Source organism: Streptosporangium sp. NPDC020145, assembly GCF_040631275.1.
Taxonomy (GTDB): Bacteria; Actinomycetota; Actinomycetes; order Streptosporangiales; family Streptosporangiaceae; genus Streptosporangium.
Window position 1 is genome coordinate 54,879 of the sequence record NZ_JBEXZT010000005.1, and the last position, 115,343, is coordinate 170,221.

The 115,343-nt window shown below is 70.3% G+C and carries 100 protein-coding genes and 1 riboswitch (2 of these 101 cut by a window edge); of the genes, 56 read left to right on the forward strand and 44 right to left on the reverse strand.

Annotated features, from left to right (window positions below; genetic code table 11):
- The 3 genes from sepH to ABZ463_RS11255 form a co-directional block, all read right to left on the reverse strand.
- On the reverse strand, positions 1-571 hold the beginning of the coding sequence (gene sepH / locus ABZ463_RS11245) for a septation protein SepH (protein ID WP_362775453.1). It extends 857 nt beyond the left edge of the window; the window shows 571 of its 1,428 coding nt (coding positions 1-571); it begins with the start codon at positions 569-571; its stop codon lies off the left edge, out of view.
- A 445-nt stretch (positions 572-1,016) separates the two neighbouring features.
- A complete protein-coding gene (locus tag ABZ463_RS11250; protein WP_362775455.1) occupies positions 1,017-2,342 on the reverse strand; it encodes a D-arabinono-1,4-lactone oxidase in 1,326 nt (441 codons plus the stop codon).
- An 87-nt stretch (positions 2,343-2,429) separates the two neighbouring features.
- Positions 2,430-3,587 carry an MFS transporter gene (locus ABZ463_RS11255; RefSeq protein ID WP_352016181.1) on the reverse strand — a complete coding sequence of 386 codons (1,158 nt, stop codon included), beginning with the start codon at positions 3,585-3,587 and terminating at the stop codon, positions 2,430-2,432.
- A gap of 181 nt (positions 3,588-3,768) precedes the next feature.
- Here ABZ463_RS11255 and ABZ463_RS11260 point away from each other — a divergent pair, with 181 nt between their 5' ends.
- Positions 3,769-4,980, forward strand: coding sequence for a lytic murein transglycosylase (locus ABZ463_RS11260; protein WP_352016180.1), 1,212 nt, complete (start codon positions 3,769-3,771; stop codon positions 4,978-4,980).
- Here the strand turns inward: ABZ463_RS11260 and ABZ463_RS11265 are convergent.
- Positions 4,971-5,933 (reverse strand): ferrochelatase, encoded by a 963-nt coding sequence (locus ABZ463_RS11265; protein WP_352016179.1) that lies wholly within the window; start codon positions 5,931-5,933, stop codon positions 4,971-4,973. The genes ABZ463_RS11260 and ABZ463_RS11265 overlap by 10 nt on opposite strands.
- 134 nt (positions 5,934-6,067) lie before the next feature.
- Here ABZ463_RS11265 and ABZ463_RS11270 point away from each other — a divergent pair, with 134 nt between their 5' ends.
- Entirely contained in the window at positions 6,068-8,053 is a 1,986-nt protein-coding gene (locus ABZ463_RS11270) for a prolyl oligopeptidase family serine peptidase (RefSeq protein WP_362775458.1), read from the forward strand.
- On the forward strand, positions 8,050-8,868 hold the full coding sequence (locus ABZ463_RS11275; RefSeq protein ID WP_362775460.1) for an inositol monophosphatase family protein: 819 nt from the start codon (positions 8,050-8,052) through the stop codon (positions 8,866-8,868). The genes ABZ463_RS11270 and ABZ463_RS11275 overlap by 4 nt, the downstream gene beginning before the upstream one ends.
- A 65-nt stretch (positions 8,869-8,933) precedes the next feature.
- On the opposite strand, the gene ABZ463_RS11280 is transcribed toward ABZ463_RS11275, so the two are convergent.
- On the reverse strand, positions 8,934-9,101 hold the full coding sequence (locus tag ABZ463_RS11280; RefSeq protein ID WP_184715807.1) for a hypothetical protein: 168 nt from the start codon (positions 9,099-9,101) through the stop codon (positions 8,934-8,936).
- Between the two features lie 219 nt (positions 9,102-9,320).
- Here ABZ463_RS11280 and ABZ463_RS11285 point away from each other — a divergent pair, with 219 nt between their 5' ends.
- From ABZ463_RS11285 to ABZ463_RS11305, 5 genes are all read left to right on the forward strand, one after another.
- Positions 9,321-9,974, forward strand: a complete 654-nt coding sequence (locus tag ABZ463_RS11285) for a response regulator transcription factor (RefSeq protein WP_184715809.1) — start codon at positions 9,321-9,323, stop codon at positions 9,972-9,974.
- A complete protein-coding gene (locus tag ABZ463_RS11290) occupies positions 9,971-11,353 on the forward strand; it encodes a HAMP domain-containing sensor histidine kinase (protein WP_362775463.1) in 1,383 nt (460 codons plus the stop codon). Before ABZ463_RS11285 ends, ABZ463_RS11290 begins: the two co-directional genes overlap by 4 nt.
- 293 nt (positions 11,354-11,646) lie before the next feature.
- Complete coding sequence (locus ABZ463_RS11295) at positions 11,647-11,946, forward strand: DUF4193 domain-containing protein (RefSeq protein ID WP_184715811.1); 300 nt, start codon at positions 11,647-11,649, stop codon at positions 11,944-11,946.
- A gap of 79 nt (positions 11,947-12,025) precedes the next feature.
- Positions 12,026-12,958: a hypothetical protein gene (locus ABZ463_RS11300; RefSeq protein WP_362775465.1), complete on the forward strand. Its 933-nt coding sequence runs from the start codon at positions 12,026-12,028 to the stop codon at positions 12,956-12,958.
- 53 nt (positions 12,959-13,011) lie between these two features.
- Positions 13,012-14,385: a trehalose-6-phosphate synthase gene (locus tag ABZ463_RS11305; protein WP_352016174.1), complete on the forward strand. Its 1,374-nt coding sequence runs from the start codon at positions 13,012-13,014 to the stop codon at positions 14,383-14,385.
- 63 nt (positions 14,386-14,448) lie between these two features.
- Here the strand turns inward: ABZ463_RS11305 and ABZ463_RS11310 are convergent, their stop codons facing one another.
- Positions 14,449-14,745: a DUF4235 domain-containing protein gene (locus ABZ463_RS11310; RefSeq protein ID WP_352016173.1), complete on the reverse strand. Its 297-nt coding sequence runs from the start codon at positions 14,743-14,745 to the stop codon at positions 14,449-14,451.
- A gap of 117 nt (positions 14,746-14,862) precedes the next feature.
- Here ABZ463_RS11310 and valS point away from each other — a divergent pair, with 117 nt between their 5' ends.
- From valS to ABZ463_RS11340, 6 genes are all read left to right on the forward strand, one after another.
- A complete protein-coding gene (gene valS / locus ABZ463_RS11315; RefSeq protein WP_352016172.1) occupies positions 14,863-17,364 on the forward strand; it encodes a valine--tRNA ligase in 2,502 nt (833 codons plus the stop codon).
- A 274-nt stretch (positions 17,365-17,638) separates the two neighbouring features.
- Positions 17,639-18,841 carry an AI-2E family transporter gene (locus ABZ463_RS11320; protein ID WP_362775468.1) on the forward strand — a complete coding sequence of 401 codons (1,203 nt, stop codon included), beginning with the start codon at positions 17,639-17,641 and terminating at the stop codon, positions 18,839-18,841.
- 277 nt (positions 18,842-19,118) lie between these two features.
- Entirely contained in the window at positions 19,119-19,562 is a 444-nt protein-coding gene (gene dut / locus ABZ463_RS11325) for a dUTP diphosphatase (protein WP_352016169.1), read from the forward strand.
- Positions 19,563-19,610: 48 nt separating this feature from the next.
- The gene (locus ABZ463_RS11330; RefSeq protein WP_362775470.1) at positions 19,611-20,312 is read left to right on the forward strand and encodes a DUF3710 domain-containing protein; all 702 of its coding nucleotides are present in this window, start codon (positions 19,611-19,613) and stop codon (positions 20,310-20,312) included.
- 48 nt (positions 20,313-20,360) lie between these two features.
- Complete coding sequence (locus tag ABZ463_RS11335) at positions 20,361-20,753, forward strand: OB-fold nucleic acid binding domain-containing protein (protein ID WP_352016167.1); 393 nt, start codon at positions 20,361-20,363, stop codon at positions 20,751-20,753.
- A 32-nt stretch (positions 20,754-20,785) separates the two neighbouring features.
- The gene (locus tag ABZ463_RS11340; protein ID WP_352016209.1) at positions 20,786-21,448 is read left to right on the forward strand and encodes a DUF3159 domain-containing protein; all 663 of its coding nucleotides are present in this window, start codon (positions 20,786-20,788) and stop codon (positions 21,446-21,448) included.
- Positions 21,449-21,514: 66 nt separating this feature from the next.
- Here the strand turns inward: ABZ463_RS11340 and ABZ463_RS11345 are convergent, their stop codons facing one another.
- Positions 21,515-22,183, reverse strand: coding sequence for a TrkA family potassium uptake protein (locus tag ABZ463_RS11345; protein ID WP_352016166.1), 669 nt, complete (start codon positions 22,181-22,183; stop codon positions 21,515-21,517).
- Entirely contained in the window at positions 22,183-22,848 is a 666-nt protein-coding gene (locus tag ABZ463_RS11350) for a TrkA family potassium uptake protein (RefSeq protein ID WP_352016165.1), read from the reverse strand. Before ABZ463_RS11350 ends, ABZ463_RS11345 begins: the two co-directional genes overlap by 1 nt.
- A gap of 115 nt (positions 22,849-22,963) precedes the next feature.
- Here ABZ463_RS11350 and ABZ463_RS11355 point away from each other — a divergent pair, with 115 nt between their 5' ends.
- The 3 genes from ABZ463_RS11355 to ABZ463_RS11365 all read left to right on the forward strand — a co-directional run bounded on the left by ABZ463_RS11355 (position 22,964) and on the right by ABZ463_RS11365 (position 26,846).
- Positions 22,964-25,006: an APC family permease gene (locus ABZ463_RS11355; protein WP_362775473.1), complete on the forward strand. Its 2,043-nt coding sequence runs from the start codon at positions 22,964-22,966 to the stop codon at positions 25,004-25,006.
- Positions 25,007-25,068: 62 nt separating this feature from the next.
- A complete protein-coding gene (locus ABZ463_RS11360; protein ID WP_362775475.1) occupies positions 25,069-26,316 on the forward strand; it encodes a class I SAM-dependent RNA methyltransferase in 1,248 nt (415 codons plus the stop codon).
- A gap of 257 nt (positions 26,317-26,573) precedes the next feature.
- The gene (locus ABZ463_RS11365) at positions 26,574-26,846 is read left to right on the forward strand and encodes a carbohydrate-binding protein (RefSeq protein WP_362775477.1); all 273 of its coding nucleotides are present in this window, start codon (positions 26,574-26,576) and stop codon (positions 26,844-26,846) included.
- Positions 26,847-27,026: 180 nt separating this feature from the next.
- Here ABZ463_RS11365 and ABZ463_RS11370 read toward each other — a convergent pair whose 3' ends face one another.
- The 3 genes from ABZ463_RS11370 to ABZ463_RS11380 form a co-directional block, all read right to left on the reverse strand.
- The gene (locus ABZ463_RS11370; RefSeq protein WP_362775479.1) at positions 27,027-29,156 is read right to left on the reverse strand and encodes a hypothetical protein; all 2,130 of its coding nucleotides are present in this window, start codon (positions 29,154-29,156) and stop codon (positions 27,027-27,029) included.
- A 64-nt stretch (positions 29,157-29,220) separates the two neighbouring features.
- On the reverse strand, positions 29,221-29,973 hold the full coding sequence (locus tag ABZ463_RS11375) for a Clp protease N-terminal domain-containing protein (protein WP_352016160.1): 753 nt from the start codon (positions 29,971-29,973) through the stop codon (positions 29,221-29,223).
- Positions 29,974-30,034: 61 nt separating this feature from the next.
- On the reverse strand, positions 30,035-31,144 hold the full coding sequence (locus ABZ463_RS11380; RefSeq protein WP_362775482.1) for a hypothetical protein: 1,110 nt from the start codon (positions 31,142-31,144) through the stop codon (positions 30,035-30,037).
- Between the two features lie 146 nt (positions 31,145-31,290).
- Between ABZ463_RS11380 and ABZ463_RS11385 the strand changes: the two genes are divergently transcribed.
- The 4 genes from ABZ463_RS11385 (at position 31,291) to mug (ending at position 35,693) form a co-directional block, all read left to right on the forward strand.
- Positions 31,291-32,217: an LLM class F420-dependent oxidoreductase gene (locus tag ABZ463_RS11385; RefSeq protein WP_362775484.1), complete on the forward strand. Its 927-nt coding sequence runs from the start codon at positions 31,291-31,293 to the stop codon at positions 32,215-32,217.
- Between the two features lie 136 nt (positions 32,218-32,353).
- Positions 32,354-33,526 carry a VLRF1 family aeRF1-type release factor gene (locus ABZ463_RS11390; RefSeq protein ID WP_352016157.1) on the forward strand — a complete coding sequence of 391 codons (1,173 nt, stop codon included), beginning with the start codon at positions 32,354-32,356 and terminating at the stop codon, positions 33,524-33,526.
- Positions 33,527-33,695: 169 nt separating this feature from the next.
- Positions 33,696-35,105 (forward strand): sugar porter family MFS transporter, encoded by a 1,410-nt coding sequence (locus ABZ463_RS11395; protein ID WP_352016156.1) that lies wholly within the window; start codon positions 33,696-33,698, stop codon positions 35,103-35,105.
- 9 nt (positions 35,106-35,114) lie between these two features.
- Positions 35,115-35,693 (forward strand): G/U mismatch-specific DNA glycosylase, encoded by a 579-nt coding sequence (mug, locus tag ABZ463_RS11400; protein ID WP_352016155.1) that lies wholly within the window; start codon positions 35,115-35,117, stop codon positions 35,691-35,693.
- 36 nt (positions 35,694-35,729) lie between these two features.
- Here mug and ABZ463_RS11405 read toward each other — a convergent pair whose 3' ends face one another.
- Together ABZ463_RS11405 and ABZ463_RS11410 are read right to left on the reverse strand one after the other, a co-directional pair.
- Positions 35,730-36,380 carry a DUF1707 domain-containing protein gene (locus tag ABZ463_RS11405; protein ID WP_362775487.1) on the reverse strand — a complete coding sequence of 217 codons (651 nt, stop codon included), beginning with the start codon at positions 36,378-36,380 and terminating at the stop codon, positions 35,730-35,732.
- A 7-nt stretch (positions 36,381-36,387) separates the two neighbouring features.
- Positions 36,388-37,185, reverse strand: coding sequence for a PadR family transcriptional regulator (locus ABZ463_RS11410; protein WP_352016153.1), 798 nt, complete (start codon positions 37,183-37,185; stop codon positions 36,388-36,390).
- A gap of 149 nt (positions 37,186-37,334) precedes the next feature.
- Here ABZ463_RS11410 and ABZ463_RS11415 point away from each other — a divergent pair, with 149 nt between their 5' ends.
- From ABZ463_RS11415 to ABZ463_RS11460, 10 genes are all read left to right on the forward strand, one after another.
- The gene (locus tag ABZ463_RS11415; RefSeq protein ID WP_362775489.1) at positions 37,335-38,597 is read left to right on the forward strand and encodes an MFS transporter; all 1,263 of its coding nucleotides are present in this window, start codon (positions 37,335-37,337) and stop codon (positions 38,595-38,597) included.
- Positions 38,598-38,868: 271 nt separating this feature from the next.
- A complete protein-coding gene (locus ABZ463_RS11420; protein ID WP_362775491.1) occupies positions 38,869-39,426 on the forward strand; it encodes a hypothetical protein in 558 nt (185 codons plus the stop codon).
- Positions 39,427-39,722: 296 nt separating this feature from the next.
- A complete protein-coding gene (locus ABZ463_RS11425) occupies positions 39,723-40,451 on the forward strand; it encodes a metal-dependent hydrolase (RefSeq protein WP_352016150.1) in 729 nt (242 codons plus the stop codon).
- Between the two features lie 196 nt (positions 40,452-40,647).
- Complete coding sequence (acnA, locus tag ABZ463_RS11430) at positions 40,648-43,416, forward strand: aconitate hydratase AcnA (RefSeq protein ID WP_362775494.1); 2,769 nt, start codon at positions 40,648-40,650, stop codon at positions 43,414-43,416.
- A 431-nt stretch (positions 43,417-43,847) separates the two neighbouring features.
- Positions 43,848-44,624: a M48 family metalloprotease gene (locus ABZ463_RS11435; protein WP_362775496.1), complete on the forward strand. Its 777-nt coding sequence runs from the start codon at positions 43,848-43,850 to the stop codon at positions 44,622-44,624.
- Between the two features lie 797 nt (positions 44,625-45,421).
- Entirely contained in the window at positions 45,422-52,327 is a 6,906-nt protein-coding gene (locus ABZ463_RS11440) for a LamG-like jellyroll fold domain-containing protein (protein ID WP_362775498.1), read from the forward strand.
- An 82-nt stretch (positions 52,328-52,409) separates the two neighbouring features.
- Entirely contained in the window at positions 52,410-52,802 is a 393-nt protein-coding gene (locus tag ABZ463_RS11445) for a hypothetical protein (RefSeq protein ID WP_362775500.1), read from the forward strand.
- A gap of 465 nt (positions 52,803-53,267) precedes the next feature.
- Positions 53,268-53,702 (forward strand): hypothetical protein, encoded by a 435-nt coding sequence (locus ABZ463_RS11450; protein ID WP_362775502.1) that lies wholly within the window; start codon positions 53,268-53,270, stop codon positions 53,700-53,702.
- Positions 53,703-54,162: 460 nt separating this feature from the next.
- Positions 54,163-54,582, forward strand: a complete 420-nt coding sequence (locus ABZ463_RS11455) for a hypothetical protein (protein ID WP_362775504.1) — start codon at positions 54,163-54,165, stop codon at positions 54,580-54,582.
- Positions 54,583-55,021: 439 nt separating this feature from the next.
- Positions 55,022-55,504, forward strand: coding sequence for a hypothetical protein (locus tag ABZ463_RS11460; RefSeq protein WP_362775506.1), 483 nt, complete (start codon positions 55,022-55,024; stop codon positions 55,502-55,504).
- A 6-nt stretch (positions 55,505-55,510) separates the two neighbouring features.
- Here ABZ463_RS11460 and ABZ463_RS11465 read toward each other — a convergent pair whose 3' ends face one another.
- Together ABZ463_RS11465 and ABZ463_RS11470 are read right to left on the reverse strand one after the other, a co-directional pair.
- Complete coding sequence (locus ABZ463_RS11465) at positions 55,511-56,281, reverse strand: neutral zinc metallopeptidase (RefSeq protein ID WP_362775508.1); 771 nt, start codon at positions 56,279-56,281, stop codon at positions 55,511-55,513.
- Positions 56,282-56,471: 190 nt separating this feature from the next.
- Positions 56,472-57,428: a neutral zinc metallopeptidase gene (locus ABZ463_RS11470; protein WP_352011293.1), complete on the reverse strand. Its 957-nt coding sequence runs from the start codon at positions 57,426-57,428 to the stop codon at positions 56,472-56,474.
- A gap of 119 nt (positions 57,429-57,547) precedes the next feature.
- Here ABZ463_RS11470 and dxs point away from each other — a divergent pair, with 119 nt between their 5' ends.
- Positions 57,548-59,482, forward strand: coding sequence for a 1-deoxy-D-xylulose-5-phosphate synthase (gene dxs, locus ABZ463_RS11475; protein ID WP_362775511.1), 1,935 nt, complete (start codon positions 57,548-57,550; stop codon positions 59,480-59,482).
- Here dxs and ABZ463_RS11480 read toward each other — a convergent pair.
- The gene (locus tag ABZ463_RS11480; protein ID WP_362775513.1) at positions 59,427-60,107 is read right to left on the reverse strand and encodes a DedA family protein; all 681 of its coding nucleotides are present in this window, start codon (positions 60,105-60,107) and stop codon (positions 59,427-59,429) included. The two genes, dxs and ABZ463_RS11480, sit on opposite strands and share 56 nt — an antisense overlap.
- A gap of 142 nt (positions 60,108-60,249) precedes the next feature.
- Here ABZ463_RS11480 and ABZ463_RS11485 point away from each other — a divergent pair, with 142 nt between their 5' ends.
- On the forward strand, positions 60,250-61,737 hold the full coding sequence (locus ABZ463_RS11485; RefSeq protein WP_352011296.1) for an amino acid permease: 1,488 nt from the start codon (positions 60,250-60,252) through the stop codon (positions 61,735-61,737).
- 4 nt (positions 61,738-61,741) lie between these two features.
- Here the strand turns inward: ABZ463_RS11485 and ABZ463_RS11490 are convergent, their stop codons facing one another.
- The 3 genes from ABZ463_RS11490 to ABZ463_RS11500 all read right to left on the reverse strand — a co-directional run bounded on the left by ABZ463_RS11490 (position 61,742) and on the right by ABZ463_RS11500 (position 65,520).
- A complete protein-coding gene (locus ABZ463_RS11490) occupies positions 61,742-62,131 on the reverse strand; it encodes an SSI family serine proteinase inhibitor (RefSeq protein ID WP_362775515.1) in 390 nt (129 codons plus the stop codon).
- 108 nt (positions 62,132-62,239) lie between these two features.
- Positions 62,240-64,324, reverse strand: a complete 2,085-nt coding sequence (locus ABZ463_RS11495; protein WP_362775517.1) for a 3-hydroxyacyl-CoA dehydrogenase NAD-binding domain-containing protein — start codon at positions 64,322-64,324, stop codon at positions 62,240-62,242.
- Positions 64,321-65,520, reverse strand: coding sequence for a thiolase family protein (locus ABZ463_RS11500; RefSeq protein ID WP_362775519.1), 1,200 nt, complete (start codon positions 65,518-65,520; stop codon positions 64,321-64,323). Before ABZ463_RS11500 ends, ABZ463_RS11495 begins: the two co-directional genes overlap by 4 nt.
- Before the next feature lie 413 nt (positions 65,521-65,933).
- Between ABZ463_RS11500 and ABZ463_RS11505 the strand changes: the two genes are divergently transcribed.
- Complete coding sequence (locus tag ABZ463_RS11505; RefSeq protein WP_362775521.1) at positions 65,934-66,566, forward strand: DUF1524 domain-containing protein; 633 nt, start codon at positions 65,934-65,936, stop codon at positions 66,564-66,566.
- 195 nt (positions 66,567-66,761) lie between these two features.
- The gene (locus ABZ463_RS11510) at positions 66,762-67,103 is read left to right on the forward strand and encodes a YciI family protein (protein WP_352011720.1); all 342 of its coding nucleotides are present in this window, start codon (positions 66,762-66,764) and stop codon (positions 67,101-67,103) included.
- Positions 67,104-67,175: 72 nt separating this feature from the next.
- On the opposite strand, the gene ABZ463_RS11515 is transcribed toward ABZ463_RS11510, so the two are convergent.
- Together ABZ463_RS11515 and ABZ463_RS11520 are read right to left on the reverse strand one after the other, a co-directional pair.
- Complete coding sequence (locus ABZ463_RS11515) at positions 67,176-68,402, reverse strand: ribonuclease D (RefSeq protein ID WP_352011301.1); 1,227 nt, start codon at positions 68,400-68,402, stop codon at positions 67,176-67,178.
- On the reverse strand, positions 68,399-68,995 hold the full coding sequence (locus ABZ463_RS11520; RefSeq protein ID WP_352011302.1) for a DUF3000 domain-containing protein: 597 nt from the start codon (positions 68,993-68,995) through the stop codon (positions 68,399-68,401). The genes ABZ463_RS11515 and ABZ463_RS11520 overlap by 4 nt, the downstream gene beginning before the upstream one ends.
- 626 nt (positions 68,996-69,621) lie before the next feature.
- On the opposite strand from ABZ463_RS11520, the gene hemE reads away from it, so the two are divergent.
- Positions 69,622-70,659, forward strand: a complete 1,038-nt coding sequence (gene hemE, locus ABZ463_RS11525) for a uroporphyrinogen decarboxylase (RefSeq protein ID WP_362775524.1) — start codon at positions 69,622-69,624, stop codon at positions 70,657-70,659.
- A 5-nt stretch (positions 70,660-70,664) separates the two neighbouring features.
- Here hemE and ABZ463_RS11530 read toward each other — a convergent pair whose 3' ends face one another.
- A complete protein-coding gene (locus ABZ463_RS11530) occupies positions 70,665-71,618 on the reverse strand; it encodes a DUF4349 domain-containing protein (protein WP_362775526.1) in 954 nt (317 codons plus the stop codon).
- Positions 71,619-71,750: 132 nt separating this feature from the next.
- Between ABZ463_RS11530 and hemG the strand changes: the two genes are divergently transcribed.
- From hemG to ABZ463_RS11545, 3 genes are all read left to right on the forward strand, one after another.
- On the forward strand, positions 71,751-73,190 hold the full coding sequence (gene hemG, locus ABZ463_RS11535) for a protoporphyrinogen oxidase (RefSeq protein WP_362775528.1): 1,440 nt from the start codon (positions 71,751-71,753) through the stop codon (positions 73,188-73,190).
- Positions 73,187-73,894 (forward strand): hydrogen peroxide-dependent heme synthase, encoded by a 708-nt coding sequence (hemQ, locus tag ABZ463_RS11540; RefSeq protein ID WP_352011306.1) that lies wholly within the window; start codon positions 73,187-73,189, stop codon positions 73,892-73,894. The genes hemG and hemQ overlap by 4 nt, the downstream gene beginning before the upstream one ends.
- A 63-nt stretch (positions 73,895-73,957) precedes the next feature.
- The gene (locus tag ABZ463_RS11545) at positions 73,958-74,581 is read left to right on the forward strand and encodes a hypothetical protein (RefSeq protein WP_352011307.1); all 624 of its coding nucleotides are present in this window, start codon (positions 73,958-73,960) and stop codon (positions 74,579-74,581) included.
- 227 nt (positions 74,582-74,808) lie between these two features.
- Here the strand turns inward: ABZ463_RS11545 and msrB are convergent, their stop codons facing one another.
- Positions 74,809-75,210: a peptide-methionine (R)-S-oxide reductase MsrB gene (gene msrB, locus ABZ463_RS11550; RefSeq protein ID WP_352011308.1), complete on the reverse strand. Its 402-nt coding sequence runs from the start codon at positions 75,208-75,210 to the stop codon at positions 74,809-74,811.
- Between the two features lie 370 nt (positions 75,211-75,580).
- Here msrB and ligD point away from each other — a divergent pair, with 370 nt between their 5' ends.
- On the forward strand, positions 75,581-76,576 hold the full coding sequence (ligD, locus tag ABZ463_RS11555) for a non-homologous end-joining DNA ligase (protein WP_352011309.1): 996 nt from the start codon (positions 75,581-75,583) through the stop codon (positions 76,574-76,576).
- Between the two features lie 12 nt (positions 76,577-76,588).
- Here the strand turns inward: ligD and ABZ463_RS11560 are convergent, their stop codons facing one another.
- Positions 76,589-77,626 carry an ATP-dependent DNA ligase gene (locus ABZ463_RS11560; protein ID WP_352011310.1) on the reverse strand — a complete coding sequence of 346 codons (1,038 nt, stop codon included), beginning with the start codon at positions 77,624-77,626 and terminating at the stop codon, positions 76,589-76,591.
- Positions 77,627-77,667: 41 nt separating this feature from the next.
- Complete coding sequence (locus ABZ463_RS11565; protein WP_352011311.1) at positions 77,668-78,390, reverse strand: dihydrofolate reductase family protein; 723 nt, start codon at positions 78,388-78,390, stop codon at positions 77,668-77,670.
- A 99-nt stretch (positions 78,391-78,489) separates the two neighbouring features.
- Here ABZ463_RS11565 and ABZ463_RS11570 point away from each other — a divergent pair, with 99 nt between their 5' ends.
- Complete coding sequence (locus ABZ463_RS11570; protein WP_362775532.1) at positions 78,490-78,906, forward strand: hypothetical protein; 417 nt, start codon at positions 78,490-78,492, stop codon at positions 78,904-78,906.
- Between the two features lie 10 nt (positions 78,907-78,916).
- On the opposite strand, the gene glgX is transcribed toward ABZ463_RS11570, so the two are convergent.
- Both glgX and ABZ463_RS11580 read right to left on the reverse strand, forming a co-directional pair.
- Entirely contained in the window at positions 78,917-81,034 is a 2,118-nt protein-coding gene (gene glgX / locus ABZ463_RS11575) for a glycogen debranching protein GlgX (protein WP_352011313.1), read from the reverse strand.
- 331 nt (positions 81,035-81,365) lie between these two features.
- Positions 81,366-81,794 (reverse strand): OsmC family protein, encoded by a 429-nt coding sequence (locus tag ABZ463_RS11580; protein WP_352011314.1) that lies wholly within the window; start codon positions 81,792-81,794, stop codon positions 81,366-81,368.
- 199 nt (positions 81,795-81,993) lie between these two features.
- Between ABZ463_RS11580 and ABZ463_RS11585 the strand changes: the two genes are divergently transcribed.
- Positions 81,994-82,524: a sigma-70 family RNA polymerase sigma factor gene (locus tag ABZ463_RS11585; RefSeq protein ID WP_362775535.1), complete on the forward strand. Its 531-nt coding sequence runs from the start codon at positions 81,994-81,996 to the stop codon at positions 82,522-82,524.
- Entirely contained in the window at positions 82,521-83,639 is a 1,119-nt protein-coding gene (locus tag ABZ463_RS11590) for a hypothetical protein (RefSeq protein WP_362775537.1), read from the forward strand. The genes ABZ463_RS11585 and ABZ463_RS11590 overlap by 4 nt, the downstream gene beginning before the upstream one ends.
- A 57-nt stretch (positions 83,640-83,696) precedes the next feature.
- Here ABZ463_RS11590 and ABZ463_RS11595 read toward each other — a convergent pair whose 3' ends face one another.
- Complete coding sequence (locus ABZ463_RS11595) at positions 83,697-84,248, reverse strand: hypothetical protein (RefSeq protein ID WP_362775539.1); 552 nt, start codon at positions 84,246-84,248, stop codon at positions 83,697-83,699.
- Positions 84,249-84,445: 197 nt separating this feature from the next.
- On the opposite strand from ABZ463_RS11595, the gene ABZ463_RS11600 reads away from it, so the two are divergent.
- A complete protein-coding gene (locus ABZ463_RS11600; RefSeq protein ID WP_352011318.1) occupies positions 84,446-85,045 on the forward strand; it encodes a hypothetical protein in 600 nt (199 codons plus the stop codon).
- On the opposite strand, the gene ABZ463_RS11605 is transcribed toward ABZ463_RS11600, so the two are convergent.
- Positions 85,038-86,666: an isovaleryl-CoA dehydrogenase gene (locus ABZ463_RS11605; protein WP_362775541.1), complete on the reverse strand. Its 1,629-nt coding sequence runs from the start codon at positions 86,664-86,666 to the stop codon at positions 85,038-85,040. The genes ABZ463_RS11600 and ABZ463_RS11605 overlap by 8 nt on opposite strands.
- A gap of 4 nt (positions 86,667-86,670) precedes the next feature.
- On the reverse strand, positions 86,671-88,119 hold the full coding sequence (locus ABZ463_RS11610) for an ankyrin repeat domain-containing protein (RefSeq protein ID WP_362775543.1): 1,449 nt from the start codon (positions 88,117-88,119) through the stop codon (positions 86,671-86,673).
- A 96-nt stretch (positions 88,120-88,215) separates the two neighbouring features.
- On the opposite strand from ABZ463_RS11610, the gene ABZ463_RS11615 reads away from it, so the two are divergent.
- The 3 genes from ABZ463_RS11615 to ABZ463_RS11625 all read left to right on the forward strand — a co-directional run bounded on the left by ABZ463_RS11615 (position 88,216) and on the right by ABZ463_RS11625 (position 90,358).
- Positions 88,216-88,932, forward strand: coding sequence for a DUF1707 domain-containing protein (locus ABZ463_RS11615; protein ID WP_352011321.1), 717 nt, complete (start codon positions 88,216-88,218; stop codon positions 88,930-88,932).
- A 92-nt stretch (positions 88,933-89,024) separates the two neighbouring features.
- Entirely contained in the window at positions 89,025-89,528 is a 504-nt protein-coding gene (locus ABZ463_RS11620) for a SigE family RNA polymerase sigma factor (protein ID WP_352011322.1), read from the forward strand.
- A complete protein-coding gene (locus ABZ463_RS11625; protein ID WP_362775546.1) occupies positions 89,525-90,358 on the forward strand; it encodes a hypothetical protein in 834 nt (277 codons plus the stop codon). Before ABZ463_RS11620 ends, ABZ463_RS11625 begins: the two co-directional genes overlap by 4 nt.
- Here ABZ463_RS11625 and ABZ463_RS11630 read toward each other — a convergent pair.
- From ABZ463_RS11630 to ABZ463_RS11650, 5 genes are all read right to left on the reverse strand, one after another.
- Positions 90,344-91,114 carry a sirohydrochlorin chelatase gene (locus tag ABZ463_RS11630; RefSeq protein ID WP_352011324.1) on the reverse strand — a complete coding sequence of 257 codons (771 nt, stop codon included), beginning with the start codon at positions 91,112-91,114 and terminating at the stop codon, positions 90,344-90,346. The genes ABZ463_RS11625 and ABZ463_RS11630 overlap by 15 nt on opposite strands.
- On the reverse strand, positions 91,111-91,839 hold the full coding sequence (locus ABZ463_RS11635; protein ID WP_352011325.1) for a phosphoadenylyl-sulfate reductase: 729 nt from the start codon (positions 91,837-91,839) through the stop codon (positions 91,111-91,113). The genes ABZ463_RS11630 and ABZ463_RS11635 overlap by 4 nt, the downstream gene beginning before the upstream one ends.
- Positions 91,836-91,979: an Insertion element protein gene (locus tag ABZ463_RS11640; protein WP_184616917.1), complete on the reverse strand. Its 144-nt coding sequence runs from the start codon at positions 91,977-91,979 to the stop codon at positions 91,836-91,838. The genes ABZ463_RS11635 and ABZ463_RS11640 overlap by 4 nt, the downstream gene beginning before the upstream one ends.
- A gap of 28 nt (positions 91,980-92,007) precedes the next feature.
- Entirely contained in the window at positions 92,008-93,690 is a 1,683-nt protein-coding gene (locus ABZ463_RS11645; protein WP_362775549.1) for a nitrite/sulfite reductase, read from the reverse strand.
- A gap of 363 nt (positions 93,691-94,053) precedes the next feature.
- Positions 94,054-94,200 (reverse strand): hypothetical protein, encoded by a 147-nt coding sequence (locus ABZ463_RS11650; RefSeq protein WP_352011327.1) that lies wholly within the window; start codon positions 94,198-94,200, stop codon positions 94,054-94,056.
- A gap of 129 nt (positions 94,201-94,329) precedes the next feature.
- Here ABZ463_RS11650 and ABZ463_RS11655 point away from each other — a divergent pair, with 129 nt between their 5' ends.
- From ABZ463_RS11655 to ABZ463_RS11680, 6 genes are all read left to right on the forward strand, one after another.
- Positions 94,330-94,728, forward strand: coding sequence for a YccF domain-containing protein (locus ABZ463_RS11655; protein ID WP_352011328.1), 399 nt, complete (start codon positions 94,330-94,332; stop codon positions 94,726-94,728).
- Positions 94,729-94,807: 79 nt separating this feature from the next.
- Positions 94,808-95,773: a YihY/virulence factor BrkB family protein gene (locus ABZ463_RS11660; RefSeq protein WP_352011329.1), complete on the forward strand. Its 966-nt coding sequence runs from the start codon at positions 94,808-94,810 to the stop codon at positions 95,771-95,773.
- An 18-nt stretch (positions 95,774-95,791) separates the two neighbouring features.
- Positions 95,792-95,872, forward strand: a riboswitch (ZMP/ZTP riboswitch).
- A gap of 33 nt (positions 95,873-95,905) precedes the next feature.
- Positions 95,906-97,162: a serine hydroxymethyltransferase gene (gene glyA / locus ABZ463_RS11665; RefSeq protein ID WP_352011330.1), complete on the forward strand. Its 1,257-nt coding sequence runs from the start codon at positions 95,906-95,908 to the stop codon at positions 97,160-97,162.
- Positions 97,163-97,462: 300 nt separating this feature from the next.
- The gene (gene rsgA / locus ABZ463_RS11670) at positions 97,463-98,581 is read left to right on the forward strand and encodes a ribosome small subunit-dependent GTPase A (protein WP_362775553.1); all 1,119 of its coding nucleotides are present in this window, start codon (positions 97,463-97,465) and stop codon (positions 98,579-98,581) included.
- A 178-nt stretch (positions 98,582-98,759) separates the two neighbouring features.
- Positions 98,760-99,128 carry a hypothetical protein gene (locus tag ABZ463_RS11675; protein ID WP_352011332.1) on the forward strand — a complete coding sequence of 123 codons (369 nt, stop codon included), beginning with the start codon at positions 98,760-98,762 and terminating at the stop codon, positions 99,126-99,128.
- A 51-nt stretch (positions 99,129-99,179) separates the two neighbouring features.
- Positions 99,180-99,425 (forward strand): hypothetical protein, encoded by a 246-nt coding sequence (locus tag ABZ463_RS11680; protein WP_352011333.1) that lies wholly within the window; start codon positions 99,180-99,182, stop codon positions 99,423-99,425.
- Between the two features lie 97 nt (positions 99,426-99,522).
- Here ABZ463_RS11680 and ABZ463_RS11685 read toward each other — a convergent pair whose 3' ends face one another.
- The 4 genes from ABZ463_RS11685 to ABZ463_RS11700 form a co-directional block, all read right to left on the reverse strand.
- Entirely contained in the window at positions 99,523-99,837 is a 315-nt protein-coding gene (locus ABZ463_RS11685; protein WP_012893126.1) for a WhiB family transcriptional regulator, read from the reverse strand.
- Positions 99,838-99,940: 103 nt separating this feature from the next.
- Positions 99,941-100,855 carry a sucrase ferredoxin gene (locus ABZ463_RS11690; RefSeq protein WP_362775555.1) on the reverse strand — a complete coding sequence of 305 codons (915 nt, stop codon included), beginning with the start codon at positions 100,853-100,855 and terminating at the stop codon, positions 99,941-99,943.
- A gap of 402 nt (positions 100,856-101,257) precedes the next feature.
- The gene (locus ABZ463_RS11695; RefSeq protein ID WP_362775557.1) at positions 101,258-102,751 is read right to left on the reverse strand and encodes a glycerol-3-phosphate dehydrogenase/oxidase; all 1,494 of its coding nucleotides are present in this window, start codon (positions 102,749-102,751) and stop codon (positions 101,258-101,260) included.
- Entirely contained in the window at positions 102,748-103,323 is a 576-nt protein-coding gene (locus tag ABZ463_RS11700; protein ID WP_362775559.1) for a TetR/AcrR family transcriptional regulator, read from the reverse strand. The genes ABZ463_RS11695 and ABZ463_RS11700 overlap by 4 nt, the downstream gene beginning before the upstream one ends.
- A gap of 46 nt (positions 103,324-103,369) precedes the next feature.
- Here ABZ463_RS11700 and ABZ463_RS11705 point away from each other — a divergent pair, with 46 nt between their 5' ends.
- From ABZ463_RS11705 to ABZ463_RS11715, 3 genes are all read left to right on the forward strand, one after another.
- Entirely contained in the window at positions 103,370-104,944 is a 1,575-nt protein-coding gene (locus ABZ463_RS11705; RefSeq protein WP_362775893.1) for an FAD-binding oxidoreductase, read from the forward strand.
- An 88-nt stretch (positions 104,945-105,032) separates the two neighbouring features.
- Positions 105,033-106,550, forward strand: a complete 1,518-nt coding sequence (locus ABZ463_RS11710; RefSeq protein WP_352011337.1) for a metallophosphoesterase — start codon at positions 105,033-105,035, stop codon at positions 106,548-106,550.
- Positions 106,551-106,599: 49 nt separating this feature from the next.
- A complete protein-coding gene (locus ABZ463_RS11715) occupies positions 106,600-108,207 on the forward strand; it encodes a bifunctional 3'-5' exonuclease/DNA polymerase (RefSeq protein ID WP_362775562.1) in 1,608 nt (535 codons plus the stop codon).
- On the opposite strand, the gene ABZ463_RS11720 is transcribed toward ABZ463_RS11715, so the two are convergent.
- From ABZ463_RS11720 to ABZ463_RS11740, 5 genes are all read right to left on the reverse strand, one after another.
- A complete protein-coding gene (locus ABZ463_RS11720; protein WP_362775564.1) occupies positions 108,189-109,427 on the reverse strand; it encodes an MFS transporter in 1,239 nt (412 codons plus the stop codon). The genes ABZ463_RS11715 and ABZ463_RS11720 overlap by 19 nt on opposite strands.
- 115 nt (positions 109,428-109,542) lie before the next feature.
- Positions 109,543-111,516, reverse strand: coding sequence for a protein kinase (locus ABZ463_RS11725; protein ID WP_362775566.1), 1,974 nt, complete (start codon positions 111,514-111,516; stop codon positions 109,543-109,545).
- 89 nt (positions 111,517-111,605) lie between these two features.
- A complete protein-coding gene (locus ABZ463_RS11730; RefSeq protein WP_362775568.1) occupies positions 111,606-113,072 on the reverse strand; it encodes a DUF1116 domain-containing protein in 1,467 nt (488 codons plus the stop codon).
- A 5-nt stretch (positions 113,073-113,077) separates the two neighbouring features.
- Positions 113,078-114,529 carry an FdrA family protein gene (locus tag ABZ463_RS11735; protein WP_362775570.1) on the reverse strand — a complete coding sequence of 484 codons (1,452 nt, stop codon included), beginning with the start codon at positions 114,527-114,529 and terminating at the stop codon, positions 113,078-113,080.
- Positions 114,526-115,343, reverse strand: the 3' portion of a protein-coding gene (locus tag ABZ463_RS11740; protein ID WP_352011342.1) for a DUF2877 domain-containing protein. Its footprint extends 85 nt past the window's final position; only the last 818 of its 903 coding nucleotides appear in the window; its start codon lies off the right edge, out of view — the gene reads right to left on this strand; it ends in the stop codon at positions 114,526-114,528. Before ABZ463_RS11740 ends, ABZ463_RS11735 begins: the two co-directional genes overlap by 4 nt.

The window sequence follows — 115,343 nt, forward strand, 5'->3', positions numbered from 1 at the left end:
CGCCCGACGACAGGCGCATGGCCTCGTCGTCGTGCGGGGTGATGTGACGCCGCCGCGGGTCGAAGATCCATTCCGCCCTGCGGCTGTGACCGTTCCACACGAAACCGAGCTTGATCCGCCACAGGTTGTCGTCCCGCTTCGCGGAGTCCCAGTCGATCTCGTCGGCGGGCACGCCGCGACGGGTCAGCCGTTCGGCGACCAGTTCACCGAGGGTGGGGCCGGGAGCGGAGTCCCCAGGAAGCCGTACGGCGCAGCGTTGCGCCTGCTGGGCCATGTACTCACGTTCCTGGAGCACGGGGCCCTCGAACCACCGCACGCGCTCGACCGGGATGCCCGCCGTGGCGGCGATCTCCTCGGCGGTCTCTCCTGCGCGTATCCGGGCCTGGATCTCCTTGGGGCGCAACGGACTCTCCACTTCGATCTCGTACTGGCCGAGACGGGAGAAGTTGCCGCGGACGGCAGCGCGGAGCCGGTCGTCGACGGGCAGCGTGAACCGGGTCCCCCGGCCGGCCGTGGCCAGCACAAGGTAGGTCCCGTCCTCACTCACCGCGACGAGACGGAGCTCCTGCATGCGAGTCCCTTCGTCGTCGTGCTCAATCTTCCCCCGGACCCTTGAGTCTCTCGCGTGTGCCGGTTGCCTGCCAGCACCGTACCCGGCATGTCCGAACATCGCCTTCCTGGATGGGGCTCGCAGCGATGTGACGCCGGTCACATTTGCTCCATTTACCTGCTTATCGGGCACCGTTGTGGAGCAGTACATTCGGAGTCCCCGACGGATTCTCCCCAATAACCCAGGGCGCCGTCGCGAACTTGGTGCAAGAGCCCCCGGTTCGGGGCGGCCGGCCCGGGTGACGGTCGTCTCCGGCGGACTCCCTCGGAGCCGGGCGACGTGGGCGTCTGCGAATCCGCTCCGGTATCCGCCGTCGAGGCGACAGGCCGCCGGCACGTAACCCTCCGGGGAGGTCGCACGCAGGGGGGCCTCCCCGGGGAGTTCCCTGGATCGCGGGACGCGCCGGTCAGCCCAGGACGGTGTCCAGATAGTCGTTGGAGAACACCCGTCCCGGATCGAGCAGGTCCCGCAGCCGCAGGAAGTCCGCGAAACGCGGATAGACCGTGGCCAGGTAGGCCGCGTCGCGGGTGTGGAGTTTGCCCCAGTGCGGCCGGCCGCCGAGCCGGACCATGATCTCCTCGACGCCCTCGAAGTAGTCCGGGTTCGGGGTCGGCCGGTAGACATGGCAGGCGACGTAGGCCGAGTCGCGGCCGTAGGCGGTGGACAGCCAGGCGTCGCTCGGCGGGGTGACCCGAACCTCGATCGGGAAGGTGATCCGCCAGCCCCGGCGATCGATCAGGTCACGGGTCTCCCTGAGGGCCTGGGCGAGGTGCTCGCGCGGGATGGCGTACTCCATCTCCAGGAAGCGCACCCGCCGTACGGTCGCGAAGACCTCGTAGGAGGTGTCCACGCGCTCGGAGGCCGACAGTGCCGAGGCCGACAGCGCGTTGATGCCGGGGATGGCGGCGGGCAGGCGCGCGCCGAGCCCGCACAGCGCGCCGAACACCGTGTTCTCCAGGAAGACGTCGTCCAGCCAGTGCCTCAGGGCGCTCTGCGGCCTGGCCGGGCCGGGGTGGCGGTTGTTGCGCTTGGTCAGGCAGGTGTCGGTGTGCGGCAGCCAGAAGAAGTCGAGGTGCTCGTTGTCCGCGGTGATCTTGTCGAGCGAGCCGAGGATCTCGCTCAGCCGCATCGGCTGCCTGACGCTGTGCAGCAGGAAAGAGGGCTCGACCGCGAAGGTCAGCGCGGTCACCACTCCGAGTGCGCCCAGGCCGACCCTGGCGGCGTCGAAGAGGTCCCGCTCGGTGACCCCGTCACGGATCTCGGCGGTGCCCTCGCGGGAGACGGTGACGCTCTCGCCGTCGGCGAGCACCAGGTCCAGTGCGATCACCTGGTCGGCCAGACCGGCGATCCTGCCGCCGGTGCCGTGGGTGCCGGTCTGTACGGCTCCGGCCAGGGTCTGGGCGGTGATGTCGCCCATGTTCGCCAGCGCCAGGCCCCTGCGGGCGAGTTCCTCGTTGAACACGCTGAGCGGGGTCCCCGCGGCCGCCCGCACCCAGCCCTCGCCGGTCTGCAGGACACCGGTCAGCCGTTCGGGCCGCAGGAGCAGGCCGTCGGTCAGCGCGACGCCGGTGAAGGAGTGCCCGGTGCCGACCATGCGCACCCGCCGCCCCGTCTCGGCCGCCCGCCGTACGGCCAGGGCGACCTCCTCGGCTGAGGAGGGCGCGTGGACCTCGGCGGGGACGGCGGACTGGTTGCCCGCCCAGTTGCGGAAGGCGGCGGGGGTCCGGCTCATGGTCGCTCCTCGGCCGGGGATGTCGCGTGGCGTGCCCGGCTCACGCCGCGGGCACGGCTCCGTCCCGCCAGGAGACATGAACCATACTCACGATTGCTCCTGGAGAACAGGGGGCCGCAGCCAGGCGAAGCCGCCCACGCCGACGGCCACGGCCAGCAGGGCGCAGCCGAGCGGGAAGACGTAGGCGCTGGAGGAGCCGTAGAGGTCGGTCAGCCGTCCGGCGGCCCACGAGCCGAGCGCCACGCCGAAGCCGACCGCGGTGGACAGCCACGCCATGCCCTCGGTGAGCAGGCGGGCCGGGACCAGCCGCTCGATCAGCGAGTATCCCGTGATGAGCGTCGGGGAGACGGCCAGCCCGGCGAGGAACATGAACGGCGCCATCACCCCGACGTGCTCGATCAGGGCGAAGGGGGAGACGCCCAGGGCGAAGATCCCGAGGGTGGTGACGAACCGGCTGCGCATCGAGGACTTCCAGCGCCGCGCGCCGTACCAGAGGCCGGACAGCAGGCTTCCCGTGGCGATGACCGACAGCAGCAGCCCGGCCGCGGCCTTGGCGCCGTGCTCCTCGGCGAAGGCCACGGTGATCAGGTCGACCGAGCCGAAGACCGAGCCGACCGCCAGGAAGACGCACGAGAGCAGCGCGACGCCGGGAATGGTGATCGGGCTCCTCGAACTCTCCCCCTTGGGGATGATCGGGGGTTCGGTGCCGCGCTGCATGGCGAAGGCGACGGTGCCGATCACCGTGGAGACCAGGGCGACGATCAGTCCGGCGTACGGGCTGACCGAGGTGGCCAGCGCGGTCACCAGCGCGGGACCGGCCACGAAGATGACCTCGTCCGCGATCGACTCGAAGGAGAAGGCCACGTGCAGCTCGTCCGAGCGGCCCAGCAGGTGGGACCAGCGGGCCCGTACCAGTGAGCCGAGGGACAGGGCGCTGGCGCCCGCCAGGGCGCCGGTGACGAACAGGGTCCACGCGGGCGCGCCCAGTCCGCCGCAGAGCATCAGGCCGCTCAGTGAGACGCCGTGGGTCAGTACCAGGGGGACGGCTATCCTCGCCTGGCCGTACCTGTCGACCAGGCGGCCCGACAGGGGGGCGGCGACGGCGAAGGTGACGCTGACGGTGGCCGCGACCGCTCCCGCCATGGCGTAGGAGTCGGTGAGGGCCTCGACGAGGAGCACGATGCCGATGCCCAGCATCGACATGGGCATCCGTCCGAAGAAGCCCGCGATGACGAACCCCTTCACGCCGGGCCTGTTGAACAATCTCCGGTACGGCCCGACCACGGACTGCCCCTTTCCCACATTTTCGTCGTCGATCGTATCGACCATTTCTAACCAAACCATCACACGGCAACTCATTTTTCGCGCAACAGAGCGAACCGGTGGTGCTTGGGCTAACGTGAGGGCAGTGTCACATCATCCCAGGTTGGGGGTATTGGTCGCGATACTCGCCGTGACCGCCCTCGCGGTCACCACAGGTGCGATCTTCCTCGTCCTGAGCCCGGCCGACTCCCCGGCGCAGGTCCGTACGGAGACCTCCGACCTCCGGCGGGACACGACCGTGCGGGACCTGGCCAGGCTCGCCCCGCAGGCCGACCTCACCCAGGCGAGCCCGCCCCCCGCCACCCCGGCCCCGGTGGTCGCGGCGACCGGCGGGCCGGGGATCACCCTCACCCCGCCCCGGCTGTTCGTGGTCTCCCAGTCGACGCTTCCCGAACGCACCAAACAGGACATCGCCCGGCTCGGGCACGTCCAGAAGGTCGACTCCTTCGACGGGGGAGCGGTACGGGTCTCCGGCGCCGCGCTCAACCTGCTCGCGGTCGAACCGGCCCGTTTCCGCGCCTGGGCGCCCAAGGCCGTGGCCGACCAGCCGAGGGTCTGGGAGGCGCTGAACAGAGGGGAGCTCATCGCCGACAGCGCCGCGGTCCGGCGGCTCGGGCTGGTCCTCGGCGCCAGGTACCAGGTGGACTCCGGACCGGCGCTGCGGGTCGCCGCCTCGGCGTCCTTCGGCCTGCCCGGGGTCGACGGCCTGGTCGGCGCCGAGACGGGACGGCGGCTCGGCCTGCTGCCCGGGGTGGCGCTGCTGGTCAACGGCCCGGAGAAGGCGGTCGCCGCGATGGACGCCGGGGTGCGCAAGCTCCTCGGCTCCGGCGCCCAGGTGGTCGTCGTCGGCGGGAGCCGTACGGCCAGGAAGACAGAGGTGAAGGCCGAGCAGGTGCGGGAACGGGCGCCTACCGGCAACAGGGCCACGGTCGGGCGGCCGGGCAGCTATCTGGAGCTGTACCGCAAGGCGGCCACCGTCTGCCCAGGTCTCTCGTGGACGGTGCTGGCGGCCATCGGCCAGGTGGAGAGCTCACACGGGCGTAACAACGGCCCCTCCTCGGCCGGAGCCCTCGGCCCGATGCAGTTCATGCCCGCCACCTGGAAGGCCTACGGCGTGGACGGGGACGGCGACGGCGTCGCCGACATCTGGAGTCCCTACGACGCCGTGCCCGGCGCGGCCAACTACCTGTGCGCGAACGGCGCAGGACAGGGCGGCAAGAAGCTGGCGAAGGCCGTGTGGTTCTACAACCACTCCACGGCCTACGTCAACAAGGTCCTGTCCGTGGCCCAGGCCTACGCCCGCGCCTACCCGTGACGGCGGGGCGGGGCCGGGCAGCAGGTGGCCGCGCACGGGACGGGCTCGGGCTCGGCGAGCAGTTCGCCGACCATCGCGACGAACCGGGGATGGGTGCCCGCGGTCGCCGCCCTGGCCAGCGGGAGACCGAGCCCGGCGGCCGTCTGGGCGGCCTCGACGTCGAGGTCGTAGACGACCTCCATGTGGTCGGAGACGAAACCGATCGGCACCAGGACGACCGCCGGGGCGTCGACCTTCTGCAGGTGGTCGCAGACGTCGGGCTCCAGCCACGGCACGTGCGCGGGGCCGCTGCGGCTCTGCCAGACCAGGTCCCACTCCCGCTCGCCGCCCAGCCCGGCGACGACCGCGGCGGCGGCCCGGCGTAGCTGTGCCTCGTACTGCCCGCCGCCGGGCCCGGCCGTCCTGGCCATCGAGACGGGGACGCTGTGCGCGGTGAAGACCAGGCGCGCGGCGTCCCGGTGCTCGGCGGGCAGCCGATCGAGGGCCTGGCGGGTGTGGTCGACCATCGCCGCGACGAACCCCGGGTGGTCGAAGTAGTGCCTGAGCTTGACGACCTCGGGGGCGCCCTCGACCGCCGCCCTGGCCAGGGCGATGTCGTCGAGGTACTGCCTGCACGCGGAGTAGGAGGCGTAGGCCGAGGTGACGAAGGCGGCGGCCCTGCGCACGCCGTCGGCGGCCATCCGCCGCAGCGTGTCCTCAAGGTAGGGATGCCAGTTGCGGTTGCCCCAGTAGACCGGCACGTCGACGGTCGGCTCGACGGCGGCGATCAGGTCGCGGCACTGCTGGTTGATCGGGCTGCGCCCCCCGAAGCGCTGGTAGTGCGCCTCGACCTCCAGCAGCCGCTCACGCGGGACTCCCCGGCCCCGCACCACGTTCTCCAGGAACGGCATGACGTCGCCGGGCTTCTCAGGCCCTCCGAACGAGACGACGAGCAGCGCGTCGTAAGTCCCCATGACTCTCATCAAACCGCATGGCGGGGAATCCTCCCGCATCGCCGCGCATCATCGCGCCGGGGGGAGCCGAGTGGTATGGAAAGTGGCCTCCCGGCGGGAGTGATCGAAGAAGAGGCGCAGGGTAGGTTCCAAGCGTGACCCCATTTAGCGACATCCGCGATTATGTCGGTGTACCCCGGGTGACTTCCCTGCGGCTTTCCCCCGACGGGACTCGCCTGGTGAGCGTGGTCCAGGCACTCAACCCCGACGGAAAGTCCTACGGCACGTCCCTGTGGGAGATCCCTCTCGACGGGCGTGAGCCGTACCGGTTGACCCGGTCGGTGAAAGGCGAGACAGGAGCGGAGTTCACGGCCGGCGGCGATCTGCTCTTCTGCTCCCGCCGCCCCGACCCGACGGTCAAGGAGACCGAGGAGGGGGTCCCCGCGCTCTGGCTGCTGCCGCGCGCGGGAGGAGAGGCGAGGCAGGTCGCCTCGCGGCCCGGCGGTGTGGCGGGGTTCGCCACCGCGGGCGGGAACGTGGTCTTCGGCTCCGACGTGCTGCCCGGAGACGAGGCGACCGAGGCGGAGCGGCGCAAGGCGCGCAAGGACAACGGGGTGAGCGCGATCCTGCACGAGGACCTGCTGGTGCGCCACTGGGACCACGACCTCGGGCCGGGTGAGGTCAGGCTGTTCGCCGGGGCGCTCGGGCAGGAGCGGCTGACCGGGACCATGGACCTCACCCCGCAGCCGGGCAAGAGCCTGGCCCTCGCCTCGTGGGACCTCACCCCGGACGGCGCGACCGTCGTGACGAGCTGGACGGTCCCCCTGCCCGGCGGGGAACTCGGCTCCCATCTGGTGGCGATCGACGTGGCGGACGGCACCCGCAGGGTCCTGGCCGAGCAGGACGGTCACGACCTCGGGGAACCCGTCGTCTCGCCGGACGGGCGCCTGGTCGCGTGCGTGCGCGAGGTACGGGGCTCGACGGACGTGCCCGCGGAGAGCGTCCTGTGGATCGTGGACATGGCCACCGGGGAGGGGCACGTCGCGGGCCGCTTCGAGAGCCACCTCCTGTGGCCGGTCGACTTCGTGTGGGCGCCCGACTCCCGGACGCTGTACCTGGCCGCCGACCATCAGGGGCGCCGCCCGATCTTCCGCGTCCCCGCCGACGGCTCCGAGGCGGTACGGCTCACCGCCGACGACGGCGCCTACCTGTCGCTCCAGGCCGCGCCCGACGGCTCGGTCTACGCGCTGCGCGGCGCCGTGGACAGCCCGGCCGTCCCGGTCCACGTCACCGTGGACGGCACGGTCGGGACGCTGCCCTCCCCGGCCCCCCGTCTCGAACTTCCCGGGACCCTGACCGAGGTCAGCGCGACCACCGACGACGGCGAGACCGTCAGGGCCTGGCTGGTGCTGCCCGAGGGCGCCTCGGCGCAGAGCCCGGCGCCCCTCCTGCTGTGGATACACGGCGGCCCGCTGTCGAGCTGGAACGACTGGTCGTGGCGGTGGAACCCGTGGATCATGGCGCAGAACGGCTACGCGGTGCTGCTGCCCGACCCGTGCCTGTCCACCGGTTACGGCCTTGAGGCGATCCGGCGGGGCTGGGCCGACTGGGGGCCGCGCACGTACGCCGACCTGATGGCGATCACCGACGCCGCGCTCGAACTGCCCGAACTCGACGCCTCGCGGACCGCCGCGATGGGCGGTTCGTTCGGCGGTTACATGGCCAACTGGATCGCCGGGCACACCGACCGGTTCAAGGCGATCGTCACCCACGCCTCGCTGTGGAACCTGGAGCAGTTCATCGGCACGACCGACGCCGCCGTCTACTTCCAGCGCGAGTTCGGGCCCCCGGGCGGGCAGCCGTACCGGGACCTGTCGCCGCACCTGTCGCTGGAGCGGATCTCCACGCCCATGCTGGTCGTCCACGGCGACAAGGACTACCGGGTGCCGATCGGTGAGGCCCTGCGCCTGTGGTGGGACCTGCGGCGCTCGGAGGTCGAGTCGAAGTTCCTGTACTTCCCCGACGAGAACCACTGGGTGCTCAAACCGGGCAACGCCGTGGTCTGGTACGAGACCGTGCTCGCCTTCCTCGCCCAGCACGTCCTCGGCAGGGAGTGGAAGCGACCGGAGTCGCTGTCGTGACGCGCGGCGGGCCGCCGGCCGGGGAGGACGCGCGGCTTCTCGCCCGGCTGGCCGAGGAGATCTCCAGGGAGGCGGGGGAGATGCTCCTGGCCAAGCGGCCCACCAGGCCCGAGGTCCTGGCGACCAAGTCCAGCCCGACGGACGTGGTGACCGCGCTCGACCAGGCCGCCGAGGAGTTGATCCGCGACCGGATCAGGCGGACCAGGCCGGGCGACGCGATCCTCGGTGAGGAGGGCGGCTCGACCGGCGACGGCCGGGTCCGCTGGATCGTCGACCCGATCGACGGAACCGTCAACTTCATGTACGGCCTGCCCGAGTGGGCGGTGAGCGTCGGCGTCGAGGTGGACGGTGAGGTCGTCGCCGGGGTGGTCAACGTCGTGCCCAGGGGCGAGGTGTTCACCGCGGTCAAAGGCGAGGGAGCCTGGCTGGCCGGGGAACGGCTGCGCTGCACCACGGGCGTGTCACTCGACCGGGCCCTGATCGCCACCGGGTTCGGCTACGGGGCCGGACGGCGCGCGGTCCAGGCGCGGGTGCTCGCCCACGTGCTGCCGCGGGTGCGCGACATCCGCAGGGGCGGCTCGGCCGCCTCGGACCTGTGCTCGGTCGCCGCCGGGCGGGTCGACGGCTACTACGAGCGCGGCCCGCAGTACTGGGACCACGCGGCGGGCGGCCTCATCGCCGCGGAGGCGGGGGCCAGGATCGGCGGTCTGGGGGGCAGACGGCCCAACCCGGACCTGACGATCTGCGCGGCGCCCGGTCTCTTCGAGGAACTGCACGATCTGCTGGCACCGCTGGACCCGGAACGCGACGATTGACGGGCCCGGGACCCGTCCGGAGCACGAACAGGCCCCCCGGGCAGGGCGTCGGGGGGCCTGTTCGCTCAGCGCTGGACGGGGACGACGCCGTTGTCCGTTGCCAGACGGCGGAGATCCTCGATCTCGGCGGTGAAGGTGTCGGCGAGGTAGTGGTCGCCCGCGGACCTGGCTTCCTGCAGGTTTTTGTAAGCCTGGTCGAGGCGGTGTTCGATCGTGGTGGTGAACTCGCCCATCTCACCTTCTTTCTCACGGGGGCTGAAGGATTGGGCTGGCGGGGGACTGGGTTTTGAGCTCTACCCACGCCGATGGGATGGCTAAACCTATATGTGTCTTACATCACGGATTGTTCGTATGGTGAGACCGGCCTTACCCCCGTCTTACGCGGGGTATGGCGACAATGAAAAGTCGCTGCCGCGGGTTTCGCGGATCTTTCACGGGAGGTAGCAGAGGTCGTGCGCGTGCTTGTGGTTGAGGACGAGCGGGTGCTCGCCGACGCGATCGCCACCGGGCTCCGGCGCGAGGCCATGGCCGTCGACGTCGCCTACGACGGCGCCGGCGCGCTCGAACGGACCGGCTACGTCGACTACGACGTGATCGTCCTGGACCGGGACCTGCCCAAGGTCCACGGCGACGAGGTCTGTCGCCGCCTGGTCGCCGACAGGACCGCGTCGCGGATCCTGATGCTCACCGCCTCAGGCGACGTCGACGACAGGGTGGAGGGGCTGGGGCTCGGCGCCGACGACTACCTCGCCAAGCCGTTCGCCTTCGTCGAACTCGTCGCGCGGGTGCGGGCGCTCGGCCGCCGCTCCGCCCCGGCGCTGCCCCCCGTTTTGGAGCGCTCCGGGGTCCGTCTCGACCCGGGCAAGCGGCTGGTCACCAGGGACGGCGAGGAGATCGCCCTCACCAAGAAGGAGTTCGCGGTCCTTGAGGAGCTGATGCGCGCCGAGGGCGCGGTCGTCAGCCAGGAGGACCTGCTCGACAAGGCGTGGGACGAGAACATCGACCCCTTCACCAACGTGGTGCGCGTCACGATGATGACCCTGAGGAAGAAACTGGGTGAGCCTCAGGTGATCGAGACGGTGCCCGGGGTGGGATACAAGCTGTGAGCGCGGGCGAGGGCGCGGGGAAGGGCCGCTTCGCGGACGGCCCCGCCGAGGAGGCGGGGCAGGGGGTGCCGACCCACCCCATGATCAGTCCGCACTCCGAGCGGAGCGCGAGGAACGGCGGGCGCCAGGCCACCGTGACGCCGGTCCGCGTCCAGGCGCCCCCGCCGACCGGGCCGCCCGCCTGGGACGGGCCGCCCCCGCCCGGTGACACCTCGCTCTCGCCGACCCCGCTGGAACGGCTGCACACGACGGTCAGCAGGATCAGCATCCGCTGGCGCCTGACCATCACCTACGGCGTGCTGTTCTTCATCGCCGGAGTTCTGCTGCTGTTCGTCATCTACATGATGGTCGGCTGGGCGATCGAGTCGGCGTGGCCGAGGGCGGTCACCGACGACATGCCCCAGGACCTCGCGGTCCAGGTCCAGCAGTGGTGGAACTCCAACCTGCACCTGGCGGTCACCGGGGCGCGCAAGGCCCTGCTGACCAGGTCGGTTCCCGCGCTGGCCGGGGTCGGCATCCTGGCGATCATCATCGGCTATCTCGTCGCCGACCGGGCGCTCAGGCCGATCCAGCAGATGACCACGACCGCGCGCAGGCTCTCCGACAGCACCCTCGCCCACGAGCGGATCGACCTCGAAGGCCCCGACGACGAGCTCAAGGAACTGGCCGACACCTTCGACGCGATGCTGACCAGGCTCAACGTGGCCTTCGACACCCAGCGGAGGTTCGTGGCCAACGCCTCGCACGAGCTGCGCACCCCCCTGACCATCAACCGGACCGTCCTGGAGATCGCGCTGGGCGACCCGCAGGCCTCGGAGGACCTCAAGGCGCTCGGCCGTACGCTGCTTGAGGTCAACGCGCGCAACGAGCGGCTCATCGAAGGGCTGCTGCTGCTGGCGCGCAGCGAGCGGGAGCTGAGCGTGCGCAAGCCGGTGGACGTGAAGGACGTCGCGGAGACCGCGGTCGAGCAGCTCGTCCCGCGCGCCAAGGAGGCCGGGGTCGTCGTGACCACCGAGCTGCTGAGCGCCGAGACGGTCGGCGATCCGGTGCTCCTGGAACGCTGCGTCTCCAACCTGGTCGAGAACGCCATCAAGCACAATCTCCCCGAAGAGGGACGCGTGTGGGTGCGCACGGGAATTGTTGAGGGGGCCCTCGTCGTTCAGGTGGCCAACACGGGACCGCACGTGCCCGCCTACGAGGTGAACAGCCTGTTCGAGCCGTTCCGGAGGCTCAACGCCGAACGGATCGACTCCTCAAAGGGGGCCGGGCTCGGGCTGTCCATCGTTCGCGCGGTCGTGCGTGCTCACGGGGGCAACGTGGCCGCCGTTCCCAGGGACGGAGGAGGCCTCGTGGTGACGGTGAGACTTCAGTCGCGCTGATCCGGCGGGGGGCGTCTCGTTCACGCCGTACATGTGGTTGGATGTGCCGTCGAACACGGTGGTGCATGCCGCCAATGTTGTGGTTTACGCCATATTTGGCTAACCACGCCCATTGGTGGGAGGTCCCTCACGTGTGGGGAGGTTCATCGGCCATTCCGACGGGGTACCGAAGCAGGAATCTATCTGGCGGATCGGGCACAAGTTGGGCCTCTCAAGCGTTACACACGCGCGAACGAGCGCAAACGGATCACAAGCGCGGACAGATAGATAGATGAGGGGGATGGAGCAGACCGATGGCTACCGACTACGACAGCCCACGCAAGACTGACGACGACCTCGGCGAGGACAGTCTTCAGGAACTGCAGGCCCGCCGTACCGACAAGTCCTCGGGCAGTATCGACATCGACGAGACGGACCTCGCCGAGTCGCTTGAACTGCCGGGCGCGGACTTGTCCAACGAGGAGCTCTCGCTCAGGGTGATTCCTCGTCAGGCCGACGAGTTCACCTGCGCGCGGTGCTTCCTCGTGCACCACCGCAGTCAGCTCGCCACCGAGAGGAACGGCCAGCAGATCTGCAAGGAGTGCGCGGCCTGACGATATTCCGACGGCCGTCCGAGGTCGTCCTCCCGACGACGGGAAGGACGCCGGGACAGCCCTGAGGAGGTTCCGCGACATGACGTCAGAGAACAAACAGACCGGTGCGAAGCCGGGCGACTCCATCGCCGGGGAGTCGGCCGGCGCACCCGCGAACGAGGACCGCGCGGCGAACGGGCGAACCGAGCCCGCGGGCACGCGGGAGCACCGGCCGGGCCCGGCCGAGGGCGCCGGGAGCGCCGGGAGCACGGTCGAGAGAACGGCCGACGGGGCGAACGACCAGGAGATGGCCGAGCTCGTCGGAAAACTCATCGAGCCGGAAGGGCTCGCGGGCACCGAGCGGCGACGGCTGCTCGGCCGCCTGACCACACTTCTGGCCAGAGGGTCGAGGAGGGCCAAGGCGACGGGGGTCGGCCGGGGCCGCTGGCTGGCCGAGGTGTTCACCGCCGTCGCCCCTCGCATTCCCATCCGAGATCTGGCCACCCTCTCCGAGCACCACCACGGCCTGACCTCCGAGGCCCTCGCCGACGATCTCGTGCGGACGGCCGCCAAGGCGACCATGACGGTCGGCGCCATCGGTGGCGCGCTGGCCGCGGCCGAGTTCGTCACCCCGCCCCTGCTGCTGTCCGCCCCCGCCCAGCTCGTCGCCGAGACCCTGGTGGTCGCCGCGATCGAGGTCAAGCTGCTCGCCGAGCTCCACGAGGTTTACGGGGTACGGGTGCCGGGAACAGGGGCCCAGCGTGCGATGGTCTTCGTGGCCGCCTGGTCCAGGCAGCGCGGCGTCGATCCGCTGTCGCCCGCCACGGTCGGCATCGCGCTCGGCGCGGCGGCCAAGACGGCGCTGCGCAACAGGCTGCTGCGCACCCTCGGCCGCCATCTGACCACCCTCGGCCCCTTCCTCACGGGCGCCGTCGCAGGTGGGGCCCTCAACCGCGCCGCCACAAGAAGGCTCGCGGAGGCGGTCAGGGGTGATCTAAGAATTAGTGGGGCGCTTCCACCCGGTAAGTCATAGAAACGCCTGAATTGGGTAGTTGTTAGGAGTAGTCCGACTACCTGGAGGATTTTGTGCAGGGCCGCAGCTCGTTTCTGATCGTCGCAAACCGCCTCCCCGTCGACCGTGTGGGTGACGACATGTGGCGGCGCAGCCCCGGCGGCCTGGTCACCGCGATCGCTCCCGTCCTTCAGCGACGTGAGGGCGCGTGGATCGGCTGGCACGGCGCCCCCGGTGAGTACCTCGACCCCTTCGAACACGACGGCATGCACCTCATCCCCGTGCCGCTGTCGGAGTCGGAGGTCGAGCTCTACTACGAGGGCTTCTCTAACACCACCCTGTGGCCCCTCTACCACGACGTGGTGGCACCCCCGGTCTACTCCCGCGTCATGTGGGAGGCCTACCGGACGGTCAACGAGCGTTTCGCCAGGGCCGCCGCGGAGGAGGCGGCCGAGAACGCGGTCGTGTGGATCCAGGACTACCAGCTGCAGCTGGTCCCGGCCCTGCTCCGCAGACTCCGTCCCGACCTGCGCATCGGGTTCTTCCTGCACATCCCGTTCCCACCGGTCGAGTTGTTCTCCCAGCTGCCCTGGCGAAGGGAGATCGTCGAGGGGCTCCTCGGCGCCGACATGGTCGGCTTCCAGCGCCCCGGCGGCGCGTCGAACTTCATCCGGCTGTGCCGCCGGCTGCTCGGCCTCCAGCACCACAAGAACGAGATCTACGTCGAGGACCGGGTGGTGCGGGCCGCGGCCTTCCCCATCTCGGTCGACTTCGGGGAGCTCGACTCGCTGGTGCGCGAACCGCACATCACCGAGCGGGCCAAGGAGATCCGCGCCGAGCTCGGCGACCCCGAGTGCCTGCTGCTCGGCGTCGACCGGCTCGACTACACCAAGGGCATCGGCCAGCGCCTGAAGGCCTTCGGCGAACTCCTGTCCGAGGGTTCGATCAAACCGGGGGAGGCGGCCTTCGTGCAGATCGCGACCCCCAGCCGGGAGCGGGTCGAGGAGTACATGCGCCTGCGCGACTCGATCGAGCTCCAGGTCGGCCGGATCAACGGAGAGCAGGGCGAACTCGGCCAGCAGCCGGTGCAGTACATGCACCAGTCCTACGGCCGGGAGGAACTGGCCGCGCTCTACCTGGCGGCCGACGTGATGGTGGTCACCCCGCTGCGCGACGGCATGAACCTCGTCGCCAAGGAGTACATCGCCTGCCGCAACGACCTGCGCGGGGCCCTGGTGCTCAGCGAGTTCGCCGGGGCGGCCGACGAACTGCGGCAGGCGTTCATGGTCAACCCCTACGACGTGGACGGCCTCAAACGGACGATGCTCGCCGCGATGCGGGCCACGCCGCACGACCTGTCACGCCGGATGCGCTCACTGCGCAGGAGGGTCGCGACCTACGACGTGGATCGCTGGGCCAAGGAGTTCCTCGCCTCGCTCGAATCCTGACCCGGAACGCACGGCGCCGCGCCCCGTCCCCGCCTGACCGGCGGGCGGCGGGGCACGGCCGGGTCAGAGCGAGATCTCCTTGGCCGCCCCCCGCAGGGACTTCCACGCGTCGTAGCGCTTCCTGGCGGTGCGGGCGACCACGATCTGCGCCACCTGCATGCCGACCCCCATCACCACGGCGTAACCGATCGCCTCGCCCATGCTGATGTCCAGCGACTCGTTGTCCGCGGGCGGCTTCTTGCCGGTCGTCTTCTCCCAGGCGAACCCGATGACCTTCCGCGCGGCCCAGGCGGTCGCCAGCCCCGCGAGGCCGCCGATGACCCGCCACGCCAGATCCTGCTTCTCGGACTTGTCGGCCATGTGGCCCCCTCCCCGCTGTTTTCGCTTCGCACGAGAACACTAGTCTCCTCCGTCACGAGGGCACACGACGCCATACCATAGGGAGGCATGACACCACAGCGACCGCGCCATGCGCCCATGCCCGAGAAGCCTTCTCTCGACGGGCTGGAAGCCGTATGGTCGGCCCGCTGGGAGGCCGAGGGCACCTATCGCTTCGACAGGACGCGCACCCGGCCGGAGATCTACTCCATCGACACCCCGCCGCCGACCGTCTCGGGGTCCCTGCACGTTGGACACGTCTTCTCCTACACCCACACCGACACGATCGCCCGCTTCCAGCGCATGCGCGGGCGGGAGGTCTTCTATCCCATGGGGTGGGACGACAACGGCCTGCCGACCGAGCGCAGGGTGCAGAACCACTTCGGTGTGCGCTGCGACCCGTCCGTCCCCTACGACCCCGCCTTCCAGCCCCCGGCCAAGCCGGACGCCAAACGCCAGATCCCCGTCTCCCGCGGCAACTTCATCGAGCTGTGCGAACGGCTCACCATCGAGGACGAGAAGGTCTTCGAGGAGCTCTGGCGCAGGCTCGGCCTCTCGGTCGACTGGTCGCTGACCTACGCGACCGTCGACGGCCTGGCGCGCGCCGCCTCCCAGCGCGCCTTCCTGCGCAACCTCGCCCGCGGCGAGGCCTACCTGTCCCAGGCCCCCACCCTGTGGGATGTGACCTTCCGTACGGCCGTCGCCCAGGCCGAGCTTGAGGACAGGCCGTGGCCCGGGGCCTTCCACCGTGTCGCCTTCACCCCGGCCGGAGGGGCGGGGGAGCGGGTCTGGGTCGAGACGACCCGGCCCGAGCTGCTGCCCGCCTGCGTCGCGCTGGTCGCCCACCCCGACGACGAGCGCTACCGTCCGCTGTTCGGCACCACGGTCACCACGCCGCTGTTCGGTGTCGAGGTGCCGGTGCTCGCCCACCGCCTTGCCGAACCGGACAAGGGCTCGGGTATCGCCATGATCTGCACCTTCGGCGACGTCACCGACGTCGTCTGGTGGCGCGAGCTGGACCTGCCGACCCGGGCCGTCGTCGGCAGGGACGGCAGGATGCTGCCCGAGGCACCTCCCGGCGTGCCCGCCGAGCCGTACGGCGAGCTGGCGGGCAGGACCGTGCACGGCGCCCGCGAGCGGATCGTCGAGCTGCTGCGCGCCCGGGGCGACATGGAGGGCGAGCCCAGGCCGGTCAACCGCCCGGTGAAGTTCTACGAGAAGGGTGACCGGCCGCTGGAGATCGTCACCACCCGGCAGTGGTACATCCGCAACGGCGGGCGGGACCAGACCCTCAGGAAGGCGCTGCTGGCCCGTGGCGAGGAGCTGTCCTGGCATCCGCCGCACATGAAGGTCCGCTACGACAACTGGGTCGAGGGCCTGTCCGGTGACTGGCTGATTTCCAGGCAGCGCTTCTTCGGCGTGCCGATCCCGCTGTGGTACCCGCTGGACGAGACGGGGGAGCCCGACCTCTCCTCGCCGATCGTGCCGCCGGAGTCGGCGCTGCCGATGGACCCCGCCTCCGACGCGCCGCCCGGATACACCGAGGAGCAGCGTGGCAGGCCGGGCGGCTTCGCCGGCGACCCGGACGTCATGGACACCTGGGCGACCTCCTCGCTCACCCCGCAGATCGCGGGCGGCTGGGAGCGCGACGAGGACCTGTTCGCGCGGGTCTTCCCGATGGACCTGCGCCCGCAGGCCCACGAGATCATCCGCACCTGGCTGTTCTCGACCGTGGTCAGGGCGCACCTGGAGGAGGGCACCCTGCCCTGGCGCGACATCGCGATCTCCGGATGGATCCTCGACCCCGACCGCAAGAAGATGTCCAAGTCGGCGGGAAACGTGATCACCCCGCTCGGGCTGCTCGAACAGCACGGCTCCGACGCGGTCCGCTACTGGGCGGCCTGCGGGCGGCCCGGTACGGACACCACCTTCGACACGGGCCAGATCAAGATCGGCCGCAGGCTGGCGATCAAGATCCTGAACGCCTCCAGGTTCGTGCTGGGGCTCGGGAAGGACGGCGGCGAGGTCACCGAGCCGATCGACCTGTCGATGCTGGCCAGGCTCGCCGAGGTGGTCGAGGAGACGACGAGGGCCTTCGAGGCCTACGACTACGCCCGCGCGCTCGAAAGGACCGAACGGTTCTTCTGGGAGTTCTGCGACGACTACCTGGAACTGGTCAAGCTCAGGGCCTACGGGGACGACCCGGCGGCCGGGTCGGCGCACGCCGCGCTGCGCCGGGCGCTGGACGTCATGCTCAGGCTGTTCGCCCCGTTCCTTCCCTTCGTCACCGAGGAGGTCTGGTCCTGGTGGCGTGAGGGCTCGGTGCACCGCGCCGCCTGGCCCCAGGCGCACGGCCTGGCCGAGAGAGAGGGGGACAGGGGGCTGCTCCCCGCGGTGGCCGGAGTCCTCCACCACGTCCGCAAGGCCAAGTCGGACGCCAAACTGTCGATGCGCGCCGAGGTCACCCGGCTGACCGTCACCGGAGGTCCCGCGGGCCTGGTGCGCCAGGCGCAGGACGACCTGTGCGGCGCGGGCGTCGTCGAGGAGTTCGTGCTCACCGAGGGCGACGGCGACCTGCTTGTCGAGGTCACCCTCGTCTGAGTCCCCGGCCGCACGCGAATCTTCCCTTGCCGTCCCGGGCTCCTGCCGTACGGTCGAGACACGAGCAGGTGAGGAGGAGGACATGATCCCGGGTTGCGGCAACTGTGACTGTTACCTCGACGACAGGGTGATCACCCGGCCGCCGGGAGAGCGTTGATCCACCCGCCGTGGGGCCCGCCGGGCCCCACGGCCTTCTTACGGTCCGGTGCCGCGGCTTTGCGTGTTGGGCCGATAACCATGCGCGTCACAGGCCGTGGCATGACAGTCTGGAAGGGTGATCTCCGATCGGGAACGCCTGACGAACCTCGTGCCGCGCACCTTGCTGCGAGTGGCGGTCTGGTGCCTCTGCCTGATCGTCATCGGCTGGGCGGTCTTCTACTTCGCGCAGTTCATCGCGACACTGCACATCGTGGTCCTGCCGGTGGCCATCGCGCTGCTGCTGACCGCGCTGCTGTTCCCGGTGACCCGCAGACTCAGGGCGGTCGGCGTCCGCCCCATATACGCCACCTGGATCACGATGCTGGTGGCCTTCGGGGTGCTGGGCGGCACGGGCTGGTTCATCGGCCTGCGGGCCAACGACGAGTTCCCCGGCCTGGTCGACCAGGTGCGCGCCACCTCGAAGACCGTCGAGCAGTGGCTCTACACCGGCCCCCTGCACCTGCAGCCCAACCAGCTGACCTCCTGGATCGACGAGATCACCACCCAGATCACCGCGCAACGCAACCAGATCACCCAGACCGTGCTCACCGGCGCGACGGTCGCCTTCGAGGTGCTCGCCTCCATCGTGCTGCTGATGTTCGTCACCTTCTTCCTGCTGAAGGACGGCGACCGCATCTGGAGCTGGTTCCTGAAGGGCTTCGGCTCGGCGGCACCCCGGGTGGACAAGGCGGGCCGTACGGCCTGGGTGACCCTGTCGCACTACGTGCAGGGCACCGTGGCGGTTGCCGCCGTGCACGGCGTGGTCATGGGCATCGTGCTCGCCGGGATGGGCGTGCCGCTCTGGGCTCCGCTCGCGGTGATGATCTTCCTGGCCAGCTTCATCCCGATCGTCGGCATCTTCTTCGCCGGAGGCGTCGCGACCCTGGTCACCCTGGGGGCGAAGGGCCCGATCTACGCTCTGATCTTCCTCGGCATCCTGATCGTCGAGCAGCAGCTGGAGAACCACGTCCTGCAGCCGCTGATCGTCGGCAGGGCGCTGAGCTTCCACCCGTTGGCGATCATCCTGGTGCTGGCCGTCGGCGGCATCCTGGCGGGCATCGCCGGGGCGGCGGTCGCGGTCCCGGTCGCCGCCGTCATCTACCGGGCGATCCCCGAACTCATGGCCGACCCGCCGATCGCCCTGCCCGCCGCGCCGGAGCACCCGCCACCGGCGGACGAGCCGGGGGAGGAGCGGGGAGACGAGCCGACGGGCGCCGAGACGGTGACTCCGGGGCCGGACTCCGCCATGAATGAGGAGTCCGCCCAGCACAACGGGTAACGTTCTCCTCCGTGACCCGTTCCACCTCGTGCTCCGCTTTCGCACACGGCGGCCCGTCGCCGTCCACGTGTGACAGGTGTGCCTCCGGCGCGGGCCGGAAGGCGTACCGTGAGGCTGAGGGACGTCGCGGCGGTCCGTACGGCCCGGCCGCCACACGCGTCGTCGCGTTCCGCATCGGCGAGCGCGCCGGCCGGAGCGCCGGCGTGGACGGGGAGCGCTCCGCCCGCGCCGACGGCCGGGCGGTCACCGACGAGCACCACGATGACGAGGGGAACCCGTGACCGGCAAAGTCGAGGTGTTGATCCACCGGCTCGACACCGACCTGCCCATGCCGTCGTACGCCCATCCCGGTGACGCGGGAGCCGATCTGCGCGCCGTCGAGGACGTCGAGCTGCTTCCGGGTGAGCGGGTCACGGTCGGCACCGGTGTGGCGATCGCCCTGCCCGACGGATACGCCGCGTTCGTCCATCCGCGTTCGGGCCTGGCCGCCCGGCACGGGGTGACACTCGTGAACGCGCCCGGCACCGTGGACGCGGGCTACCGAGGCGAGATCAGGGTGACGCTGATCAACACCGACACCAAGGAGGCCGTACGGCTGCGCAGGGGAGACCGCATCGCGCAGCTCGTCGTCCAGCGGGTGGAGAAGGCGGTGTTCTACGAGGTGGACCGGCTGCCCGGCTCGGCGCGGGGCGCCGGCGGGTTCGGGTCCACCGGACGCTGATGCGGGGCGGGGCCCGGGTGGCGAGCCTCCAGTGAACTCTCAAGGAGCGTGAGGAAAGTGTTCAAACGGCGCCGTCGCGAGGAGCCCCCGGCCACCGCGGAGAAGGCCGCGCAGAGCGAGAAGGTCGTCGAGGAGCCTCGCAGCCGCCCCTCGGGGCCGTGGGACTCGGGTGAGTCGTATCCGGAGCGGGAACGTGTCGATCTCGGCGGGCTGCGCCTGCCCATCGACTCCGGCTTCGAGGTGCAGCTGAACCTGTCCGGCGACCGCATCGTCGGCGCGGTCGTCATGGTCGAGGACAGCGCCCTGCAGGTGCACGCGTTCGCCGCGCCCAGGCGCAGCGGGATCTGGGACGAGGTCCGTACCGACCTCGCCGAGGGGGTGCGCGCCGCGGGCGGCACGGTCGAGGAGCGCGAGGGCCCGTTCGGGGTCGAACTGTTCGCGCGCATCCCCGCCGAGGGGGCGCAGGAGCCCCAGCCGGTGCGCTACATCGGCGTGGACGGTCCGCGCTGGTTCCTGCGCGCGGTGGTCAGTGGCCGCGCGGTCGTGGACGAGGAGGTCGCCGCGGTCCTGGAAGGGGTGGTCGGCGACATCGTCGTGGTCCGCGGCGACGAGCCGATGGCCCCGAAGGAGTCGATCGAGCTTCGGCTTCCTCCCGAGGCCAGGCAGGCCGCGGAACAACAGGCCGCCGAGCAGGAGGTGCCCGACCTCAACCCCTTCGAACGCGGTCCTGAGATCGCCGAGATCCGCTGACGTGAGGGATCGCGTACGCTGATTCAACACGTATGCGAAGGAGAGGTCGTGGGTTCTCAGGAACCGCATAAACAGGGCGGATTTCGAGGCTTCCTCCGTCGGCTGACGACGAGCCAGGCGGAACTGGAGGCCGACGAGCTCCAGCAGGACCTCGATCGTCACGGCGCGACGCCGATCGTCTCCTGTGGCGGGCGACGCAGGTTCTGCGTAACCGGTACGCTACGTACGGTCACGTTGCGCCCTCGTGGCGGCGCGCCCGCCCTTGAGGCGGAGCTCTACGACGGTTCCGACGTGATCGACCTGGTCTGGCTCGGACGTAGGAAGATCGCGGGGATCGAGCCGGGCAGGATGGTGCTCGCCGAGGGGCTGGTCAGCCTTCAGGACGGGCGCAAGGTGATGTTCAACCCCAAGTACGAGCTGCGCCCGGCGGGCGGTGCGTGAGTGAAGACGACCACGGAGCGGTGAGCGAGAAGATGAGCACCACCGAGGAGAACGCGGCGTACGTGACCGTCGAGGCGGCGATGCGCGGGCAGCTCGCCAAGGCCTTCGGCGGCGTACGGGGGACCATCGAGGCCGCCGTGCCCACGATCGTGTTCACGCTGATGTGGATCACCACATCCGACCTGAGGACGTCGTTGATCGTCAGCGTCTCCACCTCGGTCGTCCTGCTGCTGGCGCGCGTGCTGCAGCGCTCGACGCCGCAGTTCGTGCTCAACAGCCTGTTCGGCATCGCCATCGGCGCGTTCTTCGCCTCCCGGACGGGTGAGGCGAAGGACGTGTTCCTGCCCGGCATCCTCTACAACGCGGGCTACGCGGTGGCGATGCTGTTGTCGATCGTCGTCCGCTGGCCGGTGGTCGGCTTCCTGATCGGGTCGGTCACCGGCGATCCGACCGCCTGGCGCGCCGACCCGGCCGTGGTGCGCCTGTGCTCCAGGCTCACCTGGCTGCTGATGATCCCCTGCGTGGTGCGGGTGGCCGTGCAGTTGCCCGTCTACCTCATCGGCGGGAACGACGCGGTCGCCGAACTCGGCATCCTGAAGATCGTGATGGGCTGGCCGTTGCAGGTCGCGGCCCTGGGCGCGATGGTCTGGCTGCTGGCCAGGGGCAGGACCCCGGCCACGCCCGCCTCCCCGTGACGACCCTGTGACGAAGAACGGTCCCGTACGGCCAAGCCGTACGGGACCGTTTCGCGTGTGAGGGGGTCAGGCGGAGCGGTGCGGGGACAGCAACCTGCCCAGTTCCTCCTCGACCTCCTGGCTGGCCACGAACATCAGCTCGTCGCCCGCCTCAAGGGGGTCGTCGGCGCTGGGCACCAGCACCCGGCCCTCGCGCAGGATCGCCACCAGCGCGGTGTCTGCGGGCCAGGGCACCGAGCCCGCCCGGTGGCCGACGACCGGGGCGTCCTCGGGCAGGGTGAGCTCGACCAGGTTGGCCTGTCCCTGGCGGAAGGTCATCAGGCGGACCAGGTCGCCGACGCTCACCGCCTCCTCGACCAGCGCGCTCAGCAGCCTCGGGGTCGAGACGGCCACGTCGACGCCCCACGACTCGTTGAACAGCCATTCGTTCTTGGGGTGGTTGATCCTGGCCACCACGCGCGGCACGCCGTACTCGGTCTTGGCGAGAAGGGAGACGACGAGGTTGACCTTGTCGTCACCGCTGGCGGCCACGACCACGTGACAGTCGGCCAGGCCCGCCTCGTCCAGGGAGGAGATCTCGCAGGCGTCGGCGAGCAGCCACTCCGCCCTCGGCACGGTGTCGATCTTGATGGCCTTGGGGTCGATGTCGATGAGCAGGACCTCGTGGCCGTTCTCCAGGAGTTCGGCGGCGATGGACCGTCCGACGGCTCCGGCGCCCGCGATGGTGACGCGCATCAGTGGCTCCCCTCGGGAGGGCCGGAGAGCACCTTGTTGATGCGCTCCATGTCGTTCTCGGCCGCCATGACGTGCAGGATGTCGCCTTCCTGCACCACGGAGTCGTTCTTGGGCAGCAGGGTCTCGCCCATCCGGTTGATGAACGCGACACGGGTGCCCGCGGCCTCCTCCAGGTCCTTGCTCCTGGTGCCGATCCAGGCGGGGTGGTAGGCCACCTCGGCCAGCACGACGGAGCCGGTGGGGTCGCGCCAGAGGGGTTCGGTCCCCTCGGGCAGGACACGCCGCAGGATCTGGTCGGCGGTCCAGCGCACCGTGGCGACGGTGGGGATGCCGAGACGCTGGTAGACCTCGGCACGCCGGGGGTCGTAGATCCGGGCGACCACGTTGTCCACGCCGAAGGTCTCGCGGGCGACCCTGGCGGAGATGATGTTGGAGTTGTCGCCGCTGCTGACCGCGACGTAGGCGCTGGCGGTTCCGATGCCCGCCTCCTCCAGCACGTCCCGGTCGAAGCCGATGCCGGTCACCCGGCGTCCCCGGAAACCGGCTCGCAGCCTGCGGAAGGCCTGTGGGTCACGGTCGATGATCGCGACCGAGTGGCCGCTGTCCTCAAGGATGTGCGCCAGAGTCGATCCGACCCGGCCACATCCCATGATCACGATATGCATGCTCCCCCGCCGCTCACATTGAGGCGGATCTTGTTCGTATGTACCTAGTCAGTATGGCCCGCTTCGGGAGTGCCGCGTCAGCGGGGCGTATGGATGGGGACTAGCATCGGCAGACGTGTCAAAGGTGACGGACCTCGTCAAGCGCCTGTTCATCGGGCGCGCGCTGCGCAGCACGCAGTTACACGAGCAATTGCTCCCCAAGCGCATCGCGCTGCCGGTTTTCGCGAGTGACGCGCTCTCCTCGGTCGCCTACGCGCCGCAGGAGATTCTCGTAATCCTCTCCATCGCCGGGCTATCGTTCTATCACTTCGCTCCCTGGGTGGCCATCGCGGTCGTCCTGGTGATGCTCACGGTGGTGGCGTCCTACCGGCAGAACGTGCACGCCTACCCCAGCGGAGGCGGGGACTACGAGGTCGCCACGGTCAACCTGGGGCCCAACGCCGGTCTGACCGTCGCCAGCGCCCTCATGGTCGACTACGTGCTGACCGTCGCGGTCTCCGTGGCCAACGGGGTCGACTACGTCGGCGCGACGATCCCCTATGTCGCCGAGCACAAGCCGCTGGTCGCCATCACCATCGTCGTGCTGCTCACGCTGGTCAACCTGCGTGGCATCCGCGAGTCCGGTGTGGCGTTCGCGGTCCCCACCTACGCCTTCATGGTCTCGGTCATCGGCCTGGTCCTGTGGGGAGGGTTCCGGCTGCTGGTCATGGGCGAGGAACTGCGCGCGCCGACCGCCGGGTACCAGATCGTCGCCGAACAGACCGACCTGACCTCGCTGGCCGCGGCGTTCCTGATCCTGCGGGCTTTCTCCTCCGGCTGCGCGGCGCTGACCGGTGTCGAGGCGATCAGCAACGGCGTGCCCGCCTTCCGCAAGCCGAAGAGCAAGAACGCCGCGACGACCCTGCTGATGATGGGCCTGATCGCGGTCACGATGTTCGTCGGCATCATCGCGCTCGGCCTGGCCTCCGGCGTCAAGCTCGCCGACCCGGCCACCGCCGCCCGCGACGTGCTCATCAACGGCAAGCCCGCGGGCCCGGACTACTACCAGCAGCCGATCATCGCCCAGGTCGCGGACGCGGTCTTCGGCAACGGCTCGCTGTTCTTCATCGTGATCTCCGCGGTGACGGCCCTCATCCTGTTCCTGGCGGCCAACACGGCCTTCAACGGCTTCCCGGTGCTCGGCTCCATCCTGGCCCAGGACCGCTACCTGCCCCGTCAGCTGCACACCAGGGGCGACCGGCTGGCCTTCTCCAACGGCATCGTCATCCTGGCCGCGGGCGCCTGCCTGCTGCTGTGGGGGTTCCAGGCGGACGTCAGCCGCCTGCTCAACCTCTACATCGTCGGCGTCTTCGTCTCCTTCACGCTGAGCCAGATCGGCATGGTCAGGCACTGGACCAGGCACCTGAAGACCGAGACCGCGCCGAAGACCAGGGCGCAGATGAAGCGCTCGCGGGTCATCAACTTCTTCGGCGCCGTCATGACCGGCGTGGTGCTGGTGGTCGTGCTGCTGACCAAGTTCACCCACGGCGCCTGGATCGTCTGCGTCGCCATGCCGACGCTGTTCCTGATCATGAAGGGCATCCACCGCCACTACGAGAACGTGGCCGCCGAACTCGCGGTCGACGAGGATCTCCAGGTGGACGAGTCGATGCTGCCCGCCCGCAACCACGCCATCGTCCTGGTCTCCAAGATCCACAAGCCCACGTTGCGCGCACTCAGCTACGCCAGGGCGACCCGGCCCTCGACGCTTGAGGCCGTCACCGTCGGCGTCGAAGGCGAGGACGCGCGGGCGCTGCAGGAGGAGTGGGAGCGCAGGGGCATCCCGGTCCCGCTGAAGATGCTGGACTCGCCCTACCGGGAGATCACCCGGCCGATCCTGGAGTACGTCAAGTCGCTGCGGCGCCGTTCGCCTCGCGACGTGGTGACCGTGTACATCCCGGAGTACGTCGTGGGCCGCTGGTGGGAGCACCTGCTGCACAACCAGAGCGCGCTGCGGCTCAAGGGGCGCCTGCTCTTCCAGCCGGGCGTGATGGTCACCAGCGTCCCCTGGCAGCTGCACTCCTCCGACCGGCTCAAGGGCCGTCCCGAGCCCGCCGCCCCCGGCGCGGTGCGGCGCCCCCGGCACGAGATGGCTCGGGACCAGGGCGCGAAGGCATAACCTTTCGTATGCACTCGTGATCACGAGGAGGCCGGACCGACGAAAGACCTGGGGGCGTGACGATGGCGATCGAACTGACGGTGGGACCCGTCGCGCACGGTGGCTGGTGCGTCGCGCGCCATGACGGCAGGGTGGTCTTCGTACGGCACGCGCTCCCCGGTGAGCGCGTCCTGGCCGAGATCACCGAGGAGACCACCCGGTTCCTGCGGGCCGACGCGGTCGAGATCCTCGACCCCTCCCCGGACCGGGTGACCCCGCCGTGCCCGTTCGCGGGCCCCGGCCGTTGCGGGGGCTGCGACTGGCAGCACGCCTCCCTCGACGCCCAGCGCCTGCTGAAGACCGCCGTGGTCGCCGAACAGCTGGGCAGGCTCGCCGGGATCGAGTGGAAGGGCGTCGTCGAGGAGGTGCCCGGCGCCCCCGACGGGCTCGGCTGGCGCACCCGGGTTCAGTTCGCCGTCGACCGCGACGGCGTCCTCGGCCTGCGGCGCCACCGCTCCCACGACATCGAGCCGATCGACGCCTGCCTGATCGCCCACCCGGAGGTGGAGAACGTCGGGGCGGAGGTCATGAACTGGCGCAACGCCTCCTCGGTCGAGGTCATCGCCTCGAACACCGGCGACCAGGCCGTCGTGATCGCCCCCAGGCCGCGCCGTACGGTCGCGGTGCCCGACATCGACGCGAGCGTGGCCGTCTTCGTGGACGAGGGCGGGGGCAGAAGCCGTGTCGTCCACGGCCGCAACCATCTCGTCGAGCGGGTCGGCGAACGCGACTTCCAGGTCACGGGCAGCGGCTTCTGGCAGGTCCACCCCGGCGCCGCGGAGACCCTGCTCGGCGCGGTCATGGAGTTCGCCGCCCCACGTCCCGGGGAGTGGGCCCTCGACCTGTACTGCGGTGTCGGCCTGTTCGCCGCGGGCCTGGCCGAGGCGGTCGGCCCGGAGGGCGCGGTCTTCGGCGTCGAGTCGGAGTCGGTGGCCGTACGGGACGCCGAGCGCAACCTGCGCGACCTGCCCCAGGCCCGCTTCGCCAGGGGCCGGGTGGAGAACGCCCTCGACCGCTTCGGCATCGAGCGCGCCGACCTGGTCGTCGTGGACCCGCCCCGCGCCGGTCTCGGCCGCGAGGTCGTCGAGCAGCTCGCCGCCCTCGCGGCCACCAGGATCGTCTACGTCTCCTGCGACCCGGCGACGATGGCCCGTGACCTGGCCTGGTTCGGCGACCGTTCCTACCGCCTCGCCGACCTGCGAGCCTTCGACGCGTTCCCGATGACGCATCACGTGGAGTGTGTCGCCCTGCTGACCGGCGAGACGATCTAGCCTCCGGCGGGGAACCGCCCCCGCCTTCAGGGCGGGGGCGCCGTCATGTCCTTGAACCGGGAAGCGCCGCACGCGGGCGTGGCCGGCTCTCTCCCCGTGGAGGCCCTGCCGGCATTCCACGACGTGGACGCGCGGCTGTCCGGAAGGGCGTGGGCAGGGCGACTATTCGCCCGAAATATGGAGAAATGCGAGCTTCTCGCCCGGGGAGGCCGGTAGTCACATTGAGGTGTCCCGATGGATCTCACGAGGAGACCGTGGTGAACCTCCGAAGACCCCATGCCGTCGTGCTCGCGGCGGCACTGACCGCAGGCGTCCTGGCCGTCGTCCCGCCCGCCGCCGCCGACGTTCCCGGCCCACCCGCCCCCGGGTCCGGGGACGTCGCCTACTGCGCCACCTGGCAGATCGGTATGCGGTACAAGGTGGGTGAACTGGTCATCCATAACAACGCAACCTACCGCTGCCTGCAGGCGCACACCTCGCTGCCCGAATGGGAGCCGGACACGACGCCCCCTCTGTGGCAGCAGATGTAGAAACCGGTCGTGAGGAAGGCTCGGGGGCTGAGCGCCAGTAGGCCCATGGGGCCTACCTGGAATCGAACCAGGAAGAAGGAAGCCCTCGAATGGCCTCACGACCGGACCGCGAGGAGAGCGGGGAGACTACCGGGAAATGGTGAGAAGGAAGTCCCCTCATGGCCTCGCGGCCACACCGTATCAGGCGGGGATCACCTCGTGCAGCGTCGCCGGAGTGTGGACCCGGGCACCCGGCGGCGCCGCCGACGCCTCAAACCCGATGTAGGTGACGTGCCGCCCGGTGGAGGGCCCCTTCGCGCGCCACAGCTCGACCAGGTGACGCACCCGCAGGTAGTCGCGCTCCACGATCGAGCGCACCAGCAGTGAGGCGGTGAGCCGGTTGTCCTCGACCCGGTTGAACTGGGGATAGCCCCTCAGGTAGAGGTGCAGCCACTTCACCCGCCAGTGGCCGTCGTCGCCGCGCAGGAAGACGAGCGGCAGGGCGATCTGCCCCGACCCGCGCAGGTCCGACTTCATCCGCACGGTACGCGGCTCGAAGGGCATGCCCTCCTGCGCGGCGTCTCTCGTCATGTAGCCGAAGAACGCCTCGGCCGCCTCGTCGAACGACTCCCCGGAGAAGACGTTGACCTGGGGGATGACGATCGGACGGGTCGACTCGGCGAGCCGGATGTCGATGAACTCCGAGGCGCCGTGCGGCGCCGGAGCCTCGGTGAGGTCACCGGAGTACCGGGCGAAGCCGTTGGCGAGGTTCGTCCACGAGACGTGCTCAGGGGAGCCGTAGGAGGCGTCGAGCATGAGCGCCGACAGGTCGTAGTCGGTGCGCCGCCTGGCCTCGCGCCAGTGCACGAAGAACCTGAGCATCTCGCCGTCGACCGCCGAGAGCGAGCCGCGGGGCAGCATGCCGAGCCCGGGGGAGACAGCCTTGGCGGACAGCGGCAGGGCGACGTCCAGCGCGTCGGGATCGACGACCAGCTCACCGGGGTCCGGGAGCCGCCGGACGATCTCGGCGTCCAGTACGGCCAGCACCCGCGTCAGGACCTCCCCGGCGAGCGGCGGACGGAGGTCGGGGGCCGTCCACGCCCTGGCGTGCCGGTTGACGAAGACACGCCCGGCGGCGGGGACGAGCCGGTTCTGCATGTGCTCGCGCAGGGACAGCAGGACACGGCCGGAGGCGCCGGTGACCGCCCTCTCCACGGCCTCGAACACCGCACGCTCGTCGGACCCGGTCCGCAGCAGGTGGTCGAGGCGGCGCAACAGCGCCCCGGGCGCGTTCTCCAGCAGCTCGACGGCCTCGGCCGTACGGCCCGCGGCCAGGGCCGCCTCGACCCGGCTGCCGGTTCCCGCGACCCGCAGGTCGCCCCTGGCCACCTCGAAGACCCGGGCGGCGCGTGGGAAGCCGGGGTGCTCGTGGGGGTGCAGCCGTTCCCCGAGCCGCTTCCACCGCTCCCGGAGACGTGACACGTCGCCGAGCCCGGCCGGGGTGGCCACCGCGTCCAGGGCCCGCAGCAGGGCCCGGCGCTCGGCGCGGCGGAACGAACGGAACCTCGTGGGCACGGCCAGCGTGACGTCGCCTCCGGACAGGCCGCAGGCGAGTCTGAGCACGTCGGTCACCGTGTCGACGAGGAGGGGCAGGCCGGCGGCGAGCCGTACCTCGTTGAGGACCGCGCGGTTCTCCCGCACGGGAACACGCTCGGGGTGGCCGGTCCCGGAGGCGACGCAGAAGGCGGCCAGGGCGCGCAGCGCGGCCAGGTCCTCGACGGCAGGCGGCACCTCGGAACCCGCCAGCGAGAAGTACAGCTCCCGGGCCTCGTCCTGCAGGCTTCCGCCCAGGTCGAGCACGGTCACCCGGTCTCCGGCGAGCGGGACGAGCTCGGCGTGGGCGGCGAGCAGGTCCGCGTAGGTGTGCTGGTAACGGCCGTAGTCGGGCAGTTCGAGCAGGTTGAGCGCGGGGCCCCGGAGGCGGTCCGCGGCGACCGGGTCGAGCAGGGCCTCGTGGAGCATGCCGGCCCAGAACTCCAGGGTGTCCGGCACGTTCCTCGGGAAGTCGACGAAGTAGGCGTTGTGCTGGACGTGGTCGCCGACCAGGCCGCGGACGACGGACACGACCCGTGCGCCGAGGTCGATAACCTCCTCGCCGGGCAGGCTCGACAGGCGTTCGAGCAGCGCGGCCGAGCAGGTGAAGCCGACGCTCAGCAACGCGGCGTCGAGCTGGCGGGCGGCGACCTCCCCCCACCCTGGCGCGGCCTCGTGCGGGGTGTCGACGGGGACCCGAAGCCGTCTCGTGATGACGAGGCTTTCAAGATTGTCCACGGGCGAACCCTATAGCCGTTACATGTCCGGCTTCAGGGGATTTTTCGCGACAGTCTGGGTGCCCTCACCCTTCCGCGGGCCGGCCGAGCCGTTCCTCAAGCCGTTCCAGGCGCTGGACGATGGGCCGCAGCTCCCGGCGGACGGCCTCGGACAGGGATTCCGGCGAAGACCTCGGCGGCCGTTCGGCCGCGGCCTGGTCCTGCGCCCTGAGGTGGACGTAGCCCGCCAGCGCGGCGGTGACGGCGCGGCGGGTCAGCCTCGGTTCGGCGCCGAGCCTCCGCAGGACGCGTCCCGCCGTTCCCTCCGGCTCCGCGACCAGGCCGAGGAGCAGGTGCTCGCACCCGACGTAGTTGTGTCCCAGGGCGATGGCGTCGGAGACGGTCAGTTCGAGGGCCGCGGCCGCGGGCCCGCTGAATCGCGCCGGGGCGGCGGACACGGCGCCGTTCCCGCCGAGGGCGTCCAGCTCACGCCGTACCTGCCCGGGATCGACCTCCACGGCGCGCAGGACGTGCAGGGCCAGGTTGGTGCCCTCGGCGAGCAGGCCGCCCAGCAGGTGCTCGGTGCCGACCTCGGCGGCCCCGCCCGCGCGTGCCTCCTCAAGCGCGAGGCTCACCGCCGTACGGGCCCGAGGGGTGAAGCTCGCGAAGCGGGCGCCGGAGCCGTCGAGTCCCGGGGAGCCGAGCCCGGTCTCCCTGATGGCGGTGATACGCCGTACGGCCTGCTCCAGGGCACGCTGGCAGACGGCGGAGACCGGGACCCCCGCAGCCTTGACCGCCTCGGCCAGTTCGTCGGGCAGGTACACGTTGATCTTCGGCATGTCTCCCCTGTGGGTTCGACGAGGACTGCGGCGCATGTATAACCCCATGTGGGGTGTCTGTCTAGTGGGCCAGGCCCGCCAGCAGGCGGGACACGCGCCAGGAGGGGGCGGCTCCCCTGGTGGACAGCCAGGCCATCCCCTCGCGGGCGCTGAAGGCGACCAGTTTGCGGGCGTCGGCGGAGGTCAGGTCCTTCGCGCCGCTCAGGAACGGGGACAGGGCGATCCGGTGCCCCGTGCCCGTCCTGCCCAGGGACCTGACGACCTGGGGATGGGCCGCCCGTACGGTCTCGGCGATCGGCCGCAGCCGGGAGCGACGCCCGGGACCGCTCCGGATCGGGACCAGGAGGTTGACCGCGGAGATCTCGGCCCCGTGCTCCCGGGTGACCCTGAGCATCCGCTGGTCGGCGAGGCTGAGACCGTCGCCGTTCGCGGGCAGGGTGAAGCTCACCGTGAGGGTCCCGCCCGCCGCGGCGGCCTCACGCTGCAGGGACGCGATGGCCGCCGCGCGGCGCAGGACGGTCGCCTCGTTGTCGCCTCCGCCGAGTTCGAAGTCGACGTAGCCCGCGCCTGAGGCGTTCACCGCGCGCCGGTAGGCCTCGGTGAGGCGCCCGAGGTCGGTGCAGGTGGCGGCCAGTTCCCTGCCTCCGGGACCGCCGAAGACGAGTCCCGCCTCGCCGCCGGAGGCCCGCAGGCGCTCCAGGCGTCCGGCGGGTGACAGACCCGGGTCCCGCCCGTTCCACTCGGGGGTGCAGCCGTCCTCGCCCGCGGTGAGGTGTCCCAGGGTGAACCAGTGCACCCGGCCGGGCGCGGACGGCCCCGGGGGCGTGAACGGCGCCGTGAACGACGGGTTCCTGGCGGCGTCGACGAACGTCACGAACCCCGAGGGGCGTGCGACGGGACCGGGCCGCCCGGCGGGAGACGGGACGGGGGCCGAGGCGAGCGGGGTGGGGACCGGGACGGGCGGGGGAGCGGCCGGTCGCTGGGCCCGCGCGGGCCGTACGGCCCCGCCGGGCAGCACCCAGAGGGCGGCGCCCGTCCCCGCGGCGAGGGCCAGGGAGGCGAGCGCGACGAGGGAACGCGGCGGAGTGCCGGGTTCGCGGACGCGGCGGGTGGTGGCTCCGGGCTCAGGACCTGCCTCCGGCCCGGTCGCCGACTCTGTCGCCACCGGCATGGGATCTCCCTCCTCGACGGCACAGAACGGTTGCGATGGGTGCCTGTACGGTCACTTTGCGCACCGAAGAATGAACGGTAGCAAGTGTTCCGCCACGCCGTTGTGTTTCCATGGACGGCGTCCGTAGTGCCCGGATAATGATGTTCATGAAGTTGAGGATCTTCACCGAACCGCAGCAGGGCGCCACATACGACGAGCTCCTGACGGTCGCGCGGACCGCGGAGCGACTGGGCTTCGACGCCTTCTTCCGTTCCGACCACTACCAGCGGATCGGCCCCGGCGACCCCGGCCCCGGCTCGACCGACGCCTGGGTGACCCTCGCGGGCCTGGCCAGGGAGACCTCCACGATCAGGCTCGGCACCCTGGTCACCCCCGCCACCTTCAGGTATCCCGGCGCGCTGGCGATCAGCGTGGCCCAGGTGGACCGGATGAGCGGCGGCCGGGTCGAGCTGGGCCTGGGCACCGGCTGGTTCGACGCCGAGCACGTCGCGTACGGGATCCCCTTCCCGCCGCTCGGCGAGCGCTTCGCCCGTTTCGAGGAGCAGTTGGAGATCCTGACCGGGCTCTGGGGCACGCCGGTCGGGGAGACGTTCTCCTTCGAGGGGGCCCACTACCGGCTCGCGGACTCACCCGCGCTGCCCAAGCCCGAGCAGACCCCCAGGCCGCCGATCATCATCGGCGGGTTCGGCGCCAGGCGCACCCCGCTCCTGGCCGCGCGGTTCGCCGACGAGTACAACGTCCCCTTCCACACCCCGCAGGACAGCGCCGCCGCCTTCGGCCGGGTCAGGAGGGCCTGTGAGGAGGAGGGACGCGACCGGCCGATCGTCTTCTCCGTCGCGCAGACCGTGGCCGTCGGCACCGGCGAGGCCGAGATCGCGCGCCGCGCCCGGGCCGCGGGCCAGGAGCTGGACGCGCTGCGGGCCAGTGGCCTGGCGGGTACCCCGGCCGAGGTGGTCGCCAAGATCGGGGAGTTCGCCGAGCTGGGCGTCGAGCGGGTCTACCTGCAGGTCATGGACCTGTCGGACCTCGACCAGCTCGAACTGATCGCCGCCGAGGTCCTGCCCGGGGTGTAGACCGGACGCCGGACGCCGGGCGTCCGGCGCCCGGGTAAAGACACGCGCAGCGGAAGGGCATATTCCACGATGCGTCCCATATCCCTCCCGTATCTCTCCTTACTGTGGTGAGAACCCGACCATCAGGGGAGGCGCCGTGGAATTCGAGCGATTCGGCCGTGCAGCTCTGCGGGAGGTCGTCTCCATGCACGACGAGCTGGGGGTGCTGTCGTTCTACGTGACCGCCTCCCCGCAGGAGGAGGCGGCGGTCAAACCCGCCTGGCGGATCCGCTTCGGCAACGAGCTGTCGGAGCTGCGGGAGCAGATGACGGCCGTCAGGGACAGAGAACGGCGGACGGCCCTGCTGAACCGGCTCGACGAACTGGAGACGGACTTCGAGCAGCTGCTCGACCCGACGGAGTCAGGCCTGGGACGCGTCATGTTCGCACCGGTCGGCGACGGCCGGGCGCGGTCGTTCTCCTTCCAGGTGCCGGTCGCCGACCAGATCGTCATGGAGTCGACGGCGTACGTGCGCCCGCTGGTCAACGCGGTCGAGGCCGCGCCTCCCGCGGGTCTCGTCGTGCTCTCCAGGGACGGCCTGAAGATGATCGACTACCGGTACGGCCTGACCGAGGACCTGGGCGGTACCTCCTTCGAGATCCCCGTGGAGGAGTGGAAGCAGATGCGCGGCCCGGCCACCGCGGAACTCGCCAGGTCGGCCGCGACGCACCGCGACAAGTTCGAACGCCGCGTCGAGGAGAACCTCACCCGGCAGCTGCGCGCCGCGGCTCCGGGAGTGGCCGAGGAGGCCAGGCGGCGCGGCTGGCAGACGGTCGTTCTCCTCGGCGACGTCCAGCTGACCGAGATCGTCGCGCCCCTGGTCGGCGGGGACGTTCTCCAGGTCGACGCGGTCGTCGACTCGCTGCCCCCGGCCAAGCTCGCCGAGTACGTCGAGCCGCAGCTGAGGGCCGCCCGCACCCGGCACGGCGTCGAGCTGACCGAGCGGGCCAGGGACGCCGCCCTGTCCGGCGGTCCCGGCGCCCTGGGCCTTGAGGCGACGCTCGGCGCGCTGAACGACAGCCGGGTGGCACAGCTGCTGCTGAACGAGTCCGGCGAGTGGGACGGCGGCCGTACGGAGGACGGGCGGCTCTACGCCCGGGGAGACGTCCCGCGGGGCGAACCGGGGGAGGAGGTCGTGCCCGATCCCACGATGGGGGAACGCATGATCGAACGCGCCCTCGACATCGACGCCGAGGTGATCGTGCTGGACGGAGAGGCCGCACAGGACCTCGCCGAGTCCGGCGGGGTGGCCGCGATCCTGCGCTGGTGAGCCGTACGGGCGGGCCGTGAGGGGGCCGGGTGAGTCGCGCCGCCGACGTGCGAGGGCGGCGTGAGAGACTCAGAACAGGGATGTTTCCGCAGTTCAGGGCAGGTTCAGAAGGCGAGGGGGCATCGCGGGGCGGCCCGTTAGGCACATGGGTTTCGGGGAAAGGACTGTCATGGTCGGTACCACCCCTTCGGGCACCCCCAAAGAGAACCTCGGGCACGTCGTCTTCATCACCGCCGCGGCCGCCATCGGCGGGTTCCTCTTCGGCTACGACAGCGCGGTCATCAACGGCGCCGTGACCGGCATCCAGAAGCACTTCCAGGTCGGTCCCGTCCAGATCGGGTTCGTCGTCGCGATCGCGCTGCTCGGCTCGGCGCTGGGCGCGTGGATCGCCGGGCGCATCGCCGACCGCTGGGGACGCACCAGGACGATGCAGGTGGCCGCGCTGCTGTTCGCGGTCAGCTCCCTCGGCCAGGCGCTGCCGTTCGCGATCTGGGACCTGGCCCTGTGGCGGGTGCTCGCCGGCGTCGGCATCGGCATGGCCTCGGTGATCGGCCCCGCCTACATCGCCGAGGTCGCGCCGCCCGCCTACCGGGGGCGTCTGGGTTCCTTCCAGCAGCTCGCGATCGTGCTGGGCATCGCGGTCTCCCAGCTGGTCAACTTCGCGATCGCGCAACTCGCCGGGGGAGACGTCAACAACAGGCTGCTCGGCCTGCAGGCCTGGCAGTGGATGCTGGGCGCCTGCCTGGTGCCCGCCCTGCTCTATCTGCTCTTCTCGACGATCATCCCCGAGTCTCCGAGGTTCCTCGTCGCCATCGGCAGGACGGAGATGGCGCGCCGGGTGCTCAAGGAGGTCGAGGGGGAAAGGACCGACCTTGAGGAACGGCTCAAGGAGATCCAGGCCTCACTGCGCCTGGAGCACCGGCCCCGGCTCAGCGACCTGCGCGGCCCGGCGTTCGGCCTGCTGCCGATCGTCTGGATCGGCATCCTGCTCTCGGTGTTCCAGCAGTTCGTCGGAATCAACGTCATCTTCTACTACTCGGCGTCGTTGTGGCAGTCGGTCGGCATCAACCAGAGCGACTCGCTGCTGATCAGCTTCTCCACCTCGATCATCAACATCGTCGGCACGTTCATCGCCATCGCGCTGGTCGACCGGATCGGCCGCAGGCCGCTGCTGCTGATCGGCTCCGCGGGCATGGCGGTCGCCCTCGCCGTCGCCGCGTGGGCCTTCAGCGCGGGCGTCCACATCGGCGACACCGTACGGCTGCCGTCGGCGCAGGGGACCGTCGCCCTGGTCGCCGCGCACGTGTTCGTGCTGTTCTTCGCGCTGTCGTGGGGTGTCGTGGTCTGGGTGTTGCTGGGAGAGATGTTCCCCAACAGGATCAGGGCGGCCGCGCTGTCCGTGGCCGCCGCCGCCCAGTGGGTGGCCAACTGGCTGATCACCGTCTCGTTCCCGTCCCTGGCCGAGTGGAGTCTCGCGGGCGCCTACGTGGGATACGCCTTCTTCGCCGTGCTCTCCTTCTTCTTCGTGCTGTTCAAGGTGCGTGAGACCAAGGGCAGGAAACTGGAGGAGATGGGTTAGGTTCGTCCCGTGCCCCCGGTCCCGGAAACCCCGCCATCGGCGAAGCCGCCGAGGCCGACGAAGGCCGAGCTGGCCGCCGCGGCCGACCTGACCGTCGACGACGTGCTCGGCCCCTCGATCGAGGTGCTGTTCTGCGGCATCAACCCCGGTCTGTACTCCGCGGTGACCGGTCACCACTTCGCCAGGCCCGGCAACCGCTTCTGGCCGGCGCTGCACCTGTCGGGCTTCACCCCCAGGCTGCTGGCCCCCGCTCAGCAGTGGGAACTGCCCTCCTACGGCCTCGGGATCACCAACGTGGTCGCGCGGGCCACGGCCCAGGCGGCGGAGCTGTCCGCCGAGGAGTTCCGTGAGGGAGGGGTACGGCTGGCCGGGCTGGTCGCCGAGGTCAGGCCGAAGGTGCTGGCCGTCCTGGGCGTCACCGCCTACCGGACGGCCTTCGCCGAGCGCGGAGCGGTGATCGGGCCGCAGGACAGGCGGATCGGGGAGACGGCCGTGTGGGTGCTGCCCAACCCCAGCGGGCTGAACGCCCACTGGACGCTGGACCGGATAGCCGGAGAGCTGCGGTTGCTGAGGGAGTCTCTGGCCTGACCCCTCCCGTGGGCGGAAGGGGCCGGGCCAGGGGATTCACCTACGGCCGTGGCCCATCCGGTGGTGCCAGTGCTTGCGGTGCAACACGCCCGCCACGGCCATCACGATCCAGGCCAGGAACAGGATCTTGAAGACGCCGAACCCCATGATCGCCGTCAGGGCGACCACCCCGATCAGCACCGGCACGAACGCGCCCCCGCCCCGGTGGTGCCCCGGCCGGTGATGCCGGGCCGCGGCCCACCGCTGGGCGGTCAGCCGCTGCAGTGCCGCCTGGTTCCGCCACTGCTCGTTCCACTGCTGCTGCCACTGCCGCTGCCACTGGCCGGAGTGGGACCAGCCGTGATGGGCGTGCCGGTGGAGCCTGCGGGCCTCACGCCACTGATCGCGCCACTGCCTGCGCCACTCCCGCTGGTCCCATGAGTGATGGTCCCACCGCTCCCCGCCACCCTCCGCGACGGCGCCGTGGCCGCCGTTCTCGGTGGCGCCGAAGCCGTACATGCCGGGCAGGTCGGGCAGGTCGGCGCCCGCGCGGGCCAGATCACGACCTGTACGCGCCGTCATGATCACGTCGAGGCGTTCCTCGAACTCCTCGTGGTTCAGCCTGCCCTGCGCGTAGTGCTCACGCAGGGACTCCGTGGCGGCGTCGCGTTCGGCGTCTCCGATGCGGAGATCGTCGGGAAACGTCATCGTGGGATCACTCCTCGCCGGGTTCGCCGTCTGCCAGGATCTGGTAGAGCTTGCGGCGCGTGTCGATCATGATCTGCCGGGCCTGGCGGATCTGCGCCTCACTGCCATTCTGCAAGACCTGGAAGAGAGCGACGGCTGACTGGCGGGCCAGATCCATCAGTTCCCAGGAACTCTCCCCGAGATCGGGGGTCATCTCCTCCCACGGCGCGCGCAGCTCCTCCTGATGCTCGGCGACATAGGCCCTGCCCGCCTCGGTGAGCTGGAAGGACTTGCGCCCGTCGGTCTCCTCGGACAGGACGAGGCCCTCGTCGGTGAGCTGCTGGAGCGCCGGGTAGACCGCGCCGGGACTGGGCTTCCAGCCCCCCTGGCTGCGCTTGGCGATCTCCTGGATGATCTGGTAGCCGTTGCGCGGCTCCTCGGAGAGCAGCGCGAGGATCGCGGCGCGGACGTCGCCCCGCTTCGCCTTGCGCCCCCGCCCGAAGGGGCCGCCCCCGCCGAACGGGCCCCCTCGCCCGAACGGACCGCCCCTGCCGAAGTCCCAGGGGAAGGGGCCACCGGGGAACGGCCCGCCGCGGCGGCCACCGCGCTCCCTGTGCTCCCGGCGCTCTCCGTGCTCCCTGTGCTCCCTGTGGTGGTGCTCGTGCGGCCCGAAGGCGTGCGGGCCGTGCTCGCGCGGACCCGGGCCGTCGTGGTGCCAGGCGGTGGCCATGCCCCTGAAGACCTCCCTGGCGGCGCGCCTCATCTCGCGCCTGATCTCGTGCGGCACGGCCCCCGAGGCCCAGCCTCCCATCGCTTCCGCCGACATGTCGGTACCCCCTGTTCTCGGCGATCGTCCTCCGACCGCTCTTGATGTGTCAAAGATATATCGAGAGCGTTCTAAGAACAACCCCTGATTTCGCATCTCGGGCTTCAGGGCTACCCTGTAACCTTCTAAAGTGTTTTGGGGGTTAGCTGATGACGAATTACGCGGAACGGGCGCCGCGGCGCAACGAGACGGTGCTCATCGGTTTCACCGTCGCGACCAACCTCGCCGACGGGGTGGCCAAGATCGCGCTCCCTCTGCTCGCCGTCGAGCTGACCGACTCGCCCGGCCTGGTCGCCGGGGTCGGGCTGACCCTGACACTGCCGTGGCTGCTGGCCTCCCTCCACGTGGGCGTGCTCGTCGACCGGGGCGACCGCAGACGCCTGGCCGCCCTGGCCAACCTGGTCAGGCTCGCGGTCGCGCTCGTCCTGCTGGCCGCGGTCACGGCGGAGGCGTTGACCCTGCCACTGCTCTACCTGTCGGGAGTCCTGATCGGCCTGGCCGAAGTCGTCGCGAACTCCGCGGTCGGCGCCCTGGTCCCCGCCGCGGTGCCCAGGCAACGGCTCGGCCGGGCCAACGCCTGGATCGCGGGCGCGGAGACCGTGGCGAACGAGTTCGCCGGACCGGCCGTCGGCGGCCTGCTGACCGGTGTCGGCGCCGCCTTCGCACTCGGCTCCTCCGCCGGGGCCTTCGCGCTCGGAGCCGTACTGCTCGCCCTGCTCGCGGGCCGCTTCCGCGTCGCCCGCCCGGCCGGTACGGCCACGCGACCCAGCGGGGTGCGGGGGGAGATGGTCGAGGGGCTCGCCTTCCTGTGGCGGCACCGCCTGCTGCGCACGATGTCACTGACCATCGCGGTGCTCGTGGCCTGCTGGAGCGCCTGGCTGGCCCTGCTGCCCTCCTACGCCGTGCGGACCCTCGGCCTCGACCCCGCCGCGTACGGCCTGCTGCTCGGCTCGATCGGCGTCGGCGGCCTGGCCGGCGCGGTGCTCACCGGCCCGGTCAACCGCCTGCTCGGTGTGCGGTGGGCGCTGTTCCTCGACCTCGTCGGCACGATCCTGATGATGGTCGTCCCCGCGGCCCTTCCCCAGGCCTGGGCGGTGGGCGCGGCCGCGTTCCTGGGCGGCATGGGAGGCACGCTCTGGACGGTCAACAGCCGCACCCTGGCGCAGCTGATCGTCCCCGACCACCTGCTGGGACGCTACTCGGCCGCCTCACGCCTGCTGAGCTGGGGAACCCTGCCCGTCGGTGCCGGACTGGCCGGGCTGCTCGCCGAACTGGCGGGGGTGAGAGCCGCCTTCGCGGGCTTCGCCGTACTGGCCGTCGTGCCGGTCGTGCCCTTCCTGCGGACCGTCACGGAGGGCGAACTCTCGGCTGCGAGACGAGAAAGTGAGATAGATCACGTAATTCCCGGCTGAAATTGGAACAACTCCTGAGACCTGCACGTTACAAAGGACATAGACGGGATTCGTTCCGCGCCGGAAGGGCTGGGGGGTGCTTTCGGCACGGAACGGTCCCGTCTGTCGTTTGTGGAGAAACGGGCGGCCTGAGGGAGATCTTCCCCCGGGTCGCCCTTCTCATGCGTGGCCTCGCGCCCCTTCTCGCGTCCGTTAGCCGTTCCCGGCCCCCGGGTAGAACGTCTGTGGAGATCTGCCCCCTGAAGATCGGACGGACCAGGGGGAGAGACCAATGGACATGATGCGCGCCGGACTGCTGGCCGTACTCGTGGGGATCGCGGCCGTGGGAGCCACGCAGCAGCACTCGAAACCGGGGCACGACAGCTCCACCGGCTGGACGGTCGGACGGCAGGGGCCCCCGGCCGGTGAGCACGCCGGAAGGCGGGCCACCGGACGGACGAACCCGGGAGCCGGCCGACGCGGCTGGCGATGGGGACACGACCGGGGGAACAGGCGTTCCGCGGGCACCGAGTGGGCCGACGAGTGGCAGGCCGGATGGTCGAGGAAGCACCGGGCGGGGCGGAACACCCGGCGGGCCGGCGAACTCGACGGGACACACGCCAGGGGCAGGCCACACGGAGGAACGCGCTCCAGGAGATGGACGTTCGAGGGCTCCGGCGGCAGGACGGGCGCACGGCGCGGCGGCCGGGGTACCGGACGGTTCGCCGACCGTGGATACGACCGCTCCAGAGGCGGCGATCGGTCATGGAGCGGTGACCGGTCCGGCCGGAGAGGCCACGGCGGGTATGACAGGGCCGACGACCGGAACGGCGGGCGCCCTCTCGGCTGAGCTCCGGGCGACCACGGCGGGCGTCCTCTCGGGTAGGGGCGCCCCTTCGTGGGTCCGGGATCAGGGGCGGCGAGGAGGCCCCTGGAGGACCCGCCGGCGCGCGGGGCCGGTACGGCCCTCATGCGGACGGATCCGGGGAGTGGTTCGAAGCCGCTCCGCCCTGCTCCGGTCGCGCGTATGTTTCCCATCGAGCACTTACGGCCGACACGCCGACGATGAAGAATGACTTGATCCTCTGTTTGGGCGGGCTTTGCCGTACAGTCGATCAAAGTGATCTTGATGGGAGTGTTTGGCCGATGATGGGGCACACGCACGCGCTGACGGGGGCGGTGGCGTGGCTGGGAGTGGCGCCGACGCTGGCGGCCCTGCCGCTGCTCACCGAGTCCTCCAGGTTCATCGAGACCGGGGTCATGGTGCACGCGCTCACCCCGGCGGAGTTCATCGCCGGGACGCTGGTCTGCGCCGGGGCCGCGATGCTGCCGGACCTGGACCACCCGAGCGCGACGATCGCCCAGACCTTCGGCCCGGTCACCTGGGGGCTGAGCAAGGCCGTCTCGTGGCTGAGCGGGGGGCACCGGCACGCCACCCACTCGCTGCTGTTCGCGGTCGCCGTCGGGTTCGGGGCGCACTACCTGGCCAACACCTATCCGATCGGCAGGGACATCCTCGTCGTGCTGCTCATCGGCCTGGCGTTGCGGGCCATCGGCATCGGCGTCCCGGGCAAGAAGGTCGCCTCCGCGATGGTCAACATCGGCCTGACCTTCGGGCTGTTCGTGGTCTTCCGCAATGAGAACGTGGGGTACGCCTGGCTGGGGGTGGCGGTCGCGGTCGGCTGCCTGGTGCACGTCGTGGGAGACTGCTGCACGGAGAAGGGCTGCCCGGTGCTGTGGCCGTTGCGTCAGCGCTGGCTGCTGCCCTGGAAGATAGGCATCAAGACGGGCCGCGCCTTCGAGCAGAAGTTCCTCGCCCCGGTGCTCTCGGTGGTCGTCCTGGGCCTGCTCTACTTCCGTCTTGTCCAACCTTGACCATACCCGTGAGTAACTTGATATCGAGATACATGCCCATATATCTTGATATCGAGACAACCGCTGCAACCTGATGGACGTCCTGCTGGTTAGGCATACCTAACCGAATGAGGCGATCCGGCGGTGCGGCAGGATTCAGTTGCGCCCTTTTCGTGTGGGTGCTTCAGACAACACAGGGTGACAAGGGAGGCGAACCGTGTCCGCGAACAGCTTCGGCAGCCGTGACACGCTCCGCGTCGGAGACGCGGAATACGAGATCTACCGGCTGGACGCCGTCGAGGGGTCGGGGCGCCTCCCGTACAGCCTGAAGATCCTCTTGGAGAACCTGCTCCGCACCGAGGACGGCGCCAACATCACCGCCGACCACATCCAGGCCCTCGGCCAGTGGGACCCGTCCGCCGCGCCCAGCGTGGAGATCCAGTTCACCCCGGCCCGCGTGATCATGCAGGACTTCACCGGTGTGCCCTGCGTCGTGGACCTGGCCACCATGCGCGAGGCCGTGCGCGAGCTCGGCGGCGACGCCGCCAGGATCAACCCGCTGGCCCCCGCGGAGATGGTCATCGACCACTCCGTGATCGTCGACTTCTTCGGCGGCCCCGACTCCTTCCAGCGCAACGTGGACCGGGAGTACGAGCGCAACCGCGAGCGCTACCAGTTCCTGCGCTGGGGCCAGACCGCCTTCGACGAGTTCAAGGTCGTCCCGCCGGGCACCGGCATCGTGCACCAGGTGAACATCGAGCACCTCGCCCGCGTCGTGATGATCCGCGACGGCAAGGCCTACCCGGACACCTGCGTCGGCACCGACTCCCACACCACCATGGAGAACGGCATCGGCGTTCTCGGCTGGGGCGTCGGCGGCATCGAGGCCGAGGCCGCGATGCTCGGCCAGCCGATCTCCATGCTCATCCCGCGCGTGGTCGGCTTCAAGCTCACCGGCAAGCTCCCCGCGGGCGCCACCGCGACCGACCTGGTCCTCACGATCACCGAGATGCTGCGCAAGCACGGCGTCGTCGGCAAGTTCGTCGAGTTCTACGGCGAGGGCGTCTCCAGCGTGCCGCTGGCCAACCGCGCCACCATCGGCAACATGAGCCCCGAGTTCGGCTCGACCTGCGCCATCTTCCCGATCGACGGCGAGACGGTCAGCTACCTGCGGCTCACCGGCCGCTCCGAGGAGCAGGTCGCGCTGGTCGAGGCCTACGCCAAGGCCCAGGGCCTGTGGCTCGACCCGTCCGCCCCCGAGCCGGTCTTCTCCGAGTACATCGAGCTCGACCTGGCCACGGTCGTCCCGTCGATCGCCGGTCCCAAGCGCCCGCAGGACCGCATCGCGCTGTCCGACGCCAAGCGGGCCTGGCGGGCGGCCGTCAAGGACTACGCCCCCAGCATCCAGGGGCCGGTCGACGAGGCCTCCGCCGAGTCCTTCCCCGCCTCCGACTCCCCGGCGGTCGGCCACGACGGCAACGGCGACAAGCCGCACGCCGCCGGGCTCAACGGCGAGCGTCCGCACCGGCCCGTCGAGGTCACCCTGTCCGACGGCACGAGCTTCGAGATCGACCACGGCGTCGTCACGATCGCGGCCATCACCAGCTGCACCAACACCTCCAACCCGTACGTCATGATGGGCGCCGCCCTGCTGGCGAAGAACGCGGTGGACAAGGGCCTGACCCGCAAGCCGTGGGTGAAGACCTCCCTGGCCCCCGGCTCCCAGGTCGTGACCGGCTACTTCGAGCGCTCCGGGCTGCAGCCGTACCTCGACAAGATCGGGTTCAACCTGGTCGGCTACGGGTGCACCACCTGCATCGGCAACTCCGGCCCGCTGCAGGAGGAGATCTCCGCCGCCATCCAGGCCAACGACCTGGCGGTCACCGCGGTGCTGTCCGGCAACCGCAACTTCGAGGGTCGCATCAACCCCGACGTCAAGATGAACTACCTGGCCTCGCCGCCGCTGGTCGTCGCCTACGCCCTCGCGGGCACCATGGACATCGACCTGAACAACGAGCCGCTGGGCACCGGCGTGGACGGCGAGCCCGTCTTCCTCGCCGACATCTGGCCCTCGCCCGAGGACGTCTCCGCGGTCGTGGCCTCCTCCATCGACCAGGACATGTTCCTGCGTGACTACGCCGACGTGTTCAAGGGCGACGAGGCCTGGCAGTCACTGCCGATCCCGACCGGCGACACCTTCGAGTGGGACCCGGCCTCGACCTACGTCCGCAAGGCCCCCTACTTCGACGGCATGCCGCAGGAGCCGGACCCCGTCACCGACATCACGGGCGCCAAGGTCCTGGCCAAGCTGGGCGACTCGGTCACCACCGACCACATCTCCCCGGCGGGCTCCATCAAGGTCGGCACCCCGGCCGCCGACTACCTCAAGGCCAACGGCGTCGAGGTCAAGGACTTCAACTCCTACGGCTCCCGCCGCGGCAACCACGAGGTGATGATCCGCGGCACCTTCGCCAACATCCGGCTGAAGAACCTGCTGCTGAACGGCGTCGAGGGCGGCTACACCCGTGACTTCACCGTCGAGGGCGGCCCGCAGTCCTTCATCTACGACGCCTCGGTCAACTACCAGGCCGCCGGCGTCCCGCTCGTCGTCCTGGCGGGCAAGGAGTACGGCTCGGGCTCCTCGCGTGACTGGGCGGCCAAGGGCACCGCGCTGCTCGGCGTCCGCGCCGTCATCGCCGAGTCCTACGAGCGCATCCACCGCTCCAACCTCATCGGCATGGGTGTGCTTCCGCTGCAGTTCCCCGAGGGCGAGACGGTCGACTCGCTGGGCCTGACCGGTGAGGAGACCTTCGACATCGTCGGTGTCGAGGAGCTCAACGGCGGCGGAATCCCGCGGACCGTGACGGTCAGGGCGGACGGCAAGGAGTTCCAGGCGGTCGTGCGCATCGACACGCCCGGAGAGGCCGACTACTACCGCCACGGCGGCATCATGCAGTACGTCCTGCGCTCCCTGATCGCCAAGTAACACCTGCGGAAAGGGCGGGTGAGACCTTCACGGGTCTCACCCGCCCTTTCTTCGTTCTTCAGGACTGTTCCCGCCGGGCACGTTTCTCGCCAAGGGGAGACCGTTTCTGAGGGTGATGGGGTGCTCACTAAGGGCTCTGGCTGTTCCGGAAGCATTCGGCTGTTTCAAGAGGCGGTTCCGAAGGAATTTTCCCTGAGCGGTTCCCGTAGGGCTTTCCAGGGTTTCTCAAAGGGCAGGGCCTGCTCTCGAAAAGCGAGGTCGTTCACGGAAGGAGTTGTCTCGAAGGCGGATTGTCGGGACAATCTTCTGAACGGGGAAGGGGAGTACCCTCACGCTGCCTGGTCGTCAGTACGGCCAATGCCCGGTCAGGCAGGGTCCGCGCGGACCAGGGGAGACCTTCCGGCTACGTCGACGTGGCTGGAAGGAGAGGCATGCGCGGCCTGTACGTCCGGATGTTCGTCTCGCTGGCGTTGCTCGGTGCGCTCTACGCGATCCCGGTGGCCGTCGCCCTGCGGTGCGGGGTTCCCTCGCCCGTCGTCGCCGTACTGACCGCGCTGACCGTCGCGCTGCAGTGGTTCGGCACGGAGCGGCTCGCCCGGCGGGTCGCGGGGGCCAGGTTCGTCGACGCCGAGCGCGAGCCCGAACTGCACGCGGCGCTCGACCGCCTCTGCGCGCTCAGCGGACTGCCCAAACCCCGTGTCGCAATCAGCCTCGACCCCGTCCCCAACGCCTTCACCGTCGGCCGTTCCCGCAGGCACACCACCCTGATCGTCACCAGTGGGCTGCTGCGCGTCCTGGAACCCGACGAACTCGCCGCGGCGCTGGCCCACGAGATCGCGCACATCCGTCACCGTGACGTCGCGGTGACGACCCTGGCCGGCTCGTTCGCCATCGCACTGGCCTGGGCCGGCCGCGGCCTCGGCGAACTGTTCGAGACGGGGCTGCCCATCGCGGTGGCCGGTGTCCTCATCGCCCTGGCCCGGCTTCCGCTGCGACCGCTCAGCCGTTACCGGGAAATGGCGGCCGACCGGGGTGCCGCCGTACAACTGGGCCGCCCCGCCCTGCTCGCCTCCATGCTCGTGAAGGTCCACACGACCCCGAGGCCGCGGGCCCTCCGGCTCCCCGCCCTCGGCCTGGTGTCTTCCGGCCCGGCTCATTCCATGTTGATCCAGCGGGTGAACGGTCTGAGATCCCTGGCCCGTGAGTGACGGCCTGGGATTCGCGGTCGTGAAACACAGGATTCACCGGAATTCGGGTTTCGCTCTTCGTTTTAACGGGAATCGGCGCTGCTCTCCGTGCTCGGGGCCGACCGTTTCCATGGCTTCTTGCCAGAGGGTGAAATATTACTCTGGGTGATCATGTATGTGGAAATCTGATATTTCCTTATGTCGTGTAGGTGATCACCTTATTTCCTTTTTATGCGGATCTTGCGGGTTCTGTTGATGTATGTGTACCTTCTGATGGTCTAACGAGACGCATGCTCTGAACCGCCAACCTTGTCCCTTATGCGAGCTTGGGATCTGGTGGGGCGGGTTTTTGGGCTGCCTATTGATGGTCCGGAGGGTGACGGCGTATGCGCCGTACTTTGTCATGGCCGAATTCAGCTCGATTGATGCTCGGAGTGGGTTTCGCCCTTGTGGCGTTGCTCATACCGGATGTTCGAACCTTTCGTTATGATGCGGCCGCTGCCGACTCCTTCGAGGCGGGTTCCGCTCCTCCGGTGACACCGGTTCAGCTTTCGGGTACGGCGGCCGGTCTGCCGTCGCTGGTGGCGACGGCGGCCACGACCACCACCGCCAAACCGGGACCGGCCGCCAAGAACGCCGCCCCTCCCAGGAAAGCCCTGGACATGGATGTCAGGGGTTTCGAGAAGAGCGGCCGCGCCCCGCGTTTCCGGGTGCCTTCGAAGGCGGCCCAGCGCGCGAAGGAAACCAAAAGGCGAACAAACGACAACGCCAAGCTGATGGCGGCCGGCGGATGTAACGCCGAGCCATGCGTTCGAACCATGAACGTCTACCCGCAGGACGAATCCCTGGTGGAGACCCTCACTCCGCTCATGACCGCCAGCGCACGCATTTACGGCCCCTACAGCGGGGGAATCGCGGCGGACTACTCCTTTTCCGTTCACTGCGACATGGACAACTGGGAAAGTCTGTGCGCCGAGTCCGGGTGGATCGATGAGGGAAGCTGGCCGATGCCCTCGGGAGTCCTGCAGTGGGGCAAGCAGTACTGCGTGGAATTCGGCGCCCGTTACTACGACGGCATCGTGGACTGGGAGTCCAGCTGCTTCGTGACCGGGGTCCGCCAGCCCGTCGTGGCGTCGCTGCTGGGAACCTACGGAGCCAACGGCCAGGAGTTCCACCAGCTGCCGGGAAACCACACCACGACCGTCACCGACGCGCAGGTCTCCTCCGTAGGGGCCGAACTGACGGTGACGCGCTCCTACAACAGCCTCGACCCCCGCCCGAACGGAATCTTCGGTGCGGGCTGGAGCACCCGCTGGGACATGCGGATCCAGCCCGAGACAGGCAACGGCGCGCCGACCCTCCTGGTGACCTACCCGCAAGGACAGGTGCTGCGCTTCATCGCCAAGGGGGACGGCACCTTCCAGCCGCCTCCGGGGACGTACGCGACGCTCGCGGAGGTCACCGGCGGCGGCTGGCGACTGATGGACAAGTCGTCGACCGTCTACCTCTTCGACGCTCAGGGCCGCCTGCTGAAGGTCACCGACAGCCGGGGGCGTGACCAGAACCTGGTGTACGGAACCGACGGCAAACTGGCCGAGGTGACCGCCCCGGGCGGCCGATCACTGACCTTCACCTTCAGCGGCGCGCACGTCGCGTCCGTCTCCACGGACCCGGTGAACGGCGCCCCCCTCACCTGGACCTACACCTACAGCGGCGACAAACTCACCCAGGTGTGCTCCCCGCTCCAGGCGCCCAACTGCACGACCTACACCTACACCAGCGGCTCGCTGTACAAGGACCGGGTGCTGGACTCCGACCCGGTCGGATACTGGCGTCTGGGGGAAAGCGGCACCGGGTCAGGCTGGCAGCAGCCGCAATCATGTGTCTACGACCCCACGGCGGCCGTCTGCACGCCCCCGGCCACCGAGGCCGCGCGTGATCTCACCGGGATCTCCGGAACCGCGATCTACGACGGCGTGACGAAACGGAGCCGTTCCGGCCCGCTGGCGGGCACCACGGACACGGCCGTTCTGCTGGACGGGCCCTCCTGGGACGGCAGCACCTACATCCGGCTGCCCCGTAACGCCCTGGCCTCACGCCACGTCAGGATGTCCGCCGAAATGTGGTTCAAGACCACCGGCTCGGGTGTGCTGATGTCAGCTGCGGACACGCGCGGCCGTTCCGGCTACTCAGGAGGAAGCCCCGACGAGGAGCCGATTCCCGCTCTGCTGTACGTCGGCACGGACGGCAAACTGCGCGGCCAGCTGTATCGCGGGGCGACGGCCTCGAACGTCATGACCACCGGCACCGCCGTCAACAACGGACAGTGGCATCACGTGGTCATCACCGGCGACGGCCCCACCGAAACGCTCTACCTGGACGGCCAGCAGGTCGCGACGCGAACCGGATCGCAGCCCGACCCCAAGATGTGGCTGGAATACGCCCGGGTCGGCACCGGCCAGTTCCTCAGCGACTGGCCCGGCGCTCCGTCGCCCGGCTCATACGTCTACAGCACCTTCAACTTCGAAGGAGAGGTGGACGAGGTCGCGATCTACGACAAGGCGCTGAGCTCCGGCCAGATCACCGGCCACTACGCCGCCAGGGTCGCGGCCCCGCACCTTCTGGAGAAGATCACCCTTCCCTCGGGGAGGGTGTGGGCGCAAAACACCTACGACACCGCAACCGACCGGCTCAAGACCCACACCGACCAGCACGGCGGCAAGTGGACGCTCAGCGAGCCCGTCTACGACCAGGCGACAGGCCTTTCCACGGTCACGGTGACCGACCCGAAGAACCACACCCTGAAGTACGCCCACGACGCCTGGCGCGGCTACCGTCTGGCGTCACGGATCGATCAGCTGGGCAAGAAGACAGGCTACGACTACGACACCGGCGGCTTCCTGGCCAAGGTCACCGACCCCAACGGCAACACCGTCAAACAGGCCAACGACGCCCGGGGCAACGTCACCGCGGTCACGACCTGCCGGGCGGCGGGGAACTGCCAGACGGCCTACCGTTCCTACTACCGCAACACGAGTGACGAGTTCGACCCGCGCAACGATCGCGTGATCACCGCTCGGGACGCCCGCTCGACCGGCGCCACGGACAACACCTACGCCACCACCACCGAATACACCACCTACGGTGAACTGGCGAAGATGACCACCCCGGCGACGCCGGACTTCCCCGGCGGCCGGTCGGTGACCCATACCTACACCGACGGCACCGAGGCGGCAGTCGGCGGAGGTCTCACCCCGGCGGGGCTGCTGAAATCGAGCAAGGACGCCAGGAACAACGAGACGACCTACCGCTACACCGCGGCCGGGGACCTGGCCGAGCAGACCAGCCCGTCCGGCCTGGTCGTCGCGTTCACCTACGACGCGCTCGGCCGGGCGCTCACCCGTAAGGAGATCTCCACGGCCAACCCGGCGGGGGTGACCACGACGTTCACCTACGACGGGCTCGGCCGGGTGCTCACCCAGACCGGGGCCGGGGTGAAGAACGAGGTCACCGACGTCACCCACACCGCCAAGGTGACCTTCACCTACGACGCCGACGGCAACAAGCTCACCGAGACCCTGTCCGACCTGACCGGCGGGGATCCGGCACGTACCACCACCTACACCTACGACACGAACGGCCGTGCCGAGACACTTACCGACCCTGAGGGCGGTGTGTCCCGCTCGGCCTGGGACAACGTCGGCGCTCGGGTCTCGGCGACCGATCCGATGGGTACGGTGACCACGTTCGGCTACACCAACCGCGGTGAACTGGCCACGAAGACGCTGAAGGACTGGACCGGAAGCCCGGTCAGCCCGCAGGTCCCGCAGGACAAGGTGCTGGAGTCCTACACCTACGACCCGGCCGGGCGGCTGGGCGCCAAGGTCGACGCGATGGGCCGCAAGACCTCCTACACCTACTTCACCGACAACCGCCTGTCGCAGGTGATCGCCGACGACGTGCGGTTGAACGGCTCCACGACCCCCGTGGACGTGGTGCTGGAGGACAACACCTACGACGCTGCGGGAAACCTCACCAAGAAGATCACCGGAGGCGGCAAGACCACCGTCGAGACCGTCTACGACGCCGCGGGCCGTACGACCTCCACCACGCTTGACCCGGCCTCCCTCAAGCGCAAGACCGCCTTCACCTACGACGCGGCCGGCAACGTCACGAACGAGACCTTCACCGGCGCCGGGACCACCCGCACCGAGTCCACCGACTACGTCTACAACACCCTGAACCAGGTGACCCGGCAGACGGTGGAGAACGGCGCCGACGACCTGGTCACCACCAGCACCTACGACGACCGTGGCCTGCTGACGTCGCGGACCGATCCGCGGGGTAACGTCTCCGGGGCCACCGCGGCGGACTTCACCACCACGATGCGCTACGACATCGTCGGGCAACTGGTGGAGACCAAGGCGCCGCAGGTGGCGATCGAGAAGAACGGCGCGGCCGCCGTCAACGGCAGGCCGACGACCACGTCCGGCTACAACACCGCGGGCGAGGTCACCCACAGCGTGGACGCCGAGGGCCGTACCGTCACCTCGGCCTTCGACAAGGCGGGCCGCCTGACCTCGACGACCTCGCCGTCCTACACCCCGCCGGGCGGCAGCGCGGTCACCCCGACGGTGAGTTTCGTCTACGACGCGGCGGGCCGCCGTACCCAGGCGACCGATCCACGAGGGTATGTCACCAAGACCGACTATGACGCGCTGGGACGCCCGGTGCGCCAGACCGACCCGGGGCCGTCCGGGCCGGGCGGGGTGTGGGTGTCGGAGTTCGACCTGCTGGGCGAGCAACTCGCCACGGTGAGCCCGACCGGGGCGCGGGGAGAGGCCACCTACGACGACCTGGGGCGGAAGATCACCCAGACGCAGATCGAGCGTGTCCCGACCACCGCGTCCTACACCACCAAGCTGACCTACGACAACGCCGGTAACCTCACCAAGTCCGTGGCGCCGGGCAACAAGACCACCACCTTCACGGTCAACGCCGCCGGAGAGGTCACCGCGAGTTCCGACCCGTTGAGTCACTCCACGACGTTCGCCTACGACATCCAGGGCCGCCAGACCAAGGTCACCGACCCGCTGGGCAACGCCACCGAGGCCGTCTACGACCTGGCCGGCCGCAAGACCGACGTGAAGGACCTGGACGGCACCGGCGCCACGGTTCGCACCGTCAGCGCCGGTTACGACCCGGCCGGTAACGCGACCAGCACGACCTCCGGCGAGGGACATGTCACCACCCGCGCCTTCGACGCGGCAGGCAGGTTGACCTCGCTGGTCGAGCCGGTCTCCGCCACCAAGACGATCACCACCACGTTCGGCTACGACGCCGCGGGCGCCCGTACCCGCCTGACCGATGGGCGGGGCAACGCCACCTGGACCACCTACAACAGCCTGGGCCTGGCCGAGTCGGTGATCGAGCCGTCCACCACCGCCCACCCCAATGCCGCTGACCGCACCTGGACCACCGCCTACGACGCGAGCGGCAACGCGGTGTCAACCGTCCAGCCGGGCGGAGTGCGCATCGACCGCACCTTCGACCCGCTGAACCAGGTCACCAAGCAGGCCGGCACCGGCGCCTCGGTCACCACCCCCGACCGTGACGCCGTCTACGACCAGGCGGGCCGGCTGACCACGATCGGTGACTACACCCTGGAGTACAACGACCGCGGCCTGCTGACCAAGGTCTCCAAGGCGGGCACCCAGGTCGCCACCTACGCCTACGACAACCTGGGTAACCCCACCCAGCGGGTGGACCCGACCGGCACGGCGACCTTCACCTGGGACAACGCCAACCGGCTGGCCACCGCCTCCGACCCGGTGACGGGCCGGACCTGGACCTACGGCTACGACAACGCCGACCGGCTGACCAGCCAGACCTCCGCGGGGACGGTCAACAGCCAGGCCTACACCTACGACGCCGTCGACCGTGTCGCCACCCACACCTTGAAGAACAGCTCCGGCACCCAGCTGGCGAAGATCACCTACGGGTGGGACAAGGACGACAACCTCACCGGCAAGACCACCGTCGGCACCGCAGGGGCGGGCGCCAACACCTACGCCTACGACCGCTCCGGCCGCCTGACCTCCTGGACCGCCCCCGGCGGCGCCGTCACCGACTACGAGTGGGACGACGCGGGCAACCGCACCAAGGCCGGTACCACGACCTACACCTACGACGAACGCAACCGCCTCCTGTCCGGGGACGGCACCGACTACACCTACACCCCGCGCGGCACGACGGCGACCGAGACCAAGGCGGGTGCCACCCGCAACCTGGGCTTCGACGCCTTCGACCGGCTCATCTCCGACGGAGACGTCACCTACGGCTACGACGCCCTCGGCCGGGTCGTCTCCCGCAGCAAGGGCACCGACCAGCAGCGCTACGTCTACTCCGGCCTGACCAACGACATCGCCGCCGTCACCGACAGCGTCGGAGCCGTCCAGGCCAAGTACGGCCGCGACCCGTTCGGCGGACTGCTCGGCCTCCAGGAGGGCGGCACCACCGCCGTGGGCGCGATGACCGACCTGCACGGCGACCTGGTGGGGACCTTCTCCGGCACCGCACTGGCGGACTCGACGGCCTACGACCCGTTCGGGCAGGTCATCCAGCGCTCCGGAGCCACCCGTGGGCTGGGCTACCAGGGCGAGTACACCGACCCGGACACCGGCAAGGTCAACATGAACGCCCGCTGGTACCAGCCCGGCACCGGCGCCTTCACCTCCCGCGACACCGCCACCCTCAACCCGGACCCGTCTGTTCAGGCCAACCGCTACACCTACGGTAACGCCGCTCCCCTGAGCAACGTTGACCCCACCGGACACGTCTCGCGGGATACATCGTCTTCTTGGGGCATCTCCGGGATACCCGACCGTGTTGTTTACCCGGATGCTTACTCTCCGCAGTCTGGATCTATATCGATCATTCCCGGGTATGCTCCGGAACCCACCACTCCGGGCGGACGTGTCAATGTGGAGAACGATGGGCTGGGCTGGATACCGCCGCTCTTCTCGGCGGAAGAAGGGGAGAGGGCAGGCTTTACAGAGAACGGTAGGCCGGCGCCAGAACGCTTCTGGAATGCAACCGAGGAAGCGCGGAAAGCTTACATGCTCCTCTATGAGATAGCCGACTGGAACAAAACCGAACTTGAGCGGCTCTGGTCAGCATTGCTGAATCTTTATCCGGCAAAACAGCATGGGAAACTATCGATCAGTTCAATAGTTCTTGTTTCTTCCTCTTCTAAGCTGGATGACCCTTCAGGGGGGCAGAACGGACTTGATCCAACGCCAAAAGAAAAAGATTGGTGCTTTAAGAACTTCAACATATGCAAGGCTACCAAAGACATCACTCAGACAGTCTGGAACTATGTTCACAGCCGAATAAAAAAGGAGACTGGGGAGAGGAATGCGGTACGTCACTTCATATGGCAGGCGGTCCTGGCCATAGTAATCGGAGAGAAAAAGGCCGCAGAGTTCGGTCAAATCCACGAAGAGACTCACTGGCCTGCAGATGGTTGTGGAGGAAAAGGTAGGTATGGGCGCTGCGATTCAGTTAGGGATCCTCACAACAATGAGGTAGGGAGGAGGTATGGGAAGGCGCATAAAGATGAACTTGTAGCACGAGTTCAAACCCCAAGAGGGGTGAACTACTTCTTCGCTCAGTCGCTCTTCGATGTTGCCAGAAGCCTCTATAAGGATGGTACGCTCTGGTAATCGGAATCTGTAATCTCTTAGGATGGTGTAAGCCTTGCCATCGAGAATTATCTCTGTATCAATCTGTGTTGCTCTGGCATTCGTGCTAGCTGTCGGATGTGCTGATGATGGTCGCAATGTCATCGCTCGCGAGAAGAGGTGCGTTGCTCAGGCTGAGAAGGATGCCAATAGTCTGAAAGACGCAACTTTGGCGCTACTGGCGCCAGATATTGCAGAAACGATCTCAGAAAACAACAGCTGCGATTCGGGTGTCAGCGGGGTTTATCTGTCTTTCGAGGCTGACCGTTCAATGTCGGTAGGAGATATCCTTGGGAGGTTTAAGAAAGACGGGTGGGAGATGGACGAAAAGTCGGAAGGCGAGTGCTCGGCCTGTGTGGCACAAGCTGGCAAGGTCGTGGACGAAAGATATGTCCAGGTATCTCTTTTAGATAGGCCGAAGAGCCCCGTCCTTGAAATAGAGATCTCTTACCGGTAATCCGTGACTTCACGGTTGAGGTTGTTCCATGGGCTGGTGAGGCCGAAACTTCGGCCTCACCAGCCCATGGATTTAATGGAGAACGGGCTGTGCTTTGAATTTTTGCAAGGTTTGATTTGGTGTGCTACTTGTGCCGAATAATGAGCTTTTCATCCTGAACCCGCAGGCAAGCACTGAGTAGTTCGCAGGACGCTCCAGTTTGGCCGGGCAGCCCTGAGCCGACCGTTCTGAAGATGCCTGGTGAGGAGGATGGAAAGGCTCATCGGTTTCGAAAGGCTGATGAAGGGATGCAGCTCACCAGCGGGGATAACGAGACGGGGCGGAGACGGAGAGATACGTTTCCGGAAGGGCTACCCAAAGAGCCCTGGATCGCGCTCTGGGTCGTAGATGATATGAGGCGGTGTCTGCAAGGGAATGGTCTTGATCATAGGTGGGAGTGCGCGACGAACCGGTCGGCTCCTCGGCGTGGCTGTGGTTTTCCTTGGCGCATGCCTCCTTACGTCGGGGTGCGGGGTGTTCTCTGGGAAGACTCAAGTCGATCCGGCTGTTCTCGACGAGGTGCGTGGTATCGGCAAGGTGCTGGGAGAGGACACCGACGAAGGGGACTATGGAGCGGGAATCGAAGTCACGAATCTGCTCGTCATCGATGTCGGGGGCGTGAACGGCCCTGATGCGTCCCGCAAGGCCCGTGATCTCTTGAGTGACCGCAAATGGGTGGTTGTCAGGGAGGTGGCTCCCGAAGGGGTTGAGATGAGGTCGAACGCATGGAAAGGCGTATATCTGGATTTCCAGCCGCTCTACTCCGAGGAGCGTCGGACCTATCCAGATGGGATCAACAAAGCGATCAAGGCGTCGGCCAGGCCGGAGACGCTTCTGATCGTGAGCCTGGATCAGACCTGACGATAATTCAGTTTCCCGTTCACTGGGTTGCACTTAAACAAGAAGATGAAACGCGCTTCATGCCTTAGCTGGATTCTGATTGCTGTGGTCCATAGGTGCCTAAGGTGAGGTGAGCTCCGCCCGTCGGTTTCTTCGCGAAGAGGCCGACGGGCGGAGCTGTATTTGGGCTTGAGTGGATCATCCTTCTTGAGGATTGATGACGAGCCGTTGGTCATGGTTTCCGTTACGTGCAATTCGGCGACTGTGCGAGAAAATTCTTGATTGGCATGTGCCTGTCGTGCCCGCGTGATTCGCCGGTCGTTGTTGGATGATTCATTCTGTTAGGGCTTTGAAAAAGCCATAGGATGCGGGAAGATGAGGAGGAAGGGGGTACTCGTGGAAGGGCGGTGGGACGTTGGTTGCCTCTTCGGAAGGGAAACGAAGCGAGTCGGGTCCGTGGAAGCGATGGCCTCGTCGTGCAGTGTGGGTGCTCGCGCCGGTTCTGCTGCTTTACGTGGTCGTCATGACACCGGCGTGGATGCACGACCATCAGTTGGCCGGTCTGGTTGACCGGGCTCTGGGCTACCCCCTGCCGAAGGGGAGCGATCTCGGGGACTACGAGCCACAGAGCGAAGTGAGACCGGACGCCGATCTGTGCAACTATCACGTTCGTTTTGAGATCGAGACGGAAGCCTCGGCCGAAGAGGTGCTGACGTACTATCGGACCGCGAAAATCACCCCTGTCGGAGAGGGCGACTTGGCGGTCAACGTCTGGGAACCTTTCGGTCCCCCTGCTTCTCCTATGGACGATCCGAAGGAGAACGGCGGTCGTCGGCGGATCATCGTCGAACTTCAGGACAACCATCACGACGGCGGCTTCTGGGATCTCCGCTGTCTTTGAGGGTCATGGTCTCCGGTCCTGAAGGCCGGAGACGAATCAGCTGAAGGCCTGGTGCCCTCACGGGCTCGACATTGTGACCGCGGCGGACGTGATTTTTTCAGGTGATCCGGCTGGCCACTGAAAAGGTGCAATACAACGTGGGCCGACACATTGAATCGACTGTTTGCGGGTGGTCCGGTGGGTCGTCGCCAAATGAACCGCCTTCTCGGTGGCCGGGTCGTGTTCGTGAGCACGCCCTCCAACGGTCTTGAGAGTGAGAACCGAACCTTCGAGCTCTTGAAACCGCGGGGAAGAGGACGTTGTTCTCCTGCTCGGCATCGCGGCGATACTCATGGACGGAAACGATCAACCCTCCAGAGCGTGAGTGGAGGACGGAACGAGACTCTCGGCTTGAGAAAGCCGGTCTTGTCGTGCTGGGCGTACGGCGTCGGGAGGCCTGATGCGGCCGGAGGACGCGTGGAGGCTTGTGATTTCAACCGGGGTCGAGCCCCCTGCGACCGTGGACGAGGAAAGCGAGGATCACCTCGGGGAGGCCGACCGGCAGTGGGAGAACGTCGCGCGCCGGACCGGGGCGATCGACCGTGACGGGACCTTCCTGCCGTCTCCCTCCGGGGCAGGGCGTCTGGATCAGCCAGGTGACGTCCGGCTGGCCCAGGAGCTGGCGCTTGATCCCGGAGAGCCGAAGTTCGTCACGAGGTCGAACCCCGGAAACGCCGTCAGCGGTGTCACGGCCGAAGAGCACAGTACGTGGATAAGAGGCCTGGACCACCTGACGGACCAGAAGGACAAGTCTGACCGTTCTTCCGTCCTTCATGGCCGACCTGATCCGTGTGCCCAGGCCAAGAGGCAGGACTGCGCATGCCGATCGAACAGTCCCGTTCTGAGGGGCAGAACCGGGCTGGACGACGCCCCTCGAAGATGAACGGAGTCAGGCGACCTTGGCGGCCGGGGCGGTGAAGGTGTTGCAGGCGTCGGGGGAGTCGGCGGCGAAGCCTCGGCGGATCCAGTAGGCGATGTTGGCGTGTTTGCCGTGGGTGGCGTTGCCGATGGCGACCTTGATCATGTAGTTCAGGTCCCTCTTGCGGCGGCCGAGGGACATCCAGACGCTTCCGATGAAGGCGCCGCCGAAGCACTCGGCCTGGAGCTCCATTCTGCGGGTCGCGTCGAGTTCCGCCGCCTTGTTCCTGTACTTGCGGTTGAGATACGACGTCATGATCCCGGTGAGCTGCTGCACGTGGTGACCGTACTCGTGGGCGATCGTCGCGAACAGGAGCAGCTCTGTCTGCTTGGAGAGGATGTCACGGTCGAGCCGGAAGGTGATCCTCTGGTTGTTCGGGCAGTAGACGGCCTGGGCGGTCTTGGGGTATTTGCCGCAGCCGGTCTGCAGGTCCGTCCGGGTGGTCGTGACGAGCTTGGGCTTGGCGAAGGCGAAATTCGCCTCGGTCAGATGGTCTCCCCAGCCGGTGTTCAGGCAGTCGAGCAGGAACTCCAGGTCGACCCGGGCAGCGTCGAGGTCGTCGGGCTGGGTCGGCTGCTCGTCGCACGACTTGATCCTGAACCGCCCGCTGTCGTAGATCGGGTTGCTCTTCGTGGGGTCCTTGCCCGCGAACGCCTGCGCGAAGGGGGCCGCGCCGGCCGTACCGGCGAACAGCAGGCTCGCCAGCACACCGGAAACAAGGGAGATGGCGGGGATACGCATGATCCCGAACCTTAATGGAGGTAAAGAGGGGGGTAAAGCGAAATGCCCCTGGTGGGTATGGTCAACGAAACGGGGGATATCGGATGTTAAGCCTGATAGGCGGACCTAGGGCGGTTTAAAGACGACCGAAATCTGAGATAAGAGGCATCCGAAGAGATAATACGAAAAATCCGGAAAACGACGGAAGAGGTCAGGAGACCGTGCTCGCGGAGGCGGACCAGGTGTTGCACGCCGACGGGGAACCCACCTCGAAGCCGCGCTGCATCCAGTAGGCCTGGCTGCGGCCCTTCCCGTGGTCGTTCCTGATCCAGTTCTTGTGGCCGTTGGCCGTGACCCACTCGATGATCGAGTCCCAGTCGGCCTGCTCGACGGACAGGTCGGCGGAGACCTGGCGGAGGAAGGCCGAGCCCAGGCAGTCGGCCTGCAGTTCGAGGCGGCGGGAGAAGGCGAGCTTGGTCGAGAGCCTGGCGTTCCAGACGCTCCTGCCGTAGTAGTCCATGACGCCCATGAGCTTCTGCACGTGGTGGCCGTACTCGTGGGCCATGAACTGGGCGTGGTTGATCGGGTAGGGGTTGCTCAGCGCCTCGCGGAGCACACCGATGTAGATCGTGCGGTTGGTCGAGCAGTAGAACCCCGCGGCCTTGGCCGGCCACCGCCCGCACGGGCTGGTCACCTTGGTAGTGGTGGTGAAGCGCAGGGCCGGGCGGGAGAAGGGCAGGCCGGCGGCGGTGAGCCGCGCCCTCCACACCCGGTCGAGACAGCGGGTGATGCGGGTCATGAACGTCCGGTACGAGGAGGCGCTTCCCTCGCGGATTCCTCCCGCCAGGCACCGTGAGGACGAGGAGACGCCACGCACCCGGTAGAGGGGGCTGGTCGTTGCGGCGGCGCGTCCGGTGGGCGCCTCCCGCTGCGCGCCCCCGGAGAGCCGGGAGGGCTGGGGGGACGGCTTGGCCGCCGGTGAGTCGGCCGCGGGGGTGCTGAGGTTCGTGGTGGCCGAGGCGGCCGTGGCGGGCTTGGCGCCACCGAGGGGGCCGGTGAAGGGACCGATGGGAGCGCACGCACTCACGGCGCCGACGACCACGAGCAGGAGAGATGCCGTGATCGCGGTGGTGAGTGATGGTTGTTGCCCGGAGGGGGAAGTGCGCATGGTGAGGCAAAGGGTATTGCAAGTGTGGATAAAGTGTGCAGAATCGCCGTCCCCGGGGGAGGTGTCCGTCATGCGAACTAGACTCGGCTCTGACGCTGACCGACAGAGGGGATGATTCCGTGAGCGAGCGGACCGGACGGCCTGGCAGTCTGCTGGATTCGGTCAAGGGACCACGGGACCTGAAGGCGCTGGGGGCGGACGAGTTGCCCCGGCTCGCCGCGGAGATCCGGGATCTGCTGATCAGTTCGACGGCGCGTGGCGGCGGTCACCTGGGCCCCAACCTCGGTGTGGTCGAGCTGACGATCGCGCTGCACCGGGTCTTCGACTCCCCGCGCGACCGCATCCTGTGGGACACCGGCCACCAGGCCTACGTCCACAAGATGCTCACGGGCAGGGCGGCGGACTTCGACCGGCTCCGGCAGGAGGGCGGCCTGTCCGGCTACCCCAGCCAGGCCGAGTCCGAGCACGACGTCATCGAGAACTCGCACGCCTCGACCGCGCTGTCCTACGCCGACGGCCTGGCCAAGGCCCACCGGCTGCGCCGCGAGAACGACCGCACGGTCGTCGCGGTGATCGGCGATGGAGCGCTCACCGGCGGCATGGCCTGGGAGGCGCTCAACAACATCGCGGCCCACAAGGACCTGCCGCTGATCATCGTGGTCAACGACAACGGCCGCTCCTACTCGCCGACCATCGGCGGTCTCGCCTCGCACCTGGCCTCGCTGCGCGCCACCCAGCGCTACGAGGACATGCTGGAGTTCGTCAAGGACAACCTGGCGAAGGTTCCCGTGGTCGGCTCCCCGGTCTACGACGCGCTGCACGGCGTGAAGAAGGGCATCAAGGACGTCCTGGCCCCGCAGGTGATGTTCGAGGACCTCGGCCTGAAGTACATCGGCCTGGTCGACGGCCACGACGAGCAGGCCGTCGAGGCCGCGCTGCGCAAGGCACGCGACTTCCGCCGCCCGGTCATCGTGCACGTCCTGACCAAGAAGGGCTTCGGCTACTCCTTCGCGGAGAACCACGACGAGGACCGCTTCCACTCGCCCAGCGCCTTCGACCCGCTGACCGGCGAGGAGAAGCCCAAGCCGCACGGCTGGACCAACGTCTTCAGCGAGGAGATCGTACGGCTGGCCGCAGAACGCCAGGACATCGTGGCCATCACCGCCGCGATGCTCGGCCCGGTCGGCCTGATCCCGTTCTCCGAGGCCTACCCCGAGCGTCTCTACGACGTCGGCATCGCCGAGCAGCACGCGCTGACCAGCGCGGCGGGCCTGGCCCTCGGCGGGCTGCACCCGGTCGTCGCGCTCTACTCGACCTTCCTCAACCGGGCCTTCGACCAGCTGCTCATGGACGTCGCCCTGCACCGCCTGCCGGTCACCGTCGTGCTCGACAGGGCGGGTGTGACCGGTGACGACGGTGCCAGCCACAACGGCATGTGGGACCTGTCGATCCTGCAGGTCGTCCCCGGCCTGTCGATCGCCGTGCCGCGTGACGAGCCGCGCCTGCGCGAGCTGCTGGCCGAGGCGGTCGCGATCGAGGACGGCCCGAGCGTGGTCCGCTACCCCAAGGGGCCGGTGTCCACGGAGATCGAGGCGGTCGGACGGCTCGGCGAGATGGACGTGCTGCGCCAGGGGCGGCAGGGCGGCGACTCCGACGTGCTGCTGGTCTGCGTCGGCCCGATGGCCGAGCTGTGCGTCGAGGCGGCCGCGCTGCTCGACGCCCAGGGCATCTCGGCGACCGTGGTCGACCCGCGCTGGGTCAAGCCTCTCGACGAGGAGGCCCTGGTCAAGGCCGCCTGCGCGCACAAGCTGGTCGTGGTCGTCGAGGACAACGGCCGGGTCGGCGGCGTCGGCGACGCGGTGGCCAGGGTGCTGCGCGACGCCGACGTGGACGTCCCGGTCCGCACCCACGGCATCCCGCAGCGCTTCCTCGACCACGCGAAGCGGGCGAAGATCCTCGGCGACATCGGGCTGACCGCGCAGGACATCGCCCGCCAGATCACCGAGGCGGTCGCGCGGCGCTCTCCGGCTCTGGAGAACCAGCCGGCCCGCTGACCGCCGTCGCCTCGGCGGCCGGTGAGACGGCCGCCCTGGCGGCGCGGCTGCGCCGTACGATCACGAACAGGCCGACGGCCAGTACGGCGGCGCAGGCGGCGATCGGCACCAGCAGGTGCTGGTGCTCACGGGCGAAGGTGCCCGCCACGGAGCCGAGCGTCAGATAGGTCGTCACCCACAGGGCGCTGCCGGGAACCGCCCAGCGGATGAACCTCCTGTACGGCACGCCGAGGCTCCCCGCCAGGACCGGGGTCAGCCCGTTGACCAGCGGCAGGAAGTAGGAGGCGGCCAGGGCGGGGCCGCCTCCCTCACTCATGGCCACCCGCTCGGCCCTGTTCCAGCGGCGTTCGCCGATCCACCGGCCCGCCCTGCTGTGACGCACGCGCGAGCCGTACCGGCGGCCGATCAGCCAGCCGCCGGTCGAGCCGAGGAAACAGCCCACGACCCCGGCCAGCGCCGCGACCGCGATCTCGGCGGGGCCGGTCAGCGCGGTTCCCGCCACGACGATCGCGGCGTCCCCGGGGACCACGGTCCCGATCAGCAGGGAACCGTCCAGCGTGAGCAGCGCCAGCAGCACCGCGCCGACCAGGAATGGGTCCAGCTGGCCCAGCGTGTCCAAGAGCATGACCCCATGCTTCCTCTGGACGGGCAGGCGGACATCGGGATTTTCCCCTAAAGAACCCCGAGTATCACCGTTCAGCGACTGATCGGTTGGGCATGACTTGCTCCATAAAGGTGGGCGACTGTGGATGGTCAAGGAGGACCCCATGGGTGCGCAACGTGCCAGAGGAGTATTACGCGTAAAGTCGGTCGAGCAGTCGATCAGGGACACCGAGGCCCCCGAGCACCGGCTTCGCAAGGATCTCTCCGCGCTCGACCTGACGGTCTTCGGGATCGGCGTCATCGTCGGCACCGGAATCTTCGTGCTCACCGGGCGGGTCGCCAGAGACCTGGCGGGACCCGCGGTCGCGTTGTCGTTCGTGGTGGCCGGAGTCGTCTGCGCGCTGGCCGCGCTCTGCTACGCGGAGTTCGCCTCGACCGTGCCCGTCGCCGGTTCGGCCTACACCTTCTCCTTCGCCACACTCGGCGAGTTCCCCGCCTGGATCATCGGGTGGGACCTGACGCTGGAGATGGCCCTGGCGGCCGCGGTCGTCGCGGTCGGCTGGTCGGGCTACCTGACGTCGTTGCTGAGCTCCTACGGGATACATCTGCCCGATGCGATCGCGGGGGAGGGGGCGGCCTTCAACCTGCCGGCCGCGTTGATCGTGCTGATCCTCACCGCGGTCCTGGTGGCGGGGGTCAAGCTGTCGTCCCGGGTGAATCTGATCATCGTCGCGATCAAGGTCGCCGTGGTGCTGCTGGTCATCGTCGCGGGGCTGTTCTTCCTCAACGCGGAGAACTACACGCCGTTCGTCCCGCCGGCGCAGCAGACGCCCGCGGTCGAGGGCCTGGCCGCGCCGCTGATCCAGGTGTTGTTCGGGGTCACACCGGTCGCCTTCGGCGTCTTCGGCATCTTCGGCGCGGCGGCGATCGTGTTCTTCGCCTACATCGGCTTCGACATCGTCGCGACCGCCGCGGAGGAGACCCGCCGCCCGCAGCGCGACCTGCCGATCGGCATCATCGCCTCACTGGCCATCTGCACGGTCCTGTACGTCGCGGTCTCCCTGGTCGTCGTCGGCATGCAGCCGTACTCCAGACTCAGTGAGGCCGCGCCGCTCGCGGACGCCTTCAAGGCCGTCGGCCAGACCTGGGCGGCCACGCTCATCAGCGTCGGCGCGCTGGCCGGTCTCACCACCGTCGTGATGATCCTCATGCTCGGCCAGTCGCGGGTGCTGTTCGCGATGTCCCGCGACAACCTGCTGCCGCGGAGCCTGGCCAGGGTCCACCCCAGGTTCGGCACCCCGGCCAGGATCACGATCATCATGGGCGTCGTCGTGGCCGTGCTGGCGGGGCTGGTCCCGCTGTCCACGATCGCCGAGCTGGTCAACATCGGCACGCTCTTCGCGTTCGTGGTCGTCTCGATCGCGGTGGTCATCCTGCGCCGGACCCGTCCGGATCTGCCGCGTTCGTTCCGTACGCCGCTGGTGCCGTTGGTGCCGATCCTGTCGGTGCTGGCCTGCCTCTACCTGATGCTCAACCTGCCGGTGGAGACCTGGCTCAGGTTCGTGGTGTGGATGATCATCGGAGTCGTCATCTACGCCCTGTACGGCTACCGCCACAGCCGCGTCGCCCATTCGGCCGAGACCGGCTCGTAGCAGGTCAGAAGGAGAACACCGGGCCGGTGAGGGCCGTCATCTCACACCGGTTGTCATAGGTGTGCTCGAACCGCACCGGTCTGCCCTCCCATGTCCCCGAGGCGCTCACGGCGTGCGCCACGTGCTTCCGGCCGCAGATCCTGTCGACGTCGTAGGTCATCCTCGCCAGGTCACCCCCGAACCTCCCGAGCATGCCGCAGGCGGTGGTGAAGGAGGGGCGGGACTCGGCCCGGCCACAGCGCAGCAGGACGCTCCTGGCAGGACCGCCGCCGACCGACAGGCTCAGCACGACCGCCGAGGCGGGGAGCGCCCCGGAGACCGCGCCGGAGAGCGCGGACGGCGCGGCCGCGGCGGCGAACGTCAGGACGGCGGACACGATCTTGACGGTTCTCATGCCATCCGTTGTTCCCGGTCACTCCCGCCCCCGGGCAAAGATCGCGACCGGATCGTCCCAAGGATCACCCGGCGGTGGCCGCCCCGTGCGGGGCGGCCACCGTAGGCGTCACGCCGGGACGGAGGCGACGCCGGGAGGAAGGAAACGGGGCTCGGCGACGCCCGTACGGTCGAGATAAGGGGTGACGCCACCCAGGTGGAACGGCCAGCCCGCGCCGAGGATCATGCACAGGTCGATGTCCTGGGCCGCGGCGACCACGCCCTCGTCGAGCATGAGACGGATCTCCTCGGCCAGCGCGCGCAGGGCGCGAAGCCGTACCTCCTGCGCGGTCGAGGGGGAGGACCCGCCGGAGAAGAGGGCCGTGGCCTGCGGGTCCAGCGACAGGTCGGGGGCGTAGACCCCCGGCCTGCCCTCGGCCACCAGCCGGGCGAGGTTCTCCGAGACGCCGTAGCGGGACGGGAAGGCGGCGTGCAGGGTCTCGGCGACGTGCAGCGCGACGGCGGGACCGACGAGCTGGAGCAGCGTGAACGGGGTCATCGGCAGGCCGAGCCCGTCGAGCGCGTGGTCGGCGACCTCAAGCGGGGTGCCCTCGTCGACGGCGGCGATGACCTCGCCCATGAACCGGGTGAGCAGCCGGTTGACCACGAAGGCGGGCGCGTCCTTGACCAGCACCGACGACTTCTTCAGCGTCCTGCCGACGGTGAAGGCCGTGGCCAGGGTGGCGTCGTCGGTCTCCGCGGCCCGGACGATCTCCAGCAGCGGCATCATGGCGACCGGGTTGAAGAAGTGGAACCCGACGACCCGCTCCGGGTGCCGCAGGCCCGCGGCCATCTCGGTCACCGACAGGGAGGAGGTGTTGGTCGCCAGCACGCACTCGGCGGAGACGACCTCCTCGACCTCGGCGAACACCTTCCTCTTGACCCCGAGGTCCTCGAAGACCGCCTCGATCACGAAATCGGCGTCGGCGAAGGCGTCCTTGGTCAGCGAGCCGGTCACCAGGCCCTTGAGCCGGTTGGCCTGGTCGGCGGACAACCGGCCCTTGCCGAGCAGCTTGTCGATCTCGGCGTGCACGTGGCCGACGCCCCGCTCCAGCCTGTCCTGGTCCAGGTCGGTCAGCACGACCGGAACCTCAAGACGGCGGGCGAACAGCAGCGCCATCTGGGAGGCCATCAGGCCCGCGCCGACGACGCCGACCTTGGTGACCTTGCGGGCCAGCTCCCGGTCCGGGGCCCCGGCGGGCCGCTTGGCCCTGCGCTGCACCAGGTCGAAGGAGTACAGGCCCGCGCGCAGTTCGTCGCCCATGAGGAGGTCGGCCAGGGCCCGGTCCTCGGCGGCGAAACCCTCGTCGCGGGAGGCGGTACGGGCCAGTTCGATCAGGTCGAGGGCGCGGTAGGGGGCGGGGGAGGAGCCGCGCAGCTTCATGTCGACCAGGAAGCGGGCGTCGGCGAGGGTCTTGGACCAGTCGCCGGCGGTGTGGTCGGTCCGGGAGACGGTCACCTCGCCGCGCAGCACCCGGGCCGCCCAGCGCAGCGACTCCTCAAGGAAGTCGGCGGGCTCGAACATCGCGTCGGCGACGCCCGCCTCGAAGGCCTCCCGGCCCTTGATCATGCGGTTCTGGGAGAGCGGGTTCTCGATGATCAGCTTGATCGCGGCGGCCGGGCCGACGAGGCGGGCAAGCAGCTGGGTGCCGCCCCAGCCGGGCACCAGGCCGAGGAAGCACTCGGGCAGCGCGACGGCCGTCACGCCGGAGGAGATGGTCCGGTAGGTGCAGTGCAGGGCGATCTCCAGGCCGCCGCCCATGGCCGCGCCGTTGACGAACGCGAACGACGGCACGTCCAGCTCGCCGAGGCGGCGGAACACCCGGTGGCCGAGCTCGCCGATCCGCAGCGCCTGCTCCCGGCCGGTGATCACCGGGAGGCCCTTGAGGTCAGCGCCGACCGCGAAGATGAACGGCTTGCCGACGACGCCGACGGCCGCAAGGTCGTTCCTGGCCGCGACCGCGTCGAGCGCCTCGCCCAGCGACGCGAGCCCCGCCGGGCCGAAGGTGGACGGCTTGGTGTGGTCGAAGCCGTTGTCCAGGGTGATCAGCGCCATGAGGCCGGCGCCGTAGGGCAGCTCGACGTCGTGGACGATCGCCTTCGTGACGACCTCGTCGGGGAACAGTTCTTCGAGGTTGCTTCCGTTGTCGGTCACTTCGTGCCCTCCCAGGCGAGGTTCTCCCAGACGACCGTTCCGCCCATGCCCATGCCGACGCACATCGTGGTCACGCCGTACCGTACGGCGGGGCGCTCACCGAACTGACGGGCCAGCTGCGTCATCAGCCGCACCCCCGAGGAGGCCAGCGGGTGGCCGTAGGCGATGGCGCCGCCGTACGGGTTGACCCTGGGGTCGTCGTCGGCGATGCCGAAGTGTTCGAGGAAGGCCAGAACCTGCACGGCGAAGGCCTCGTTGATCTCGAACAGGCCGATGTCGGAGACCGAGAGCCCGGCCAGGCGCAGCGCGCGCTCTGTCGAGGGGATGGGGCCGATCCCCATGACCTCCGGATCGACACCGGCGAAGGCGTAGGAGACCAGGCGCATCCTGGCCGTCAGGCCCAGCTCCTCGGCGACGTCGGCGGCGGCCACGATGCAGCCGGTCGCTCCGTCGTTGACGCCGGAGGCGTTGCCCGCGGTGACCCGGCCGTGCGGGCGGAAGGGGGTCTTGAGCGGGGCCAGCCCGTCGAGGGTGGTACCGGGGCGGGGAGCCTCGTCGGCGGTGGCCAGCCCCCAGCCCCGTTCTGCCGAGCGGGTCGCCACGGGGACGAGGTCGGGCTGGATGCGGCCGTCGGCGTAGGCCTTGGCGGCCTTCTCCTGGGAGGCGACGGCGAAGGCGTCCGCGCGTTCCTTGGTGATCGACGGGTAACGGTCGTGCAGGTTCTCCGCGGTCATGCCCATGACCAGGGCCGAGCCGTCCACGAGCCGCTCGGCGAGGAAGCGGGGGTTGGGGTCGACGCCCTCGCCCATCGGGTGGCGGCCCATGTGCTCGACGCCCCCGGCGATGGCCACGTCGTAGGCGCCGAAGGCGATGCCCCCGGCGACCGAGGTCACCGCGGTCATGGCGCCCGCGCACATCCGGTCGATCGCGTAACCGGGCACCGTCTTGGGCAGCCCGGCCAGAACGGCGGCCGAACGACCGATGGTCAGGCCCTGGTCGCCGATCTGCGTGGTGGCCGCGATCGCCACCTCGTCGACGCGCTCGGGCGGCAGGTTCGGGTTGCGCCGCATCAGTTCGCGGATGACACGGATCACCAGGTCGTCTGCGCGTGTCTCGGCGTACAGACCCTTGGGGCCCGCCTTGCCGAAGGGCGTGCGCACACCGTCGACGAATACGACGTCACGAGACGAAGGCACGGGTTCGCTCCTCGTTGCTGGGTGGCTACCCGTCCATGCTACTCGTCGGTAACAACCCCTGGCACGACCGGGCGCGCCACGTCCCTGTCGCGGCGGACATCGAGCGGATGCTGATATATCGGGTTTCAAATTGAGATGACGATTGAGGGTATTTCTCGGAAATATCGATTAACCGGGAATTCGCTCCCTGTTTGGGGTGATAAAAGGCATCCGTCCGACGACCTTTTCGGGTGTCGCCGCAGGTAGAGGTTCCTTTTTGGATGGTTGGCGGCATTATCCGCCTAATCGATATCCATATCATCGTCAAACACTGATATTTGTGTGGTTATTCTCGCTTGAGAAGTTCCGTCTGTTCCCGCCTCGTGAAGCCCAGACCTCCCACTGGCCGGGGCGGGAGACAGAAGGGGCCACTCGTGAGACGAGTCGTCACCGCGGCTCTCGCCGCCCTCACCGCCGTTCTCCTCACCTCCACCCTCACCACCGGTACGGCATGGGCCGTCCCGCCCGGCATCCCCTCGCCGTCCACCGCCGCCGCCAGGCTCGACACGCTCACCGTGGAGAGCGAGTCGCACCAGGACACCTACAGCCGCACCCTCTTCCCGCACTGGATCACCATCAGCGGCACGTGCAACACCAGAGAGACCGTGCTCAAGCGGGACGGCTCCGGCGTGGTCGTCAACTCCAGCTGCGCGGCGGTCTCGGGAAGCTGGTACTCCCCCTACGACGGCGCCACCTGGACCGCCGCGAGTGACATCGACATCGACCACATGGTTCCGCTCGCCGAGGCGTGGCGGTCGGGGGCCTGGGCGTGGACCACCGCCCAGCGGCAGGCCTTCGCCAACGACCTGGACGGTCCCCAGCTGTGGGCGGTCACCGACAACGTCAACCAGCAGAAGAGCGACCAGGACCCCTCGACCTGGCAGCCCTCCCTGCCCGGCTTCCGCTGCACCTACGCCTCGGCCTGGATCCAGGTCAAGTGGGCCTACGACCTGACCCTGCAGAGCTCGGAGAAGGCCGCCCTGCAGGACATGCTCTCCTCCTGCTGACCCTCTCCGGGTACGGCCGCCGCCCCACGACGGGCGACGGCCGTACCGAGGGAGACGGTGAAATCGGGCGTTTCCGGAGTGCCGTTTCACTTTCGCCGGAAAAGCGGGCCTTGCTACCGTCCACCGCTTCGACAACCCTGTGAACAGATGCCCGTTCCAGGTGCCGTGACAGCGAGGAACGCACGCGTGAAGTACATGCTGATGATCTACAACAATCCCGAAACCTGGGAAGTCCTGTCGAACGCGGAACAGGACGGCCTGATGGACGAGGCCAGGAAACTGGCGGCGGAACTGACCGCCTCGGGGGAGTGGGCCGGCGGGGACGCCCTGGCCGACAGGTCACGGGGCAGGACCGTCCGGGTGCGGGACGGGGGCCCGATGATCACCGACGGGCCGTTCATCGAGGCGAAGGAACACCTGGCGGGTTACTGCGTGATCGACTGCGCCACCGAGGAACGCGCCCTGGAGATCGCCGCCCGCTGGCCCGACGCGAGGATCTGCGCGGTGGAGATCCGGCCGATCGAACCCCCGAAATGACGGCGCCCCTCGGGCCGTGACGGCCTCAGCCGAAAACGGCCCCGAGGGGCACAGCCGTGCGAACGGCCTGGATCAGGCCTCGCCCTTGGTCTCAAGGCGGAGCAGCGCCTTGGCCATCGGGTGGGCGGTCAGCCCGATCTGCCACTCCCGCGCGCCCAGCTCGCGCAGCCGGGCCGCGACGGTCTCGTCGTCGATGACGGCCGGTGGCTCCCAGGTCAGGCGGCGGACGGCGTCCGGCTGGACGAGGTTCTCCGTCGGCATGTGGTGCTCGTCGGCGAGTGCGGCCACCACGGTCCGCGCGGCGGCCAGGCGTCGCGCGGCGGCCGGGTCACGGTCCATCCACCGGTTGGCGGGCGGCGGTCCGTCACCCGGCGCGCTCGGCTGCGGGAGCTGAGCCTCGGGCAGCGCGCGCGCCCTGCCGATCGCGGCCAGCCAGTCACGCAGGTGCCTGCGGGCGCTACGGCCGGTGAACGGGGGGATCTCGGTGAGCGCCTTGGTGGTGCGGGGCTGTTCCAGGGCCGCGGTGACGATCGCCGCGTCGGGCAGGACCCGGCCGGGTGCGAGGTCGGAGTCCCTGGCCAGCCGGTCGCGGAGCGTCCACAGCTCCCTGACCACGGCGAGCCCGCGCAGCGAGCGGACCTTGTGGATGCCCGAGGTGCGCCGCCACGGGTCGGAGCGGGGCGCGGGGGACTTGTGCGCCAGCACCGCGGAGAACTCCTCCTGGGCCCAGGACAGCTTCCCGCTGGCGTCGAGTTCCTGGTAGAGGACGTCACGCAACTCGACCAGGACCTCGACGTCGAGCGCCGCGTAACGCAGCCAGTCCTCGGGCAGCGGCCGGGTCGACCAGTCGGCGGCCGAGTGACCCTTCTCCAGCCTCAGGCCGAGGACGTTCTCCACCATCATCCCCAGGCCGACCCGTTCGTAGCCGAGCAGCCGCCCGGCCAGCTCGGTGTCGAACAGCTCCCGGGGATGGAAGTTCAGCTCGGCCAGGCACGGCAGGTCCTGGGAGGCGGCGTGCAGCACGATCTCGGCGTCGGCGAGCGCCTCGTCGAGCCCGGACAGGTCGGGGCAGTGGGTCGGGTCGATCAGCGCGCTGCCCGCACCGGCGCGGCGCAGCTGTACCAGATACGCACGTCCGCTGTAGCGGTATCCCGAGGCGCGTTCGGCGTCGACGGCGACCGGCCCGGTGCCCTCGGCGAAGGCGCGCACGACACGTGCGAGGTCGGCTTCGTCCTCGATGACGGGTGGGATTCCCTCTCGCGGCTCCAGCAGCGGAACGATGGTTGTCTCGTCGGTCACGTTCGGAAGGACTCCGGATCTTCGCGACGGCGTGGCGGCAGGCTCGCCACGTCGGGTGGCAGGGGTGGTATACCGGCCGCCAGGCACATCAGATCGCACCAGGCGGCGACATGGCCGGAGAGGTCCTCCTCCAGCGGAGACCAGGAGGCGCGCAGCTCCAGTTCCGTGGTCACCGGATCTCCGTCCTTGTTGCCGAAGCCCTCGGAAACCGCCTTGGTGACGGTGCCTCCGGCGGCGGCGTAGGCGACGCCGTGCGCGTCGAGTGACTCGGTGAGCCAGCTCCACGCGACGGGACCGAGCAACGGATCCTCGGTGATCTCGGGCTCCATGTCGGCCCGGACGTAGGCGACCAGCCGGAACTGGCCGTCCCAGCCGCGCTGGCCGTCCGGGTCGAAGAGCATGATGAGACGGCCGACCGCGAGTTCGTCGTCGTCGCGGTAGACCGACGCGCCGATGGCGGCCGAGTAGGGGGCGAGGCGCTGTGGCGCCGGGATGTCCTCCAGCTCGATCTCCGGTCTGACCTCGGTGGGGCGCATGCTGGCTGCCGCGCGCGTGAAGGCGGCGGGAGCGGGCGGCGCGTCACCGGCGGTCATACCGGAAGCGTAGGTCGGAACTGAACGCATGGGGACCACTGGGGTGTGTGTAGGAGCCATCGGGACCGATCAAGCCACTGCCGCCGCCCGGTGGGGGGCGGGCACGTCCGCGTAGTGGGGGAAGGCATGGGGGGGCTGCCCGGACACCCGCTCGTCGGCACAGGAAGCGCAGTGCTCACCGCGGTGCTCAGGTGAACTCCACATCGTGGACATCGCACAGGCCTTTCGTCGGGTCGTGGTCCGACGTTGGCACGTCGCGCCGACATTTCCGCGCAACGTGCTCGGCGTGTCCCGAAAGTGGTGCCGGAATGATGCCGCGCGGTGACTTGGCGAACATTTGGCTCAGCCGAGGGCTGGGCCAGGTTCGTCAATGGGAGGAACTGTACCCGGAAACATGATCGCTTCGCGCGGCCCGGAGCCTTCCGGGGCGCTCCGCTCCAGGATTCCAGCCGGTGGGGCGGCGGACGAAGCGCTCGAAACGGGTAGAACCCTATCGTCATCATGACTTGAAGCTGTCTGGGTGTTGTTAGGTGTGATCTCATTTAATAACCGGTGATTTCATACCCAGAACGACGCTCAGCAGCCGTGAAGAACGGACCGCGTCACCGGCATGGCACCCTGGTGGGGTGACTCCCGAGCTCGCCGACTCTCCGTTCCTGCGCGCATGCCGCCGCCAGCCCGTCTCCCGCACTCCCGTGTGGTTCATGCGGCAGGCCGGTCGTTCGCTGCCCGAGTACCGGGCGGTGCGCGGTGAGGTGCCCATGCTCACCGCCTGCGCGACCCCGGATCTGATCGTGGAGATCACCATGCAACCCGTGCGCCGCTACGGCGTCGACGCGGCGATCTTCTTCAGTGACATCGTGGTGCCGCTCAGGGCGATCGGGATCGACCTCGACATCAAGCCCGGCATCGGCCCGGTCGTCGCGGAGCCGATCAGGGACGCCGCGGGGATCGGCAGGCTCCGCCCGCTCGAACCCGGAGACGTCTCCTACGTCACCGAGGCCGTCGGCGCCCTGACCGCCGAGCTGGGCTCGACCCCCCTCATCGGCTTCGCGGGCGCGCCGTTCACCCTGGCCTCGTACCTCATCGAGGGAGGCCCCTCCAAGAACCACGACCACACCAAGGCCATGATGTACGGCAGGCCCGACCTGTGGCACGCCCTGATGGAGCGGCTGACCGGCATCACCGTCGGCTTCCTGCGCGTCCAGGCGGACGCCGGGGCCTCGGCCGTACAGCTCTTCGACTCCTGGGTCGGCGCCGTGGCGCCCGACGACTACCGCGAGTTCGTCATGCCCTACACCACCCGGATCTTCGAGGAACTGGCCGACCTGGACATCCCGCGCATCCACTTCGGCGTCGGCACCGGCGAGCTGCTCGGGCTGCTCGGCGAGGCCGGGGCGGACGTGGTCGGCGTCGACTGGCGGGTCCCGCTCGACGAGGCCGCCAGGCGCGTCGGGCCGGGCAGGGCGCTGCAGGGCAACCTCGACCCGGCGATCCTGCTGGCCCCGTGGGAGGTCGTCGAACGCAGGGCCGCCGACATCCTGGCGCGCGGCGCCAAGGCCGAGGGGCACGTCTTCAACCTCGGCCACGGCGTGCTGCCCTCGACCGATCCCGACCAGCTCGCCCGCCTGACGGACTTCGTCCACGAGGCCTCGACCCGCTGAGGCCGTCAGGTCTCCTCGGTCTCAGCCGGCCCGGAGACCCCGGCGGTCTCGGCGGGCTCGACCGGCTCCCGATCCGGTGCGGCGGGCGCGGACCCGCCCCTGAACAGGCGCCGCAGGAGGACCACGGCCAGCCCGACCAGGCCCAGTACGGCCAGCCAGGGCAGCAGCGCGCCCAGCACGACGAGGCCGATCCCGACGGCCGAGACGAGGGACCGCCAGCCGGAGCGCAGACCGCCGAGGAAACCGGGGGACTCCTCCTCCGGTTCCTCGACGGTGACCTCAGGACCGATCAGGTTCAGCGTCAGCGTCGCCATGCTCGTCTGCGAGGCGAGCGTCTTCTGCCGGGCCTGGAGGGATTCGAGGTCGGCCTCGCGCGCCGAGACCTCCCGCTCGACGTCCAGCACCTCACCGATCGTCTTGGCCTTCTTCATGAGGGAGCGCAGCGAGTCGAGCGCGGCCTGCGACGACCGCAGCCGGCTCTCCACGTCGGCGACCTGCTCGGTGACGTCCTCGGTGTTCTGCTGCAGGGACTCCCGTCTGCCCAGCTCCCCGCCCAGGCGCTGCAGTACCCCCGGGTAGGCCGAGGGCGGGACCTTGAAGGTCAGGCTGGTCGAGGCGCGGTCACCGTAGCCGGTGTCCGACTTCTCCGTGGACAGGTAGCCGCCCGCCGTGGTGACGATCCGCCGCGCCGTGTCGGCCGCGGCGACGACGTCCTTGGCGCGGACGGTCAGCTCGGCCGTGTAGATGATCGCCCGATCCTGCGCGACCAGCTTCACCTGTTCGTCCCGCTTGGGTGCGGCCTCTTTCCTCGGCCGGGGGGACGACTCGGCCATCGCCGGTGCGGCCTGGTTCTCGGCGGAGCCACCCGAGTCCGGGATCGATCGCATGCTCTGTCCGGCGCAGGAGGACAGGGACAGCGCGATGGCCGTCACGCACACGCCGTACGCGAGTTTTCTCATGCCCCTGGAGACGGCCCCGGCGGCGGCGTGGTTTTGCCGGGGGGATCACGATGGCATCACGTTCCGGTACGGCCCGCCACGGGACGGGGGGAGACACGCGGGCGGCCATGGCGGGAGGTACGGTCAGGAGTCATGGAAGGCAACCGGTGCCATGTGGTGGTCGTCGGCGGGGGGATCGCGGGTCTGGCGGCCGCGTGGTACCTCAGGCAGGGCGGTGAGGGCGTCCGGGTGACCGTGCTCGACGGCGCCCGGCGGATCGGCGGCAAGCTGTTCGCCTCCGAGGTCGCGGGTGTCCAGGTGGACGCCGGGGCGGAGGCCATGCTCGCGCGGCGCCCCGAGGGCAGGGCACTGGCCGAGGACGTCGGCCTCGGCGGGGAGCTACGCGACCCCGCGACGACCCAGGCGGCCATCCTCAGCAGGGGCGCGCTGCGCGCCATGCCCGCGGGGCAGGTCATGGGCGTCCCCTCGGACCTGGCCGCGCTGGTCAGGTCGGGGGTGCTGAGCCCCGCCGGTCTCGCGCGTGTCCCACTGGATCGCGTCCTGCCCGCCACCCTCGTCACGACCGACGTCTCCGTCGCCTCCTACATCAGGGCCAGGATGGGCGAGGAGGTCGTCGAGCGGCTGGTCGAGCCGATGCTCGGCGGCGTCTACGCGGGCCGGGCCGAGCGCCTGTCGCTTGAGGCGACGATGCCCGGGATCGCCGCGGCGGCCAGGTCGGAGCGGTCACTGCTCACCGCCGCCCGCGAGATCGTCACCGGGGCGCGGAAGGAAGGGCCGGTCTTCACCACGCTGCACCGGGGCATGGGCTCCCTGCCCGCGGCCGTCGCCGAGGCCTCCGGCGCGGAGATCAGGACCGGTGTCACGGTCAGGGAGCTGCGCCGTACCGAGAGCGGCTGGCGTCTCGTCGCGGGGCCGGTGCCCGAGCCCGAGGTGATCGAGGCGGACGCCGTGGTCGTCGCGGTGCCCGCTCCGGCGGCCGGTCGCCTGCTCGCGGCCGAGGTGCCCGGGGCCGCGGCCGAGCTGGCCAGGATCGAGTACGCCAGCATGGCCGTCGTCACGCTCGCCTACCCCAGGGCGGCCTTCCCCGTACCGCCGACCGGCAGCGGTTACCTGGTCCCGCCCGTCGAGCGGCGCGCGGTCAAGGCCGCCACGTTCAGCTCGGTCAAGTGGCCGCACCTGGCCGAGGCAGACCCCGATCTGGTCATGCTGCGCTGCTCCGTCGGCCGCCTGGGCGAGGAGGCGCTGCTCCAGCGCGACGACGCCGACCTGGTCGCCCTGGCGGTGGAGGAGATGGCCGAGGTCGCCGGGGCGCGCGGGCTGCCCCGCGACTCCAGGGTGACCCGCTGGGGCGGCTCCCTGCCGCAGTACGACGTCGGCCACCTCGACCGGGTGGCCCGCATCCGCGCGGCCGTCGCCTCGCAGCCCGGCCTGGCCGTGTGCGGCGCCGCCTACGACGGCCTCGGCGTCCCCGCCTGCGTCGCGACCGCCCGTACCGCGGCGGCCCGGATTCTGGACCACCTGGATCCGGCGGGACAATGGCATGGGAAAGCTGATTCGCTGACGAAGGGGTGAGGACGACGGACGGGAACCCGCGGCCGAAGGCACGCGACCTGAACCAGGTGATCCGCTACACCATGTGGTCGGTCTTCCGGCTGCGCGAGCGCTGCCCGGCCAACCGCGAGGGCATGGCCGACGAGGTCGAGGACCTCCTGGCCCAGGTGGCGGAGAAGGACGTGGTCACCCGGGGTCTGTACGACGTCGCCGGGTTCCGCGCGGACGCCGACTTCATGTTCTGGTGGCACGCGCCGTCCGCCGACGACCTGCAGGAGACCTACTCCAGGTTCCGCCGCACCGAGCTGGGGCGGCTGGCCGAGCCCGTCTGGTCGGTCATGGCGCTGCACCGGCCCGCCGAGTTCAACAAGTCGCACATTCCGGCCTTCCTCGCCGAGGAGGAGCCACGCGGATACGTCTGCGTCTACCCGTTCGTCCGCTCCCTGGAGTGGTACCTCCTGGAGGACGCCGAGCGCCGTGCGATGCTGGCCGAGCACGGCAAGATGGCCCGGGAGTACCCCGACGTCAGGGCCAACACCGTCGCCTGTTTCGCGCTGAACGACTACGAGTGGATGCTCGCCTTCGAGGCCGACGAACTGCACCGCATCGTCGACCTCATGCGAACCCTGCGGGGCGCGCGGGCACGGCTGCACACCCGGGAGGAGATCCCCTTCTACACGGGCGTCCGCAAGCCGGCCGGAGAGCTGATCGCCGCGCTGCCGTAGCGGGGCCATGACACCGCCCCCGGGGGAGGCCCGGGGAGAACGACGCCGTCTGTGAGGCCGAGGATGGAAACGGGCGGGAACCGCCGCAGGAGGAGCCGGAGCCGGTCCCGTCTCCCGGGGACGCTCCGGGCGCTGGTCGGGGCGGCCGCGCTGGTCGCGGCGCTGCTGGTGCTCGGCGGCTCGCTGCTGCGGCCGGGCGCGCGCACGCAGGAGCAGGAGATGGGGCGGGCGCTGGTGACCGCCCCCGTGGCGGCGCCCGCCGAGACGGAGGATCCGGCGAAGGACCCTGGGAAGGCCACCGGGAAGGCCGCGGAGAAGGCCACGGCCGACAAGCCGCGTAAGGCGAAGAAGGGGCAGGAGGCCAAGGCCGGGGGGCTGTCCAAGCACACCGACAAGCAGGCGCTGGCCTACTTCGTCGAGCACAAGGCGACCAAGCGTCTGAAGGACATCCGGATCGTCGGCGGCTACCTGCGCATCTACACCGACCTTCCCGACTCCGCGAGCAACTCCAAGCAGGCCCTCAAGCTCTGCGAGACGGGTCGTGACTATCTCGTCGGGGAGGTCGGCGATCCGAACCCGGTGGTCTTCGTCCAGGCGAGGTTCGGCGAGAACGGCAACCCCGTCCTGGCGAACATCATCGGCTCCAAGGACCGTGACTGCCGCCTCACCTACCCCGAGCCGAAGTGACGACGGGTCATCTCACCCGGACCCTGGTCCTGCCGCAGATCCTGCAGCGCTGGGTGATCACCCGGCCAATGGTCTCGACGATCTCCCACCTGTGCCGGAGGTGCACGGTTGCTCCCTGAGCAAGAACACGTTGCGGAGGCGGTAGCGTACTTTGAGTTATGGCGCCGTGCCGTGCCGGGCTCCCGCGCTCCCCATGGGGGATCGCGTCGCGGGGCGCCGGGCGCCGGTTATTCGGCGGGTTCGAGCCGCAGGGACACGGAGTTGATGCAGTAACGGTCGTCGGTCGGGGTGCCGTAGCCCTCGCCGTGGAAGACGTGACCGAGGTGGGAGTCGCAGGTCGCGCACCGGACCTCGACCCGGACCATGCCCAGCGAGCGGTCCTCGATCAGGGTCACCGCCTCCGACTGCGACGGCTCGTAGAAGCTGGGCCAGCCGCAGTGGCTGTCGAACTTGGTGTCCGAGCGGAACAGCTCGGCCCCGCAGGCCCGGCAGCTGTAGACGCCCTCGGTCTTGGTGTCGACGTACTCACCGGTGAAGGGGCGCTCGGTGCCCGCCTGGCGGAGCACGTGGAACTCCTCGGGAGAGAGCTGGACGCGCCATTCGGCGTCGCTCTTGACCACCTTTTCCATCCCTCAAGCCTATGCGCTCCCGGCGGTGTCCCCGGGTGGTTCCCGCCGTACACCCGGGAGGAAAAAATCTTGGAGGCGAAGCATCCATTTATGCCCGTTTTGGCGTCTTTAGAGATGTGGGGGGTATTTCGCCTTCCTGCTGAAGGGTGAGATCGTCCGCCCGGTCGTCCGAGGATCAACAGGACGGCCGAAGAACGCCGCCGGCCGGGTGACGCGCCAGCGCTCGGACCGGAGAGCAGGCGGACGGTCACGTGGTCCGTCCCGTCGAGTACGCGGTCCCGCCGCCGCGGCGGCTCCGGGACGGACCCGCCCCACGGCCCGTCGTGTGGGAGCGGGCCCCTGAGGGCTCACAAGGGGTACGGTCGGACGTATGCCGTCGCCGTACATCGAACTCACTGTCGAAGACAGGGTGATCAAGGTCACCAATCCCGACAAGGTCTACTTCCCCGAGATCGGGGTGACCAAGCGGGAGCTCGTCGAGTACTACGTGAGCGTGGGCGAGGGGGCACTGCGCGCCCTTCGTGACCGTCCCACCCACCTCAGGCGCTACCCGGACGGGGTCGAGGGGGAGGAGATCTACCAGAAGCGGATGCCCGTCAAGCGGCCCGACTGGGTGCGCACGGCCACGGTCCGCTTCCCCAGCGGGCGCACCGCCGACGCGTTGTGCGTGACCGAGGTCGCCTCCCTGGCCTACTGCGCCAACCTGGGCACCATCGACTTCCACCCCTGGCAGGTGCGCTCCGGTGACACCGAGCACCCCGACGAACTGCGCGTCGACGTCGACCCGCAACCGGGAACGGGCTTCGCGCAGGCGCGGCAGGTGGCCTTCACGGTCCGCGACATCCTCCAGGAGCTCGGCGTGACCGGCTTCGCCAAGACCTCGGGCGGCCGGGGCGTCCACGTGGCCGTGCGCATCGAGCCGCGCTGGGACTTCGTCCAGGTGCGCCACGCCGGCATCGCCCTCGCCCGCGAGGTCGAGCGCCGGGTGCCCCACCTGGCCACCACCGCCTGGTGGAAGGAGGAGCGGGGCGAGCGGATCTTCATCGACTACAACCAGAACGCCCGCGACCGGACCCTGGCCGCCGCCTACTCGGTGCGGGCCAGGCCGAACGCCCCGGTCTCGGCCCCGCTCACCTGGGAGGAGCTGGCCGACGCAGACCCGCGCGACTTCGACATCCGCACGGTTCCGGCCCGCTTCGCCAAGCTGGGCGACGTGCACGCCGCGATCGACGACCAGGCCTTCTCGATCGAGCCACTGCTCGAATGGTACGAACGCGACGGCGCGCAGGACCTGCCCTATCCCCCCAACTACCCCAAGATGCCCGGCGAGCCGAAGCGGGTGCAGCCGAGCAAGGCGCGAGACTGATCCACCGGCCCCTCAGCGGGCCAGGATGTCGTCCAGGTCGTAGGAGACGGGCTGTTCGAGCTGCTCGAACGTGCACGACTCCGGGGTCCGGTCGGGGCGCCAGCGGCGGAAGTGGGCGGTGTGCCGGAAACGCGTGCCCTCCATGTGGTCGTAGGCGACCTCGATCACCAGCTCGGGCCGCAGCGGCACGAACGACAGGTCCTTGGTCGCGCTCCACTTGGAGATCGCCCCGGGCAGGGACTCGGCGCTCCACGGGTGACCGTCCTGGCTCACGTACGGCGCCAGCTCCTCGACCAGCTCCGCCCTGCGCTTCATCGGGAAGGAGGCCGCGACGCCGACGTGCCTCAGGGCGCCCTCGGCGTCGTAGAGGCCGAGCAGCAGGGAGCCGACCACCGGCCCCGACTTGTGCTCGCGGTAGCCCGCGACCACGGCGTCCGCCGTGCGCTCGTGCCTGACCTTGAACATCGCCCTCTTGTCCGGCTGGTACGGCAGGCCGCCGGGCTTGGCCACGATGCCGTCGAGCCCGGCGCCCTCGAACGTCTCGAACCACTCGGCCGCCCGCTCCTGCGAGGTGGTCACCGGTGTCAGCCGTATGCTCCGGCCCGCGCCGCCGAAGATCGACTCAAGGCGTGCCCTGCGCTCGGCGAAGGGGACCTCCATGAGGGACTCGTCGCCGAGGGCAAGCAGGTCGAAGGCGACGAACGAGGCGGGCGTCTGCTCGGCCAGTAGTCTCACCCGGGAGGCCGCGGGGTGGATGCGCTGCTGCAGGGCCTCGAAGTCGAGCGCCTGGCCGCCGCGGATGACGATCTCCCCGTCCACCACCACCCGCTCGGGCAGCTCCGCCCGCACCGCCTCCACCAGCTCGGGGAAGTAGCGCGTGAACGGCCGTTCGTTGCGGCTGCCGAGGTAGACCTCGTCGCCGTCGCGGAAGACGACGCACCGGTAGCCGTCCCACTTCGGCTCGTAGAGCATGGTGCCGTCCTGCGGCGGCAGGGACTTGACGGCCTTGGCCAGCATCGGTGCGACCGGGGGCCGCAGCGGCAGGTTCATGTCACTCCTCGTCGTCCGTTCGTCGGGCTAGCCTGACCTTTCTACCGGAGAGGACGGACATACCTGGTGAACAGGAAACCGTCCTCCTCCAGGACATGGGCCAGGTCCAGCCGGACCGACGCCGGAAGGCCGTTGAGGATGCGCGCCGCGGGGCCGCCGGTCAGCATCGGGCTCACCGTCAGGCACAGCTCGTCGACCAGGTCGGCCTCGGCGAGCTGGGCGTTGACCTTGGGGCCGCCCTCGCACAGCACCCGCCCCAGGCCGCGTGAGGCCAGCTCGGCCAGCGCCGCGGCCAGGTCGATCCGGTCGCCACCGGCCACGATCACCTCGGCCACCTCGGCCGTCTCCGCACGCCGCCGCGCGGGAGCCGCCTCACAGGTGACCACGATCGTCCTGGCGTACGGCTCGGCCTCGGTGAACAGCGGGCTTTCGAGGTCCAGGTCGAGCAGCCGGGTGAGCACGGCCACCGGCGGCGCCGCAGGACGCCCCGCACGCAGGTGACGCCACGACTCCCGGGGCCTGGCGGGGCCGTACCCCTCGGCCCTGACCGTCGTGGCGCCGGCCAGGACGACGTCGGCCTGCCCGCGCAGCACCCCGAAGATCCGCCGGTCGCCACGGCCCGACAATCCGCCGGACAGCCCGTCGAGCCAGGCGGCCCCGTCGGCGCTGGCCACCATGTTGAGCCGGACGCACCGTTCGCGGGGGTAGGCGTAGAGCCGGGCGAGATCGACCTCGTCGGAGGCGGCCGGGTGGATGAGACGCATCCTCCTACCTTGGCACAGGAGACCGTACGGCCCTCCCGTGAGAACGTTCGGTAACGGATTCGACACTTCCGGTGAAATCGGGGCGAGTGGCGTTACATGATGCGGCAAAAGAGACGGGGAGGCAGTGTGGGGCTGGCCGCGATCGTGACGTGGTTGATCACCGCGATGTTCGGCGTCCGCCTGTTGCGGCTGTGGCTGCTCCACGGCGGGCCACGCAGCCAGGCGGCGAAGGTCACCCGCTTCCCCGCCGCGCTGCTCTTCGCCCACCCGATGCTCGCCATGTCGGCCCTGAGCTGCTGGGGCGCCTACCTGGTCACCGACCGCCGGGCGCTGGCCTGGCTGGCGTTCGGGGCGCTCGCGCTGACGGCCCTGCTCGGCTTCACCATGTCCACCCGCTGGCTCGGCGGCGGCCGTCACGCGCGCGGCGCCGGCCAGCGCCCGCCGGTCCTCACGATCCTGCTGCACCTTCTCGCCGGGCTGACCACCTTCGTCCTCATCCTGCTGACCGGGCCCTAGCGAGGCGCCGTCAGGGGCGGCGGCAGCGCAGGATCCTGATCGAGCGGGAGGTCACCGGGACGTGGGCGTCGGCGGGCCAGGGCCCCTCGTGGGCGGCCTCGTCGCCGCCCTCCCGCGCGGTGTCCAGCACGGACAGCCAGCGCGCGCCGTACCTGGCGCCGGGGACGGTGAAGGTCAGGTCCTCGTGGTGGCCGTTGATCAGCAGCAGGAACGAGTCGTCCACGATCGGCTCGCCACGCGGGCCGGGTTCGGTGATGGCCGCGCCGTTCAGGAAGACCGCCAGCGACTTGGCGTAGCCGGTGTGCCAGTCGGCGGCCGACATCTCCTCGCCCGAGGGGGTCAGCCAGACGATGTCGCGGGTGCCGTCCTCGGCCTTGCGGCCGTGGAAGAACCGGCGCCGCCGGAAGACGGGGTGCTCGCGCCGCAGCTCGGACAGTCCCCTGACGAAGTCCAGCAGCTCCTTGTCGGTCCCGGCCGGGGACCAGTCGATCCAGGAGATCTCGTTGTCCTGGCAGTAGGCGTTGTTGTTGCCGCCCTGGCTCCTGCCGAACTCGTCGCCGGCCAGCAACATCGGCACGCCCTGCGAGACGAACAGGGTGGTCAGCAGGTTGCGGCGCTGACGGCGGCGCAGGGAGGTGATCTCCGGGTCGTCGACCGGACCCTCGGCGCCGCAGTTCCACGAGCGGTTGTCGTCGGTGCCGTCCCGGTTGTCCTCCCCGTTGGCCTCGTTGTGCTTGCGGTCGTAGGAGACCAGGTCGGTGAGGGGGAACCCGTCGTGGCAGGTGACGAAGTTGATGGAGGCGACGGGACGGCGCCCCGAGGTGGCGTACAGGTCGGCCGAACCGGTCAGCCGCGAGGCCAGCTCAGGCAGCGCCGAGCCGTTGCCGCGCCAGAAGTCGCGCACGCTGTCGCGGTACTTGCCGTTCCACTCGGTCCACAGCGGCGGGAAGTTGCCGACCTGGTAGCCGCCGGGCCCCACGTCCCACGGCTCGGCGATCAGCTTCGCCTGGGAGATGACCGGGTCCTGCTGGATCAGGTCGAAGAAGGCGCTCAGCCGGTCCACGTCGTGCAGCTCACGGGCCAGGGCGGAGGCCAGGTCGAACCGGAAGCCGTCCACGTGCATCTCCAGGACCCAGTAGCGCAGCGAGTCCATGATGAGCTGCAGGGCGTGCGGGGAGCGGACGTTGAGGGAGTTGCCGCAGCCGGTGTAGTCGAGGTAGTAGCGCCGGTCTCCGTCGTGCAGCCGGTAGTAGGCCGCGTTGTCGATGCCCCGAAAACCCAGCGTCGGCCCCATGTGGTCGCCCTCGGCCGTGTGGTTGTAGACCACGTCGAGGATGACCTCGATCCCGGCGTCGTGCAGCGCCCGCACCATCGCCTTGAACTCCAGCACCTGCTCGCCGCGCTGCCCCGAGCTCGAATAGGCGGCGTGCGGGGCCAGATAGGCGATCGTGTTGTAGCCCCAGTAGTTCGTCAGCCCGCGGGCGACCATCGCGTGCTCGGGCACGAACTGGTGCACCGGCATCAGCTCGACCGCGGTGACGCCCAGGGCCAGCAGGTGGTCGATGACCGCCGGGTGCGCCAGCCCCGCGTAGGTGCCGCGCTGCTCGGGCGGCACCGCGGGGTGGCGCATGGTGAGCCCCCGCACATGCGCCTCGTAGATCACGGTCTGGTGGTACGGCGTGCGCGGCGGCCGGTCGTTCCCCCAGTCGAAGAACGGGTTGACCACCACGTTCTTCGGCATGAAGGGGGCGCTGTCGTCGTCGTTCCTGCTGGCCGGGTCGGTGAAGGGGTAGGAGAACAGCGACTCGTTCCACCTCAGTTCGCCCTCGACCGCCTTGGCGTAGGGGTCAAGCAGCAGCTTGGCGGGGTTGCAGCGGTGGCCGCGCGAGGGGTCGTGGGGGCCGTGCACGCGGTAGCCGTACCGCTGGCCGGGGGCGACACCGGGGAAGTAACCGTGCCAGACGAAACCATCCACCTCGGGCAGGTCGACGCGCTCCTCACGGCCGTCGTCGTCGAACAGGCACAGCTCGACGCGTTCGGCGACCTCGGAGAACACCGAGAAGCCGGTGCCCGCGCCGTCCCACGTGCCGCCCAGGGGGTAAGGCTCTCCCGGCCAGATCTCGCGCATGCGGCCCTCAATCTCCCTCAGCTAGCCCTCGTGCGCACAGGTGCCGTCGCCCTCCTCACCCTTGTCCGGGGGACACGAAACGAGGGGGCGGGAGCTCACAAGGTGTGCGGACTTTCCTCTGACGGTCTCGGCGGTCTCGGCCGGACGATGGCCGTGAAAGAGGGACGGCCCGCCCGGCTGAATGGGGGTCGCCTGAGTGTACGCGCCCGGGGTCACCGGGTGGAACGCCTGGCCGCAAGGCTTTAACCTGCGCTTTTCCCGCCTCGCGGGGATGGGACGCAGGTCTCCCGGCCGCGCCGCTGAGGCGGGCACGGCCGGAAGACACGCTCGATCAGCCGACCAGTTCGGCGTTGAGGCTGATCGTGGTGCCGGAGAGGGCCTTGCTCACCGGGCAGTTGGCCTTGGCCGTCTCGGCGGCCTTCTGGAACTCCTCCGCCGACAGGCCCTCGACCTGGCCGCGGACGGAGATGACGATCCCCGTGATGCCCTCGCCCGGCTGGAAGGTCACCTCGGCCTTGGTCTCCAGGGACTGCGGCGGGGTGCCCGCCTGGGCCAGGCCGTGGGACAGGGCCATCGAGAAGCAGGAGGAGTGCGCCGCCGCGATGAGCTCCTCGGGCGAGGTCTTGCCGTTGGCCTGCTCGGCCCTGGAGGGCCAGGACACGTCGAAGGTGCCCACCTTGGACGAGTCCAGCGAGACGGTGCCCGATCCGTCGAGGAGCGAGCCCTTCCACTGGGTCGTCGCGGTACGTGTCGTCGCCATGGCGATGTCCTTTCGATCACGAAGCGTTAACCAGGAACGACCCTACTCGCCGAGATCACGAGGCTTGTCCCCGGAGCCGTCCGTCGCCCCCGTTCCCGAGGCGATTCGATTACCCGGCGTTACTTTACGGATGGAATCTGTAATCGATCCCTTGGTGGTGGACGTAAGAAACATGACGCCAGGTGGGGAAGGGGCGACCGTGCCGGAGGACGAGGAGAAGTGGTTCGAGGAGATGTTCCGCGCCTTCTACGAGCCCGTCTGGGCCTACGCGGCGCGCCGGGTCGGCTTCACCGGGGCCGACGACGTCGCCTCGTGCACCTTCCAGACGGCCTGGCGCAAGAGGAACAGGATTCCCAGGGACGACGACCGCGCCGTCGTCGCCTGGCTGTACCGCGTCGCCTGGGGGCACGTGCGCAACGCCACCCGCGGTGAGGGGCGCAGACAGCGCCTCATGGCGCTGCTGAGACAGCTGCCACCGGAGCTGTCCGGTGACGGGACACACGACGAGGAAGAGGTCAGGACCGCGATGGAGACGGCCATGGCGCGCCTGCGCCCCAAGGACGGAGAGGTCCTCCGCCTGCACTACTGGGAGGACCTCGCGATCGATGAGATCGGCGGGGTTCTCGGTCTGACGCCGAACGCGGTCAGGGTACGGCTGTGCCGGGCCCGCATGAGGCTGGCGGACCTGCTGCGGGGCATGTGCCTGTGGTGCGAGGAGGCGGGCCGGTGAGGGCGCGGGGACGAGACCGGTTCCGCGAGCTCATGGTCCGCTGCAACCCCGTGCCCCCGCACGAGGCGCGGCGGAGGATGGGCGACGGGCAGGAGGAGGTCCTACGGCGGATCATGAGCGAGAGCACCCCCCGGCGGGCGCGGGGCAGGGGGTCGGTCCTGGTGGTGGCCCTGCTGGCGACCGCCGTCGCGGTGGCGGTCCTGCCGAGGGTCGTGCAGCGGGGACAGCCGGGAGACCGGCAGGGGGCGGGGGAAGGCCCGCCGCCGGGCGCCGCCGCCTCGCGCACCGGCCCGCCCATCACCGCGGACCTGGCACGGATCGTCCACCTGTCGGCGGTCGAGCCGCTGCGCGGCCATCCGCTCCCGATGTCGTCCTTCCCCCGGGCCTCGGCAGGACTGCTCGGCCTGGCCCGGCTCGCCGGTTCCCGCCCGGGCAGGCAGGAGGGGCCGTGGAGCTATGTCGAGACCGAGGAGTGGCTGCTGGCCACCAGCGTCACCCGGGACGGCACGACCTCGCGGATGACACCGTGGGTCGTCAGTCGCTGGACGCCGCAGGACGATCAAGGCACCTACCACAGGACGCGCAGGCCAGGAAGGCCGTTCGGGAGCGGCGGCTGGGCCGGTATCACGCCAGGGGCCGACCAGGCGACGGCCACCGAGGGCGGTGATAACACTGAGACCGGCGCCGCGGCGGACCTCGGCCCCAGGGCGGCCGCTCTGTCGCGCTCCGAGGAGGAGCTGCGCGACCAGCTGCTCGACGGGGAGCCGCAGGCGGGCATGACGCGCACGCACCGCCTGGTCAGGGCCGTCGAGGACCTGCACTCCCACGACGTGGTCGAGCCCGACCTCCGCGCGGCTCTGTGGCGGACGCTCGCCGCCCAGGACGACCTGCGGGACATCGGGCAGGTCAGGGACCGCAACGGCAGGCCAGGGCGGGCCTTCGGGTTCGAGGACGGGCCGCTGCTCGGGGTGTTCGTCGTCAGCTCGGCGACCGGTGGGCTGCTGGCGACCGAGCTGATCAGGCTCACAGGCCCGGGGGAACCGCGCCCGGCCGTCGAGGAGTACCGGACCTACCTCACCGCCCGGTGGGTCGCCGGTCCCGGCCTGACCTCATGACCGGCGGCGGCGCCGTACGGTGCGATCCCGCCCAAACCGTACGGCGCCGTCGCCCTCTCATCGGCCGGGGCACTCACGCAGGCTGGGATGGGCGTTGACCCAGCGCCGGTCGGCGACACCCCGGAGATTGCCGTATCCCGACCCGCCGGGAAAACAGGCCCCCTCCTCGTCCCGGTTCCTCTTGACGAGGAAGACGAAGGGGCGGTCGTTCCTGAGGGACATGAAGAGGCCGATCCCGTCGATCCTCCTCGTGCCCGGCACCTTGATGGCCTGCCGCGATCCCTCGTAGGCCCTGCGGTCGTAGAGGCAGACCGCGTTGCCGGGAACGCCGTCCTCGTCGCAGTCGTGCTCGGCGCCACGCCTGGCCGGGCCGCACGACGGGGGCCGGAAGGTGATCACCTCGGCGCCGTCGTCGTAGGAGACCGTGTCCGGCGGGACGAAACGCCCGTCGGGTGCCTTCGCGAGCTGTTCGGCCACCGCCCGCGCGACATCGGCCTGACACGGGGAGGGACGTTCGACGGAGGGCGGCACCGGCGTGGCCGGCGGACCGGTGAGCAGGCAGGAAAGCGCGCCGCACACCGCTCCCAGGGCTTTCAGGCTGGTCGTCATGTTCGATCCTTTTGGTGGGGGTGAAACCGGCCGTCTTCCGAGGGCGGGGACGGGCCGGAAACGACGCGTCCGCCGGGGAGGGGCCGCTCTCGCGCCCTCGCGGATCAATGAATATCCGGCCGCCGCTCGTAATGAACTCCGCTGCGACGGACGTTTACCACCGGAGAGCAATTCTTTGTCAGGACGGAGCGCTTCGGATGAGGACCCCCGGACCGGCCCGCACGGGCCACCGCGATCCGCTGCCGAGGGACGGCAGCCGGGACTGCGGCGTGCTGGAACGGGTGATCCACCGGCGTTGGACGGGGACACCGCGCAGGGAGCTCGTCGCCGCGATCGACGAACTGGCGAGCTTGCCGGTCCACCTGGCGACCCGGCTGTCCGAGGACCTCGACGGGATCTGGCTCGGCGCCGACCTGCTGCCCGAGCCGCCGGAGCCGGACGACTCCTGCGACGCGCGGGTCGCCGCGGAGTCGGCGGGCATCCACATGGGGCGCACGATCGTCGTCACCGGAGGGGCGCACTCGTCGGGCTCGCTGGTCCACCACATGATCGGTCACGCCCTGTGCCAGATGGACGAGATGGACCAGACCCCTGAGTGGCGCCGGATCATGCGCTTCTGCCGCCCCCTGCTGGTTCTCGACCGCTACCGCGACTGCCCGGCCGAGTGGTGGGCGGAGAGCTACGCGCTGTGCGCCGCCAACCGGCTCGACCGGCTGACCAGGCTGCTCGCCGACGACGTCCAGAGCGCGGCGGCCGTCGCCGCCTACCACCAGAGACGCCAGGGATGGGTCAGATGACGGCCCGGCCGATCACGGCCTCCAGGTCGAGGCCGGGCGGCAGGGTGCCGAAGGCACGGCCCCCCTCACCGGCCAGCCGGGAGGCGCAGAAGGCGTCGGCGACGGCCGCGGGCGCCAGCCGTACGAGCAGGGAACCCTGCAGGACCAGGGCCATGTCCTCGGCGATCCGGCGGGCGTTCGCCTCGGCGGCGGAGAGATCGCCGAGCGCGCCCAGCAGGGCACGCAGCCGTACGACCGCCGCGTCGAGACGCCGGTCGGCCCCCCTGGCGAGCGCGACCTCCGCGAGGAACGCCTCGACGGCCTCCGGCTCACGCCCCAGAGCACGCAGCACGTCCAGCGCCGCGACGTTTCCCGAGCCCTCCCAGATGCCGTTGAGCGGTGACTCGCGCAGCAGCCTGGGCATCTGGGAGTCCTCGACGTAGCCGTTGCCGCCCAGGCACTCCATCGCCTCGGCCGCGTGGGCGGGGGCGCGCTTGCACACCCAGTACTTCGCGACCGCCAGCGCGGTACGGCGCAGCGCCGCCTCGGACCGGTCCCCGGCGACGGCCCGGTCGGTGGCCCCGGCGAGCCGGGTCATCAGCGTGGTCGCCGCCTCCGACTCCAGGACGAGATCGGCCAGGACGTTGCGCATCAGCGGCTGGTCGGCCAGCCTCCTGCCGAAGGCGGCACGGTGCGTGGCGTGGTGGACGGCCCTGACCGCGCCGTACCTCATCCCGGCGGCCGAGCCGATCACGCAGTCGAGCCGGGTCATGTTCACCATCTCCAGGATGGTCCGCACGCCCCGGCCCTCCTCACCGACCGGCCAGGCGAACGCCCCCTCGTACTCCACCTCGGCGCTGGCGTTCGACCGGTTGCCCAGCTTGTCCTTCAACCGCACCAGGCGCATGGCGTTGCGGGTGCCGTCCGGCAGGACGCGGGGCAGCAGGAAGCACGACAGGCCTCCCGGCGCCTGGGCGAGCACCAGGAACGCGTCGCACATCGGGGCGGAGTTGAACCACTTGTGGCCGGTCAGCGCGTAGCCGCCGCCGGCGAGGGGCTCGGCCCTCGTGGTGCCCGCACGAACGTCTGAGCCGCCCTGCTTCTCGGTCATCGCCATCCCGGCGAGCACCCCGCGCTTGCCCAGAGGCGGCCGGAGCCCGAAGTCGTAGCTCCTGGACGTCAGCAGCGGCTCCCATTCGGCGGCGAGGGCGGGGGCGTGACGCAGCGCGGCGACCGAGGCGTAGGTCATCGAGATCGGGCAGCCGTGCCCCGCCTCGACCTGGCTCCAGAGGTAGAACCCGGCCGCGCGGGCCACGTGCGCGCCGGGCCTGGCATCGGCCCAGGGCGCGGCGTGCAGCCCCTCGCCGACCGCGACGGCCATCAGCTCGTGCCAGGCGGGATGGAACTCGACCTCGTCGATCCGGTGGCCACGGGCGTCGTGGGTGCGCAGGACCGGCGGATGCTCGTTGGCCAGGCGCCCCCACTCGGCGGCCCGCGCTGAGCCCGCGAGCACGCCCAGCGCCCGCACCTCCCCCGTGGCCCAGCCCGCCCCCTCACGCTCGACGCCGGCCAGGAGGGCGGCGTCGTCGGACACGTCGTGCCCGACGAGCGGCGGAACCTGGTTGAAGACGTCGTGGGTCATCCAGTCAGGCCTCCTTGACCAGGTCGCGCAGGTAGTCGTCGTCCTCGTCGCTCTCGGCGAGGACCCGCTCGACCCCCTGCCTGGCCCGCGGGTCGCCGCGCACCAGCAGGCCGCGCGTCGCCTCGGCCACCGTGCCCAGCTCCTCGTCGCCGAGTCGCGCCGCCAGCGCGTCACGGATCGGCTCGCCGTCCTCGGACAGCCCGGCCAGGCCCATGGTCGCCCACTCGCGCACCTCCTCGTCGGGGTCCTCGCTCATCGAGATGAGCAGCGCGAGCCCCTCGGCGTGGCCGGGCGGCAGCACGGCGGCCAGCGCGGCCGGGTCGGCCTGGGTGCGGGTCCAGCCCGGGGCGGTGACGATCTCCAGCACCTCGGGCAGGGAGCGGGGGTCGGCGTGGTGGCCGAGCGCGCCGAGCACCGAGCGCAGCACCCGCTCGTCGCCCTCGGTGGCCGCCATCCGCCGCAGGATCGGCAGGGTCCGGTCGAGGAAGGGCCGCTCGTCGTCGGTGAAGCCGAACTCGGCGAGCACGTCGACGCCGAACTCCCGCCTGCGCGGGTCCTCACTGACGCACAACCGCGCCGCGGCCTCGAACGTCTCCTCGTCCGCGCGCTTGCTCAGCGCGCCCGCGATCGTCCACCAGGTCTCCGCCTCCTCGTCGACGTCCCGGTACGGCAGCGCCCGCTCGACCAGCGTCTCGACGCCGGGAAGCTGACCGGTCGCCTCCTCCAGGAGGGTCGCGACGGCCGCGTGGCCGCGCTGGCAGCGCAGCTCGGCCAGCCGTTCCCCGTCCTGGCTCACGGCGGCGACGGTCACCAGGTCGGTGCCGTCGGAGGCCCGGCTGCGGCCGACGACGAACTGGGAGTCCTCGGGGACCTGCTCGGTGAGCTGTTCGAGCAGCGCGCTCTCCAGCTGGGTGCCCAGCCAGTCGTAGGCGATGGCCAGCGGGGTGTCGCCCTCGCCGTCGGGCCTGTCGGCCTCGGCCCCGCGCTCCAGGAGCACCCGCGTCGCGCCGAGCGCCCCGCGCCTGGCGGCCAGGGTGAGCGCGGTCTCGCCGCTCTCGTTGGCCTCCTCCGGGTCGGCCCCGGCGTCCAGCAGCGCCGTGAGGGCCTCCTCCCGGCCGTTCGAGGCGGCCCAGAGCAGCGCGGTCCAGCCGTCCTCCTCCCTGGCCGAGGGGTCGGCCCCGGCGCGGAGCAGCGCCTCCACGGTCTCGACACGGCCCAGGGCGGCGGCCGCGCACAGGGGCAGGCCCTCCTCCTCGCCGCCGCTGATCCTGCCCGGGTCGGCCCCGTGCGCCAGCAACGCCTCGACGATCGCCGTCCTGCCGCCCGCGGCGGCGGCGTACAGCGCCGTGCTGTGCCCGGTCGCCTCGGGGTCGGCGCCGAGGCCGTCCCGGAGCAGGCGCTCGACGCGCTCGACGTCACCGCGGGCGACCGCCTCAAGAAGTTCTTGGTACATGAGGGGACCCTAACCTGTTCCCGCCCTCCTCAGGGGCGGTCATGTCCTCCTCAGGGAGGAGCCGTTGACCGGACAACTCGCGATATGTTGTGAGTTATGAGCGATCCCGGTGCGATGCGAATCTCGGACGCCGAGCGGGAGGCCACCGTCGAGTGGCTGCGTGTCGCCTCCGTCGAGGGGCGGCTGACGCTCGGGGAGCTGACCGAGCGCACCGAGGCGGCCTACACCGCCGTCACCCAGGCCGAGCTGGCCGTCATCACCTCGGACCTGCCCGGCACAGGACGCTCAGCCCCGGCTCCCGCCCCCGCCTACGAGCCGCAGGGGCGGCCCCCGGGAAGGGCGCGGAAGTGGTTCGTCGCGGTGATGAGCGAGTCGAAGCGCCGCGGCAAGTGGCGCATCGACCAGGGGCTCGGCGCGGTCGCCGTGATGGGCGGGGTCGTCCTCGACCTGCGCGAGGCCGAGGTCCGCACCGACGTGGTCGACATCGTCGTCACCGCGGTCATGGGCGAGGTGAAGATCATCGTGCCGGACGGCGTGGACGTCGAGCTGGACGGCATCGCGATCATGGGGGAGAAGAAGGTCAAGGTCAACGAGGCGCCGCCCGGCGTGAACGCGCCGCTGATCCGGGTCAAGGCCTACGTGCTCATGGGCGAACTCAAGGTGATCGGCGACTCCAGGACCAAGCCCCTGAAGAAGCAGTGGGCCGCCTGGCGGGAGCAGTGGCGGGAAATGCGCGGAGAGCTCACGGGGGAACAGCACGGTCCCGGCTCACACGGCTGGCACGGCTCCGACCGCCGCGACGACCGGCGCTAGCCTCCCCCCGCCGTTCCGTACGGCCGTGCAACGTTCCCGGGGGTCCGGACGGTAGTGATCGGTGAACATCACCGATCAGTGAGGACCATCGGATGCGAGACCGGGCCGACTTCGAAGGCTACGTCGCGCAACGCTCGGCCCGTCTGCTGCGCACCGCCTATCTGCTCTGCCGCGACTGGGGGCAGGCGGAGGACCTGACGCAGACGGCGCTGGCCAAGGCGTGGCTCGCCTGGCGCAGGGTGCGCGACGACCCCGACCCGTATGTGTACCGGATCCTGGCCAACACCCACGCGAGCTGGTGGCGCAGGAGATGGCGGTCGGAGATCCCGACAGGGAGCCTGCCGGAGAACGTCCTGGAGGACCCCTCGGACGGATTCGGCGTCCGCGAGGAACTCCGTACGGCACTGGCCGCCCTGCCCGCCAAGCAGCGGGCGGTGCTGGTGCTGCGTTACTACGCGGACCTGCCGGACGGGCAGATCGCCGAGATCCTCGGCTGCTCGGCGGTCACCGTACGCAGCCAGGCCGCCAGGGCGCTGGCCAAGCTGCGCGTCGATCCCGCGGCCAGGGCCGCGGCCACCCTCGGGGAGCTGACATGACGAACATCGAATCCGAGCTGCGCGACCTGCTGCGACAGGACGCCGAGCGGTGGGAGGGCGCCGGGGGCGGCGTCACCGTCGCCCGGGTCCACGAGCGCGTCCGCGGGATCAGACGGCGCAGGATCGGCCTGCTCGGCGGTGCCGCCGGGGTGGGGCTCGCCGTCGCCGCCACCCTGATCCTGCCGGTCACCGGGGTCCCGGAGAGCACGGACGACACCTGGAACGGCGTCATGTCCGCGGCCTCATCACCCGGCTACGGCGTCGCCTCCAGAAGCAAGGTCGTCCTCGACGAGCGGTTCACCAAGATGGGCGAGCGCGTCGCCTTCGACATCCCCAGAAAGACGGACCGGGGCAACGCGACGGCGATGATCTCCTGTCCGCGCGGGGCGGAACTGCTCTACTGGGAGGACGGCGTCTACCGCAACGCCCTGTCATGCGCCGAATGGCTGCCCGGCACCGACAAGAAGTTCAGAGGCGGCGTCAACCTGACCGTGCGACGGGGCTCGCGCTTCGAGGTCGCCGTGCTCCCGGCGGGTTCCGTCGCCCGGCTGGGCAGGACGCTCGTCACCGGTGAGGACGCGCGCCGGGTGCTCGACCTCGCGAACGGGGGGCGGGCCGACATGCGGTTCAGGGTCACCGACACGTGGATCGAACCCTGCGAGAACGGACCCGACTGCACCTTCGTGGACGGGAGCACCCCTGAGCCCACGGTGACCGTGACCGTCACTCCCAGCCCTCCCAAGCCTTCGCCTTCGCCCTCCGTCACCATCACGATCACCATCACCCCCGTCCATCCCACCACCGGTGGAACGGGGTCAGGCGGTGGCTGAGCGCTCCAGCCCGCCCAGGGCCTGCTCGTAACGTTCGATTAACACGGTGGCCAGCTCGGGGGCGGCGCCGAGGACGTCCGCGACGACCTCGGCGCCCACGGCCGTCGTGTCACGGCGGATCTTGTCGGCGAAGTGGCCGGGGGCCAGCAGGTAGGGGGCCACGACCACCCGAGGGGCCCCCGCGCGCAGCAGCCGTAGGACCTCCTCCTGCGGCGTCGGCTCCGCGGCCGTGGCGTAGGCGGCGGTCACCGACCACCAGCCCCGGCGCCGTCCCCACTGGGCGGCCACCCCGGCGACCGTCGCGTTGGCGCTGCGGCTGCTCGACCCGGCCGAGACCAGCACGACCGCGGTCGAGGGGTCCCCGGCCTCGACCCCCGCCTCGGCCAGACGCCGCTCAAGGGCGGTGACCAGCAGCGGGTGCGGGCCGAGCGTCGCGCCCCTGTGCACACGCAGCCTGGGGTTACGGGCCGTGGCCTCGGCCAGCGCGCCGGGGATGTCGACCCGGCTGTGGTAGGCCTCGGTGAGCAGCAGCGGCAGCACCGCCGCCTCGCCCAGCCCCGAGAGCGCCATGGCGAGCGTCGGCGGGGCGTGGTCGAGGTAGGCGGTGCGCACCGGGATCTCGGGACGGGCGCGCCGTACGAGGTCGAGAAGTTCCTCGACCGTCGCGGCGGCGCGCGGGTCGCGGGACCCGTGCGCCACCGCGATCAGGGGCGGTGCCGACGTCACGCCACGCGGGCGCCACGTCACGGACGTCATAGATGCAGCCCGCATTCCGTCTTGCCCATCCCCGCCCAGCGGCCGCTGCGCGGGTCCTCGCCGGGCGCCACCTGACGGGTGCAGGGCGCGCAGCCGATCGAGGGGTAGTTGTCGTAGTGCAGCGGGTTGATCAGCACGCCGTTGTCGGCCATGTAGTTGTCGACGTCCTCCTGCGTCCAGCGGGCGATCGGGTTGATCTTCACCATCTGGCGCTTGGCGTCCCACTCGACGACCTTGACCCCGGCGCGGGTGCTGGCCTCGTCACGGCGGATGCCGGAGATCCAGGCGAGGTACGGCTCAAGGGCGCGGTTGAGCGGCTCGACCTTGCGCAGGTAGCAGCACAGGTCGGGATTGCGCCCGAACAGGCGGGGACCGAGGTCGCGCTCCTGCTCGGCCACCGTCCTGGACGGCTTGACGTCGATCACGTTCACGTCGTAGACCTGCCGCACCGCGTCACGGGTGCCGATCGTCTCGGCGAAGTGGTAACCGGTGTCGATGAACAACACGTCGATCCCGGGCTTGACCCGGCTCACCAGGTCGATCAGCAGGGCGTCACTCATGGAGGAGGTGAGGCACAGCCGGTCGCCGAAGGTGGCCGCCGCCCAGCGGATGATCTCAAGCGCGGAGGCGTCCTCAAGGAAACGGGCCGCCGACTCGACGATGTCCTGCAGGTCCAGCGTGCCGCGCTGCTGCCGTAATCCGACTTCGATGTCCACCAGGCTCATGACCGCACTCCGATTCCGAGAAACTTCAGCTTGAAGGCGCGGGCGCACGAACGGCAGTACCAGCCGCCGTCGCCCTCGTAGGGTTCGAGGTCCTCTTCGCCGCAGTAGGGGCAGTGGAAGGGGACGGCCCGCTCGCTCATCTTTGGCCCTCCCCGTACGGCAGGCCGGTCACTTGAGGTCCGCCTCGTCGGCCCGCTGGACCCACTCGGAGAAGGTCTCGCCCTCGTTTCGCTGCTTGTCGAAGTTGCGCACCACGCGCTCGACGTAGTCGGGAAGCTCCGTGGCCGTCGTCTTCAGGCCGCGGACCTTGCGGCCGAAGCCCGAGCTGACGCCCAGCGAGCCGCCCAGGTGGATCTGGTAGCCCTCGACCTGCTCGCCCTCGTCGTTGACGATGAGCTGGCCCTTGAGGCCGATGTCGGCGACCTGGACGCGCGCGCAGGAGTTCGGGCAGCCGTTGAGGTTGATCGTCAGCGGCTGCTTGAAGTCGGGAAGGCGCCTTTCGAGCTCGTCGATCAGGTTGGCGCCCGCGCCCTTGGTCTCGACGATCGCCAGCTTGCAGAACTCGATGCCCGTGCACGCCATGGTCTGGCGGCGGAAGGTGGAGGGGTTGACCCGCAGGTCGTTCGCCTCCAGCTCGGCCACGACGCTGTCGACCTGGTCGGGGGCGACGTCGAGGATGACCATCTTCTGCTCGGCCGTGGTGTGCACCCGGCCCGAGCCGTGCCGCTCGGCGATGTCGGCGATCAGGTGCAGCGTGTCACCGCTGAGACGGCCGACCTTGGGGGCGAAGCCGACGTAGAAGTTGCCGTCCTTCTGCGGGAAGACGCCCACGTGGTCCCTGCGCCCGTTGCGGGGTGGCTTGGGCGCGGGGCCGTCGGGAAGCGCGTGGCCGAGGTACTCGGTCTCCAGGACCTGCCGGAACTTCTCCGTGCCCCAGTCGCTGACCAGGAACTTCAGCCGCGCCCTGTGCCGCAGGCGACGGTAGCCGTAGTCACGGAAGATGCCGATCACGCCGGCCCAGACCGCGCTGGCCTGCTCGGGGGTGACGAAGACGCCCAGGCGCTTGGCCAGCATCGGGTTGGTCGACAGGCCGCCGCCGACCCACAGGTCGTAGCCCGCCTCACCCTTGTCGTTGACCACGCCGACGAAGGCCACGTCGTTGATCTCGTGCACCGTGCAGTGCGCCGGGCAGCCGCTCACCGCGGTCTTGAACTTGCGGGGCAGGTTGGAGTAGGCGGGGTCGCCGATGTACTTGTCGCGGATCTCCAGGACCGTCGGGGTGCCGTCCAGGACCTCCTCGGTGTCGATCCCGGCCAGCGGGCAGCCCAGGAAGGCGCGCGGGGTGTCGCCACAGGCCTCGGTCGTGGACAGGCCGACGGCTTCCAGGCGCTCCCAGATGTCGGGGACGGACTCGATCTCGATCCAGTGGAGCTGGATGTTCTGCCGGTCGGTGACGTCCGCGGTGCCCCGGCCGTAGAGGTTGGCGATGTCGGCGATGGTGCGCAACTGCGCCAGGCTGAGCCTGCCGCCGTCGATCCGGACCCGCATCATGAAGTAGCGGTCGTCGAGCTCCTCCGGCTCCAGGATCGCGGTCTTGCCGCCGTCGATCCCGGGCCTGCGCTGGGTGTAGATCCCGTACCAGCGCATCCGGCCCCGCAGGTCTGCCGGGTCGATGGAGTCGAAGCCCTGCTTGGAGTAGATGTCGATGATGCGCTGGCGGACGTTGAGCCCGTCGTCGTTCTTCTTGAGCTCTTCGTTCTTGTTGAGCGGTTCGCGGTAACCGAGAGCCCACTGACCTTCGCCTCGCGGGCGCTTGTGGTGGCGGTTAGCCGGCCTGGCCGGGGTCGTCATGTGCGCGTCCTTTGTAAATCGGTGGAGTGATTTCCGGACACGCGCAGACGTTGCCGCCGCCTCTTCGTTGAGTGCGGGGGAGTGGCGCTCACAGAGCGATGACGTCTGTCACGCGCCCGAGCTGGATGAAATCAGCGGAGGGCGACGGTCAACGGACGTCACGACAGATGGCGCTGCGGACACGAAGCAGGTCGACGTGGCGTCGCACGACGAGCAATGGGTCCGCTGGCATGTCCATGACGATACCTTGGCGGCCCGAGATGTCCAATGCGGGGTCCGGAATCTGGACTTTCCGCATCCTTCCCTGGCGCCGTCCGCCCAGCCCTGGCGCGGCCGGGTCCACCGGGCGGGAACGGCCGGAGATCACCCCTGTCTCAGCCAGTTCGTCGCGGGCTCCGCGGGAGGTTCCTCCTCCCGGTCCCGGCGGGTCTCCGGCTGGTGCTGGCAGTCGCACCACGAGCCACCCCTGCACTCGCCGTGCCTGCGTTCCTTGCAGCTCGCGCAGATCACCCCTCCATTGTGCGGCGGCGTGGGGCGTACCCCGTGGAGCGGCACTCCGTCCGGATCAGGGGCTTTCCAGGGTTTCGCCAGGGCTGTGCCCGATGGAGTTGTCTGTCCGCTCATTGAGATGATCGGAACATGCGCACGTTGTTGAACGTCATCTGGCTGGTGTTCGCGGGGATCTGGCTGGCCCTCGGTTATGTCGTCGCGGGCGTCATCTGCTGTGTCCTGATCATCACGATCCCGTTCGGCATCGCCTCCTTCAGGATCGCCGCCTACGCGTTGTGGCCCTTCGGGCGGACCGTGGTGCGCGACCCCGAGGCGGGTTGCCTGTCGACCGTCGGGAACGTCATCTGGTGCGTCGTCGCCGGGATCTGGCTGGCCATCGGCCATGTGCTCACCTCGATCCCGCTGTTCCTGTCGATCGTCGGCATTCCGCTGGCCGTCGCGAACATCAAGCTGATCCCCGTCTCCCTGCTGCCGCTGGGCGCCCGGATCGTCGACGTGGACGACGCGGAGGCGTTTTACCGCAGGTGACGACGCGACCGACCCGAGACTCGATCGTTTGCCGCGTGAGCTCGTGATCACAGGGGCGCTGCGCATACCGTGGTGTGCCATGACCTCCACCGACGCGCCGGCGCGCAGGCGAGGGCCACGCAGGCGCGAGCCGGGCGCGGCCAGGGCACGGCTGCGCGCGGGCCTGTCCTGGGTGCGGGGAACGGACGCCTGGGCCCTGGCGCGGGCGACCACCGGCGCGGGCGTCGCCTACCGTGTCACCGGGCTGGCGGGGGAGGCCGCCTTCTTCGCCCTGCTGTCGCTGCCGCCGTTCATGCTCGGCCTGATCGGCGTGCTCGGCCGGTTCACCCGTGTCTTCGGCCCCGAGACGGTCAAGGACGTCAGCGACTGGATCGAGACGCAGGCGCATCTGCTGTTCACCGACAACGCCGTCGACAAGGTCGTCTCCCCGCTCATCGACGACGTGCTGAAACCGGAGAACCAGGTCTCCCTCATCTCCCTGGGTTTCCTGCTGGCCCTGTGGTCGGGCTCCCGGGCGCTGTTCGTCTACGTGGACCTGATCTCCCTGGCGTACGGCCTCGGGGAGGAACGCGGCATCATCCGCACCCGCCTGATGTCCTTCGGGCTCTACCTGGCGGGCCTGCTGATCGGGCTGCTGGTCATGCCGGTCCTCGTCCTCGGCCCGGTCGCGCTGCGCAGCGCGCTGCCCCCCGACTACGCGGGCCTGGTCACCGGTCTGTACTGGCCGGTCGTCGTCGCGGGCTCGGTGTTCTTCCTCACCCTCCTGTACCACGTGAGCGTCCCGGTGCGCACCCGCTGGTGGCGGGAGACACCGGGGGCCGTGCTCGCGCTGATCATCTGGATCGCCTGCGCCGCCGTGCTGCGCGCGGTGCTGGCCGCCTGGTTCTCGCCCGTCTCCATCTACGGCTCCCTCGCCGCCCCCATCGCGGTCCTGCTGTGGCTGTACATCACCGCCCTGGCCGTGCTCATCGGCGCGACGCTCAACGCGGAGGTCGACAGGCTCTGGCCGGTCGACGGCGCGGGCCGCGCAGCGCGTGCGGGGTGAGCACGAAGGGTCCGCTATCGTCTAAAGCGCGACTGGCGCATTGGGTGGGAGCGACCACCGGGGAGCGAAAAGCGGAGGCCGTACGCCTGGGTCTTCGCAGGTTGTCAACGATGACAGGGGAGTGAAGGCGCCATGGGTTCTCTATCCGACGTCGATCCGCAGATCGCCGAGCTCATCAAGGCCGAGGAGCGCCGCCAGGCCGACACGGTGAAGCTGATCGCCTCGGAGAACTACGTCTCCAAGGCGGTCCTCGAGGCCACCGGCACCGTCCTCACCAACAAGTACTCCGAGGGGTACGCGGGCAAGCGCTACTACGAGGGCCAGCAGGTCATCGACCAGATCGAGACCCTCGCCGTCGACCGCGCCAAGTCCCTGTTCGGTGTGGAGCACGCCAACGTCCAGCCCTACTCGGGCTCGCCCGCCAACCTCGCCATCTACCTGGCCTTCCTGCAGCCCGGCGACACCGTCATGGGCATGGGCCTGCCGTTCGGCGGCCATCTGACTCACGGCTGGTCGGTTTCGGCGACCGGCAAGTGGTTCAACCCGGTCCGCTACGGCGTCCGCAAGGACACCGGCCGCGTGGACATGGACGAGGTCCGTGAGATCGCCCTTCGCGAGCGCCCCAAGCTGATCTTCTGCGGCGGCACCGCCATCCCGCGCACCATCGACTTCCCCGCCTTCGCGGAGATCGCCCGTGAGGTCGGCGCCGTGCTGGCCGCCGACATCGCCCACATCGCGGGCCTGGTCGCCGGTGGCGCCCACCCGTCGCCGGTCGGCCACGCCGACGTCATCTCGACCACGACCCACAAGACCCTGCGCGGTCCCCGTGGCGCGATGCTCATGGCAAGCTCCGACGAGCACGCCACCGCGCTCAACAAGGCCGTCTTCCCCGGCCTGCAGGGCGGTCCGCACAACCACACCACCGCGGCCATCGCGGTCGCGCTGAAGGAGGCGGCGACCGACGACTTCAAGGACTACGCGCGTCAGGTCGTCCTGAACGCCCAAGCGCTGGCCGAGGAGCTCAAGAGCCGCGGCTTCGACCTGGTGTCCGGTGGCACGGACAACCACCTCATCCTGTTCGACCTGACCCCCAAGGGCATCGGTGGCAAGCCCGCCGCGCAGGCCCTGGACAAGGCCGGGCTTGAGACCAACTACAACACCGTGCCCTTCGACACGCGCAAGCCCTTCGACCCGTCCGGCATCCGCATCGGCACCGCGGGCGTGACCAGCCGCGGCATGGGCGTCACCGAGATGCGGCAGATCGGCGCCTGGATCGACCAGGTGGTCAGCGCCCTGGCCAAGGACGAGGACGAGGCAAAGCACGTCATCACCCGGGTGCACGGCGAGGTCCGTGAGCTGACGAGCCACTTCCCGGCTCCCGGCCTGTAACCCGCACGAGAGAAAGCCCCGGAGCCCGTGGTTCCGGGGCTTTCTCACGCCGTACGGCCCTGCTTCCCCGGCTCGCCGGAAAAAGGTTTGCGCGTGATGGGGGAGTTCGCGCTAATGTTCTGCGGGTGGGCGTTGTCGCGCCCGTGGGCGACGCCACCGCCGCGAGCGGTGGCCGAGAGATGAGGAGGTGAGGACATGCGGGTCTTCTTCCTTGGCATGCCTTCAGCCGTCCTCCGGGTGCCCGTCTAGCCGACTTCCTTCACCGGGCACCCGACCTTCCTCGAAAAGGGTGTACCCACGTTGTCAGCTTCACGTTTTCCCGTCTCCTCCGACCTGTCCTCGCTCGGCTGGGACGACTCCCACGCCGCCTCGCTGCCCGACGGGCTGATCCCCGCCAGGGTCGCGCGCGTCGACCGGGGGGCCGCCGAGATCCTGTGCGCCGAAGGGCACTTCCAGGCTCACTACGGCGCCGCCGTACGGCGGGCCGCCGCGGCCGACCCCGTCGCCCTGCCCTGTGTCGGGGACTGGGCCGGGCTCAGGAAACTCGCCGAGGGCCGTTACGAGCTTGAGGCACTGCTGCCCCGCCGTACGGCGTTCGTGCGTGGCGGTGTCGCCAGGCTCTCGCGCGGCGGCCTGTCGGGCGACTCCAGGGGGCAGGTGCTCGCGGCCAACGTCGACGTCGTCTTCGTCGCCGAACCCGCCCTGCACGCCACGGACACCGCCGACCTCGGCCGGATCGAGCGGCTGCTCGCCCTGGCCTGGGAGAGCGGCGCCCAGCCCGTCGTGCTCGTCACCAAGTCCGACCTCGCGGGGGCGAGCCTGGCCTTCCTGATGGAGGAGGTCGCCGCGGCGGCGCCCGGCGTCGAGGCGCACGCGATCTCCTCCCTCACCGGAGAAGGGGTGGACATCGTGCGCGGGCACCTGGGCGGGACGCGCACCGCCGTCGTGCTCGGTGCCTCGGGCGCGGGCAAGTCCACCCTGGTCAACGCGCTGGCCGGGGCGGAGGTCATGGAGACCCAGCAGGTCAGGGCCGCCGACGGCAGGGGCCGTCACACCACGGTCCACCGCGAGCTCATCCCGTTGCGCGACGGCGGGCTCATCATCGACACCCCCGGTATCCGCCGTATAGGCCTGTACGACATGGGGGAGGGCGTCGACATGGTCTTCTCCGACATCGAGGAACTGGCCGAGCGGTGCCGCTTCGCCGACTGCGGGCACGACAGCGAGCCGGGCTGCGCGGTGATCGCCGCCATCGAGGACGGCACGCTTCCCGAGCGGCGGCTGGAGAGCTGGAACAAGCTCCAGCGCGAGGCCCTGTGGATGGCGTCGCGGACCGACGCGCGCCTTCGCAAGGAGATGCAGAACCGGTGGAAGACCATCCACAAGGAGATGCGTAAGCCGGGGCGCAGCCGTCCCTGATGCCCCGGGCCGCGCAGGCCGTGGAGAACGGGAAAGACCCGGGGTGGGAGACTCCGCCCCGGGTCCGGCACGGCGCCGTGTGTTTCAGCGGACCGGGGGAGGGTCGCGTTCCTCCGGGCGCCATGCCGGTCACCGTGGGTCGTGTTTCGTTGACCCAGAGTAGGCAAACCTTGTAGGTGTGATCGCCGGTTCGTGTTCGGGAGCGCCCTCGCGGCGCCGCTGGACGGTGCCGTGGGTCCTGCTCGCCGTCTGCCTCGGGCTCTGTCTCGGCTGGCAGCCGGGTGGACTGGTGGGCCTGGTGGCCGAACGCCAGTGCGTCGAACGGGTGGAGGAGGCCCCGCACCCGGTCGACGAGACGCCCGTCTCACCCCTGGCGCACGACGCCGGGCGGGGACGTGAATCGCACCTGCCCGCACCGCGCCCCGCCGGGGACGCGCGGGCGCCGCAGGGGCGGGGGCCGGAGCGGAGCGGAAACAGGGAGGACCTTCCCGCCGCCCTGCCCACCGGAGCCGGCAGGCTGATCATGATCGGTGTGTCTCGCATATAGGCCGACGTCCTGCCCACAGGCCGGTACGGAATCCATGCGAGAAGAGAGCACATGCGAGAGATCGACACTGTCGCCGAGGCCTGGGACTTCCAGTGCCTGCGCTGCCAGCACGTCTGGGGAGACCTCTACGAGACCTGCCACGCCGACGACGGGCGTCCGGTGGTGTGGCGCAGGAGGGGGATCGTCACCACTCCGCCGTGGGTCGACCAGAGTTGCCCCGAATGCTCGGCGTCCCACGTCAAACCGCTGCCCTCGCGCGGGCACCGGGACACACCGAAGATTCCACCGCGGAACTGACCGCCCGCACGTATCCATCCCTTACACGACAACGTGTGATCTCGCAGGGGAATCAGCGAGATCACACGTCAGGGGGAAGCCGGGTGGAGGTACTTGCTCAGGCGACGGCGCTGATGCCGGCGCTGGCGGCGCGGCGCATGCGACGGCGACGCTCGGAGGCGCGCTCGTCCTCGTTCAGACCGCCCCAGGTGCCGTACTTCTCCGGACGGGACAGCGCGTAGTCCAGGCACTCCGCGCGGACCGGGCACTGGGCGCAGATCGCCTTGGCCTTCCGCTCGCGGATGTCACGCTCAGGCTGACGCTCCCCGTCAGGACCGAAGAAGAGCACGAGGTCCTCACCCCGGCACGCGGCGTCATCCTGCCAGCCCCAGCTGGGCCGGGGCCGGGCGGTCTGCCGACGTACCTGAGACATGAGAAAACCACCTTTTAGTGAGAGGTATTTCGGGTTGATGCCGCATTGGACGTTTCCGGCGTCCTTGGGTCCAACGCCTGGATAGGCCGTGATGTTCCCCAGGTCAGGTCAGGGCGGGCGTGGCGTACCGCACAGGGGTGAGCCTGTCCAGCGCGACCAGCCGATAGGTAGTGATCTCCTCGGCGCAAGCCGTACCACATGGCGTCGTCAACGTCATGGGTTCAACCACTACCCGAAAACGAACGCCACTACCGCGCACAAATGCCTCGGTGGTGGCGCCGTCCGACCTGGAGGACTCCACGGCCACTCCGCCAACCGAGAGCTCGCCCGTGTGGGCGCGGACGAAATGCTCGGCGGCCTGCAGTGGCTCAGGGATGCCTGAACGTCCCCGGAAACGGTCGAGAGTGATCTCGCCGGACCGGTACGCATCGGCTGCCGCGATCGCAGCAGCCTGAGACATGCTGCCGTAGTAGAGGCCGTGTGGCAAGCACACAAGGTTGGCGGCGTAGCGATCGCCGCCAACATGTGATGTTTCCCATACTCTGTCCGGCAAAACCTTCGCCAGGGAACGAGCTAGGGGAAGTCCAATGCGGGCGCAGCACGCGTTGCGTTTGGCATGCGTGCAGACCAGAAAAACCGGCTCACTCACAAGTATGCAGGACTCCGGGACCACTCCGGCCATCAAGGCGTCCATGTCAAGATCGTCTGGACCTGCGACGACGCCCTCGGCGAGCCAGGGCTCGGCGGCGGTCGAGTCGGCGACCATGACGTGGATGCCGCCTGTCACGGGTCTGCGGCGTCCGGGACGGCGGATGAGCTGGGGCCGGACACCGGCGGCGACGGCCCTGTCGACGAGGGCGCGCACTCCGGAGGGCAGGCGGCATTCCTCCAGGTGGGAGGCCCAGGGGCCGGGGTGCTCGACCAGCAGCCAGAAGCGGGCCCCGACGGTGGCGCTCGCCAGAACGGGCAGGTCGCCGGTATGGCAGCCCTCGGGATGCGCGCAACCCCTGAGTGTCATATCCGGAACGCTCCCCCCGGTGACGTCTTCCCAATGCTTACTTAGGTAAGACTAACCTAAGAGTGTTGCGAGCGTGACGGAGGAGGAGCGGGGCGATCCCTGGGTGAATCGGACGTTCACTAAATCCTGCGGTGTCCCGCTGTCAATGGAACCGCCGAATAAAGCCGTTCCCCCGTGCGGGCACCCACACCCCTGCTTCAATGGGCGCTGTCAACGGGCTCACACCGGCGGGCGGTCGTCCGCCGTCCCGAGCCGGCGGTCATGGGGTGGTGGTGGGCCACCGCTCCAGGTCCGCCGGGAGGGGCCCGGTGCCCTGAACCTCCCCCAGCCTCTTCTCTGTTCTTCCGTGATCCCAGGTGACCCCCGCATGGGCGCACGGAAGTCGTCATACGGCGCCGCCGTTCAGCGGTCGAGCGCCGCCCGCGCCGCGGGCAGGGCCACGGCCCTGTCCTCGGCGACCAGCCCGATACGGGTGCGGCGGTCGAGCAGGTCGTCGACGTCGAGGGCGCCTTCGTGCCTGACGGCCCAGACCAGCTCGGCCCGGGTCACCCCGGTCGGCAGCGGTTCGGCCAGTGCCGGGTCCTCCCGTGTCAGTGCCTGGACCGCCGCCGCCTCACTCCCGTAACGCTCGGCCAGTCGTCCGGGTGTCCCGCTTCCCCCGGTCGCGCCGACCAGGGGCAGGCGGGCCGTACGGCTACCGCCCGCCGGCAGGTCGCGCAGCCGTACCGCCAGGTCGACCGCGTCCTGCGCCATCCGCCGGTAGGTGGTCAGCTTGCCCCCGGCGACCGTCACGACCCCGTCGCGGGAGACCGAGAGCGCGTGCCTCCTCGACAGGTCCGCGGTGCGTCCCTCGGCGTCGAGCAGCGGGCGCAGCCCGGCGTAGGCCCCGGCCACCTCCCACCTGCCGACCGCCGTTCCGAGCACCGAGTTGAGCACGCCGAGCAGGAACGTCACGTCCTCCTCCGGGACCGAGGGCACGTCCGGCACCGGGCCTTCGACCGGCTCGTCGGTGAGCCCCACGTGAACCCTGCCGTCGGCCTGGGGGAGCACCAGGACGAACCGGTTGGCCTCGCCCGGGATCGGCACGTGCAGCCCGGCGGACAGGCCCGGCAGGGTCTCGGGGCGCAGCACCAGATGGCTGCCGCGTGAGGGCCGCATCCGGACCTCGGGGACCAGCGTGCCCGCCCAGACGCCGGTCGCGTTGACGACCGCCCTGGCCCGGACCGTCAGGACCTGCCCGGTCAGCTCGTCGCGGACCAGCGCCCCGTCCCCCGTCAGTTCGAGCGCCCGGCACCGGGTCAGGATCCTGGCGCCGTGCGCGGCGGCCGTCCTGGCCAGCGCGACGACGAGTCTGGCGTCGTCGGTCAGCCGCCCGTCCCAGGACAGCAGCGCGCCGCGCAGGCCCCGGGACTCCAGGCCGGGCACCAGGCGCAGCGCCGTCCCCGCGGAAACCCTTGAGGGGCCGGGCAGTAGGCGCCTGGGCGTGCGCGCGGCGATCCGCAGCCCGTCTCCGAGCCGGTAGCCGGTCATCACCGTCGCCGCCCGGCCCCGGGAGACGGACGGGGTGAGCGGCAGCAGGTACGGCTGGGCCCGTACCAGATGGGGGGCGGTGCGGGTGAGCAGGACGCCGCGTTCGACGGCGCTCTCCCGCGCCACCCCGACCTGTCCTCTGGCCAGGTAGCGCAGGCCGCCGTGGACCATCTTCGAACTCCACCGTGAGGTGCCGGAGGCCAGGTCGCCCGCGTCGATCGCCGCGACGGACAGACCCCGCGAGGCCGCGTCGAGCGCGGCGCCCGTCCCGGTGACGCCGAGCCCGACGACCAGTACGTCGACCACGAAGCCGGGGAGTCCGGCCAGCTCGCGGGCCCGCCGCGCCGCGTTGAGGGAGGAGTTCACGGCCGCAGGTACCTCTCCAGGAGTTCGGTCAGCTCGGCGTCGAGGGCGTCCCCGGTGAGCGGGGCCAGCAGTACGGGGCCGGACAGCAGGAACGACTGGGCGGTGAGCACGACCGTCCCGGCCAGCCGCGCCGGGTCGCCGGGCCGTACGGTGCCCCGCTCCTGGCCCCTGGCGACGGCCGAGCCGACCAGCGAGAGCATCACCTCGTGGCTGGCGCCCCTGCGCCACAGCAGGTACGGCAGGAGCAGTTCGGGGTCCACCTCGACGATCTTGCGCCAGAGCGGGTGGCCGCGCAGCGCGCCGACGGTCGCGACCGCGGCGGTCACCGGGTCCTCGGTGGCGAAGCGGCCCGCGACGCGCAGCCACTCGCGGGTCATCAGGTCGGCGACCAGGGCGTGCACGTCGGGCCAGCGCCGGTAGATCGTCATGCGGGACAGCCCGGCCCTGCGGGCCACGTCGGTGAGCGTGGTCCGCCTGACACCGACCGCGAGCACCACCTCCCTGGCCGCGTCGAGCACCGGGTCGGCGGATGTTCCGCCCTCTACGGGGTCATTGTGACGAATGGACGCCATATGTCACAGTGTAGAGGTGGACACTCCCAAGAAAACAGCCGAGCCCATGCTCTGGTCCGGATGGGGCGACCCCGCCGGGGCCGTCGAGCTGCCCGAGGCCGTACGGTCGCTGCTGCGCGACCTGCTGGGGGTGCGCGCGCCGAGTACCCCCGCCGTCGGGCTCGAAGAGGTGAGGCCGGCCGAGGTCGTGCTCGCGCCGTCCGTCCTCGACGAGCTGCGCGCGGTCGTCGGCGCCGAGCACGTCCGCTCCGACGACGAGAGCCGGATCCGGCACACCCGGGGCAAGTCGACCCCCGACCTGATCCGCTTGCGGGCCGGGGACGCCTCGCGGGCACCGGACGCCGTGGTGCTGCCCGGCTCCCACGACGAGGTGCTCCGGGTGCTGCGGGTGTGCTCCGGCCACCGGGTCGCGGTCGTCCCGTTCGGCGGGGGCACCTCGGTCGTCGGCGGTCTGAGCGCCGACGGGCACGGCTTCGCCGGGGTCGTCGCGCTGGACGTGGGCAGGCTCGACCGGCTCGTCTCCCTCGACACCGAGTCGATGGTCGCCGAGCTGGGGCCGGGGCTGCGGGGGGCCGAGGCCGAACGGCTCCTGGGCGAGCACGGGCTCACCCTCGGGCACTTCCCCCAGTCGTTCGAGTACGCCACACTCGGCGGCTTCGCCGCGGCGAGGTCGAGCGGTCAGGCCTCGGCGGGCTACGGCGGGTTCGGCGACATGGTGGTCGGCATGACGGTCGCGACCCCGCGCGGCACCCTCGACCTCGGCCGCGCGCCCAGGTCGGCGGCGGGTCCCGACCTGCGCCAGGTGATCCTCGGCTCGGAGGGCGCCTTCGGCGTGATCACCTCGCTCCGGCTCCGGGTACGGCGCTCGCCCGCGGAGCGCCACTACGAGGGATGGCGCTTCGCCTCCTTCTCCGAGGGCGCCGCGGCGCTGCGGCGGCTGGCCCAGGACGGGCCGCTGCCGACCGTGCTCAGGCTCTCCGACGAGACCGAGACGATGATCGGGCTGGCCGGGCCGGAGGAGATCGGCGAACCGGTGGCCGGGGCGGGCTGCCTGGTCGTCGCGGGTTATGAGGGCGGTCCCCTGGAGGTCGCCGAGACGCGGGAGCGGGCCGCCGCGGTGCTGTCCGAACTCGGCGGAACCTGTCTGGGAACCGAGCCGGGACAGGCGTGGGCGCGCGGCCGCTACGCGGCGCCGTACCTGCGGGACGCGTTGCTGGCGGAGGGGGCGACCGTGGAGACGCTGGAGACGGCGGGCTTCTGGGCCGTTCTGCCCCGGCTCTACGAGGCGGTGCGCGCGGCGCTGACCGCCTCACTCGGCGCGCCGCTGGTGATGTGCCACATCTCCCACGTGTACGCCACCGGGGCCTCGCTCTACTTCACGGTCGTCACGGCGCAGGAGGAGGACCCGGTGGCGCAGTGGGAACGGGCCAAACGCGTGGTGAGCGAGGTGATCGTGGCGGAGGGCGGCACGATCTCGCACCACCACGGGGTGGGACGCGACCATCGGGAGGCCTACGCGGTGGAGATCGGCGAGCTGGGCGGGGAGATCCTGCGCGGGATCAAGGAACGGCTCGACCCGGAGGGGGTTCTCAACCCCGGGGCGCTGATCCCCAGTTCTTGATCTACAACGTAAAGGGCTGGGCCGTCGCGGTGGGCGGTTTCACCACGAAACGGATGCGTCTCCGTAAGATCAACGCCAAGATATGACCATGGTCGATGTCGGGCGGGCCGCCAGGCGCGGGCGTGAGGTCTCCTCGCGGGTCTCAGAGGAGGGCGCGGGCTGGTCCTGCGCCCAGATGGGCACCTTCAGGGCCCTGGTGCCCGACAGGAAGACCTTCAGCTGGCTCAGCCCGCGCGTGCTGTGGAAGTCGAGGAACCAGGTGCTCGCGGGCCTGTTCGGCGACCCCTCGGGACAGGCCAGGGCGCGCTGGGTCGCCGCGCAGCTCGAACGGGGGGTCGACCCCTCCCTCCGCGTCCCGATGGACGTCGGGCCCGAGTTCTCCTTCCTCCTCCTCGGGGACACCGGGGAGGGCGACCTGTCGCAGTACGCCGTCGTCCCCGGCATGCTCAAGATCGGGGCGGACACGGCCTTCGCGGTCATCGCCAGCGACGTGATCTATCCGGCGGGCGCGGGCGACGAGTACGAGGACAAGTTCTTCCGCCCCTACCAGGACTATCGGGCGCCGATCTACGCGGTCCCCGGCAACCACGACTGGTACGACGGGCTCGGCGGCTTCATGCGGGTCTTCTGCGACGCGCCCGCGCTCGAACAGGAGCGGCGCGGGTTCAGGATGTCGCGCTCGGGGCTGCGCGGCACGCTGTGGCGTGAGCCGGAGGCGATCGACGAGGTCCGCCTGACCGGCGCGCGCAAACTCAGGGCCCGCCCCGAGCAGGGTACGGCCCAGCCCGCGCAGCCGGGGCCGTACTGGGCGATGGAGACGCCGAGCCTGCTGATCGTCGGCGTCGACACCGGCATCCACGGCGGCCTGGACCGGGAGCAGGGACGCTGGCTGCGCGAGGTCTCCCGGGACCCACGGCCCAAGATCCTGATCACCGGCAAGCCGATCTACGTCCGCAACGACTACAAGCCGTCCGGGATCGAGGGCGGCGGGACGATCGACGACGTCGTCACCGACCCGGCCAACAACTACGTCGCGGCCATCGGCGGTGACGTGCACAACTACCAGCGCTTCCCGGTCAGGGTCGGCGACCGGACGATCCAGTACATCGTGGCGGGCGGTTCCGGGGCCTTCATGCACGCCACCCACACCACCCCCAGGATCACCGTCGGCGGGGTGAACGAGGACGACTACCGGTGCTACCCGCTGCGCGGCGACTCGCTGTCGTTCTACAGCAAGCTCTACAGCGAACGGCTGCGCATGCGCTGGCTCTACCTCACCCCGGAGGAGGGGGTGGCGCTGATGTCGCGGCAGATCGGCAACACCCCGCCGAGGGACATCGGGCCGGTCCCCATCACGCGCAGGATGCGCTGGGCGGCGCGGATCCTGGGCGGCTGGCCCATGCCGTTGCGGCTGCCCGTCGGCAAGACCTTCCACCGCTACCTGTCGGAGTTGTCCGACTGGGACACTCCGCCGTTCTTCAAAAGCTTCCTGCACGTGTCGGTGACCCCGGCCAGTCTGCGGATCCGCTGCTTCGCCGCGACCGGCTGCCTGCCGCAGGAGATGGAGCCGCCGCTTGAGGACGAGGTCGAGATCCCGCTCACCTGACGGGAGGCGCCTGACCGGAAGTGTCGGTCCCGCGTGACAGGCTGGCCGGATGAACGTGGCAGTCGCCGCGGGGCCCGGCACCTCGGGGGTGCTGCGCCCCGAAGGGCAGGGGTCCCGGACGGTCGCCGATCTGGCGGCGGCCGTACGGGAGCTTGAGACGGGGGCGGGGACGGCGACGCCCCGCTGGGTCTGGGCCGACACGCGGGAGGTCTACCCGGCGCTGTTGCGTGAGGGGGTGCGGCTGGGGCGCTGTCACGACCTGGCCCTCACCGAGGGGCTGCTGCTGGGCTACGAGGGGCGCCACGGCGAGCCCCGTTCGGCGCGGGCCGCGCACGCCAGGCTGCACGGCCTGCCGGTGCCCGAGGAGCACCCCGGGCCGCAGGCCAGGCAGGCGACGTTGTTCGACGAGGAGGCGCCCCCGCCGGACGCGGACCTGGTGGCCGAGGTCCACGCCGACCAGCTCAGGCGGATCGAGGCCCTTCCCGAGCCGGGACGGTTCCGGCTGCTGGTCGCCGCGGAGTCGGCGGGGGCGCTGGTGGCCGCCGAGATGGCCCACGAGGGCATGCCGTGGCGTCGTGACGCGCACGACGAGCTGCTGACCGACCTGCTGGGGCCGCGTCCCGTGCACGGCATGCGCCCGGCCAAGCTCCAGGCTCTGGCCGACGAGCTCGCGCGGGCCTTCGGCGGCCCGTTCAACCCTGACTCCCCGCAGCAGATCGTCAAGGCGTTCAAGTCCGCCGGTCTGTCGGTGACCTCGACCAGGGCGCGGGAGATCAAGGAGGTCGACCATCCCGGGGTCGCGCCCCTGCTCGCCTACAAGGAGCTGGCCAGGATCCACAGCTTCCACGGCTGGACCTGGGCCGACCAGTGGGTGCGGGAGAACCGCTTCAGGCCCGAGTACGTCGTGGCCGGGGTGGTCTCGGGGCGCTGGGCGACCAACGGCGGAGGGGCGTTGCAGATCCCCAAGGTGATGCGCAGGGTCGTGGTCGCCGACGAGGGCTGGACGCTGGTCGTCGCCGACGCCGCCCAGCTGGAACCCCGGGTGCTGGCCGCGATGGCGGGTGACCGGGGCCTGGCGGCGGCGGCCGGGCAGATCGACCTCTACCAGGCGCTGGCCCGGGCGTTCGGCGGTGAACGCGACCACGCCAAGATCGCCCTGCTGTCGGCTATGTACGGCGGGACCAGCGGCGACGCGCCCAAGCTGCTGGCGGTGATGCGCCAGCGCTTCCCCAGGGCCTACCGGTTCGTCGAGGACGCCGCCAGGGCGGGGGAGGAGGGCAGGCTGGTCCGGTCCTGGCTGGGCCGTACCTCGCCGCCGCCCTCGGCACGCTGGCGGGAGCTGGTCTCGGGGCCGGAGGGGGCCAGGGCGGCGCGTGACTGGGGGCGCTTCACCCGCAACTTCGTGGTCCAGGCGACCGCGGCGGAGTGGGCGCTGGCGTTCATGGCCGTCCTGCGTGGCCTGCTGCCCCCTCCGGCGGCGCTGGTGTTCTTCCAGCACGACGAGGTGATGGTGCACTGTCCCGCCGAGCTGGGCCAGGAGGTGGTCGAGGCGGTCGGCAGGGCCGCGGAGGAGGCGACCGGGCTGTTGTTCGGGGACACGCCGGTGCGTTTCCCGATGCACGCCGTCGCCGTGCGCTGTTACGCCGACGCCAAGTGAACGGGCCGCAGGACCAGCCAGGCGCCGGTGACGGTCACCATGACCGCGACGGCCGTCCCGAGCACCCCGTAGGACAGGGTGCCGACGACCACCCCGGCGAGCGCCGCGCCCACCGCGCCGCAGACGTTCATCAGCAGGTCCGAAACGCCCTGTACGGCGGGGCGGTCTTCGAGCCGTACGGCCTCGCTGAGCATCGCGGAGCCGGAGATCAGCCCGCAGGACCAGCCGAGGCCGAGCAGCGTGAGCCCCGCCGCCACCCGGGCGACGTCGTGGGGTCCGGCCCCGCCCGCCAGGACCGCGGCGGCCAGCAGGAACCCCATGCCGAGCACGAGCACTCTGACCCGGCCGATCCGGTCGGAGAGCCAGCCGACCACCGGGGACAGGATGTACATGCCCGCGATGTGCAGGCTGAGCACGATGCCGATGACCGAGTAGTCCGCGCCGCCGTGGCCCAGGTGGACCGGCGTCATGGACATGATCGACACCATCGCCGTGTGGCTCACCGCGATCGCGGCCAGCGCCCGGGAGGCGCCCGGCTCCCGGCGCAGGGTCCGCCAGGCGGTGCGCGGGGTGCCGCCCCGCCTGGGGCCTCCCTTCTCCGGGGCCGCCGGGTTCTCCGCAGGGGCCAGGGAGCGGGCCAGGAGCAACGGGTCGGGGCGCAGACCGGCCAGGATGACGACCAGGGCGACGGCGAAGGCGATCAGGGAGAGCGCGAAGGGGCCGGTGTCCGGCGCCAGGCCGAGGGAGCGGCCGAGGCGTTCCACGGGTTCGGCCAGGTTGGGGCTGGCGACGGAGCCGATCGTCGCGGCCCACACCACCCACGCCAGGTGCCGGGCGGTGTGCCCGGGCGGGGACAGGTCGGTCGCCGAGTAGCGGGAGGCCAGGCTGCCCGCGCCGGCGCTGCCGAACAGCACGAGCCCGCCGAGCAGCAGCGGCCACGACCGCACGGTGACGGCCGCGAGGATGATCACGCATCCCACCAGGGCGCAGCCGTAGGCGAGGGCCAGCCCGGCCCGCCGTCCGCCCTTGCCGGAGGTCCTGGCGGTCGGCAGCGCGAGCAGGGCGGCGCCGAGGACGGTCGCGGTCCCGGCGAGCCCGCTGATCGTCTTCGAGCCCGACAGCTGTGCGACGACCAGGGAGCTCAGGGTGAAGCCGACGGCGGTGCCGATCCCGCTGGCGATCTGCGCTACGGACAGGACGACGAGCGTTCGCCGCTGCACCGCGGCTGCTTTCCGTGTTTCTTTATAGGAAATGGCGCTATTTGTGGGGGTTGCGGTCACAAATGAATTTTGTCATCACTTATAACGTTTTATCGGGTGGGATGGTGGGGGTCGCTCAGGCGTTCGGCTGGAATGTCGAGAAGAAGACCCGCCGTGCCTGGGTGCCCCGGTCCCAGTCGAGATCCTGGGCGGTGAACGAGATCAGGTAAGCGTTCTGCCCGTCCACCGCGACATAGCGCGTCAAACCATGCATGGGGACGGCCCCGGGAGACCTGACGTAGGTGTACTCCCAGTCGGCCGCCCGCCACGAGCCGTACGGCACCGTCTCAACCCCGACCTCGGTGTACTCGTCCAGGTCGTCCTTGGTGATCCCGTCGAGCGCCGCGACCGGGTCGGTCACCGCTGTCTGGGAGACGACGACGCTCTGCCCGCTGTTCCTCGGCCCGTGGAAGGTCACGACCCCGTCGGCCTCACGCACCGTCCAGCCCCCGGGCAGCGCCGCCGAGACACCCCCGGCGCCCAGGGTCCGGTAACCGCCGGGGATCTCGGCCCGGGACGGCGACGGCGCGGCCGAGGAGGGGGCCGGAGCGGTCGGGGAGGGAGCCGCCTGCGGGGTGGCCGAACCGGGGAGGAACAGCAGGAACAGTACGGCGGCGACCGCGGCCAGCGCCGCGACCGCGCAGACGGCGATCAGCAGGGGAGCCGGACGGCCCCCGCGCATCCAGGGGCCCTCGTTCACGGCCCTGCGCCGCGCGCTCCTGCGGCCGCCCGCGGCGGGAGGCCGTGTCCCGGCCAGGGTGTCCTCCTCGTCACGCCCGCGCGCCGAACGCCGCGCCGAGGCGGGAGGAGCCTCGGGAAGGTCGACGAAGGAGCCACGCCCGAGACCGGAGGCCGGGCTGCGTAACGCGTCGTACCCGCGGCCGTGCCCCGTCTCCTGACCGTCGGGGCGGGTGGTGGGGCGACCGTCGGGGTGGACGGCGGAGGCCCCGGAGACGAGCCCGGGCGCGTCGTAGGGCACCCGGACAGGCCCGGAGGGGGTCTCGATGATCCGCGAGGGCAGCGGTCCCGTCGGCCCTGACTGCCCCGAAGGTCCCGGCGGCTGGGCGGACGCGGACTGCGTGAACGAGGTCTGGGAGAACGGTGAGAACTGGGCGGGCTGCGGGGCCGCGGGCCGTACCGGGGTGAGGACCTCGGGCGCGGGCGGCGCGGTGGGCAGCTGGTCGTGGGCCACGGAACCGTGGCTGCGCAGCACCCGGCCCAGCAGCTCGGAGACCTGTCCGGCGGTCATCCTGTCCGCCGGGTCCTTGCGGAGCAGGCCCTCGATGACGGCGATCAGCGCCCCGGCCCGCTGCGGCCGGTTGGGCTCCTGGGTGAGGATCGCGCCGAGCACGGCCACCGCGTCCGGCCCCTCGTACGGCGGCCGCCCCTCGACCGCCGTGTACAGCGTCGCGCCGAAGGACCACAGGTCGGCGGCCTGGGTGATCGGCTTGCCGGACAGGCGCTCCGGCGGGATGTAGGCGGGCGAACCCATCAGCAGGCCCGTCTGGGTGACCGAGACGTCGCCCTCTATCGCGGCGATGCCGAAGTCGGTGAGCACCACCCGGTCCGAGGTGAGCAGCACGTTGCCCGGCTTGATGTCACGGTGCAGCACCCCGGCGCCGTGCGCGTGCCGCAGCGCGTCGAGCACCCGGACGGCGATCTCGGCGGCCTGCACGACCGGCAGTGGACCGTTACGCCGTACGGCCTGCTCAAGGGACCAGGCGCGGACCAGCTCCATCACGATCCAGGGACGGCCGTCCTCCTCGACCACGTCGTGGACCGTGATGATCCCCGGATGGCTGAGCCGGGCGGCCGAGCGTGCCTCGCGCAGCATGCGCCGGTGCGCGGCGTGCATGCCCTCCTCGTCGAGACCGGGCGGGAGGATCAACTCCTTGACCGCCACGTCACGGTCGAGCAGCACGTCGTGCGCGTGCCACACCACACCCATACCGCCCCGGCCGACCGGTGAGATCAGGCGGTAACGCCTGCCGACCAGCCTGCCCTGCGCCTCCGCCTCGGTCGTGCCGATGGTGTCGCCCTCCGAACCCATGGGGGGCCCTCCCGGCAGACGATCGGTCGTCCTGCCTCGTCCCCGCAACCAACCCTATGCGCAAGGTTGGACACGATATCGGGATCGTGTCAGGCAACGGAAGTCGGCGGCCCGCCGGTGGCAGCGACCTCGGTGACGGCGACCTCGGCGACCTCGGCGACCTCGGCGAGCGCGGCCAGCGCGGAGGTGAAGGCCGAGACGGGCGGGGTCACCAGGCCCGCGCCGACCTGTCCCGTGCCCGCGACCCTGCCCGCGATGCCGGTGTTGACGACCGGCAGCAGGCCGGTCCTGGCGACCAGCGTCACGTCCACGCCGACCGGGGTGCCGCGGAAACCGAGCCCGGGGATCCGGTAGACCGGGTGTTCGGCGAGGGTGATCTCGTACATGGAGAGGGTCGCCTCCGTCGCGGCGGCCACCTCCCCGCCGACGAACCGGACGATCGCCGGGGCCGCCGCCATCGCGAAGCCGCCCAGGCCCGCCGTCTCGGTGATCGTGGAGTCACCGATGTCGGGGTTGGCGTCCCGCGGGCCGTACGCGCCGAGGTAGAGACCGTCGGGCACGGCGGCGGGGCCGGTGAACCAGCGCTCGCCGAGCCCGGAGACCTGCACGCCGAAGTCGGTGCCGTTGCGGGCCATCGCCACGACGAGGCTGGAGCCGGGGACGTCCCTGGCGGCGTCCGCGCTCACCTTGCACGCCGCCATGGCCGCGTTGAGGAAGAAGTGGTCGTTGCCGCCGACGAAGCGCAGCACCTCGGCCGCGTGCAGGGGAGCCGTCTCGACCAGGCCGCAGGCCAGCTCCCGCACCAACAGCGAGGTGGCGGCGCGGTTGCGGTTGTGCAGCTCGTCGCCCATCTGCAGGGCCTGCGCCATCAGCGCCCCGAGGTCGAGCGGCCCGGACGCCCGCAGCGTCTCGCGCAGCGCGGGGCCGAGCACCTCGCCCATCCAGCGCAGCCGCCGCAGCACCCCGTCGTCGTAGGCGCCGTAGCGCAGCACCCTGCCCAGGCCCTCGTTGAGCGAGCAGCAGGCGGTGCCGCCGTTCTCCTCGTCACGCACCTCGAACATCCACATGGACGGGCTGACCACGCCCGCCATCGGCCCGACCGCGCCCCACCCGTGGCAGGGCTCAAGGCGGACACGCCCCTGTTCGAGCAGCCGCAGCGCCTCCTCGGGGTCCCCGGCCAGTCCTTCGAGCAGCACCGCCCCGGTGAGCGCGCCGCGCAGCGGTCCCGAGGCGCGTTCCCAGCGGATCGGCGGGCCCGCGTGCAGGAACGTGCCCGGCGGCAGGCCGAGGGCCTCATCCGCCCGCCGTACCCCGACGAGGTGGGGCCTGGCCGACGTCATGCGGCCGAGCGCCGTCGCGTTCGCGCGGGACCTGCGGGGGTCGGCCAGCACCCGTGCGACGTCGTCCCCGGTGCCCGGCAGCGGCGGGCGCCAGTCGACGGCCATCCTCGGTACGGCCTGCGCGTCCAGAGCCTCCCCGAACACCTCGGCCCCGGCCGTGACCACCCTGGGCTCCCCGTGGAGGGCGGGCAGCAAAGCCGGAGTCGCCGGAGTCACCGGAGTCACCGCGCACCCGCCAGAAGGGCCGCCGCGTACCCGGCCGCGTGGGCGTTGGAGACGAAGACCGAGGCGCCCGCCGCCCGCAGCGCCTCCGCCTGGGCGGTCAGCCCCTGCGGGTCGTCACGCGAGCCGACCAGCGCCACCACGACCGGCACGCCCCGGGCCACGGCCGAGGCGATCCCGGAGGCGAGCCCGGCGGCAGGGTCGGGGTCGGCGGCGTGTCCGAGGACCACGTCGAGCAGTGCGACGTCCCCCGCAGGCACCCGTGCGAGGGCCTCAAGGCGCAGGGAGGGGTCGATCATCGGGTGCGCCCTGCCCCGGGTGTAGACGTCGTCGCCGAAGTCGGTGAACTCCCCGGTCCCGGCGACCGTCCTCGCCTCCGCGCACAGCGTGCCCCCCGAGTAGACGCCGCGCAGCGTCCCGGCGGGGTCCGCCCGCGGGCTCACGGGTGCGGGCCACGAGGGCCACACCGGGACCGGGACACCCAGGGCCCGCAGTACGGCCTCCGCCGCGTGGGTCAGGTCGCCGGGGCCGCCCCCGGAGTCGCCGTCGAGGTCACAGCCGGAACCACCGCCGGACCCGAGCAGCGCCGTCACGACCGGGGTGGACAGCGCCCGCGCGGCCCGCCGTACGGCCAGGCCGGTCTCGGGGGCGGGCGGTTTGGAGACCAGCACGATCAGCTCGGTCGCGGGGTCGGCGTCGAGCGCCGCCAGGGCACGCAGTGTGGACAGCCCGGCGACCTCGGCGGACAGGTCCCTGCCGCCGACGCCGAGCACGTGGCTGACCCCGACGCCGGCCAGGTCCAGCAGACAGGTCACCTGCTGGGCGCCCGTCCCCGAGGCGGCGACGACGCCGACGGGACCGGGCCGCAGCACGTTCGCGAAACCGAGACCCGCGCCGCAGACCACCGCGGTGCCGCAGTCCGGCCCCATGACCAGCGGGCCCAGCTCGGCCGCGCGCCTCTTGAGCAGCACCTCCTGCTCGACGGGGACGTTGTCGCTGAAGATCATCACCGAGAGACCGGCCTCGATCGCGTCCATCGCCTCGGCGAACGCGTAGGGCCCCGGCACCGAGACCAGCGCCAGCGTGGCAGCGCCTTCACCGCTCTCACCGGCCCCGCGCAGCGCCGCCGAGCGCACGGTGCGCGCGGGCCGTTCCCCGCCGCCTCCCTGAACGGTTCGTACGGTGAGGTCCGTGAGCAGCCGGTCCAGCTCGGCGCGCGCCGTCTCCAGGTCATCGGGGCCCGCGCCGCGCAGCGCGACCAGCAGGTCGCCCTGTCCCGCCTCGGGCAGCGCGAAACCCAGCCCGGCGGCGAGGCCGAGGTTCAGTTCGGTGGCCATCGCCACCACCGCCACCTCGATCCCGGGCAGCGCCGACAGGGCCCCGCTGACCCGCATGAGGCTCACCGAGTCGTGGTAGACCCCGGGGCGGACCCGGACCAGGTCGGCGCTCAACGGCCCGCTCCCGCAAGCCCGGCCACCGCGGCGAGACCGGCGCGCACCCCCCACGCCAGGTCGGCTCCCGAGGTGTGGCCGATCTGGAACAGCCGGTGCAGCGCGGGTTCGAGCGCCTGCCGCCCGGCCAGGCCCCGCAGTACGGCCAGCACCTCCCCGCACGCCTCACCCCTGGCGGCGCAGTGCAGCAGCGCCGCGGAGATGGGCGTCGTCCGCTCACGGGCTTCGAAGGTGACCGCCGCGGCCAGCCAGTCGGCCAGCCACACGGCCCGGCCGACGCCCGAGGCGGTGCCGAGATGGCGCAGCGCGACCAGCAGCCCGGCGATCATGTCGTCGCCGCTCGGGGTGAGGCCGGGGCCGAGACCCACGAGCTGCTCGGCGGCCGTGACGCCCCGCAGCAGCGAACCCTCCGCGCACCCGAGCGCGAGCCGTACGGCGGCGTCGTTGCCCTCAAGCCCGGGACGTCTCGGCGAACGCTCGCACAGTCCGGAAAGCACCGGCAGCCAGGAGGCCAGCAGCGCGGGCTCGACGGGACCGAGCGGCGGCGCCGCGTCCCACCAGCGGTGCGCCCGCAGGCCGAGGCCGCCGAGCTCGATGGAACCGTCACCGACCCACGCCTCCTCGCCCACGGCGACCCGGGGCATCGGGCCGTTGATCACCATCGCGTTGGGCAGCCGGACCGCGTCCCCCGAGAGCACCGCGACCACGTGGGGTTCCAGCTCCGTGCGGACCTCAAGGTAGATCCCGGCGGGGAAGGCCGCGAGCACCCGTGCGGGGCGGCGGGGCGACTCCAGCAGCGCGCGCAGGGCCGTGC

Excerpts from the sequence above, each read along its gene's own strand:
- ABZ463_RS11425 (WP_352016150.1), top strand. The coding sequence starts at position 39,723 with ATGATGGGGCACACGCACGCGCTGACGGGGGCGGTGGCGTGGCTGGGA.
- ABZ463_RS11385 (WP_362775484.1), top strand. The coding sequence starts at position 31,291 with ATGAAGTTGAGGATCTTCACCGAACCGCAGCAGGGCGCCACATACGAC.
- ABZ463_RS11680 (WP_352011333.1), top strand. The coding sequence starts at position 99,180 with ATGCGAGAGATCGACACTGTCGCCGAGGCCTGGGACTTCCAGTGCCTG.
- ABZ463_RS11490 (WP_362775515.1), bottom strand. The coding sequence starts at position 62,131 with ATGAGAACCGTCAAGATCGTGTCCGCCGTCCTGACGTTCGCCGCCGCG.
- glyA (WP_352011330.1), top strand. The coding sequence starts at position 95,906 with ATGGGTTCTCTATCCGACGTCGATCCGCAGATCGCCGAGCTCATCAAG.
- ABZ463_RS11635 (WP_352011325.1), bottom strand. The coding sequence starts at position 91,839 with ATGAGCCTGGTGGACATCGAAGTCGGATTACGGCAGCAGCGCGGCACG.
- ABZ463_RS11545 (WP_352011307.1), top strand. The coding sequence starts at position 73,958 with ATGGAAACGGGCGGGAACCGCCGCAGGAGGAGCCGGAGCCGGTCCCGT.
- ABZ463_RS11620 (WP_352011322.1), top strand. The coding sequence starts at position 89,025 with ATGCGAGACCGGGCCGACTTCGAAGGCTACGTCGCGCAACGCTCGGCC.
- ABZ463_RS11465 (WP_362775508.1), bottom strand. The coding sequence starts at position 56,281 with ATGCGTATCCCCGCCATCTCCCTTGTTTCCGGTGTGCTGGCGAGCCTG.
- ABZ463_RS11685 (WP_012893126.1), bottom strand. The coding sequence starts at position 99,837 with ATGTCTCAGGTACGTCGGCAGACCGCCCGGCCCCGGCCCAGCTGGGGC.
- ABZ463_RS11715 (WP_362775562.1), top strand. The coding sequence starts at position 106,600 with ATGAACGTGGCAGTCGCCGCGGGGCCCGGCACCTCGGGGGTGCTGCGC.
- ABZ463_RS11520 (WP_352011302.1), bottom strand. The coding sequence starts at position 68,995 with ATGACCGCCGGTGACGCGCCGCCCGCTCCCGCCGCCTTCACGCGCGCG.
- ABZ463_RS11310 (WP_352016173.1), bottom strand. The coding sequence starts at position 14,745 with ATGGCCGACAAGTCCGAGAAGCAGGATCTGGCGTGGCGGGTCATCGGC.
- ABZ463_RS11340 (WP_352016209.1), top strand. The coding sequence starts at position 20,786 with ATGAGCACCACCGAGGAGAACGCGGCGTACGTGACCGTCGAGGCGGCG.
- ABZ463_RS11265 (WP_352016179.1), bottom strand. The coding sequence starts at position 5,933 with ATGGGGACTTACGACGCGCTGCTCGTCGTCTCGTTCGGAGGGCCTGAG.
- ligD (WP_352011309.1), top strand. The coding sequence starts at position 75,581 with ATGCCGTCGCCGTACATCGAACTCACTGTCGAAGACAGGGTGATCAAG.
- ABZ463_RS11600 (WP_352011318.1), top strand. The coding sequence starts at position 84,446 with ATGAGGACCCCCGGACCGGCCCGCACGGGCCACCGCGATCCGCTGCCG.
- ABZ463_RS11250 (WP_362775455.1), bottom strand. The coding sequence starts at position 2,342 with ATGAGCCGGACCCCCGCCGCCTTCCGCAACTGGGCGGGCAACCAGTCC.
- ABZ463_RS11360 (WP_362775475.1), top strand. The coding sequence starts at position 25,069 with ATGGCGATCGAACTGACGGTGGGACCCGTCGCGCACGGTGGCTGGTGC.
- ABZ463_RS11700 (WP_362775559.1), bottom strand. The coding sequence starts at position 103,323 with ATGGCGTCCATTCGTCACAATGACCCCGTAGAGGGCGGAACATCCGCC.
- ABZ463_RS11625 (WP_362775546.1), top strand. The coding sequence starts at position 89,525 with ATGACGAACATCGAATCCGAGCTGCGCGACCTGCTGCGACAGGACGCC.
- msrB (WP_352011308.1), bottom strand. The coding sequence starts at position 75,210 with ATGGAAAAGGTGGTCAAGAGCGACGCCGAATGGCGCGTCCAGCTCTCT.
- ABZ463_RS11485 (WP_352011296.1), top strand. The coding sequence starts at position 60,250 with ATGGGTGCGCAACGTGCCAGAGGAGTATTACGCGTAAAGTCGGTCGAG.
- ABZ463_RS11395 (WP_352016156.1), top strand. The coding sequence starts at position 33,696 with ATGGTCGGTACCACCCCTTCGGGCACCCCCAAAGAGAACCTCGGGCAC.
- ABZ463_RS11435 (WP_362775496.1), top strand. The coding sequence starts at position 43,848 with ATGCGCGGCCTGTACGTCCGGATGTTCGTCTCGCTGGCGTTGCTCGGT.
- ABZ463_RS11725 (WP_362775566.1), bottom strand. The coding sequence starts at position 111,516 with ATGGGTTCGGAGGGCGACACCATCGGCACGACCGAGGCGGAGGCGCAG.
- ABZ463_RS11660 (WP_352011329.1), top strand. The coding sequence starts at position 94,808 with ATGACCTCCACCGACGCGCCGGCGCGCAGGCGAGGGCCACGCAGGCGC.
- ABZ463_RS11470 (WP_352011293.1), bottom strand. The coding sequence starts at position 57,428 with ATGCGCACTTCCCCCTCCGGGCAACAACCATCACTCACCACCGCGATC.
- ABZ463_RS11480 (WP_362775513.1), bottom strand. The coding sequence starts at position 60,107 with ATGCTCTTGGACACGCTGGGCCAGCTGGACCCATTCCTGGTCGGCGCG.
- ABZ463_RS11615 (WP_352011321.1), top strand. The coding sequence starts at position 88,216 with ATGAGCGATCCCGGTGCGATGCGAATCTCGGACGCCGAGCGGGAGGCC.
- ABZ463_RS11630 (WP_352011324.1), bottom strand. The coding sequence starts at position 91,114 with ATGACGTCCGTGACGTGGCGCCCGCGTGGCGTGACGTCGGCACCGCCC.
- ABZ463_RS11655 (WP_352011328.1), top strand. The coding sequence starts at position 94,330 with ATGCGCACGTTGTTGAACGTCATCTGGCTGGTGTTCGCGGGGATCTGG.
- ABZ463_RS11405 (WP_362775487.1), bottom strand. The coding sequence starts at position 36,380 with ATGACGTTTCCCGACGATCTCCGCATCGGAGACGCCGAACGCGACGCC.
- ABZ463_RS11560 (WP_352011310.1), bottom strand. The coding sequence starts at position 77,626 with ATGAACCTGCCGCTGCGGCCCCCGGTCGCACCGATGCTGGCCAAGGCC.
- ABZ463_RS11595 (WP_362775539.1), bottom strand. The coding sequence starts at position 84,248 with ATGACGACCAGCCTGAAAGCCCTGGGAGCGGTGTGCGGCGCGCTTTCC.
- ABZ463_RS11530 (WP_362775526.1), bottom strand. The coding sequence starts at position 71,618 with ATGAGAAAACTCGCGTACGGCGTGTGCGTGACGGCCATCGCGCTGTCC.
- ABZ463_RS11645 (WP_362775549.1), bottom strand. The coding sequence starts at position 93,690 with ATGACGACCCCGGCCAGGCCGGCTAACCGCCACCACAAGCGCCCGCGA.
- ABZ463_RS11410 (WP_352016153.1), bottom strand. The coding sequence starts at position 37,185 with ATGTCGGCGGAAGCGATGGGAGGCTGGGCCTCGGGGGCCGTGCCGCAC.
- ABZ463_RS11580 (WP_352011314.1), bottom strand. The coding sequence starts at position 81,794 with ATGGCGACGACACGTACCGCGACGACCCAGTGGAAGGGCTCGCTCCTC.
- ABZ463_RS11280 (WP_184715807.1), bottom strand. The coding sequence starts at position 9,101 with ATGGGCGAGTTCACCACCACGATCGAACACCGCCTCGACCAGGCTTAC.
- ABZ463_RS11640 (WP_184616917.1), bottom strand. The coding sequence starts at position 91,979 with ATGAGCGAGCGGGCCGTCCCCTTCCACTGCCCCTACTGCGGCGAAGAG.
- ABZ463_RS11710 (WP_352011337.1), top strand. The coding sequence starts at position 105,033 with ATGGTCGATGTCGGGCGGGCCGCCAGGCGCGGGCGTGAGGTCTCCTCG.
- ABZ463_RS11440 (WP_362775498.1), top strand. The coding sequence starts at position 45,422 with ATGAACGTCTACCCGCAGGACGAATCCCTGGTGGAGACCCTCACTCCG.
- ABZ463_RS11565 (WP_352011311.1), bottom strand. The coding sequence starts at position 78,390 with ATGCGTCTCATCCACCCGGCCGCCTCCGACGAGGTCGATCTCGCCCGG.
- ABZ463_RS11345 (WP_352016166.1), bottom strand. The coding sequence starts at position 22,183 with ATGCGCGTCACCATCGCGGGCGCCGGAGCCGTCGGACGGTCCATCGCC.
- ABZ463_RS11605 (WP_362775541.1), bottom strand. The coding sequence starts at position 86,666 with ATGACCCACGACGTCTTCAACCAGGTTCCGCCGCTCGTCGGGCACGAC.
- ABZ463_RS11420 (WP_362775491.1), top strand. The coding sequence starts at position 38,869 with ATGGACATGATGCGCGCCGGACTGCTGGCCGTACTCGTGGGGATCGCG.
- valS (WP_352016172.1), top strand. The coding sequence starts at position 14,863 with ATGCCCGAGAAGCCTTCTCTCGACGGGCTGGAAGCCGTATGGTCGGCC.
- ABZ463_RS11570 (WP_362775532.1), top strand. The coding sequence starts at position 78,490 with ATGCGGCAAAAGAGACGGGGAGGCAGTGTGGGGCTGGCCGCGATCGTG.
- ABZ463_RS11295 (WP_184715811.1), top strand. The coding sequence starts at position 11,647 with ATGGCTACCGACTACGACAGCCCACGCAAGACTGACGACGACCTCGGC.
- ABZ463_RS11460 (WP_362775506.1), top strand. The coding sequence starts at position 55,022 with ATGCGGCCGGAGGACGCGTGGAGGCTTGTGATTTCAACCGGGGTCGAG.
- ABZ463_RS11510 (WP_352011720.1), top strand. The coding sequence starts at position 66,762 with ATGCTGATGATCTACAACAATCCCGAAACCTGGGAAGTCCTGTCGAAC.
- ABZ463_RS11610 (WP_362775543.1), bottom strand. The coding sequence starts at position 88,119 with ATGTACCAAGAACTTCTTGAGGCGGTCGCCCGCGGTGACGTCGAGCGC.
- hemG (WP_362775528.1), top strand. The coding sequence starts at position 71,751 with ATGGAAGGCAACCGGTGCCATGTGGTGGTCGTCGGCGGGGGGATCGCG.
- glgX (WP_352011313.1), bottom strand. The coding sequence starts at position 81,034 with ATGCGCGAGATCTGGCCGGGAGAGCCTTACCCCCTGGGCGGCACGTGG.
- ABZ463_RS11415 (WP_362775489.1), top strand. The coding sequence starts at position 37,335 with ATGACGAATTACGCGGAACGGGCGCCGCGGCGCAACGAGACGGTGCTC.
- ABZ463_RS11350 (WP_352016165.1), bottom strand. The coding sequence starts at position 22,848 with ATGCATATCGTGATCATGGGATGTGGCCGGGTCGGATCGACTCTGGCG.
- ABZ463_RS11705 (WP_362775893.1), top strand. The coding sequence starts at position 103,370 with ATGCTCTGGTCCGGATGGGGCGACCCCGCCGGGGCCGTCGAGCTGCCC.
- ABZ463_RS11300 (WP_362775465.1), top strand. The coding sequence starts at position 12,026 with ATGACGTCAGAGAACAAACAGACCGGTGCGAAGCCGGGCGACTCCATC.
- ABZ463_RS11375 (WP_352016160.1), bottom strand. The coding sequence starts at position 29,973 with ATGCCGAAGATCAACGTGTACCTGCCCGACGAACTGGCCGAGGCGGTC.
- ABZ463_RS11690 (WP_362775555.1), bottom strand. The coding sequence starts at position 100,855 with ATGACACTCAGGGGTTGCGCGCATCCCGAGGGCTGCCATACCGGCGAC.
- ABZ463_RS11380 (WP_362775482.1), bottom strand. The coding sequence starts at position 31,144 with ATGCCGGTGGCGACAGAGTCGGCGACCGGGCCGGAGGCAGGTCCTGAG.